The 115,343-nt window shown below is 61.9% G+C and carries 106 protein-coding genes, 1 tRNA gene, 2 pseudogenes and 1 riboswitch (2 of these 110 running past the window's edge); of the genes and pseudogenes, 75 read left to right on the top strand and 34 right to left on the bottom strand.

Going from position 1 to position 115,343, the window contains the following annotated elements:
* Together EB233_RS24875 and EB233_RS24870 are read left to right on the top strand one after the other, a co-directional pair.
* A protein-coding gene (locus EB233_RS24875; RefSeq protein ID WP_064989993.1) for an acyl-CoA dehydrogenase family protein crosses the window boundary here: on the top strand, positions 1-922 show its 3' portion. It extends 848 nt beyond the left edge of the window; 922 of the gene's 1,770 nt are visible here — the last part of the coding sequence; its start codon lies beyond the left edge, outside the window; it ends in the stop codon at positions 920-922.
* A 32-nt stretch (positions 923-954) separates the two neighbouring features.
* On the top strand, positions 955-1,707 hold the full coding sequence (locus tag EB233_RS24870; RefSeq protein ID WP_064990002.1) for a crotonase/enoyl-CoA hydratase family protein: 753 nt from the start codon (positions 955-957) through the stop codon (positions 1,705-1,707).
* A 12-nt stretch (positions 1,708-1,719) separates the two neighbouring features.
* Here EB233_RS24870 and pdxH read toward each other — a convergent pair whose 3' ends face one another.
* Positions 1,720-2,337, bottom strand: coding sequence for a pyridoxamine 5'-phosphate oxidase (gene pdxH, locus EB233_RS24865; RefSeq protein WP_064989992.1), 618 nt, complete (start codon positions 2,335-2,337; stop codon positions 1,720-1,722).
* Between the two features lie 40 nt (positions 2,338-2,377).
* Between pdxH and EB233_RS24860 the strand changes: the two genes are divergently transcribed.
* From EB233_RS24860 to EB233_RS24845, 4 genes are all read left to right on the top strand, one after another.
* Positions 2,378-2,839 carry an RT0821/Lpp0805 family surface protein gene (locus EB233_RS24860; RefSeq protein WP_081294114.1) on the top strand — a complete coding sequence of 154 codons (462 nt, stop codon included), beginning with the start codon at positions 2,378-2,380 and terminating at the stop codon, positions 2,837-2,839.
* Between the two features lie 107 nt (positions 2,840-2,946).
* Positions 2,947-3,873 (top strand): DnaJ C-terminal domain-containing protein, encoded by a 927-nt coding sequence (locus tag EB233_RS24855; protein WP_064989990.1) that lies wholly within the window; start codon positions 2,947-2,949, stop codon positions 3,871-3,873.
* Between the two features lie 105 nt (positions 3,874-3,978).
* Positions 3,979-4,797 (top strand): enoyl-ACP reductase FabI, encoded by an 819-nt coding sequence (gene fabI / locus EB233_RS24850; protein ID WP_064989989.1) that lies wholly within the window; start codon positions 3,979-3,981, stop codon positions 4,795-4,797.
* 41 nt (positions 4,798-4,838) lie between these two features.
* A complete protein-coding gene (locus EB233_RS24845; protein WP_064989988.1) occupies positions 4,839-5,426 on the top strand; it encodes a histidine phosphatase family protein in 588 nt (195 codons plus the stop codon).
* Between the two features lie 12 nt (positions 5,427-5,438).
* On the opposite strand, the gene EB233_RS24840 is transcribed toward EB233_RS24845, so the two are convergent.
* Complete coding sequence (locus EB233_RS24840) at positions 5,439-5,699, bottom strand: DUF1344 domain-containing protein (protein WP_027053422.1); 261 nt, start codon at positions 5,697-5,699, stop codon at positions 5,439-5,441.
* A gap of 183 nt (positions 5,700-5,882) precedes the next feature.
* On the opposite strand from EB233_RS24840, the gene aroC reads away from it, so the two are divergent.
* Together aroC and ribB are read left to right on the top strand one after the other, a co-directional pair.
* The gene (aroC, locus tag EB233_RS24835) at positions 5,883-6,983 is read left to right on the top strand and encodes a chorismate synthase (protein ID WP_064989987.1); all 1,101 of its coding nucleotides are present in this window, start codon (positions 5,883-5,885) and stop codon (positions 6,981-6,983) included.
* A 117-nt stretch (positions 6,984-7,100) separates the two neighbouring features.
* On the top strand, positions 7,101-8,201 hold the full coding sequence (gene ribB / locus EB233_RS24830) for a 3,4-dihydroxy-2-butanone-4-phosphate synthase (RefSeq protein ID WP_064989986.1): 1,101 nt from the start codon (positions 7,101-7,103) through the stop codon (positions 8,199-8,201).
* 51 nt (positions 8,202-8,252) lie between these two features.
* On the opposite strand, the gene EB233_RS24825 is transcribed toward ribB, so the two are convergent.
* The gene (locus EB233_RS24825) at positions 8,253-9,476 is read right to left on the bottom strand and encodes an MFS transporter (RefSeq protein WP_064989985.1); all 1,224 of its coding nucleotides are present in this window, start codon (positions 9,474-9,476) and stop codon (positions 8,253-8,255) included.
* A 116-nt stretch (positions 9,477-9,592) separates the two neighbouring features.
* On the opposite strand from EB233_RS24825, the gene EB233_RS24820 reads away from it, so the two are divergent.
* Together EB233_RS24820 and EB233_RS24815 are read left to right on the top strand one after the other, a co-directional pair.
* Positions 9,593-10,201, top strand: coding sequence for a TetR/AcrR family transcriptional regulator (locus tag EB233_RS24820; RefSeq protein ID WP_027053426.1), 609 nt, complete (start codon positions 9,593-9,595; stop codon positions 10,199-10,201).
* 90 nt (positions 10,202-10,291) lie between these two features.
* Complete coding sequence (locus EB233_RS24815; protein ID WP_064989984.1) at positions 10,292-11,275, top strand: hypothetical protein; 984 nt, start codon at positions 10,292-10,294, stop codon at positions 11,273-11,275.
* 119 nt (positions 11,276-11,394) lie between these two features.
* Here the strand turns inward: EB233_RS24815 and bluB are convergent.
* A pseudogene (gene bluB / locus EB233_RS31890) lies at positions 11,395-11,997 on the bottom strand (5,6-dimethylbenzimidazole synthase); the annotation flags it as partial.
* 72 nt (positions 11,998-12,069) lie between these two features.
* Positions 12,070-12,271, bottom strand: a riboswitch (cobalamin riboswitch).
* A 121-nt stretch (positions 12,272-12,392) separates the two neighbouring features.
* Here bluB and EB233_RS24805 point away from each other — a divergent pair.
* The 6 genes from EB233_RS24805 to EB233_RS24780 all read left to right on the top strand — a co-directional run bounded on the left by EB233_RS24805 (position 12,393) and on the right by EB233_RS24780 (position 17,431).
* A complete protein-coding gene (locus tag EB233_RS24805; RefSeq protein WP_064989983.1) occupies positions 12,393-13,319 on the top strand; it encodes a histone deacetylase family protein in 927 nt (308 codons plus the stop codon).
* 3 nt (positions 13,320-13,322) lie between these two features.
* Entirely contained in the window at positions 13,323-13,574 is a 252-nt protein-coding gene (locus EB233_RS24800; RefSeq protein WP_027053429.1) for an exodeoxyribonuclease VII small subunit, read from the top strand.
* Positions 13,575-13,617: 43 nt separating this feature from the next.
* Positions 13,618-13,884, top strand: a complete 267-nt coding sequence (locus tag EB233_RS24795) for a DUF2277 domain-containing protein (RefSeq protein WP_064989982.1) — start codon at positions 13,618-13,620, stop codon at positions 13,882-13,884.
* A 9-nt stretch (positions 13,885-13,893) separates the two neighbouring features.
* On the top strand, positions 13,894-14,814 hold the full coding sequence (locus tag EB233_RS24790; RefSeq protein ID WP_027053431.1) for a pirin family protein: 921 nt from the start codon (positions 13,894-13,896) through the stop codon (positions 14,812-14,814).
* Positions 14,815-15,054: 240 nt separating this feature from the next.
* A complete protein-coding gene (gene dxs / locus EB233_RS24785) occupies positions 15,055-16,968 on the top strand; it encodes a 1-deoxy-D-xylulose-5-phosphate synthase (protein ID WP_064989981.1) in 1,914 nt (637 codons plus the stop codon).
* 175 nt (positions 16,969-17,143) lie between these two features.
* Entirely contained in the window at positions 17,144-17,431 is a 288-nt protein-coding gene (locus EB233_RS24780) for a hypothetical protein (RefSeq protein ID WP_064989980.1), read from the top strand.
* Here the strand turns inward: EB233_RS24780 and EB233_RS24775 are convergent.
* Entirely contained in the window at positions 17,428-17,829 is a 402-nt protein-coding gene (locus EB233_RS24775) for a GFA family protein (protein WP_064989979.1), read from the bottom strand. The two genes, EB233_RS24780 and EB233_RS24775, sit on opposite strands and share 4 nt — an antisense overlap.
* Positions 17,830-17,980: 151 nt before the next feature.
* Between EB233_RS24775 and EB233_RS24770 the strand changes: the two genes are divergently transcribed.
* From EB233_RS24770 to EB233_RS24755, 4 genes are all read left to right on the top strand, one after another.
* Positions 17,981-18,745 (top strand): TlyA family RNA methyltransferase, encoded by a 765-nt coding sequence (locus EB233_RS24770; protein ID WP_064989978.1) that lies wholly within the window; start codon positions 17,981-17,983, stop codon positions 18,743-18,745.
* Positions 18,742-19,980, top strand: a complete 1,239-nt coding sequence (locus tag EB233_RS24765; protein ID WP_064989977.1) for a class I SAM-dependent RNA methyltransferase — start codon at positions 18,742-18,744, stop codon at positions 19,978-19,980. Before EB233_RS24770 ends, EB233_RS24765 begins: the two co-directional genes overlap by 4 nt.
* A 131-nt stretch (positions 19,981-20,111) precedes the next feature.
* The gene (locus EB233_RS24760) at positions 20,112-22,463 is read left to right on the top strand and encodes a caspase family protein (RefSeq protein ID WP_064989976.1); all 2,352 of its coding nucleotides are present in this window, start codon (positions 20,112-20,114) and stop codon (positions 22,461-22,463) included.
* A gap of 241 nt (positions 22,464-22,704) precedes the next feature.
* Positions 22,705-22,974 (top strand): hypothetical protein, encoded by a 270-nt coding sequence (locus tag EB233_RS24755; RefSeq protein ID WP_064989975.1) that lies wholly within the window; start codon positions 22,705-22,707, stop codon positions 22,972-22,974.
* Between the two features lie 176 nt (positions 22,975-23,150).
* On the opposite strand, the gene EB233_RS24750 is transcribed toward EB233_RS24755, so the two are convergent.
* The 5 genes from EB233_RS24750 to EB233_RS24730 form a co-directional block, all read right to left on the bottom strand.
* The gene (locus EB233_RS24750; protein ID WP_064989974.1) at positions 23,151-23,840 is read right to left on the bottom strand and encodes a transglutaminase-like cysteine peptidase; all 690 of its coding nucleotides are present in this window, start codon (positions 23,838-23,840) and stop codon (positions 23,151-23,153) included.
* A 199-nt stretch (positions 23,841-24,039) separates the two neighbouring features.
* A complete protein-coding gene (locus tag EB233_RS24745; RefSeq protein ID WP_064989973.1) occupies positions 24,040-24,429 on the bottom strand; it encodes a type II toxin-antitoxin system VapC family toxin in 390 nt (129 codons plus the stop codon).
* Positions 24,416-24,691: an AbrB/MazE/SpoVT family DNA-binding domain-containing protein gene (locus EB233_RS24740; protein ID WP_064989972.1), complete on the bottom strand. Its 276-nt coding sequence runs from the start codon at positions 24,689-24,691 to the stop codon at positions 24,416-24,418. Before EB233_RS24740 ends, EB233_RS24745 begins: the two co-directional genes overlap by 14 nt.
* Positions 24,692-24,768: 77 nt before the next feature.
* On the bottom strand, positions 24,769-26,181 hold the full coding sequence (gene tldD, locus EB233_RS24735; protein WP_064989971.1) for a metalloprotease TldD: 1,413 nt from the start codon (positions 26,179-26,181) through the stop codon (positions 24,769-24,771).
* Positions 26,182-26,324: 143 nt separating this feature from the next.
* Complete coding sequence (locus tag EB233_RS24730) at positions 26,325-26,885, bottom strand: invasion associated locus B family protein (RefSeq protein ID WP_064989970.1); 561 nt, start codon at positions 26,883-26,885, stop codon at positions 26,325-26,327.
* Positions 26,886-27,261: 376 nt separating this feature from the next.
* On the opposite strand from EB233_RS24730, the gene coxB reads away from it, so the two are divergent.
* The 13 genes and pseudogenes from coxB (at position 27,262) to EB233_RS24670 (ending at position 37,152) form a co-directional block, all read left to right on the top strand.
* A complete protein-coding gene (gene coxB / locus EB233_RS24725) occupies positions 27,262-28,146 on the top strand; it encodes a cytochrome c oxidase subunit II (protein ID WP_081294118.1) in 885 nt (294 codons plus the stop codon).
* Between the two features lie 38 nt (positions 28,147-28,184).
* Positions 28,185-29,837: a cytochrome c oxidase subunit I gene (ctaD, locus tag EB233_RS24720; RefSeq protein ID WP_064989968.1), complete on the top strand. Its 1,653-nt coding sequence runs from the start codon at positions 28,185-28,187 to the stop codon at positions 29,835-29,837.
* A 69-nt stretch (positions 29,838-29,906) separates the two neighbouring features.
* On the top strand, positions 29,907-30,851 hold the full coding sequence (locus tag EB233_RS24715; RefSeq protein ID WP_064989967.1) for a heme o synthase: 945 nt from the start codon (positions 29,907-29,909) through the stop codon (positions 30,849-30,851).
* A gap of 2 nt (positions 30,852-30,853) precedes the next feature.
* Complete coding sequence (locus EB233_RS24710) at positions 30,854-31,012, top strand: hypothetical protein (protein WP_081294117.1); 159 nt, start codon at positions 30,854-30,856, stop codon at positions 31,010-31,012.
* A complete protein-coding gene (locus tag EB233_RS24705) occupies positions 31,012-31,644 on the top strand; it encodes a cytochrome c oxidase assembly protein (protein ID WP_064989966.1) in 633 nt (210 codons plus the stop codon). Before EB233_RS24710 ends, EB233_RS24705 begins: the two co-directional genes overlap by 1 nt.
* A 1-nt stretch (position 31,645) precedes the next feature.
* The gene (locus EB233_RS24700) at positions 31,646-32,524 is read left to right on the top strand and encodes a cytochrome c oxidase subunit 3 (protein WP_064989965.1); all 879 of its coding nucleotides are present in this window, start codon (positions 31,646-31,648) and stop codon (positions 32,522-32,524) included.
* 118 nt (positions 32,525-32,642) lie between these two features.
* Positions 32,643-32,759: pseudogene (locus tag EB233_RS32275) on the top strand (L,D-transpeptidase family protein); the annotation flags it as partial.
* 2 nt (positions 32,760-32,761) lie between these two features.
* The gene (locus EB233_RS24695) at positions 32,762-33,148 is read left to right on the top strand and encodes a DUF983 domain-containing protein (RefSeq protein ID WP_027053449.1); all 387 of its coding nucleotides are present in this window, start codon (positions 32,762-32,764) and stop codon (positions 33,146-33,148) included.
* Positions 33,145-33,900: an SURF1 family protein gene (locus EB233_RS24690; protein WP_064989964.1), complete on the top strand. Its 756-nt coding sequence runs from the start codon at positions 33,145-33,147 to the stop codon at positions 33,898-33,900. Before EB233_RS24695 ends, EB233_RS24690 begins: the two co-directional genes overlap by 4 nt.
* 118 nt (positions 33,901-34,018) lie before the next feature.
* Positions 34,019-35,029 (top strand): 4-hydroxy-3-methylbut-2-enyl diphosphate reductase, encoded by a 1,011-nt coding sequence (ispH, locus tag EB233_RS24685; RefSeq protein ID WP_027053451.1) that lies wholly within the window; start codon positions 34,019-34,021, stop codon positions 35,027-35,029.
* A 5-nt stretch (positions 35,030-35,034) separates the two neighbouring features.
* The gene (locus EB233_RS24680; RefSeq protein ID WP_064989963.1) at positions 35,035-35,997 is read left to right on the top strand and encodes a homoserine kinase; all 963 of its coding nucleotides are present in this window, start codon (positions 35,035-35,037) and stop codon (positions 35,995-35,997) included.
* Entirely contained in the window at positions 35,994-36,527 is a 534-nt protein-coding gene (gene rnhA, locus EB233_RS24675; protein WP_064989962.1) for a ribonuclease HI, read from the top strand. Before EB233_RS24680 ends, rnhA begins: the two co-directional genes overlap by 4 nt.
* A 40-nt stretch (positions 36,528-36,567) precedes the next feature.
* Entirely contained in the window at positions 36,568-37,152 is a 585-nt protein-coding gene (locus EB233_RS24670) for a histidine phosphatase family protein (protein WP_064989961.1), read from the top strand.
* A gap of 4 nt (positions 37,153-37,156) precedes the next feature.
* Here the strand turns inward: EB233_RS24670 and EB233_RS24665 are convergent, their stop codons facing one another.
* The 3 genes from EB233_RS24665 to EB233_RS24655 all read right to left on the bottom strand — a co-directional run bounded on the left by EB233_RS24665 (position 37,157) and on the right by EB233_RS24655 (position 39,207).
* Positions 37,157-37,636 (bottom strand): DUF2938 domain-containing protein, encoded by a 480-nt coding sequence (locus EB233_RS24665; RefSeq protein WP_064989960.1) that lies wholly within the window; start codon positions 37,634-37,636, stop codon positions 37,157-37,159.
* Between the two features lie 95 nt (positions 37,637-37,731).
* On the bottom strand, positions 37,732-38,214 hold the full coding sequence (locus EB233_RS24660; RefSeq protein ID WP_027053456.1) for a peroxiredoxin: 483 nt from the start codon (positions 38,212-38,214) through the stop codon (positions 37,732-37,734).
* A 186-nt stretch (positions 38,215-38,400) separates the two neighbouring features.
* Positions 38,401-39,207, bottom strand: a complete 807-nt coding sequence (locus EB233_RS24655; RefSeq protein WP_064990001.1) for a protein-disulfide reductase DsbD domain-containing protein — start codon at positions 39,205-39,207, stop codon at positions 38,401-38,403.
* A gap of 171 nt (positions 39,208-39,378) precedes the next feature.
* On the opposite strand from EB233_RS24655, the gene EB233_RS24650 reads away from it, so the two are divergent.
* Positions 39,379-39,987, top strand: a complete 609-nt coding sequence (locus EB233_RS24650) for a YqgE/AlgH family protein (protein WP_027053458.1) — start codon at positions 39,379-39,381, stop codon at positions 39,985-39,987.
* A 21-nt stretch (positions 39,988-40,008) separates the two neighbouring features.
* On the opposite strand, the gene EB233_RS24645 is transcribed toward EB233_RS24650, so the two are convergent.
* From EB233_RS24645 to thrC, 4 genes are read right to left on the bottom strand one after another with little or no spacing between them, the layout of a single operon-like run.
* On the bottom strand, positions 40,009-42,897 hold the full coding sequence (locus tag EB233_RS24645) for an EAL domain-containing protein (RefSeq protein ID WP_027053459.1): 2,889 nt from the start codon (positions 42,895-42,897) through the stop codon (positions 40,009-40,011).
* A gap of 3 nt (positions 42,898-42,900) precedes the next feature.
* On the bottom strand, positions 42,901-43,500 hold the full coding sequence (locus tag EB233_RS24640; protein ID WP_064989959.1) for a GNAT family N-acetyltransferase: 600 nt from the start codon (positions 43,498-43,500) through the stop codon (positions 42,901-42,903).
* Positions 43,501-43,514: 14 nt separating this feature from the next.
* A complete protein-coding gene (locus EB233_RS24635; protein ID WP_027053461.1) occupies positions 43,515-44,807 on the bottom strand; it encodes a M16 family metallopeptidase in 1,293 nt (430 codons plus the stop codon).
* A gap of 14 nt (positions 44,808-44,821) precedes the next feature.
* Positions 44,822-46,219 (bottom strand): threonine synthase, encoded by a 1,398-nt coding sequence (gene thrC / locus EB233_RS24630; RefSeq protein WP_064989958.1) that lies wholly within the window; start codon positions 46,217-46,219, stop codon positions 44,822-44,824.
* Between the two features lie 129 nt (positions 46,220-46,348).
* Between thrC and EB233_RS24625 the strand changes: the two genes are divergently transcribed.
* Positions 46,349-47,107, top strand: coding sequence for a hypothetical protein (locus EB233_RS24625; RefSeq protein ID WP_064989957.1), 759 nt, complete (start codon positions 46,349-46,351; stop codon positions 47,105-47,107).
* A gap of 47 nt (positions 47,108-47,154) precedes the next feature.
* On the opposite strand, the gene EB233_RS24620 is transcribed toward EB233_RS24625, so the two are convergent.
* Positions 47,155-47,844, bottom strand: coding sequence for an HAD family hydrolase (locus EB233_RS24620; RefSeq protein ID WP_027053464.1), 690 nt, complete (start codon positions 47,842-47,844; stop codon positions 47,155-47,157).
* 179 nt (positions 47,845-48,023) lie between these two features.
* Here EB233_RS24620 and EB233_RS24615 point away from each other — a divergent pair, with 179 nt between their 5' ends.
* Positions 48,024-49,157: a site-specific DNA-methyltransferase gene (locus tag EB233_RS24615; protein WP_027053465.1), complete on the top strand. Its 1,134-nt coding sequence runs from the start codon at positions 48,024-48,026 to the stop codon at positions 49,155-49,157.
* Positions 49,158-49,222: 65 nt separating this feature from the next.
* On the opposite strand, the gene EB233_RS24610 is transcribed toward EB233_RS24615, so the two are convergent.
* Both EB233_RS24610 and mutY read right to left on the bottom strand, forming a co-directional pair.
* Entirely contained in the window at positions 49,223-49,834 is a 612-nt protein-coding gene (locus tag EB233_RS24610) for an HAD family hydrolase (RefSeq protein ID WP_064990000.1), read from the bottom strand.
* Between the two features lie 109 nt (positions 49,835-49,943).
* Positions 49,944-51,074, bottom strand: a complete 1,131-nt coding sequence (mutY, locus tag EB233_RS24605; RefSeq protein ID WP_064989956.1) for an A/G-specific adenine glycosylase — start codon at positions 51,072-51,074, stop codon at positions 49,944-49,946.
* Between the two features lie 54 nt (positions 51,075-51,128).
* On the opposite strand from mutY, the gene EB233_RS24600 reads away from it, so the two are divergent.
* The 3 genes from EB233_RS24600 (at position 51,129) to smc (ending at position 56,052) form a co-directional block, all read left to right on the top strand.
* Positions 51,129-51,638 carry a DUF721 domain-containing protein gene (locus EB233_RS24600; protein WP_064989955.1) on the top strand — a complete coding sequence of 170 codons (510 nt, stop codon included), beginning with the start codon at positions 51,129-51,131 and terminating at the stop codon, positions 51,636-51,638.
* Between the two features lie 154 nt (positions 51,639-51,792).
* Positions 51,793-52,536 (top strand): DsbA family protein, encoded by a 744-nt coding sequence (locus EB233_RS24595; RefSeq protein WP_027053469.1) that lies wholly within the window; start codon positions 51,793-51,795, stop codon positions 52,534-52,536.
* A gap of 57 nt (positions 52,537-52,593) precedes the next feature.
* Positions 52,594-56,052 carry a chromosome segregation protein SMC gene (gene smc, locus EB233_RS24590; RefSeq protein WP_064989954.1) on the top strand — a complete coding sequence of 1,153 codons (3,459 nt, stop codon included), beginning with the start codon at positions 52,594-52,596 and terminating at the stop codon, positions 56,050-56,052.
* 63 nt (positions 56,053-56,115) lie between these two features.
* Here smc and EB233_RS24585 read toward each other — a convergent pair.
* Together EB233_RS24585 and EB233_RS24580 are read right to left on the bottom strand one after the other, a co-directional pair.
* Positions 56,116-56,190 (bottom strand) — tRNA-Gln (locus tag EB233_RS24585).
* A gap of 226 nt (positions 56,191-56,416) precedes the next feature.
* The gene (locus EB233_RS24580) at positions 56,417-56,761 is read right to left on the bottom strand and encodes a VOC family protein (protein ID WP_064989953.1); all 345 of its coding nucleotides are present in this window, start codon (positions 56,759-56,761) and stop codon (positions 56,417-56,419) included.
* A 225-nt stretch (positions 56,762-56,986) separates the two neighbouring features.
* Between EB233_RS24580 and ppdK the strand changes: the two genes are divergently transcribed.
* From ppdK to EB233_RS24565, 3 genes are all read left to right on the top strand, one after another.
* Positions 56,987-59,665 carry a pyruvate, phosphate dikinase gene (ppdK, locus tag EB233_RS24575; protein WP_064989952.1) on the top strand — a complete coding sequence of 893 codons (2,679 nt, stop codon included), beginning with the start codon at positions 56,987-56,989 and terminating at the stop codon, positions 59,663-59,665.
* Between the two features lie 245 nt (positions 59,666-59,910).
* Entirely contained in the window at positions 59,911-61,011 is a 1,101-nt protein-coding gene (locus tag EB233_RS24570) for a glycosyltransferase family 9 protein (protein WP_064989951.1), read from the top strand.
* 168 nt (positions 61,012-61,179) lie between these two features.
* Positions 61,180-61,920: a polysaccharide deacetylase family protein gene (locus EB233_RS24565; RefSeq protein WP_064989999.1), complete on the top strand. Its 741-nt coding sequence runs from the start codon at positions 61,180-61,182 to the stop codon at positions 61,918-61,920.
* Positions 61,921-61,945: 25 nt separating this feature from the next.
* Here the strand turns inward: EB233_RS24565 and EB233_RS24560 are convergent, their stop codons facing one another.
* Positions 61,946-62,335, bottom strand: coding sequence for a DUF427 domain-containing protein (locus EB233_RS24560; RefSeq protein WP_064989950.1), 390 nt, complete (start codon positions 62,333-62,335; stop codon positions 61,946-61,948).
* 253 nt (positions 62,336-62,588) lie between these two features.
* Positions 62,589-62,945 (bottom strand): hypothetical protein, encoded by a 357-nt coding sequence (locus EB233_RS24555; protein ID WP_064989949.1) that lies wholly within the window; start codon positions 62,943-62,945, stop codon positions 62,589-62,591.
* Between the two features lie 325 nt (positions 62,946-63,270).
* On the opposite strand from EB233_RS24555, the gene EB233_RS24550 reads away from it, so the two are divergent.
* Both EB233_RS24550 and EB233_RS24545 read left to right on the top strand, forming a co-directional pair.
* On the top strand, positions 63,271-64,899 hold the full coding sequence (locus EB233_RS24550) for a fatty-acid--CoA ligase (protein ID WP_064989948.1): 1,629 nt from the start codon (positions 63,271-63,273) through the stop codon (positions 64,897-64,899).
* Positions 64,900-64,979: 80 nt separating this feature from the next.
* The gene (locus EB233_RS24545; protein WP_064989947.1) at positions 64,980-65,765 is read left to right on the top strand and encodes a DUF1499 domain-containing protein; all 786 of its coding nucleotides are present in this window, start codon (positions 64,980-64,982) and stop codon (positions 65,763-65,765) included.
* A 72-nt stretch (positions 65,766-65,837) separates the two neighbouring features.
* Here the strand turns inward: EB233_RS24545 and EB233_RS24540 are convergent, their stop codons facing one another.
* A complete protein-coding gene (locus EB233_RS24540; protein ID WP_064989946.1) occupies positions 65,838-66,746 on the bottom strand; it encodes an MBL fold metallo-hydrolase in 909 nt (302 codons plus the stop codon).
* Positions 66,747-66,861: 115 nt separating this feature from the next.
* Between EB233_RS24540 and EB233_RS24535 the strand changes: the two genes are divergently transcribed.
* From EB233_RS24535 to EB233_RS24460, 16 genes are all read left to right on the top strand, one after another.
* Complete coding sequence (locus tag EB233_RS24535) at positions 66,862-67,452, top strand: biotin transporter BioY (RefSeq protein WP_064989945.1); 591 nt, start codon at positions 66,862-66,864, stop codon at positions 67,450-67,452.
* 64 nt (positions 67,453-67,516) lie between these two features.
* Positions 67,517-68,551: an NAD-dependent epimerase gene (locus EB233_RS24530; protein WP_064989944.1), complete on the top strand. Its 1,035-nt coding sequence runs from the start codon at positions 67,517-67,519 to the stop codon at positions 68,549-68,551.
* A gap of 83 nt (positions 68,552-68,634) precedes the next feature.
* Positions 68,635-69,516 (top strand): glucose-1-phosphate thymidylyltransferase RfbA, encoded by an 882-nt coding sequence (gene rfbA / locus EB233_RS24525; protein WP_064989943.1) that lies wholly within the window; start codon positions 68,635-68,637, stop codon positions 69,514-69,516.
* A gap of 3 nt (positions 69,517-69,519) precedes the next feature.
* Positions 69,520-70,071, top strand: a complete 552-nt coding sequence (rfbC, locus tag EB233_RS24520) for a dTDP-4-dehydrorhamnose 3,5-epimerase (RefSeq protein ID WP_064989942.1) — start codon at positions 69,520-69,522, stop codon at positions 70,069-70,071.
* Between the two features lie 19 nt (positions 70,072-70,090).
* Positions 70,091-71,161, top strand: a complete 1,071-nt coding sequence (gene rfbB, locus EB233_RS24515; RefSeq protein WP_064989941.1) for a dTDP-glucose 4,6-dehydratase — start codon at positions 70,091-70,093, stop codon at positions 71,159-71,161.
* Positions 71,158-72,045, top strand: coding sequence for a dTDP-4-dehydrorhamnose reductase (gene rfbD, locus EB233_RS24510; RefSeq protein WP_064989940.1), 888 nt, complete (start codon positions 71,158-71,160; stop codon positions 72,043-72,045). Before rfbB ends, rfbD begins: the two co-directional genes overlap by 4 nt.
* A 434-nt stretch (positions 72,046-72,479) precedes the next feature.
* Positions 72,480-73,907 carry a phosphomannomutase gene (locus tag EB233_RS24505; protein ID WP_064989939.1) on the top strand — a complete coding sequence of 476 codons (1,428 nt, stop codon included), beginning with the start codon at positions 72,480-72,482 and terminating at the stop codon, positions 73,905-73,907.
* A gap of 3 nt (positions 73,908-73,910) precedes the next feature.
* Complete coding sequence (locus tag EB233_RS24500) at positions 73,911-75,326, top strand: mannose-1-phosphate guanylyltransferase/mannose-6-phosphate isomerase (RefSeq protein WP_064989938.1); 1,416 nt, start codon at positions 73,911-73,913, stop codon at positions 75,324-75,326.
* Positions 75,327-75,434: 108 nt separating this feature from the next.
* The gene (gene gmd / locus EB233_RS24495; protein ID WP_064989937.1) at positions 75,435-76,424 is read left to right on the top strand and encodes a GDP-mannose 4,6-dehydratase; all 990 of its coding nucleotides are present in this window, start codon (positions 75,435-75,437) and stop codon (positions 76,422-76,424) included.
* A 21-nt stretch (positions 76,425-76,445) separates the two neighbouring features.
* Positions 76,446-77,402 (top strand): NAD-dependent epimerase/dehydratase family protein, encoded by a 957-nt coding sequence (locus tag EB233_RS24490; protein ID WP_064989998.1) that lies wholly within the window; start codon positions 76,446-76,448, stop codon positions 77,400-77,402.
* Between the two features lie 120 nt (positions 77,403-77,522).
* Positions 77,523-78,332: an ABC transporter permease gene (locus EB233_RS24485; protein WP_064989936.1), complete on the top strand. Its 810-nt coding sequence runs from the start codon at positions 77,523-77,525 to the stop codon at positions 78,330-78,332.
* 2 nt (positions 78,333-78,334) lie between these two features.
* On the top strand, positions 78,335-79,075 hold the full coding sequence (locus tag EB233_RS24480; RefSeq protein WP_064989935.1) for an ABC transporter ATP-binding protein: 741 nt from the start codon (positions 78,335-78,337) through the stop codon (positions 79,073-79,075).
* 141 nt (positions 79,076-79,216) lie between these two features.
* Positions 79,217-80,185: a class I SAM-dependent methyltransferase gene (locus EB233_RS24475; RefSeq protein ID WP_064989934.1), complete on the top strand. Its 969-nt coding sequence runs from the start codon at positions 79,217-79,219 to the stop codon at positions 80,183-80,185.
* Positions 80,182-81,945 carry a class I SAM-dependent methyltransferase gene (locus tag EB233_RS24470; RefSeq protein ID WP_171892259.1) on the top strand — a complete coding sequence of 588 codons (1,764 nt, stop codon included), beginning with the start codon at positions 80,182-80,184 and terminating at the stop codon, positions 81,943-81,945. Before EB233_RS24475 ends, EB233_RS24470 begins: the two co-directional genes overlap by 4 nt.
* A 101-nt stretch (positions 81,946-82,046) precedes the next feature.
* Positions 82,047-84,308, top strand: coding sequence for a glycosyltransferase (locus EB233_RS24465; protein WP_081294110.1), 2,262 nt, complete (start codon positions 82,047-82,049; stop codon positions 84,306-84,308).
* A 20-nt stretch (positions 84,309-84,328) separates the two neighbouring features.
* On the top strand, positions 84,329-85,501 hold the full coding sequence (locus EB233_RS24460; RefSeq protein ID WP_081294109.1) for a glycosyltransferase family 4 protein: 1,173 nt from the start codon (positions 84,329-84,331) through the stop codon (positions 85,499-85,501).
* 44 nt (positions 85,502-85,545) lie between these two features.
* On the opposite strand, the gene EB233_RS24455 is transcribed toward EB233_RS24460, so the two are convergent.
* From EB233_RS24455 to EB233_RS24445, 3 genes are all read right to left on the bottom strand, one after another.
* Complete coding sequence (locus EB233_RS24455) at positions 85,546-86,538, bottom strand: IS481 family transposase (protein WP_027055055.1); 993 nt, start codon at positions 86,536-86,538, stop codon at positions 85,546-85,548.
* A 62-nt stretch (positions 86,539-86,600) separates the two neighbouring features.
* Complete coding sequence (locus tag EB233_RS24450; protein WP_171892258.1) at positions 86,601-87,437, bottom strand: Stf0 family sulfotransferase; 837 nt, start codon at positions 87,435-87,437, stop codon at positions 86,601-86,603.
* A gap of 200 nt (positions 87,438-87,637) precedes the next feature.
* Positions 87,638-87,877, bottom strand: a complete 240-nt coding sequence (locus EB233_RS24445) for a hypothetical protein (protein WP_155765447.1) — start codon at positions 87,875-87,877, stop codon at positions 87,638-87,640.
* Between the two features lie 482 nt (positions 87,878-88,359).
* Between EB233_RS24445 and EB233_RS24440 the strand changes: the two genes are divergently transcribed.
* The 6 genes from EB233_RS24440 (at position 88,360) to EB233_RS24415 (ending at position 96,249) form a co-directional block, all read left to right on the top strand.
* Positions 88,360-89,598 (top strand): glycosyltransferase, encoded by a 1,239-nt coding sequence (locus tag EB233_RS24440; protein WP_081294317.1) that lies wholly within the window; start codon positions 88,360-88,362, stop codon positions 89,596-89,598.
* Complete coding sequence (locus EB233_RS24435; protein WP_155765446.1) at positions 89,595-91,013, top strand: glycosyltransferase family 4 protein; 1,419 nt, start codon at positions 89,595-89,597, stop codon at positions 91,011-91,013. The genes EB233_RS24440 and EB233_RS24435 overlap by 4 nt, the downstream gene beginning before the upstream one ends.
* 130 nt (positions 91,014-91,143) lie before the next feature.
* Positions 91,144-92,268 (top strand): glycosyltransferase family 4 protein, encoded by a 1,125-nt coding sequence (locus tag EB233_RS24430; RefSeq protein ID WP_064991881.1) that lies wholly within the window; start codon positions 91,144-91,146, stop codon positions 92,266-92,268.
* Positions 92,265-93,383: a glycosyltransferase family 4 protein gene (locus EB233_RS24425; protein WP_064991880.1), complete on the top strand. Its 1,119-nt coding sequence runs from the start codon at positions 92,265-92,267 to the stop codon at positions 93,381-93,383. Before EB233_RS24430 ends, EB233_RS24425 begins: the two co-directional genes overlap by 4 nt.
* Before the next feature lie 210 nt (positions 93,384-93,593).
* Complete coding sequence (locus EB233_RS24420; RefSeq protein WP_064991879.1) at positions 93,594-95,585, top strand: nucleoside-diphosphate sugar epimerase/dehydratase; 1,992 nt, start codon at positions 93,594-93,596, stop codon at positions 95,583-95,585.
* Between the two features lie 109 nt (positions 95,586-95,694).
* Positions 95,695-96,249 (top strand): sugar transferase, encoded by a 555-nt coding sequence (locus EB233_RS24415; protein ID WP_064991878.1) that lies wholly within the window; start codon positions 95,695-95,697, stop codon positions 96,247-96,249.
* On the opposite strand, the gene EB233_RS24410 is transcribed toward EB233_RS24415, so the two are convergent.
* The gene (locus tag EB233_RS24410; protein WP_064991877.1) at positions 96,228-97,181 is read right to left on the bottom strand and encodes an NAD-dependent epimerase/dehydratase family protein; all 954 of its coding nucleotides are present in this window, start codon (positions 97,179-97,181) and stop codon (positions 96,228-96,230) included. The two genes, EB233_RS24415 and EB233_RS24410, sit on opposite strands and share 22 nt — an antisense overlap.
* A 19-nt stretch (positions 97,182-97,200) precedes the next feature.
* Positions 97,201-98,505 carry an O-antigen ligase family protein gene (locus EB233_RS24405; protein ID WP_064991876.1) on the bottom strand — a complete coding sequence of 435 codons (1,305 nt, stop codon included), beginning with the start codon at positions 98,503-98,505 and terminating at the stop codon, positions 97,201-97,203.
* A 487-nt stretch (positions 98,506-98,992) separates the two neighbouring features.
* Between EB233_RS24405 and cysD the strand changes: the two genes are divergently transcribed.
* From cysD to EB233_RS24385, 4 genes are all read left to right on the top strand, one after another.
* On the top strand, positions 98,993-99,898 hold the full coding sequence (gene cysD, locus EB233_RS24400) for a sulfate adenylyltransferase subunit CysD (RefSeq protein WP_064991875.1): 906 nt from the start codon (positions 98,993-98,995) through the stop codon (positions 99,896-99,898).
* Between the two features lie 2 nt (positions 99,899-99,900).
* Positions 99,901-101,838, top strand: coding sequence for a sulfate adenylyltransferase subunit CysN (gene cysN / locus EB233_RS24395; protein ID WP_064991874.1), 1,938 nt, complete (start codon positions 99,901-99,903; stop codon positions 101,836-101,838).
* 10 nt (positions 101,839-101,848) lie between these two features.
* Positions 101,849-102,652, top strand: a complete 804-nt coding sequence (cysQ, locus tag EB233_RS24390) for a 3'(2'),5'-bisphosphate nucleotidase CysQ (RefSeq protein WP_064991914.1) — start codon at positions 101,849-101,851, stop codon at positions 102,650-102,652.
* Between the two features lie 156 nt (positions 102,653-102,808).
* A complete protein-coding gene (locus tag EB233_RS24385; RefSeq protein WP_210262466.1) occupies positions 102,809-103,993 on the top strand; it encodes an O-antigen ligase family protein in 1,185 nt (394 codons plus the stop codon).
* A 29-nt stretch (positions 103,994-104,022) separates the two neighbouring features.
* Here EB233_RS24385 and EB233_RS24380 read toward each other — a convergent pair whose 3' ends face one another.
* The 4 genes from EB233_RS24380 to EB233_RS24365 all read right to left on the bottom strand — a co-directional run bounded on the left by EB233_RS24380 (position 104,023) and on the right by EB233_RS24365 (position 108,020).
* Positions 104,023-105,165 (bottom strand): DegT/DnrJ/EryC1/StrS family aminotransferase, encoded by a 1,143-nt coding sequence (locus EB233_RS24380; RefSeq protein ID WP_064991913.1) that lies wholly within the window; start codon positions 105,163-105,165, stop codon positions 104,023-104,025.
* A gap of 261 nt (positions 105,166-105,426) precedes the next feature.
* Positions 105,427-106,350 (bottom strand): carbohydrate kinase family protein, encoded by a 924-nt coding sequence (locus EB233_RS24375; RefSeq protein ID WP_064991872.1) that lies wholly within the window; start codon positions 106,348-106,350, stop codon positions 105,427-105,429.
* Positions 106,347-106,793, bottom strand: coding sequence for an RbsD/FucU family protein (locus EB233_RS24370; RefSeq protein ID WP_027053504.1), 447 nt, complete (start codon positions 106,791-106,793; stop codon positions 106,347-106,349). The genes EB233_RS24375 and EB233_RS24370 overlap by 4 nt, the downstream gene beginning before the upstream one ends.
* Positions 106,794-108,020, bottom strand: coding sequence for an ROK family transcriptional regulator (locus EB233_RS24365; RefSeq protein WP_064991871.1), 1,227 nt, complete (start codon positions 108,018-108,020; stop codon positions 106,794-106,796).
* Between the two features lie 229 nt (positions 108,021-108,249).
* On the opposite strand from EB233_RS24365, the gene EB233_RS24360 reads away from it, so the two are divergent.
* From EB233_RS24360 to glgB, 5 genes are all read left to right on the top strand, one after another.
* Positions 108,250-109,266 (top strand): sugar ABC transporter substrate-binding protein, encoded by a 1,017-nt coding sequence (locus tag EB233_RS24360; protein WP_027053506.1) that lies wholly within the window; start codon positions 108,250-108,252, stop codon positions 109,264-109,266.
* Between the two features lie 161 nt (positions 109,267-109,427).
* Entirely contained in the window at positions 109,428-110,489 is a 1,062-nt protein-coding gene (locus EB233_RS24355; RefSeq protein ID WP_064991870.1) for an ABC transporter permease, read from the top strand.
* Entirely contained in the window at positions 110,486-111,268 is a 783-nt protein-coding gene (locus EB233_RS24350) for an ATP-binding cassette domain-containing protein (protein WP_027053508.1), read from the top strand. Before EB233_RS24355 ends, EB233_RS24350 begins: the two co-directional genes overlap by 4 nt.
* A gap of 131 nt (positions 111,269-111,399) precedes the next feature.
* Positions 111,400-113,868: a glycogen/starch/alpha-glucan phosphorylase gene (locus EB233_RS24345; RefSeq protein ID WP_064991869.1), complete on the top strand. Its 2,469-nt coding sequence runs from the start codon at positions 111,400-111,402 to the stop codon at positions 113,866-113,868.
* 105 nt (positions 113,869-113,973) lie between these two features.
* On the top strand, positions 113,974-115,343 hold the 5' portion of the coding sequence (gene glgB, locus EB233_RS24340) for a 1,4-alpha-glucan branching protein GlgB (RefSeq protein ID WP_064991868.1). The gene runs 844 nt beyond the window's last position; 1,370 of the gene's 2,214 nt are visible here — the first part of the coding sequence; it begins with the start codon at positions 113,974-113,976; its stop codon lies off the right edge, out of view.

Below are 115,343 nucleotides of genomic sequence, written 5' to 3'. Positions count from 1 at the left end.
CGGCGAGGAGAACAAGGGCCTCGCCTGCATGTTCACCATGATGAACAACGCGCGGCTTTGCGTCGGCATGCAGGGGGTGGCCGTGGCGGAAGCAGCTACCCAGAAGGCGATCGCCTATGCCAATGAACGCCGCCAGGGTAAGGCGGCGGGTTACGTCGGCGCCGGCATGGCGCCGATCGTCCATCATCCCGACGTGCAGCGCAATCTCCTGACCATGAAGGCGCTGACGCAGACGGCGCGGGCAATCAGCTATTGCTGTGCCCACGCCATCGACATGACACGGGTCTCCGATGGTGACGAGGCTGCGCATTGGCGCGACCGCGCCAATCTTTTGACGCCGCTCGCCAAGGCGTTTTCGACCGATGTCGGCGTCGAAGTCGCCTCGCTCGGCCTCCAGGTGCATGGCGGCATGGGCTTCATCGAGGAGACGGGTGCGGCGGCCTTATACCGCGACGCGCGCATCGCGCCGATCTACGAAGGCACCAATGGCATCCAGGCGATAGACCTGGTGACCCGCAAGCTGCCGCTCGGCGGCGGCGAGCATGTGCATGGCTACATCGCCGAGTTGAAAGCAAGCGCCGATCAGGTGCGGACTTCGAACCGCGACGGTTTCGGCCGCACCGCCGATGCGCTCGACGCGGCGCTCGGCGACCTGACACAAGCGACGGCTTTCCTGCAAAAACTGTCGGCGGACGGCCGCACGGACCAAGCGCTGGCGGGGGCGACGCCATATCTGCGGCTGATCTCGCTTGCCGCCGGCGGTGCCTATCTGGCGCGCGGGGCTCTTGCCGATCAGGGACGTACCGCTCTTTGCCGCTTCTTTGCCGAGAATCTGCTCGGCGAGGCGCGCGCTTTGAAGGAACGCGTCATCGACGGCGCGGAGAGCCTCGCTGCCGCTGGCAAGACGCTGATATCAGCCTGAATTCTCACAGCGCTCACCAGGGAAAAATGACCGTGACAGACCATATTCTCGTCGAGCGCCAGGGCGCCATCCAGATCATCCGCATGAACCGCCCGGACAAGAAGAACGCGCTGACGCGCGCCATGTACGCGAAGATGTCGGCGGCTCTTGCCGAAGGGGATGCGGATCCGGCGGTCCGCGTCCATGTTTTCCTCGGCGTGCCGGGCGCGTTCTCTTCCGGCAACGACCTTGCCGATTTCATGGTTGTCGCTACCGGCGGCGATGGCGGCACGGAAGTCTGGGATTTCCTGATGGCGCTGGCCAGGGTCGAAAAACCCATCGTCTCCGGCGTCGACGGCATAGCGGTCGGCATCGGCACGACGATCAACCTGCATTGCGACCTGACCTTCGCCACGCCCCGCACCGTGTTCAGAACGCCTTTCGTCGACCTGGGCCTTGTCCCCGAGGCCGGATCCAGCCTGCTGGCGCCGCGCATCCTGGGCCAGCAGGGCGCGTTCGCCCTGCTTGGCCTTGGAGAAGGCTTCTCGGCCGAGCGCGCGAAGGCAGCCGGCCTGATCTATGACGTGGTCGAGGAGGGCGCGCTGGAGGCCTCGGTACTCGCGGCCGCCGGCCAGATCGCCGCCAAACCGCCGCAGGCGCTGAAGATCGCGCGCGATCTGATGCGCGGCTCGCGCGACGACCTCGTCGCCCGCATCGGCGAGGAAAGCGAGCATTTTCGCGAACGCCTGAAGTCGGACGAGGCGCGTGCGGCGCTGACCGCCTTCATGACCCGGAAGAAGAGCTGAGGCCTCGCCCAGTCAGGGATACAGGCGCGTCTTGTCCCAACCGCCCTTGGCGTTGCGGGAGAAGACCACCCGGTCGTGCAGCCGGAACGGCCTGTCGTGCCAGAATTCGATCGTCTGCGGCATGATGCGGAAGCCCGACCAGTGCTTTGGCCGCGGAATCTCGCCGATCGCGTAACGCGCCGTGTATTCGGCGACGGCTTTCTCCAGCGCGAAGCGGCTTTCCAGCGGCCGTGACTGTTTCGACGCCCAGGCGCCGATGCGGCTGCCACGTGGCCGCGTCGCGTAGTAGGCGTCGGCTTCGGCATCGCCGACGATCTCGACCGGGCCGCGGATGCGCACCTGACGGCGCAGCGATTTCCAGTGGAAGCACATCGCCGCCTTCATGCTGCCAAGAATCTCCTTGCCCTTGGCGCTTTCGAAATTCGTGTAGAACACAAAGCCGCTTTCATCGAATCCCTTGAGCAGGACCATCCGCACGTCCGGCATGCCTTCGGCATCGACGGTCGCCAGGGCCACGCCGTTGGCGTCGTTGATTTCGCTCTTGGTGGCGTCGTCCAACCATGCGGCAAAGAGGCGAAACGGCTCGGCCGCTTCGGTAAAGTCACTGCTTGTTAACTCGGTGTCGCTCATAGTTTTTCTCAAATTGTCACGAAATCAGGGAGGTTGCCGATTGTCGCGTATCGCGCAAGCTTTTGACAGCAGGCAATGGAGCGTTATCGCTTCGGCCAGCGCGAAAGCGGCGATCGTGGCGGCCGCCTTGCCGCTTGCCGCCTGCGGCGCGGGCGGCTTCAGCTTGGACAAGGCCGAAGTCGACCGTTCGATCCTGACCAGCAGCATGCAGGCACCTTCAGCGCCCGCCGATTCGGATCGTGACTCCGACCAGACGACGATCGGCAATGCGGTGTCCTCCGCCGACATAGAACAGCTCGGCGGCCAGGCCGTGCCTTGGGCGAATTCCGGCACAGGCTCACGCGGCTCGATCACCGAACTGGCGGAATTGAAGGACAGGGGCCAGACATGCCGCCGCTTCAAGGCCTCGCGCGAAAGTTTTGACGGCGTTGCCATGTTCGAGGGCGAACTGTGCCTTGCCAGTGCCGGCGGCTGGCGCATGCAGGGCTTCAAGGCGCTCTGAACTCTTATTTTCCACTTTTGATATGACGGTGCGCCACTGGAATTTCTTCCTATGCGGGCGCATATAGGGGGCAAGTATGGACTCAACTCCTTTCCAGGGCAGAACGCATGCGCGACCCGTATGAGGTGCTGGGCGTTGCGAAGAACGCATCGGCCAAGGACATAAAATCGGCGTACCGGAAACTCGCCAAGAAACATCATCCGGACCAGAATCCGAATGATCCCAAGGCGAAGGACCGCTTTGCCCAGGCCAATCAGGCCTATGAGATCGTCGGCGACGAGAAGAACCGCGCCGCTTTCGATCGCGGCGAGATCGACGCCGACGGCAAGCCGCGCTTCCAGGGGTTTGAAGGCGCTGCCGGTGGCGATCCCTTTGGCGGGTTTCGCCGTCAGCAAGGGGCCGGCGGTTCGCGATTCGAATTCCGGTCAGGACGCCCGGGCGGCGATCCTTTCGACGGCAACAGCGATATTTTCAGCCAGATTTTCGGCGACGCCTTTTCCGGCGCGCGCGGCGCGGGCGCGGGCGACCGTCGCCAGCCGGCGACGGCTGCCGATCTGAACGTCACGCTCGACGTCACCATCGAGGAAGCCGCGACCGCCGAAAAGGTGACGGCCATGTTTCCCGATGGCCGCAAGGTTGCGGTCAAACTGCCGGCCTTTGTCGAGGATGGCCAGACCATCCGGCTGAAGGGGCAGGGCGAGCAGGGGCCGGGCCAGCCCGGCGACGCGCTGGTCAAGATCCATATCCGCCGGCATCCGCGCTACCGCATCGAGGGCCGCGACCTGCATGCCGACCTGCCGGTGTCTCTGGCGGATGCGGTGCTGGGCGCCAAGGTGCCGGTCGAGACACCGACCGGCAGGCTCGCCGTCAACGTTCCTGCCTGGTCGAGTTCGGACAAGATCCTGCGACTGAAGGGGCGGGGTCTTCCGGAAAAAGCCGGTGGCCATGGCGACCTCTACGCCCATGTCCGCATCATGCTGCCGGAAGGCGGTGATTCTGCACTTGAGGCTCTGCTGCGCGGCCAAAAAGGCTGATCCAGCGCTTTTGTCCCCCGAACTGTCCGGTTTGAGCGCTTGAAGGGGCTGTGTGCCTGTGCGATAGGCACTCCACAAAGCATAAACCTTGCGGAGAGCGCTCACATGGCGGGTGGACAGGGCCTGATGGCCGGCAAGCGCGGCCTCATTCTTGGCGTCGCGAACAACAGATCGATCGCCTATGGCATCGCCAAGGCGTGCGTCGATCATGGCGCCGAGATTGCGTTGACCTATCAAGGCGAGGCCTTCAAGAAGCGCGTCGAGCCGCTGGCGAGCGAACTGGGCGCCTATGTCGCCGGTCATTGCGACGTCACCGATCCGGCGAGCCTCGACGAGGTTTTCGCCAATGTCGCCAAGCATTGGGGCAAGCTCGATTTCCTCGTCCACGCCATCGCCTTTTCCGACAAGGACGAGTTGACCGGCCGCTATGTCGAGACGACGCGCGACAACTTCCTGCGCACCATGGACATTTCGGTGTTTTCCTTCACCACCATCGCCAAGCGCGCCGAGGCGCTGATGACAGATGGCGGTTCGCTGCTGACGCTGACCTACTACGGCGCCGAGAAGGTGATGCCGCACTACAACGTAATGGGCGTCGCCAAGGCAGCGCTCGAAGCCAGCGTGCGTTATCTCGCCGTCGATCTCGGCGGCAAGAAGATCCGCGTCAACGCCATCTCGGCCGGCCCGATCAAGACGCTGGCCGCCTCTGGCATCGGCGACTTCCGCTACATATTGAAGTGGAACGAATACAATTCGCCGCTGAAGCAGACGGTCACGCAGGAGGAGGTCGGTGATTCCGGCGTCTATTTCCTGTCCGACCTGTCGCGTGGCGTCACCGGCGAAGTGCACCATGTCGATTCAGGCTACCACGTGGTCGGCATGAAGGCGGTCGACGCGCCTGACATTTCGACGGTCAAGGAATAACTCCCTCCGCCCAGGCCTTGGCCCGACCTTCGGAAGACCTGATGTACCCGCTGGTTTATATCGTGCGCCACGGCCAGACCGCGTGGAACGCCGAGTTGCGGCTTCAGGGTCAGGCCGACACCGATCTCAATGTCCTCGGCCGCGAACAGGCGACCGGAAACGGGCTTCGGCTGGCCGAACTCGTGCGCGATCCCGGGGAATTCGACTTCGTCGCCAGCCCGATGCGGCGGACGCGCGAAACGATGGAGCGTATTCGCGCCGCGATGAAGCTCGATCCAGGCGGTTATCGAACCGACCCTCGGCTCGTCGAAGTCAATTTCGGTGATTGGCAAGGATTTACCTTCGCCGAACTGGAAACACAGTCTCCCGGAGCGAGTCGGACCCGCGCACTCGACAAATGGAATTTTCAGCCGCCCGGCGACGGGGCGGAGAGCTACCAGATGCTGCTCGAACGGGTAAAACCCTGCTTCGATGCGTTCGACCGCAAGACGGTCTGCGTGACGCATGGCGGCGTCATGCGCACCTTGTTCCGCTTCGTGCTTGATATGGCTGAGGACGAGGCCGCAAACCTGGAGATACCGCAGGATCGCGTGCTCAAACTCGAAGGCAAGAGCCTGGAGTGGCTTTAGATCGCCTGACCTCTAGTTCGTGTCGCTGTCCGGCAACTGCATATCGGTTACGACGTTTTCGCCATCCGTCACATCATAGGCGATGACGATATCCATGCCCGGCTTCAGCGCGTCGAGATCGGTCTCGGCGTTCAGCTTGTAGGACTTGCCGTCATCCAGCGTCAGCGTCAGCGCATCCTTGTCGATCTTCTTGATCAGGCCCTCGGTCTGGCCGGCGAAAGCAGCGGTGGAAAAGAGCAGCGTGGCGGCAACAGCGCCAATCAGGGTACGCATCATCGTCCTCTTTGGTCATTGCGCCGGCATGTTAGCGGCGGATCCTCAACGGCGAATGGAGCAGAGCAGAAACCAACCGAATGTGTCAAAACTAAATCCGCCAGATCACGGTTTGACCCCTGTGGAAAACGCCAATAGAAGGCAGGCTTGAACCGGCTCCGTTGCCGGGCAGGGCACGTTTCCATGTCTCACAACACGTTCGGCCATCTTTTCCGCGTCACCACCTGGGGCGAAAGCCATGGCGCAGCGCTCGGCTGCGTGGTCGATGGTTGCCCGCCTGGCATCCGCTTCACGCGCGACGAAATCCAGGCCGAACTCGACAAGCGCCGGCCGGGCCAGTCGCGTTTCGTCACGCAGCGCCGGGAGCCGGACGAGGTGAAGGTGCTGTCGGGCTTCGTGCTGGACGAGGACGGCGAGACGATGATCACCACCGGTACGCCGGTCTCGATGCTGATCGAGAATGTCGACCAGCGTTCCAAGGATTATGGCGAGATCGCCCGCCAGTACCGGCCGGGCCATGCCGACTACACCTATGACGTCAAATACGGCATACGCGACTATCGCGGCGGCGGCCGCTCCTCGGCCCGCGAGACGGCCGCCCGCGTTGCAGCCGGCGCCTTGGCGCGCAAGGTGGTGCCCGGCATGGTGGTGCGTGGCGCGCTGGTGTCGATGGGCGAAAAGTCGATCAACCGCGCCAACTGGAACTGGAATTTCATCGGCAATGCCGAGAACCCGTTTTTCACGCCCGATCCCGCCTCCATTCCCGTCTTCACGCAGTATCTCGACGGCATCCGCAAGGCCGGATCCTCGGTCGGCGCGGTGATCGAGATCGTCGCCGACGGCGTTCCGCCGGGGCTCGGCGCGCCGATCTATGCCAAGCTCGACCAGGACATCGCGTCGGGCCTGATGTCGATCAATGCCGTCAAGGGCGTCGAGATCGGCAACGGCTTCGAGGCCGCCCGCATCACCGGCGAGCAGAATGCCGACGAGATGCGCATCGGCAATGACGGCAATCCGGTGTTCCTGTCCAACAATGCCGGCGGCATCCTCGGCGGCATCTCGACCGGCCAGGCGATCATTGCCCGTTTCGCCGTCAAGCCGACCTCGTCGATCCTGACGCCGCGAAAGTCGATCGACAAGGACGGCCACGACGTCGAAGTGATGACCAAGGGTCGCCACGATCCCTGCGTCGGCATCCGCGCCGTGCCGATCGGCGAGGCCATGGTTGCCTGCGCCATCGCCGACCACTATCTGCGGCATCGCGGACAGACGGGAAGGGTGTAGACCCTGGGGCAGCAGGAATATTGCTGCACTGTTCATCGAAACAGCCAAAATTTTCCTTTTCCCTACTCCCTTACTGCCCTATTCCCCTACTGCCCTGCGAGCAAAGCGAGCACTTCCATGCCTTACGACCAGAAGAAGATCGTCGAAGCCATCCGTGCTTTCGAACGCGGTGAGATCGTCGTCGTCATGGATGATGACGGGCGCGAGAACGAAGGCGACCTGATCGTCGCCGCTGTCCATTGCACGCCGGAGAAGATGGCCTTCATCATCCGCAACACTTCCGGCATCGTCTGCACGCCGATGCCGCGCGAGGAAGCCAAGCGGCTCAACCTGCAGCCGATGGTCGCCGACAATGATTCCGCCCACACCACCGCCTTCACCGTCAGCGTCGATTTCAAGCATGGCACGACGACAGGCATTTCGGCCGATGACCGCACGCTGACCGTGCGCAATCTTGCCAATGGCAATGTCGGCGCTTCAGATTTCGTCCGTCCGGGCCACATATTTCCGCTGATCGCGCGCGAAGGCGGCGTGCTGATGCGTTCGGGCCATACAGAGGCGGCCGTCGACCTCTGCAAACTCGCCGGCCTGCCGCTGATCGGCGTCATTTCCGAACTGGTCAATGATGACGGCACCGTCAAGCGCGGCCCGCAGGTGCAGGCCTTCGCCGAAGAGCATGGCCTCAAGCAGGTCTCGGTCGCCGACCTCATCGCCTACCGCCAGCGCAAGGAAACGCTGGTCGAGCGCGTCGCCTGCTCCGATATCGATACGCTCGGCGGCAAGGCGCAGGTTTTCACTTACACGCTGCCCTGGGACACCATGCATCATGTCGCCGTCGTCTTCGGCGACATCCGCGACGGCGAGGATGTACCGGTGCGGCTGCATTCCGAGGATGTGGTGACCGACGTCTTCGGCACCAGCCATCGGCTGGACGCCATCATGAAAGCGATGGGCGAGCGCAAGCGTGGCGTCATCGTCTACCTGCGCGAGGGCTCGGTCGGCGTCGCCCACCAGGAGCGCAAGCGTCCTCAGTCCGGCGACCGCGAGGATCACGAAGAGGCACGCCGGCGCGAGAATGAATGGCGCGAAATCGGCCTCGGCGCGCAGATACTCAAGGATCTCGGCATTTCCTCGATCAACCTGATCGCCTCGCGCGAGCGCCACTATGTCGGCCTGGAAGGCTTTGGCATCCACATTGCCAAGACCGAGATTATCTAGGCAGGAAGGGCTGAGCCTTCGGAAGTGTACTTGACGGCTGACTCCTAATCGTTACTCCGCAGGAGCGATGGCTGCTTCGCATCCGTCCAGGTCGCATTTGTGAGTGGCCAGGCTGCGCTGGCCGAGCAGCACCGTCGCCAGCGCGATTGCGCCCGATGCCACAGAGACCCAGAACCCGTTCTGGGCGCCGAACGCGTCAACAGCCGCTCCGGCGGCGAACGAACCGAGCGCCATGCCGATGCCGATGCCGGTGGTGACCCAGGTGATGCCCTCGGTCAGCATCGCTTCCGGCACATGGCGTTCGATCAGGCCGAAAGCCGTGATGAAGGTCGGCGAGATCGCCACGCCGCTTATGAATACGGTCAGCGCCAGAAGCGGCACGCTGTTGGCGGTGAGCGGCATCAGCGTGCCGAGTGCAACCAGGGCTACCGCGATTGCCAGCTGGCGCTGCAATGGTGCCTTCAGGTTCAGCGCGCCGACAATGATGCCGAGCACGAACGACCCCAGCGCATAGACGCCGATGACGAGGCTGGCGGCGCCGGCTTGGCCGAGCTCCTTGGTGATGGCCACGGTGCTCACTTCCGTTGTCGCGAAGGTGGCGCCGATGAAGATCAGGGCGAAGGTGATGATCTGTACGGGGCGCAGCCGGATCGCCGAGCCGCTCGAGCCCTGGTCCACCGGACGCACATGCGGTTCGGTCGATCGCTGCAGGATGAACGCCATCGAGCCGAAGGCAAGGAACAGCGTGCTCGCCAGCATGCCGGCTTCGGGGAACAGGGCGGTACTCAGGCCGACCGACAGCGATGCTCCGGCGATATAGACCAATTCGTCCGCCGCCGACTCGAAGGCAAACGCAGTGTTCATCTCGGACCGGCCGCGAAAAAGCTCGGTCCAGCGCGCGCGCACCATGGCCGGCATGCTGGGCATGGCCGCTGCCAGCAGCGCCGACAAAAACAACGTCCAAGCCGGCCAGTCCTGATTGGCCGACGCAATCAGCATGAGGAACGCGAGCACGGAGATAATTGTGGTCGGCATGACGATCCGCGTCTGGCCAAGACGGTCCACCAGCCTCGATATTTGCGGCGCCACGAAAGCATTGGCCAGCGCGAATGTCGCCGAGACGGCACCCGCCAGCCAATACTCACCGCGTGTCTGCGACAGCATCGCGACGATGCCGATCGGCGCCATCGCGATCGGCAGGCGCGCCATGAAGCCGGCGGCTGCAAAGCCTTTGGCTCCTGGGGCGCGGAAGATTTCCGAATAGGGGTTTTGCATGGGTTCCTCGACAAAGGACAATTCGACAACTACATACGAAGCGTATGAAGATTAGATAGAGCATACGCGGCGTATGTCAATTGGCATACGTCACGTATGTGGATAAGGCCAGAAGCATGCACCGACCCCGCAAGGAGATGATCGCCGAGACGCGCGCCAAGCTGATCGCCGCCGCCCGCCAGGCCTTCGGCACGACAGGCTACGCCGAAGCGTCGATGGACGATTTCACCGCATCGGCCGGACTGACGCGCGGCGCCCTCTATCATCACTTCGGCGACAAGAAGGGGCTTCTGGAGGCGGTTATTGCCGAAATCGATGCCGAAATGGCGGCTCGGGTGAATGAGGTCGCATCGAAGGCGCCGACCCGCTGGCAGCATTTCGTCGACGAATGCACGACCTATATCGAGATGGCGCTGGAGCCGGAAATCCAGCGCATCATGTTCCGGGATGGCCCGGCCGTGCTGGGCGATCCGGCGCAATGGTCGAATGCCAATGCCTGCGTCGGTTCAATGACCGATCACCTGACCGCGCTGCAGGGGGAAGGAGTGGTCGTCCCCAGCGTCGACCCGGAGACCGCCGCGCGGCTGATCAATGGCGCCAGCAGCCAGGCGGCGCAGCGGATCGCCAATTCGAACGACCCTGAAGCGACGTCGAAGATGGTGGTGGCGGCGTTCAAGCAACTGCTCGAAGGCCTGCTCAGAAAACCGGATACCCCGAGGAACTGAAATCCCGTCTGCGGCCTGGTGCGCGCCCCCGATTGACAATCTTCGGGGTGAGCGCATCCTTTGCAGCCATCTCTGAGGGGAGATTCGGGCATGTGGGATTTCGAGATCGGCAGGTCGGTGTCCATCATGATGCGGACCTGGCCCTTCATTGTCTTTCGCATGATCGTCTATTTCGGCATTACGCTGGCCTACATCGTCGCGACTGGCACCGGTGCCTCGGTCGGCTTTGGCGTCGGCCATATCTCTACCGATCCCGACGGGCCGATGTCCTTCGCCCTGTGGGGCGGGGTGGTCGGCTTTGGCGTGGTCTCGATCGCCGTCTACTGGATCCGCGAATACATCCTCTACGTCGTCAAGGCCGGCCATATCGCCGTCATGGTCCATCTGATCGATGGCCGGGATGTTCCCGACGGCCAGAACCAGATCGCCTATGCCAGGCAGGTGGTGACAGAGCGTTTCGCCGAGGCCAATATTCTTTTCGTCGTCGACCAGCTGGTCAAGGGTGCCATCCGCGCCATCACCGGCCTGCTCGGCGGCATTGCCGCCTTCCTGCCCATTCCCGGCTTGAGTGGCCTGGTCTCTTTCATCAACACGGTGATCCGCCTGTCGCTGACCTATGTCGACGAGATCATTCTCGGCTACAACATCCGCATCAACTCGTCCTCGCCCTTCGAAACCGCGCGGCAAGGCGTCGTGCTCTACGCCCAGAACGGCAAGACCATGGTCAAGAACGCCGTCTGGCTGGCGGTGATCATGTGGGGCGTGTCGTTCGTCATCTTTCTGCTGATGCTGGCTCCGGCCGCCGCAATTTTGTTCCTGATGCCAGGGCAGCTCGCCGGCTGGGCCTTCGTTCTCGCCATCGTCTTCGCCTGGGCCTTCAAGGCGGCGTTTATCGAGCCCTTCGCCATCGCCTGCCTGATGCAGGTCTATTTCAAGACCATCGCCGGCCAGGTGCCCGATCCGGCCTGGGACGCTAGGCTGGCCGAGGCGTCGTCGAAGTTCCGGGAGTTGAAGGACAAGGCGCTGGCCTCGTTCGGCGGCTCACGCTGGGGCACGGCCGGCGCGACGCGCTGATCAGCGGCGCATGCCCGCTCAACAACAAAGCCGTTGAGGCGAGACGCCGTGGATTTGAGCGGCGCTTCGCCTTGCCCGCCAAAAGTCTCGCTCATGATCAAATCGGGCAGCGGCAGGCGCCGACCCCAGCCATGCGTTTCAAGGTCCGGTTTGGGAGCGAACTCGGAAACACGGCCGACGCAGAGATAGGCGATCGGCGTCACATGCTCGGGAATGGACAGCAGGTTTTTCAATGCTTTTGGTTCGATGATGCTGACCCAGCCGACACCCACGCCTTCGGCCCGTGCCGCCAGCCAGAAATTCTGCACCGCGCAGACCGTGCTGTAGAGATCCATTTCCGGATTGTGCCAGCGTCCAAGGGGTGAGCCTTTCGAACGCTCGCGGTCGCAGGTGATGCAGATGTTGAGCGCGCTTTCGCAGATGCCTTCCAGCTTCAGCTTGCGGTAGAGCGCCTGCCGCTCTTCCACGACGGCCGGCAGCTCCTGTTCGCGCGCGGCCAGGAACAGGTCGCGCACTTCCGCCCGTCGCGCGGCATCGCGAATGACAATGAAATTCCAGGGCTGCATGAAGCCGACTGACGGCGCGTGATGGGCGGCAAGCAGAAGCTGCGCCAGCACCTCGTCTTCAAGCGGAGTCGGCAGGAAATGGCTGCGCACGTCGCGCCGCGTGAACATGGCGCGGTAAACCGCGTCGCGCGCCGCCTGTTCAAATCCGTCGCCCATTGGAGCGGTCATGGCTTCCGGCATCGCTTGTCCCCTTGCGATTCCAATCAATGTCATCCGCCTGACCATGCGGATGACGATGCCTGCCAGGCCGGTCTTCTGGCTCGGGATCAACCCGCCTCCGGTGCCTTCCCGTCATCGACAGTGGCATTTACCGGCGCGGTCCCCCTTACAGCGTTGGGCACGCCACGGAATCAAACCGTGTTCCCGATTCTCCCGCCAGAGCATTTGCTAAACAAACAGACCGGCGGGCACCAGGCAGTGGCGGCACCTTACGCCGAAGCGCCCGCGAACGCCAATCCCCGCGGCGACGCCAATGGACGCAGGTATGATTTTCCCCAGCGATCAAGCCGCAATGCATGGCCATCGCGGCGCCGGGGCACTAGATAGGAAGCATGACAACCCGTCTCTACACCCATCCGATCTTCCTTGAGCACATCACTCCGCCCGGTCACCCCGAACGGCCGGATCGCTTGCGCGCCATCGAGCGCGTGCTCGACGACGAGGCCTTTGCCGCGCTTGACCGTGTCAAGGCGCCGGAAGGCGACGAGGCCACCATCCTCTACGCCCATCCCGCCGATTTCGTCGCCCGCGTGCGCGCCGCCATTCCCGACGAGGGTATCGCGCGCATTGATGCCGACACCACCGCCAGTCCTAAGAGCTGGCAGGCGGTGATCACCGCGATCGGCGCCGCCAACGCCGCCGTCGACGATGTCTTTACCGGCCGGGCCGACAATGTCTTTGTTGCCGCGCGCCCACCCGGCCACCACGCCGAAAAGACCACGGCCATGGGTTTCTGCTTCTTCAACACTGCCGCGATCGCGGCCCGTTACGCGCAGAAGAAGCATGGCGCCGAGCGTGTCGCCGTCGTCGACTGGGACGTGCATCACGGCAATGGCACGCAGGACATTTTCTGGGACGATCCCTCGGTGCTCTATTGCTCGACCCATCAGATGCCGCTCTACCCCGGCACTGGCGCCAAGAACGAGACCGGCGCCGGCAACATCGTCAACGCGCCGTTGGCGCCGCAGACCGGCAGCGAGGTGTTTCGCGATGCCTTCCTCTCGCGGGTGCTGCCGGCGCTCGACAATTTCGCGCCTGACCTGATCATCATTTCGGCCGGCTTCGACGCGCACCACCGCGACCCGCTGGCCGAAATCAATCTCACCGAGGACGATTTCGACTGGGCGACCGGCCAACTGATGCAGCGCGCCACGCGCCACAGCGGCAACCGGCTCGTCAGCCTGCTCGAGGGCGGCTACGATCTGCAGGGACTGGCATTTTCGGTCGCCGCCCATGTCGGGCGACTGATGAAAGGATGAATTATGGCTGCTGAGACCAACGAAGACGTCAAGGCGATGAGCTTCGAACAGGCACTCGACGCGCTGGAGAAGATCGTCGATGATCTGGAGCGTGGCGACGTACCGCTCGACCAGTCGATCCGCATCTACGAACGCGGCGAGGCGCTGAAGGCGCATTGCGACCGGCTGCTGAAGGCGGCCGAGGACAAGGTCGAGAAGATCAGGCTGTCGCGCGACGGCAAGCCGGTCGGAGCGGAGCCGCTCGACGCCGAGTGACTGAAAATTGGGGCGGGAAGAAAACAGGTAGGGAGTTCAAGCAATGTGCCGAAACATCAAGACCTTGTTCAACTTCGAGCCGCCGGCCACCAATGACGAGGTGCGCGACGCGGCGCTGCAGTTCGTGCGCAAGCTGAGCGGCTCGACCAAGCCTTCCAAGCGCAACGAACATGCATTCAACCATGCGGTCGAGGCGATTGCCGCGGCGGCGCGCGATCTCGTCGATTCGCTGGAGACCAGCCAGGAACCGCGCAATCGTGAGGAAGAGGCTGAAAAGGCGAAGGCCAGATCAGCACTCCGATTTGCCTGAGAGCCAGCCATGAGCTTCTTCCCGGGGAAAGACCCTGAAGCCGGCGACGCCTTTGCCAGCGATCAGATCGAGCTGATGGTCATCCCGAACGCCAAGGACATTGGCGGCTTCGAGGTGCGCCGCGCCTTGCCGACCGCCAAGAGGCGGCTGGTCGGGCCGTTCATCTTCTTCGACCGCATGGGGCCGGCGATCCTGCGTCCCGGCCAGGCAATGGATGTCCGCCCGCATCCGCATATCGGCCTGTCGACGGTGACCTATCTATTCGACGGCAAGATCAGGCATCGGGATTCGCTGGGCACCGAAATGGTGATCCAGCCCGGCGACGTGAATTTGATGACCGCCGGGCGCGGCATCGTCCACTCCGAGCGCACACCTGAAGAACTGCGCGGCGCAGCGATGTCGATCTCCGGCTTGCAGACATGGCTGGCCTTGCCGGACGGCAAGGAAGAAGTCGCGCCGGTGTTCGAGAACACCGCTGCCTTGCGGCTTCCCGACATTGATGCCGAAGGCGTCAGCGGCCGTGTCGTCATTGGCGATTTCCAGGGGCTGCGCTCCCCGGTGAGGGCCGATGCCGAGACGCTTTATGCCGATCTCAGGCTGGCGCCGGGCGCCAGCGTAAAGATACCGGCCGAGGCGGAAGAACGCGCCATCTATACGCTCCAAGGCGAGGTCGCGATTTCTGGCGATGTCTTTCCGGCCGAGCGGCTGCTGGTCTTCCGGCCCGGCGACGAGATCATCATATCGTCGCAAGGCGGCGCGCATTTCATGCTTTTCGGCGGCGCCTCGCTCGGTTCGAAGCGCTACATCTGGTGGAATTTCGTCTCCTCGTCGAAGGAACGCATCGAACAGGCCAAGCAGGAATGGAAGACGGGCCGCTTCGACATCGTTCCTGGAGATGCGGAAGAGTTTATTCCGCTGCCGGAAAACTGATGCATGTCGCCCAAAAGTGGCACGGTTTTGGGATCACGACATGCATTAAAACAAGTGAATATCGCCCAAAAGCGGCCCGGTTTCGGGACCAGGGTGTGCACGAAAGCAAGGACTTGACAGTGCGTCGCATAGGCTGTTTCGACGCGCTGTCCTTTTGAGAGCTGGCCTGCGTTACCGACACGCATTTACTTTCGCCGGCCGGCGGCCTATCCCGCCGTTGAACAGAAAGCCCGAGCACCCGTGAACGCAACGCCGCATACGCCGCTTCTCGACAAGGTCCGCATTCCGGCGGATCTGCGCGCGCTTGACGAGAGCGAGTTGCCGCAACTGGCGTCCGAGCTTCGCCTCGAACTGGTCGACGCGGTGTCCCGCACCGGCGGTCATCTTGGCGCCGGCCTCGGCGTCGTCGAACTGACGGTGGCGCTGCACTATGTCTTCAACACGCCTGACGATCGCCTGATCTGGGATGTCGGTCACCAGGCCTATCCGCACAAGATTCTGACCGGCCGGCGTGATCGTATCCGCACACTGCGCCAGGAGGGCGGCCTGTCCGGCTTCACCCGCCGCGCCGAGAGCGAATACGATCCCTTCGGCGCCGCTCATTCCTCGACATCGATATCGGCCGGTCTCGGCATGGCCGCCGCGCGCGACCTCGCCGGTGGCCGCAACAACGTTATCGCCGTCATCGGCGACGGCGCCATGTCGGCCGGCATGGCCTATGAGGCGATGAACAATGCCGGCGCGCTCGATGCCCGGCTCATCGTCATCCTCAACGACAACGACATGTCGATCGCGCCGCCGACCGGCGCGATGAGCGCCTATCTGGCGCGGCTGGCCTCCGGCAAGGCCTATGCCGGCCTGCGCGATTTCGGCAAGAAGCTGACCTCTTACCTCGGCAAGCGCGCCGATCGGGCGATCACCAGGGCGGTCGAGCATGCGCGCGGCTATGTCACCGGCGGCACTTTGTTCGAGGAGCTCGGCTTCTATCACATCGGACCGATCGACGGTCATAATCTCGAACATCTGATCCCGGTGCTGAAGAACGTCCGCGACAATGGCGAAGGCCCGGTGCTGATCCATGTCGTCACCCAGAAGGGCAAGGGCTATGCGCCGGCGGAAGCCGCCGCCGACAAATATCACGGCGTCAACAAGTTCGATGTCATCACCGGCGCGCAGGCCAAGGCGCCGGCCAATGCGCCGGCCTACACCAAAGTCTTCGCTGAAAGCCTGATTGGGGAAGCGCGCGAGGACGACCGCATCGTCGCCGTCACCGCCGCCATGCCGAGCGGCACCGGCCTCGACCTGTTCGGCGAGATCTTCCCGTCCAGAACCTTCGATGTCGGCATCGCCGAACAGCATGCGGTGACCTTCGCCGCCGGCCTGGCAACGGAAGGCTACAAGCCGTTCGCCGCGATCTATTCGACGTTCCTGCAGCGCGCCTATGACCAGGTCGTGCACGATGTTGCGATCCAGAAACTGCCGGTGCGTTTCCCGATCGACCGCGCCGGTTTCGTCGGCGCCGACGGCGCCACCCATTGCGGCGCTTTCGACACCACTTTCCTGGCAAGTCTGCCGGGCTTTGTCGTGATGGCGGCTGCCGACGAGGCGGAACTGCGCCACATGGTGCGCACCGCCGCGGGCTATGATGGCGGCCCCATCGCCTTCCGCTATCCGCGCGGCAACGGCGTCGGCGTCGACATGCCGGAGCGCGGCTCGGTTCTCGAAATCGGCAAAGGACGCATCGTCCGGGAAGGCTCCAAGGTCGCACTGTTGTCCTTCGGCACGCGCCTGCAGGATTGTCTGATCGCTGCCGAGGAGCTTGGCGCGGCTGGGCTTTCCACCACCGTTGCCGATGCCCGTTTCGCCAAACCGCTCGACGAAGACCTGATCCGGCGGCTTGCCCGCTCGCATGAGGTTCTGGTGACGGTGGAGGAGGGCGCCATTGGCGGCTTCGCCAGCCATGTGCTGCAGTTCCTCGCCCATGAAGGACTGCTGGAAAGCGGCCTGAAGGTGCGTCCGCTGGTGCTGCCCGACGCGTTCACCGACCACGCCAAGCCGGAAAAAATGTATGCCGACGCCGGGCTCGATGCCGCCGGCATCGTGCGCACGGTTTTCACCGCGCTCGGGCATACGGCCCGCGCCCAGCGCGCCTGAGTTGAAATCTCGCCCGCAGCGCGCCTGACTCAAAACCTCAAGCGCTTGAATCGGTTTGCCGGCTTGATTTCGTAACGCTTTGTTAACGTTGCCGTTTGGCGTTTTGCTTACCGTGTCCCTTGGCCGTTTTTCAACGGCGTCCTGCTAGATCGGTGTCAGGCAGGGGGACAAAACAATGAGAACGCTTCTGTGTGGCGCAGTACTTTCAGTCGCCATCGCGGCACCGGCCGCAGCCGAGACGCGCTATGATCGCAATCTCGAAAAGGCGGCTCTAGGCATCGTTGCCAGCAAGATGGGCGACATCCGTGGCGGCTTTTCCTACAAGCAGGTGCCGCAGCTTGTGGTCCTGCCCGATCCTGCGCCTGCGTTAGCGGCCGAGCCTCCACGTGAACAAGCATCTGGGGATGGGCACGATGGCTTGTCTCCTGCCGTCGAGCGCCAGGCGTCCCGCACCATTTTCTAGAACCACATATCGCGCACACAGCGGCCATCGCGCGGCAGGTCGTCAAATGTGTCGAGACCGTCGAAATGATCGATGGGAAGATCGGCGACGGCCTCGGGCGGCGCTAGCCTCACATTGACGGCGATGCGGGTTCGGCCGGACGCATCGGCGCGCAAGCCGCGCCAAGCGAGCACGCAGGCGCAGGTCGGACAGAACAGGATCTCGAGCGAAGGCGTGTCCTTTCCGGCGCGCGTATAGCTGGCCATCGGTCCTGCAACGCGGATGCGCTCATTGACATAGTCATAGGCCCAGAGCGTGCCATAGCGCCGGCAAAGCGTGCAATTGCAGGCCGTCACCGGCCCGGGGTCGCCTTCCAGGGTCCAGTGGCTTGCGCCACAGTGGCAGGTTCCCATAAGCATCTGTCCTCCTTCGGTATGCCACGTAAACCGCTCCCCTTTTCATTGTGCCGCAAGTCGCGTCGCGGCTAAAGCCTTGCATGCCTATCCATCGATAGTCCCCAGCACGCCCAATATCCTTGCGTTCCCGTCCGGCTTTCGCCAGAGAAGGCCGATGAATTCGCCCTTACCAGCCAGCACACGCCAGCGGCTCGACGACCTGCTCGTCCAGCGCGGCCTGTTTGCCAGCCGCTCGCGCGCCCGCGACGCGGTCGAGCGCGGCACGGTGACGGTTGATGGCACCATCGCCCGCAAGCCCGGTCAGAACGTTTCGCCGCAATGCCTCCTTGCCGTCGATGATCCAGCGCAAGGCTATGTCTCCCGCGCGGCGCTGAAGCTGATCGGCGGGCTCGACCATTTCAGCCTCGATCCCTCTGGCCGGGAGGCGCTCGACATCGGTGCCTCGACCGGCGGGTTCACCCAGGTGCTGCTGGAACGTGGCGCCTCCCATGTCACCGCAATCGATGTCGGGCACGGCCAGATGCATCCCGATCTCGGCGGCGATCCGCGCGTAACGGCCATCGAGGGACTGAATGCCCGCGATCTCACAGCCGCGGATCTTGCCGGCCGTCTGCCCGATTTCATCGTCTCCGACGTCAGCTTCATTTCGCTGAGGTTGGCGCTGCCGCCGGCGCTCGCCCTGGCGAAGCCCGGTGCTGCCGCGATCCTTCTGGTCAAGCCGCAATTCGAGGCGGGCCGCGAGGCGATCGGTAAGGGTGGTCTGTTGAAGGATCCCTTCGATGCCGCCCGTGTCGCCGGCCAGCTCCAGGATTGGCTGGATGCCGTTCCCGGCTGGCGCTCGCTCGGCCTGCACCTGTCGCCGATCGAAGGCGGCGACGGCAATCGCGAATTCCTGCTTGGTGGAGTCAAGGATCGATGAGTGCACGCTTCACCATCAAAAAGCTTGGCGCGCAGGGCGACGGTATCGCCGAGACCGAAAGCGGCGACCTGTTCATTCCCTTCACGCTGCCCGGCGAGACCGTTACCGCCGCGCGTGAAAAGGATCGCGCTACGTTGATGGCGGTGCTGGAGGCCTCGCCGCTGCGCATCGAACCCGCCTGCCGCCATTTCACCGAATGCGGCGGCTGCGCTCTCCAGCATTTCGAGGCCGAGGCCTATCGCCAGTGGAAGCGCGACAAGGTGGTGCACGCCCTGAAGGGCATCGATTGCGAAATTGGCGCGCTGGTCGCCTGCGCGCCGCACTCACGCCGCCGTGTCGTGCTTGCCGCCCGGCGCACCGAAACCGGCATGCTTCTGGGGTTCAACCGCCATTTGTCGCCGGAAATCATTTCCATATCCGAATGCCCGATCTCGCTGCCCGAGATCGTCGCTGCATTTGACCGGCTGAGGGGGCTAGCAGACTTGATATGCGCCACCACCAAATCGTTCCGCATGGCGGTCACCGTGACCGGTTCCGGCCTCGATGTCGCGGTGCATGAGTGCGGCAAACTCGGAGAACACCAGCGCCGCATCGCCTCCAATTTTGTCCTTGCGCAAGGCTTTGCCAGACTGTCCATCGATGACGAGATCGTCATCGAGCCAAGGAAGCCTGTGGTCATGTTCGGCAGCGTTGCTGTCGCCGTGCCGCCCGGTGCCTTCCTGCAGGCAACCGAGGCCGCCGAACAGACCATGGCCGGGATCGTTGGCGGACATCTGAAGCGCGCCAAAAAGGTCGCCGATCTTTTCGCTGGTTGCGGCAGCTTTGCGCTCCGGCTTGCCGAGAAGTCGGAAGTCCATGCGGTGGAAGGCGACGCGCCGGCCCTTTCGGCGCTCGACCGGGGGGCACGCTTCGCAACCGGTCTGAAGCGGGTGACGGGCGAACGCCGCGACCTGTTTCGCCGGCCGCTGACGTTCAAGGAATTGAACGCCTTCGACGGCCTTGTCTTCGACCCGCCGCGGGCGGGTGCCGAGGACCAGTCGAAGCAGATCGCCCGGTCCGATGTTCCATTCGTTGCCGCGGTATCCTGCAACCCGGTGACGCTGGCTCGCGACCTGCGCATCCTCCTTGACGGCGGTTATCAACTGAAAAGCGTGACACCGATCGACCAGTTCCTGTGGTCTCCCCATGTCGAGGCGGTCGCCCTGCTGGAAAAGCCCAGGAGAAGGCGCGGCTGAGCCGCCGATGATCACTTTTAGTTGAGATCGGGCAATCCAGCCACTCGAAACAGAAAGGCGCCGCAAAGCCGCCCTTTTGCACCGGCCTAGTCGAGTTGTTGGGCGGAAGCATAGTCACTCTCACCGGACGGATGATCGTAATGCGGACGGTCTTGAAATTCCTGGCATTTTTCCTTGCCCTCTCCATGTTCGCCTTCGGGTCGACGGCCGGGGCGCTGGCACAAGGCGAAAAGCGCCTTGCCTTCGTCATCGGCAACGCCGCCTACCCCGCTGGCGCGCTGGCGACGCCCGCCAATGACGCGGGCCTGATCGCTCAGACATTGCAGGCGGCGGGGTTCGACGTGGTCGGTGCGCGCGATGTCGACCAGGAATCGCTGCGTGGCGCCTACCGCGATTTCCTCGCCAAGGTGACGGCAGCCGGTCCCGACGCGGTGGTGTTTGTCTATCTGGCCGGACAGGGTCTGCAGTTCGAGGGTGAGAACTATTTTGCGCCCATCGATGCCCAGATCACCAACGCCGCGGACGTACCGATGGCGGCCGTGCGGGTCTCCGACCTCACCAAGCCGCTCGCCGCGCTGCCGACGAAGGTCAACATCGTCGTGCTCGACGCGGCGCGGCCAAATTCTTTCGCACGCTCGAACCAGCCGCTGGCCGGAGGCCTCGCTTTGGTCGATCCCGACCCGAACATGCTGATCGCTTTCAACGCGGCGCCGGGTACGGTCGCGCCGGAAGGCAAGGGACCGTACGGTGCCTATGCCCAGGCGCTCGCCGAAATGATCAGGGATGGCGGGCTGCAACTTGGCGACGTGTTCGACCGCACGCGGCTGCGCGTCAACGACGTGACACAGGGCGCGGAGGTGCCCTGGAACGCCTCCAAGATCACCGATCCCTTCGTCTTCTTCGAACGCGGTCCCGATGCTCCTGCGCCACAGGTTTCGGCCGACGAGGTGCGGAGAAACCGGACCAAGGAGATCCGCGACTTCGATGCGCATGACGCCTACATCGCGGCCCTCGATCGCGATACGATGCGGGGCTATGAGGATTTCATCGTAGCCTATCCGCACGACCCGATGGCCAGACGCGTGCGCGCCATTCTGGCCGCGCGGCGCGAGGCGATCACCTGGCGCCAGACCTGGCTCAGGGATACGCCCGAAGCCTACTGGTCCTATCTCGATCGCTATCCGCACGGCCCCCATGCCTGGGATGCCCGTCGCCGGCTCGAGCATTTCGACGCTGCCCTAGAGCCGCCGCAGGGTTTTGCCGTCTATGATTATGACGTGCCGCCGCCGCCGCCGGAAGAGATCGTCTACGTCGACCGGCCCGTGCTCTATTTCGACGACCCCGAGTTCGACTTCGATCCGCCTCCGCCGGTAACGGTGATCTTCCTGCAGCCTCGGCCGCGCGACTTCATCGAATTGCCGCCACCGCCGCCGCCAGCCGGAATCTTCCTTCTGCCGACGCCTGTCTTCGTGCCGGTCCCGGCCTGGGTGAATCCGCCGCATGACATCTTCCCGCCGCCGAACGACGTGATCTTCAACAACATCCACAACACCACCATCGTCAACAACACGACGATCAACGAGAACAACAACCAAGGCGGTGGTCTCACCACCGGCCAGAAATTGACTGCCGGCGCCGTGGGCCTGGGCGCGGCGGCGCTGGCGACGAAGGTGGCGCTGCCGGCCTTCCTGCAGAAAAAGGCGACCGTGCTGTCCAAGCAGAGCCCGGCCGGCCTGGCGGTGAAGCCGGGGCAGGGTGGCCAGCAGCCGGGCGGTGCCAAGCCGCTGTCGAAAACATTGCCTGCCGACAAGCTGACAGGTCATGCCTTGCCCGGTGCCGATGGCAAGGCGCTGCCGCTCGTCAACGGCAAGCCGGTTTTGAATGGACAGAACCTGCCCAACAACTCGCTGCCCAAGAACAAGTCCAGGAAACTCCTGAACAAGCAGGTCACGGCTGGTGGAAATGCCGTGACCGGCAACTCGGTGGTGAACGGGCAAAACGCGGCCAATGGCCAGGGTCAGAACGGTATAGGCAAGACCGGTAAGGACGCCAAGTTCCGCAAGCTCCGGGGCGCCAACGGCACGCCTGCGGCGAATGGAGTGAACAACGCATCTGCGCTCAATGGCCAGAATTCAGGCCAGAACCCGCCCAGCGGAAAGTTCAAGAAGCTTCACAGTCAGGACAGCGGCCAGACGAACGGTCAGGCCAATGGGGTCAACGGCAATGGCAACGGGCCGAAATTCCACAAGTTGCCTGCCAACGGAAACAGTGGCGGCAATGTCCAGCAGAAATTCAAGGTCAACAACGGCAATCCGCAACTAAAGGTGCTGGGGCAGCCCAAGCCGCCGAGGCCGGAGTTCCACGCCCAGCCGAAGCAGCAAATGCAGCAGGTGCAGCGGCAGGCACAGCCGAGGCCACCACAGCCGCCGGCCGTCAAGAAGCCGTCTTGCGGGCACCCCAATGAGCCGGCGTGCAAGAAATAGCGCATGTCTGCCCAGATGTGGTCCGGCTTGGGTCGGGACATGCATGAGACAGAGGCTTGAAACGCGTCGTCGGTCGCTTTGTGAGGCGACCCGGCTGCGTCGGGCGGCGACAAAACCTCGCGGGCCGCGGCCACTACCCGCGATCAGATCACAACTGCGTGGTTAGCCACTGCCAAGATTGCGCAGTGACTCGGCTCGCTGATACCCAGTCAGCGCCGGGGGCCTCAAAGGAGTGAGCATAATGAGGATTGCAAGCGTTCTGACGTCTATCGCCGTAGCCGGGTTCATTGCAACGGGAGCTGCCGCGGCAGCGACGACAGCAGCGACCACGACCGCGCCGCCCACCACCATGGCCGCTCCCGCGAAGAAGGCAAAGACGACTACCATGACGCCTGAGAAAACTGCGATTTCGAAGCAATGTTCGGCGCTTGCCGATGCCCAGAAGCTGCATGGCAAGGCACGCGAGAAGTTCCGGGCCGACTGCAAGAAGAACGGCGGCAAGCCCACCTGATCAGGAGCTACTGTCGCTTATTGTTGCCAGCCTGCCCCGCCGGGGAGGCTGGCGGCAGCATCAGAAATATCACGGGTTTCGGTCTGAAGCCGGTGTCACTTTGGCTCAGTCAAGGGCGGGCGCCGAAACGTCAAGCGTCCACGGTGCCCGACCCGTTACGGTCCTGACAAGGCCCCTCAGTCGACGAGCTTGGCGACATTCGTAAGGGTCTTCGGCGTGCCGCCTCGCCGGTTGATCGACACCCAGATATTCGGGTTCTGCTGTGATTGGCGTTTCACAAAGTAGTAGCCGGTCGCGTTCCAGGGCCTGATCTCGTCGACCAGGTTGTCGAGGACCAGATCCCCCTTGTCGGTTTTCACCGTCAGGATGGTGTGGCCTTCATTGTCAAGGTCGTGCACCACGGTCATCAGCAGCGCCTGCCGGGGGAATCCAGCCTCCTGAAGCAGCTTGCGCTTGTAGAGTGCGTAGATCTTGCAGTCGCCCTTGCCGTCGACAGGGTAATCCCAATGGTCTTCCATCGTGCCCCAATGCTCAAAGTTGCTGACGGGTTTGATGGAGTTGTTTGCCTTGAGGTTTATCCGCTTGAGGATGCGCAGGTTTTGCGCGGTCAGCTTGACGTTCGTGGCCGGCAGGGCGGGTACCTTGCACTCTTTTGGCCGGCGATGGCAGAAATCGACCCAACCGTAGGGGACGCTGGTGGCGCCGCCAACGGCGGCGGAGAGTGGCCCATCCCCGGATGATTGCGCCGATATTCGCTTGAACAAGGTCGATTGTGCCGCCGCAGGGCTGACTTGCAGCGATGTCGCGCCAATCAACGAAACGAAGCCAAGCAGGATTGACGAAGTCAGGACGGGGACATGCCGCATTGCCAAAACCACCACCGCAACGAGGAAGCTGGTGCTGCGTTCGTGCGCAAAGGCAGCCCAGGCAGTTAAAGACTTAATGATTTCCTAACGTCGATTGTGTTCACTTCATGGTGCCGACCGGGATTGAGGCTGGAAAATGCCAGCCTCAGTCGCGGAGTTGGACTAAGTTCGACGTCGGAGCGCCGGCCGCGCCTCGTCGTTATGGTTCCCCCACGCTGTCATATCCGGCCGCCCTGGCAGCCTTGAGAAAATTACGGTCAAAGGTTGCCAAGCCGGCACAATGAGCTGATTTCCCCAGATGCAGCGCATCCGCGAAATCCATTCCCGCGTCCGACAGGTCTAGCGCGCAGGAGACCATCGCAGCATCTTCCAGCTCAACCGTAGGCAACCCGCCGAACACTCGCAATGCGCTGGCGACCACCGCCTGGCTGTAACCATAGGCACTGCGCAGCACCCACTCAGCCTCCAGGATTACCGTGACAGCGACAAATACGGGTTGATCATCGATCAGCCGCCGGGCTCGTGGGGACTGCTCAGGATCGTCGTTCGTCAAATATCTAACGACAACGTTGGTATCAATTGCGAGCATCGCGTCGCCGTGCTTCAGCAAGAACGGCCGCGTCCATTTCCTCCATCGTCTTCGGCTTGCCACTGTGCGGCAAGACGCCAAAGACATCTTCTGGTCGAGTCGGGGCGAAGGCCGGAGCCAATTTCAAAAGTACTCCATCCGGAGTGTCTTCGACCAGCAGGCGGGTACCCGCGCCCCAGTCCTTCCGTTTTCGGATCGCGCTGGGCAGGATTACCTGCCCCTTGGTGGAGATGGTCGTTATAGTTTTTTCTGTGGCAGCCATCGCACCATGCCTTCATGTAAGACAAAGGTAAGATAGCCTTGTCTTGGAAGCTATTCAAGCCTGCCGGATTTGCATCCTCATACCCGTGTCCCGCCGACCGTCATCTGGTTCATCCTGAGATGCGGCTGGCCGACGCCGACCGGCACGCCCTGTCCGGCCTTGCCGCACATGCCGATGCCATTGTCGAGCTTCATGTCGTTGCCGACCATCGAGACGCGATGCATGGCATCCGGCCCGTTGCCGATCAGCATCGCGCCCTTGATCGGCTGCGTCACCTTACCGTTTTCGATCATGTAGGCCTCGGTGCAGCCGAACACGAATTTGCCCGACGTGATGTCGACCTGGCCGCCGCCGAAGGACACGGCGTAGATGCCGTTCTTGACCGAGGCGATGATCTCGTCCGGCTCCATGTCGCCCGAAGTCATGTAGGTGTTGGTCATGCGCGGCATCGGCTGGTGCGCGTAGCCTTCGCGCCTGCCGTTGCCGGTGGCCTTCATGCCCATCAATCGGGCGTTTTGGCGGTCCTGCATGTAGCCGACCAGTTTGCCGTCCTCGATCAGCACGTTGCGGGCCGATGGCGTGCCTTCATCATCGACGGTGAGCGAGCCGCGCCGCTCGGGGATGGTGCCGTCGTCGACGACGGTGACGCCCTTGGCGGCGACCTGCTGGCCCAGCAGGCCGGCGAAAGCGGAGGTCTTCTTGCGGTTGAAATCGCCTTCCAGCCCGTGCCCCACGGCTTCATGCAGCATGACGCCCGGCCAGCCACTGGACAGCACGATGTCGAAGGTTCCGGCCGGGGCGGGGATTGCATCGAGATTGACCAGCGCCTGCCGGAGCGCTTCCTTGGCTGCGTGCTTCCAGCTGTCCTCGATCAGGAAGTCGCCGAACGCCTTGCGTCCGCCCATGCCGTAGGAGCCGCTTTCCTGGCGGTCGCCGTCGCCGACCACGACCGAGACGTTGATGCGGACCAGCGGCCTGATGTCACGCACCATTTGGCCGTCGGCGCGCACGATCTCGATATGCTGCCACGAGGCGGCGAGCGAGGCCGTCACCTGGCGCACGCGCGGATCCTCGGCCCGCAGCCAGGCGTCGATTTCCTGCAACAGCTTTGCCTTGGCCTCGAAGGAAGGCGAGGGGATCGGGTTCTCGTCGCCATAGAGATGGCGGTTGGTGCGGGCGGGTGCGGCGGCAAGCGTACCGGAATAGCCGCCCTTGACGGTCGAGACGGCATTGGCCGCGCGCACCAGCGAGGCCTCCGACAGGTCGCTCGAATGAGCGTAGCCGCTGGCTTCACCGGCCACCGCGCGCAGGCCAAAGCCCTGGTCGGTGTTGAAGTTGGCGGTCTTCAGCCGGCCATTGTCGAACATCAGCGCCTCGCTCTCGCTATATTCGAGGAACAGCTCGCCGTCGTCGGCGCCATTGATGGTGTCGGCGACGATCTGCTTGATGCGGTCGTCTGAAATGTCGAATTGGCCGATCAGGCTGTTCATGGCGCGTCCATCCGTGGAAAGGGAGTTCGTTTCCCACGATGTAGGCGTGAAGCCGCGCCGAGACAATCGCTCGCCGCGATCTCAGCACAAATGCGATGGCCGACAGGCGCCTGCGTCACATTTGGTGCGCAAGCGCCGGGCTATCAGGGCAGGGCGGCAAAGCCGTCGGCAAAACCCTTGAGATCGACAGGGATGCCGATGCCTTCTTCAGGCGTCTGGAAGACGATGAACGTCGCCGACGTGCCGGTCTTCAGCGTGTCGAGCAGCGGCTTCTCTAGAATGACTTCGGCGTAGCAGCCATCCTGGAAGCAGCGCACGAAATAGGCGCGGCCGATGTCCTTGCCGTCGACATTGAGGCCGAGGCCGTTCGGCAGAAGCACGCCAAGCGGCGCCAGCACGCGCAGGATCTCGGCCTTGTTGTCGGCGGTGCGCAGCACGACCACCGACAGCCCCATCTCCGGACGATCCTCGGCGACGACATTCTGCATCATCACGCATTGTTCGGAGGTGGCACCGGCCGGTGTGTCGCAGATGATCGACCAAGCGCCATGCGTCGAGCGCACCGTGCCGCTTGGCTGGGCGGCATTGGCCTGACTGGCGCCCAGCAGACCGGCAGCCGACAGGGCAACGACAAAAATGGCTTTCGCCAAGGTGGTCGAAAGTCCCAGTCTCGTATGCCTCAGTCTCGAAAGCCAAGAGTTCATGACGGCTCCATTGCGAATCACGGCACTTTAAGCCGCGCCAATGCCAAGTAAAGGACGAGACCGCGACGGAACTGTCCCGAAACAGGCAATCCAGCGCTTTTCTCTGCCAATTTCGCCTGAATTGCGACGCTCTGCGGTCCTCGTCGATACGAGCCGGGCGGGCTGCCGGACATACGCGATTCGCCGCCGTGGCCGCGGCCCCGAGAGAGCCATGCCGGCTTGCGCGCAAAAATGCCGCACAGTTTCCTCCGCTCCTTTCTTGCGGAGGGAAAAAGAGTATGGTTTGAACCACCTTGAGACTGTCGGGATTCCCGTCCCGGCATTGTTCGTTATTCTCGTTGGCGCGGCCGCGAGGAACTGGGAGACGAAGAGGGCGATGAGAAAATTCCTAGCAGACGCCAAGTTTCTAGCCAGTGCTGGGGCTGCCACCGCGTTTTTCGCCGGCACATCCGCCCATGCCGATCAGCCCGTGGCGTGGGAGACGACCTTCCAGGCGCCGGCCACCGACATGATGCGGCAGATCGAGGCGTTCGGAAACTACACGATGTGGTTTATCGTCCCGATCACCCTTCTGGTGCTCCTTCTTCTCGCCTATTGCATCGTCCGGTTCCGGGCGAGCGCCAATCCGGTGCCGGCTAAGACCAGCCACAACACGCTGATCGAAGTGATCTGGACGGTGGGACCCGTCGTCGTCCTGCTCTTCATCGCCATTCCTTCCTTCAAGCTCCTGACCGCGCAGTATACGCCTGGCGAAGAGCCGAAGCTGACCGTCAAGGCGACCGGCAACCAGTGGAACTGGGACTACGAGTACCAGACCGACAACACCCTCTCATTCAATTCGGCCATTCTCCAGGATGGCGATCGCGCCAAGGCCGGCAAGGAGGACCGCAAGGTCTATCCGCGCCTGCTCGCCGTCGACAATGAATTGGTGGTGCCGGTCAACACGATGACGCGCGTGCTCGTCACCGCGACCGACGTGATCCATTCCTTCGCCATGCCTTCCTTCGGCATCAAGATGGACGCCGTTCCGGGGCGCACCAACGAAACCTGGTTCAAGGCGGAGAAGGAAGGCCTTTACTACGGCCAGTGCTCGCAGCTCTGCGGCAAGGATCACGCCTTCATGCCGATCGCCATTCGTGTCGTCTCCGACGCGCAGTTCAAGACCTGGCTGGCTGCGGCCAAGACCGATCTGCCCGGCGCCAACAAGATGCTGATGGCCGAGGTCGATGGCCAGAACAAGGTAGCGGCCGCCGGCAATTGATGCCGCTGGTTAGCAAGATTTAGGGAACGGAGCGGAACATGGCAGACGCTGCAGCTCACGACGGGCACGACCACAAGCCTTATCATGGTTGGGTGCGCTGGGTTTATTCGACCAACCACAAGGACATCGGTACGCTCTACCTGATCTTCGCGATCATGGCCGGCATCGTCGGCGGCGCGCTCTCGGTGGCCATCCGCATGGAGCTGCAGGAGCCTGGCATCCAGATCTTCAGCGGTCTGGCGCAGATGGTCTACGGGATGAACGGTGACGCCGCGATCGACGGCGGCAAGAGCATGTACAATGCCTTCGCCACCGCGCATGCGCTGATCATGATCTTCTTCATGGTCATGCCGGCCCTGATCGGCGGCTTCGCCAACTGGATGGTACCGATCATGATCGGTGCTCCCGACATGGCGTTCCCGCGCATGAACAACATCTCTTTCTGGCTGCTGCCGCCGGCCTTCATCCTGCTGCTCACCTCGATGTTCATGCCGAGCGCGCCGGGCGCCTATGGTGTCGGCGGTGGCTGGACGCTCTATCCGCCGCTGTCGACCTCGGGTCAGCCGGGACCGGCCATGGATCTGGCGATCCTGTCGATCCACATTGCCGGTGCTTCGTCCATCCTCGGCGCCATCAACTTCATCACCACCATCTTCAACATGCGCGCTCCGGGCATGACGCTGCACAAGATGCCGCTGTTTGCCTGGTCGGTGCTGGTCACCGCCTTCCTGCTGCTGTTGTCGCTGCCGGTTCTGGCCGGCGGCATCACCATGCTGCTCACCGACCGCAATTTCGGCACCACCTTCTTTGCTCCCGATGGCGGCGGCGACCCGATCCTGTTCCAGCACCTGTTCTGGTTCTTCGGTCACCCGGAAGTCTACATCCTGATCCTGCCGGGCTTCGGCATCATCAGCCACATCGTCTCGACCTTCTCCAAGAAGCCGGTGTTCGGCTATCTCGGCATGGCCTACGCCATGGTCGCGATCGGCGCCGTCGGCTTCATCGTCTGGGCGCACCACATGTATACGACCGGTCTGTCGCTCGACACGCAGCGCTACTTCGTCTTCGCCACCATGGTCATCGCGGTGCCGACGGGCGTTAAGATCTTCTCCTGGATCGCAACGATGTGGGGCGGGTCGATCTCGTTCAAGACGCCGATGCTGTGGGCACTGGGCTTCATCTTCCTGTTCACCATCGGCGGCGTCACCGGCGTTCAACTGGCCAATGCCGGTCTCGACCGCTCGCTGCATGACACCTATTTCGTCATCGCCCACTTCCACTACGTGCTGTCGCTGGGCGCGGTGTTCGCCATCTTCGCCGGCTGGTACTACTGGTTCCCGAAGATGACCGGCTACATGTATTCGCCCGTTATCGCCAACACCCACTTCTGGGTCACCTTCGTCGGCGTCAACCTGATCTTCTTCCCGCAGCATTTCCTCGGCCTCGCCGGCATGCCGCGCCGCACCATCGACTATCCGGACGCGTTCGCCGGCTGGAACTATGTGTCGTCGATCGGCTCCTATATCTCGGCCGTCGGCGTGGCGATCTTCCTCTACGGCGTGTTCGAAGCCTTCCAGAAGAAGCGGATCGCCGGTGCCAACCCATGGGGTGAGGGCGCCACCACGCTGGAATGGCAGCTGCCTTCGCCGCCGCCATTCCACCAGTGGGAGCAGCTGCCGAAGATCAAGTAAGACGGCAGCCAGGAATCGAAACCGCCGGTCCGCCGGCGGTTTTGGCCAAACGGATGGAACCGAGTACGCATGGCCCTAGTCGACGAAACCAGCATTGACGAAGCGGGCTTCCGCATGTCGGAAGCGACGGCGGGCGATTTCTTCGCCCTGCTGAAGCCGCGCGTCATGTCGCTGGTGGTGTTCACGGCCTTTGTCGGCCTGGTCGCCGCACCCGTGACCATCAATCCGCTGCTGGCGGTGATCGCCATCCTGTCGATCGCGATCGGCGCAGGCGCCTCGGGCGCGCTCAACATGTGGTACGACGCCGACATCGATGCCGTGATGACCCGGACGGCCGGCCGTCCGGTGCCGTCGGGCCGCATCCAGCCGCACGAGGCACTGAGCTTCGGCCTCGTGCTGTCGGTGCTGTCGGTGATGACGCTCGGCGTGCTGGTCAATTGGTTGTCGGCGACGCTGCTGGCTTTTACCATCTTCTTCTACGCCGTCGTCTACACGATGTGGCTGAAGCGCTCGACGCCGCAGAACATCGTCATCGGCGGCGCGGCCGGCGCCATTCCGCCGGTCATCGGCTGGGCCGCGGTGACCGGGTCGGTCAGCCTGGAAAGCATCGTCCTGTTCCTCATCATCTTCCTGTGGACGCCGCCGCATTTCTGGGCGCTGGCGCTGTTCAAGTCCGAGGATTATGGGCGCGCCGGTATCCCGATGATGCCCAATGTCGCCGGCCAGGCGTCGACTCGCCGTCAGATTTTCGCCTATGCGCTGGTGCTGGCCCCGGTCGGCGTGCTGCCCTGGCTTCTGGGCTACACCACGCCTTTCTATGGTGTCTCCGCCGTGCTGCTGGGTGCCGGCTTCGTCTGGTATGCGTGGAAAGTGCTCGGCATGGCCGATGACGACCGCGCCATGAAACCGGCCAAGGCGCTGTTTGCCTATTCGCTGCTCTATCTCTTCGCCATCTTCGCGGCCTACCTGGCCGACAGCGTTGTCGAACGCGCGCTTGCCATGGGTGGGGCATGATCATGGTCGAGGAAAAGCTCGAGACGGTCACCTTAACCGATCGTCAGAAGAAGGCCCAGCGCAGCCGGTCGATCGCCATAGGCGTGGCGCTCGCGGTGCTGGTGGCCATTTTCTACATCGCCACGATCATCAAGTTCGGCCACAATCTGGGCACGATGTGATGAGCATCGAGACGCCCAGAAAGCCGGCCGGCAAGAACAGCAACGCCATCGTGGCGGCCGTCTGCCTTGCCTTCTTCACCGGCATGATCGGCATGGCCTATGCCGCAGTCCCGCTCTACAAGATGTTCTGCCAGGCGACCGGCTATGGCGGCACGACGCAACGTGCCGAGAAGCAGTATGCCGGCCGCGTGCTCGACCGCGAGATTACCGTGCGCTTCGACGCCAACATCGCCGGCGTGCCGTGGGAGTTCCAGCCGGTCCAGCGCTCGATGACCATGAAGATCGGCGAGACGGTGCAGGCGCACTATCAGGCCACCAACAAGTTCGATCGCCCCGTTACCGGCCGAGCCACCTTCAACGTGCAGCCGGAACTGGCAGGCCCGTACTTCAACAAGGTCGAGTGTTTCTGCTTCACCGATACGTCGCTGAAGCCCGGCGAGACGCTGGACATGCCGGTCCTCTTTTATGTGGATCCCGATATCGTGAATGTGCCGGAACTGAAGGACGTGAAGACGATCACGCTGTCCTATACGATGTTCCCGGTCGAGAAGAACAAGCCGGTCGCCTCCTCGGAGCCGGCCCAGGGCACCAGCAAGACAATTTCAGATACCGAAGCAAATCTCGGGGGTTGATATGGCAGACGCGCACGCAAAACATCACGACTATCATCTCGTCGACCCGAGCCCGTGGCCCTTCCTGGGCTCGATCGGCGCGCTCGTCATGGCTTTTGGCGGTGTCGCCCTGATGGAGTATCTGAAGGGCGGAACGTTCCCGATCTTCGGCTTCAACATCGCCAATCCCTGGCTGTTCTTCATCGGCCTCGTGATCGTGCTCTACACCATGTTCGCCTGGTGGTCGGACACGATCAAGGAAGCGCATGAGGGCCATCACACGCGGGTCGTCTCGCTTCATCTGCGCTACGGCATGATCATGTTCATTGCCTCCGAGGTGATGTTCTTTGTTGCCTGGTTCTGGGCTTATTTCGACGCCAGCCTTTTTGCCGGTGAGGCGCAGAACTACGCGCGCCACACGTTCACCGGTGGTGTTTGGCCGCCCAAGGGCATGGAAGTTCTCGATCCCTTCCATCTGCCGCTCTACAACACCATCATCCTGCTGCTGTCGGGCACCACGGTGACCTGGGCGCACCATTCGCTCATTCATAGCGATCGCAAGGGGCTGATCAACGGGCTGGTGCTGACCGTCGGCCTCGGCATGCTGTTCACCATGGTGCAGGCCTACGAGTACATGCACGCTCCGTTTGGCTTCAAGGATTCCATCTACGGCGCCACCTTCTTCATGGCGACCGGCTTCCACGGCTTCCATGTCATCATCGGCACCATCTTCCTGCTGGTTTGCCTGGTCAGGGCGATGAAGGGTGACTTCACCCCCAAGCAGCATTTTGGCTTTGAGGCGGCGGCCTGGTACTGGCACTTCGTCGACGTGGTTTGGCTGTTCCTGTTCGCCTCCATCTACGTCTGGGGATCGGTCGGCGCGGTCATCGAAGGCCACTGATCCCGGTTGGGATTTCGATTTCGAGAAGGCGGCCGCGGCGACGTGGCCGCCTTCTTCTTTTCGGAGCAATGATCGCCGATCGATCGCCGATGCGGCTGATAATTCCCTTTGCGGGTGCGGCTGGCTGCTTCAATTGGTCGACTGGACCGACGGCTGCATTGCGATTACGGACTCCGACATGGACGAAATCTGGGCAATGGTGGCCGATGGGACACCGATCAAGATCGAGCAATAGCGATGAATGACGACAAAGCGATCTGGCCTCCGATTGATCCGATTTCGGCTGGCCTTCACGGCCGTTGCCCGCGCTGCGGCGAGGGGAGGCTGTTTTCCGGCTTCCTCACCGTCGGCAAACGTTGCGTCAATTGTGGCCTCGACTATTCCTACGCCGATGCCGGTGACGGACCGGCGGTCTTCGTCATCCTGATCATCGGCTTCATCATCGTCGGCCTGGCGCTCTGGGTTGACGTGACGCTGAGCCCGCCGCTGTGGCTGCATCTGCTGGTCTGGGTTCCGCTCACCCTCGTGCTGTGCCTGACGGCTCTGCGGCTGATCAAGGGCGTGCTGCTCACCCTGCAATATGCCAACAAGGCAGCCGAAGGCAGGTTGGACCGCGGCGAATGAGCGGGGCATCGGTAAACAGTGACGGCCGTTCGCGGCCACGATCGGCATTGCTGCTCGGCCTTGGTCTGATGCTGCTCTTGATCCTGCTGGCGCTCGGCACCTGGCAGGTCCAGCGCCTGCACTGGAAGGAAGGTCTGCTGCAGACCATCGACCAGCGCACCCATTCGGCGCCGCTGCCGCTGGCCGAGGTCGAGAAGCAATTCGCCTCGACCGGCGACGTCGACTACACGCCGGTCACGGTCTCTGGCACCTTCCTGCATGCCGGTGAGCGGCATTTCTACGCGACCTGGGAAGGTGACGCCGGCTTCAACGTCTACACGCCGCTGGCGCTGGACGATGGCCGCTTCGTGCTGATCAATCGCGGCTTCGTCCCTTACGACCTCAAGGATGCCGCCAAGCGCGCCAAGGGGCAGGTGGCGGGAAGGGTCACGATCACCGGACTTGCCCGCAATCCACTGCCGGCAAAGCCGTCGATGATGCTCCCCGACAATGATGTGGCCAAGAACATCTTCTACTGGAAGGACCGCGACGTGATGGCGGCGAGCGCCGGCCTGCCGGCACGCTTCACGCTGGTGCCGATCTTCATCGATGCCGACAAGACGCCGAATCCTGGCGGCTTGCCGATCGGCGGCGTCACCATCATCGACCTGCCGAACAGCCACCTGCAATATGCAATGACTTGGTACGGGCTTGCCGCGGCACTCGCCGCCGTGCTTGTGCTGCGGCTTCGCCGTCCTGCGAAAGAGGAATGAAGGCAAGCAGCCCTCTTTCTATCGACACCCTTGACAGGGCCCGCTCTTGACAGAGCCCGCTCTTGACAGAACAGGGGTAGGCACCTCATTTCGGCGCTGACGAACCGGCCAGGATTCAATGCTTCAGACAATCGCCAAGCCTCCTCTGACGATCCGGCTCTGCCAGCCGCGCGGTTTTTGCGCCGGCGTCGACCGTGCCATCCAGATCGTCGTGCTGGCGCTGAAGAAATACGGCGCACCGGTTTATGTCCGCCACGAGATCGTTCACAATCGCTACGTCGTCGAGGGTCTGCAAAGCCTTGGCGCCGTCTTCATCGAGGAGCTTTCCGAGATTCCGGCCGAGCACAGGCAGTCGCCGGTCGTTTTCTCGGCCCATGGCGTGCCGAAATCGGTGCCGGCGGACGCGCAGGCGCGCAACCTGTTCTACCTCGACGCCACCTGTCCGCTGGTTTCGAAGGTGCACAAGCAGGCGATGCGCCACCAGCGGCTCGGCCGCCATGTGCTGTTGATCGGCCATGCCGGACACCCCGAGGTGATCGGTACGATGGGGCAATTGCCGGAGGGCGCGGTGACGCTGATCGAGACCGAAGCCGACGCCGCGACGCTGGTGCCCGCCGACCCGAAGGCGCTTGGCTTCGTCACCCAGACCACGCTGTCGGTCGAGGACACAGCCGGCATCATCCGTGCGCTGCAGGACCGCTTTCCCGACCTGCAGGCGCCGGCGGCGGAATCGATCTGCTACGCCACCACCAACCGCCAGGAAGCGGTCAAGGACACTGCCCCAGGCGCTGATCTCTATCTGATCGTCGGCGCTCCCAATTCCTCCAATTCGCGTCGCCTTGTCGAAGTGGCTGAGCGTGCCGGCGCCACCATGTCGCTTCTCGTACAGCGCGCCGCCGAGATTCCGTGGAATGACATCGGCAACATTTCGACGCTCGGCCTGTCGGCAGGGGCATCGGCGCCGGAGATCATCGTCGACGAGATCATCGACGCGTTCCGCCAGCGCTTCGATGTCACCATCGACCTGGCCATAACGGCCACCGAAACAGAGGATTTTCCGGTCATGCGGGTATTGCGCGATGTCGAACTGACGCCGGCCGACATGGCCTTCGTCAACGGGGCCGCGTAAGACACATGGCGGTCTATACCGACGTTGCGGAGGGCGAACTCGGCGCTTTCCTGAAACACTACCCGGTCGGCGATCTCCTGTCCTACAAGGGCATTGCCGAGGGCACAGAGAACTCAAACTTCCTGCTGCACACCTCCTGCGGCTCCTACATACTGACGCTCTATGAAAAGCGCGTCGAGAAAGCCGATCTGCCGTTTTTCCTCGGACTGATGGGCCATCTCGCCAACAAGGGTGTGTCCTGCCCGCTGCCGGTGACCGCGCATGACGGCAGTGTGATCGGCACGCTGGCCGGCCGGCCGGCGGTCATCATCACCTTCCTCGAAGGGTTGTCGCTGCGGCGGCCGACGGCGACGCACTGCGCCGAGGTCGGCAAGGCGCTGGCCGCCCTGCACCTTGCTGGTGCCGATTTTCCGATGACCCGCCCGAACGCTCTGGCCATCGACGGCTGGCGCAAGCTTTGGGATGCGGCCCGTGACCGAGCCGACGAGGTCGAGCCGGGCCTGGCGGCCGAGGTCGACGCCGATTTCGCCGATTTCGAGCGCAATTGGCCGAAAGACCTTCCCGAGGGCATCATCCATGCCGATCTTTTTCCGGACAACGTCTTCTTCTTGGGCGAAAAACTCTCCGGCTTGATAGACTTCTATTTCGCCTGCGACGACCTCTACGCCTACGACGTTGCCACCTGCCTCAATGCCTGGTGTTTCGAGAAGGATTTTTCCTTCAACCTCACCAAGGGCAAGGCGCTGCTCGCTGGCTATCAGAGTGTGCGTCCGCTGAGCGGCGAGGAAAAGGCGGCATTGCCGATGCTGGCACGCGGTTCGGCATTGCGCTTCATGCTGACCCGGCTCTACGACTGGCTGACCGTTCCCGATGGCGGGCTGGTCATGAAACGCGACCCCACCGAATACATCCGCCGCATGCGCTTCCACCGCGCAATCAGATCTCCTTCGGAATACGGACTGACATGACCAAAGAGGTTGAAATCTTCACCGACGGCGCCTGTTCGGGCAATCCAGGCCCCGGCGGCTGGGGCGCCATACTGCGCTTCAACGGCAAGACCAAGGAATTATCGGGCGGCGAGGCCGAGACGACCAACAACCGCATGGAGTTGCTGGCCGCCATCTCGGCGCTGAACGCGTTGAAGGAGCCTTGCACGGTAGAGCTTCACACCGACAGCAAATATGTCATGGACGGCATTTCCAAGTGGATCCATGGCTGGAAGAAGAACGGCTGGAGGACCGCCGACAAGAAACCGGTCAAGAACGGCGAACTGTGGCAGGCGCTCGACGAAGCCAATCGCCGCCACAAAGTGACCTGGAACTGGGTCAAGGGCCATGCCGGCCACGCCGAGAACGAACGCGCCGACGAATTGGCCAGGGAAGGCATGGCGCCGTTCAAGAAGGGCTCTTTCAAGCCAGCGGTGTCCGCTCCGAAGCCGGATCTCCAGGCAAAGCAGCCGGCAGCTCCGAGGGCGCGTCGTTCGACCCAAAGCTATTGAGGCCCGGCTCCGCGGCCCTCGACTGACGGGAGATCCTGTCGTGCCGATCGCCTACTACATCACCCATCCTCAGGTTCAGATCGACGCCAGCGTTCCCGTGCCGGATTGGGGCTTGTCCGACGTCGGGCGCGCGAGGGCGCAGGCGATGCTGAGCCAGCCATGGGTCGGATCGATCATGCGTCTGGTATCCTCGGGCGAACGCAAGGCGGTTGAAACCGCCGAGGTGCTCGCGCGGCACCTCGATCTTGCCGTCGAGGTGAGGGAACGCATGCATGAGAACGACCGGTCGGCGACGGGCTTCCTGCCGCCGCCGGAGTTCGAAGCGGTCGCCGATCAGTTCTTCGCCAGTCCGCACGAGAGCATTCGTGACTGGGAGCGGGCGATCGATGCTCAGCAGCGCATTGTGAGCGAGGTCGAGGCCGTGCTTCATGGGGCCGGGGCCGGCGACATTGCATTCATCGGCCATGGAGGTGTTGGAACGCTCCTGCTGCTGTCTTTCAGTGGGCGGGAGATCAGCCGCGAAGCGGATCAGCCAGCGGGCGGCGGCAACTATTTTGCCTACGATATCGGTGCGCGTCACCTCATCCACGGATGGCGGCCGATCGACAGACTGGAACAGCCCTGAATCCTCAGCGGATCAGCAGCGCGGTGCCCCAAAGCCCGAGCGCGAACACCGTGTGCGACACCAGGTTGAGCGCCCGGACCCGCATCGGATTGGGCCGCTTCGAGGCCGCCCATCCGGCGCCCATGCCGGGTGCCAGCAGGAACCAGCCGGCGCCGATGGTTACTATGCCGAGGATGAAGGCCGGCAGGAAAGTCGGCGCGGCTAGCCAGGCCGCGCCAGTCAACGCGACGAGGATGATGCCGTAGACGATGCCGGTGAAGTAATGGAAGGCCCAACCCAGCGCTACTTCATGGGCGTAAGGTGTCGCGTTGGCGATATCGTCGTGGAAGACCTTGCCGTCCTTGAGGTGCCACACCCAGCGGCCGGGCGGCCCCCAGTTCGGTCGCGGCTGGCCGAATGCCCAGTGAAGAAAGAAAGCCCAGATATCCATCAGCACCGTGGCGCCGATGCCGATCGCGATAGCGCGCCACAAGATATCAAACATCGCTGAAATCCCCCCGGAAGCCGGCCGTTCTGTAGTCCAACCGGTTGTCGGGCGAGGCCGGCAGTTGCGGTCTCGCCCGACGCGGTCGCTGAAGCTCAGAGCTGCCCCAGAATATGGGCCGCGCCGGACTCGTCGACGCCAGGCTTGGTCTCAACATTGAGCGCGGTGACCTTGCCGTCGTCGACGATCATTGAAAACCGCTTCGAGCGCAGGCCCATGCCGCCACCGGAATAATCGGCATCGAGACCGACCGCCTTGGCGAAATCGCCATTTCCGTCGGCGAGGAACAGGATCTTGCCTTCCCCCCCGGTGAAACGCGCCCAGGCGCCCATGACGTGGGCGTCGTTGACCGAAACGACGGCGATGGTGTCGACGCCACGCGCCAGGATGGCGTCATGGTTTTCGAGATAGCCGGGCAGGTGGTTGTTGCTGCAGGTCGGCGTGAAGGCGCCCGGAACGCCGAACAGAACCACCTTCTTGCCGGTGAAAATCTCGGCCGACGTGATCGCTTTCGCGCCGTCGGTGGTCATCGTCTTGAAAGTTGCCTCGGGCAGCTTGTCGCCAACGGAAATAGTCATGAGTTCCTCGCTTGGGAATGGGGAAGGACGCGTGCTTGCGTAGCGAACTCGGCGGCCTCCTGCAACCGTTTGGGCAGGCTGGATCAGTACATGTCGCCAAAAGTGCGCAGCGGTTTTGGGGCAACGACATGTTCAAGAAGACGACCTCGAAGCGCATCGCATGAGTTCGTTTCAATACAGCGCGCTTCAAGGAAAAGGCAAAAGCCCCTCGACCGCGCCCGCCGAACTCGTCAGCGTGTAGTGAAGTCCGCCATCCGTGGGTGTCGTCGAAGGCCGGTCGAGGATCGGCACGGTGAAGATCAGCTTGCCGTCCTTTTCGCTGCGGGAAGGGGTTCCGAACATGTAGTCCCGCTCGCCGGCGACGAAGAAATCCGCTGCCTCCGGGGCACCGGGAAAACTCGCCTCGACAACCAGCGTCTCGTGATCGCCCGGCAGCACATTGACACCGAAATCGGGCTTTGCCGGTGCCGGCAAAGCCATGAAACTTGCCTTAACCAGGGCCGCGTCGTCGGCGTTGTCAGGCTCGGAAGTCGGGTCGACGGTCAGCCGTGTCTGCACGGGGATGCAGATCGTTTCACAAATGCCGAGGAAGATATCGGCATCGATCACCGCCGGCTGGTCCGGCGTCGCCAGCTTGAAGGTCACAGGCAGCGAAATCGGATAGTTGTAGCCGGCCCATTTGCCATAACCATCGTCGTGGCGTTGAGGTGCCGGGAACGCGAGAGTGGCACCGGCTATGTTGGTGCTGGCCGAAACGTCGAGTTGGGGCGGCACGCCGGCGTCGCCCGGGTCGCGCCAATAGGTCTTCCAGCCTGGCTTGAGCGCGATGTCGAGAACGCCGAGGATACGGCCGGCCTCGTCGGGTTTGCCCGATGTCACCAGCCGCACTTTGCCGCCTTCGCTGTTGTACCAGGCCGACGACGAGGCAGAAGCGGGCAGGACAGTCGCCGATCCGATGGCGGCGCCGAGCAGCAGGATTTTCAAGCTTTGCATGGCGGTGATTTGATCGTCCATTCATGGCCGCGCAATGGTTTCACGGCGTTGTTGATATCATATTTGCGTGACCTTCGCTGACAAGCCATGGCGGCCTGGCATCATGGGCTTTGGTCGAATCCGGCGTGGCCCATCTTTTCGGCGCCAGGGAAACACGGTACCCTCCCAGACATGGATTTGCTGCGCCACAAAAAGACGGCTGCTGAACGCGGCTTTCTCGACGATCAGTTCCTCATCGCCATGCCCGGCATGAAGGACGACCGTTTCACGCGCTCGGTCATTTACATCTGCGCGCACAGCGATGAAGGCGCGATGGGCCTGATCATCAACCAGACACAGCAGATGTTGTTTCCGGATCTGTTGGTGCAGCTCGGCATCATGAACGAGCAGGAAGCGATCCGACTGCCGGCGCAGGCGCGCGATTTCGTCGTGCGCAATGGCGGGCCTGTCGATCGCAGCCGGGGCTTCGTCCTGCATTCGGGCGACTACCGCGTGGAATCCTCGCTGACCGTTTCCGACGATATCTGCCTGACCGCGACGGTCGACATTCTGCGTGCCATATCGTCGGGCCGCGGCCCGCGTCACGCGCTGATGGCGCTGGGTTATTCCGGCTGGGGCGCTGGCCAACTGGAAACCGAGATCGCCGAGAATGGCTGGCTGACCTGTCCGGCCAGCCCCGAGCTCCTGTTCGACGCCGACATCGAGCGAAAATACGATCGCATCCTCGCCTCGATCGGGATCGATCTCGCGCATTTGAGCCTAGCCGCAGGGCACGCCTGACCTCCCAGACCCACGCAGCCTCTAAGCCTGCGTCAGCGGATACTGTTCCTTCAGCGTCTTCAGCACCTGGTCGCCCGGCATAGGCGCTCCGAACATGAAGCTCTGCACATATTCGCAGCCCATCTGGCGCAGTTCCAACGCGTCGCGTTCGTCCGAGATGCCCTCGGCGACCACCGACAGGCCGAGCTCATGCGCCATGTTGACCATCGACTTGAGCAGCACGGCACGTTTGGGCGTGTTGTCGTCGACGAAACTCTTGTCGATCTTGATGGTGTCGAACGGGAACCGCGTCAAATAGGCGAGCGAGGAATAGCCGGTGCCAAAATCGTCCAGCGACAGGCCAATGCCTAGCTGCTTCAGCTTGGTCAGCACATGAGCGGTCTGCTCGGGGTTGTCCATGACCAGCGACTCGGTGAGTTCGAGCCGGAAGCAGCGCGGCTTCAAATTGGCGCGCGCGATGACCGAGCGGACATCGCTGACCAGGTCGCGGCGGATGAGCTGGCGGCTGGACAGATTGACCGACACCGACAGCGGCGCGTCGCCGATCTGCTTTTGCCATCCGGCGAGATCCTCGGCCGCCTGCTGCATGGCGAACAGGCCGAGTTGCACGATCAGCCCACAGCTTTCGGCGACCGGGATGAAATCCGCCGGCGGGATCATGCCGCGGCGCGGATGGTCCCAGCGCAACAAGGCTTCGAAGCCGGCGACGCTGCCGTCCTCGAGCCGCACGATCGGCTGGTAGGCAAGGGTGAATTCGCGCCGCTCGATGGCGCGCCGCAGGTCGGATTCGAACTGCAGCCGGTCCGTGCCGACGGTGCGGAAAGCCGGGCGGAACGGCTCGATCCTGTCGCCGCCAAACCGCTTGGCCTGATGCATGGCAAGCTCGGCATCCTTGACCATGTCCTCGGCCGAGGTCTGCGCCGACGTCCAGGTGATCAGCCCGATCGAGGCGGTCAGGACGATTTCGCGCTTGGCGAAAGTGATGGGGTTGTTGATGGCATGCTTGATGGCGTCCGCCACGCCGGCGATGCGGGCAGGGTCCTGTTCGGACAAAAGCATCAGCGCGAACTGGTCGCCAGCGAAGCGCGACAACGAATCCTTCGGCTTCAACAGCCGGTGCAGGCGGCGCGCTATGGTGAGCAGGATGGTGTCGCCGGCCGAGATGCCGAGCCCGTCATTGACCTGCTTGAAGCGGTCGATATCGATGACGAAGACGGTCGGGCGCACCTTCTCCTCGGTTCGGGCGATCGAGATGATCGCTTCCAGCCGGTTCATGAACAATTCGCGGTTCGGCAGACCGGTCAGATTGTCGTGCACGGCGTCGTGCAGCAGCCGCTCCTCGGACTTCTTCTGCTCGGTGACGTCGACCATGGTGCCGACGCAGCGGATGACCTCGCCGTCCGATCCGATCACTGGCCGCGCCCGTAGGGCGAACCAGTGATAATGCCCGTCGGCGCCACGCAGGCGGAAGTTCTGCGCCACCCGGCCGCGCCGGTGCTCCAGCACCACGTCGAGCGTCGTGCGGAACGTGTCGCGGTCGTCGGCATGCAGCACCGGCAGCCAGTTGCGCGCGGCGCCCCCAAGGCTGTTCGGGGCAAGGCCGAGCTGGATGCTGACATCGGGCTTGGTCACGACCCGGTCGCGCAGAACGTCCCAGTCCCAGACCGTGTCGCCGGATCCGGCAACCGCCAGCGCCTGGCGTTCGAGGTCGGAGAACAGTCCCTGATGCAGCGCGCCACCGGCAAAGGCGTGCTGCATGACGGTGAAGCCGATCAGCAGGATGATCAGGATCAGCCCGCCGCCGAGCGCCGGCTGGGCGATGTCATTGTCCAGCATGCCGGTGATCGCCATCCACGACCCGCACAGCCACAACAGCACCATGACCCAACTGGGCACCAGCATGATCGCTCGATCATAACCACGAATACCGAGGAAGATGATCAGGCCGAGCCCGGTCAACGCGGTGGCGGCAAAGGATATGCGGGCGATGCCGGCGGCGACCGCCGGATCGACGATGGCGACACCGGCGATCAGCAGCAGGCCCAGAATCCAGACCAGGGCGCCATAGCTGAAATGGCCATGCCATCGGTTGAGGTTGAGATAGGCGAACAGGAACACCACGAACGTCGCCGCGAGCGCCACCTCCGTTCCCGCTCGCCACATCTGCTCGTTGCCGGGCGATATCTCGATGACCTTGTTGAGGAAGCCGAAATCGACGCAGATATAGGCAAGCACCGCCCACGCAAGGGCCGCGGTCGCCGGGAACATCGACGTCCCCTTGACGACGAAAAGAATGGTCAGGAACAGCGCCAGAAGGCCGGCGATGCCGATGACGATGCCGCGAAACAGCGTGTAGGAATTGACCGAGTCCTTGTAGGATTCCGGGTCCCACAGATAGACTTGCGGCAGCTTCGGCGAGGCAAGCTCGGCGATGAAGGTGATCACCGTTCCCGGGTTCAGCGTCACCCGGAACACGTCGGCGTCGGGGCTGGTCTGCCGGTCGAGCGCGAAGCCTTCACTGGGCGTGATGGCGGCGATGCGCGTCGAGCCGAGATCGGGCCAGAAGATGCCCGAATTCACCAGCCGGAAATGCGGCGCGACAATCAGCCTGTCGAGCTGCTGATCGGTAGTGTTGGCGAGCGCGAACACCGCCCAGTCACCGGTCGAGCGCGCGTCGTTGGCCTCGACCTCGATGCGCCGCACGATGCCGTCCGGCCCGGGCGCGGTCGATACCTGAAAATTCTCACCCTGGTTGCGGTAGATTTCGACGGCGCCCGAAAGATCCAGCGCGACGTCGTCGCGGGCAATCTTGATCGGTTCGACGGCAAAGGCCGACGAAGCCGCGCACAGCGTCACGATTGCCGCGAGGACAAAGGCGAAGAACGGCCCGTTTCGCAGGAAATTCGTCAAAAATCAGTCCTTCGTTCCTGCGCTGCCCAGCGGATCGTCCGCGATTCGGGCGTAGAGGTAGTGGTCGTGCCAGACGCCGTTGATCCTGAGATAGGATCGTAAGAGTCCTTCGCGCCGGAATCCGGCTTTTTCAAGCACGCGTATCGACCTGATATTGTCGGGAATACAGGCCGCTTCGATCCGGTGCAACCTCAGCGTATCGAAGGCGAAGCGGGCCACGACCTTGACCGCGTCGGTCATCAGCCCGCGCCCGCCGAAGCGCTCGCCGATCCAGTAGCCGACATGGCCGCTCTGCGAGACACCATGGCGTATGTTGCCGAGCGTGATGCCGCCGGCCAGCTTGCCGCTCGACTTCTCGAAGATGAAGAAGGCAATCGCCGTTCCTTGCGCATAGTCCTCGCGGTAGCGGCTGATGCGCAGGCGCCATGCGGTGCGGTCGAGCTCGTCGGGAGTCCAGCGCGGCTCCCACGGCTCCAGGAAGGCCCGGCTTTCGCCGCGCAGCGTCGACCATTCCCGATAGTCATTGGTGAATGGTACGCGCAACGTGACGAGGCTGCCCTTCAGCGCCGGCAGGTCACGGCGAAAGAAAGGGAGCGCGAACACGACGTTTGAGAGGCTTAGACGGCGAGCCTGCGGGCCGTGGTCTGCGTGCCCGGAAGCGAATCGAGGATCGCCTCATATGGTGCCAGCGTACCCACGGGCCCGACAGCGGTAAGCGTCGGCTTGGTCGAGAACATCCGCGACGACAGATCGGTCAGCCGCTCGACTGTCAGCGCCGACAGGCGCTCCATCAACTCCTCCTTGGCGATCGGCCTGCCGAACAAAAGAAGCTGCCTGGCGATCTGCGAGGCGCGGCTGGCTGGGCTTTCGGCGGACATGATCAGCCCGGCGCGATACTGGGCGCGCGCACGGTCGAGTTCTTCCTGCAGGATGTTCTCGCCGGCCTTTTGCAGTTCGTCGATGATGACGGGAACCAGCTCCGCGATGTCACTCTGGCCGGTCGCGGCATGGACGCCAAAAATGCCGGTGTCGGAAAAGCCCCAGTGGAAGGCATAGACGGAGTAACACAGGCCTCGCTTCTCGCGGACCTCCTGGAACAGGCGCGATGACATGCCGCCGCCGAGGATCATCGACAGCACCTGCGAGGCGTAGAAGTCGCGCACATGGTAGGCGCGGCCCTCGAAGCCCAGCACGATCTGCGCGTCCATCAGGTCGCGGTCCTCGCGGAAGTCGCCGCCGACATATTGCGCATATTGCGGAATGGTGCTGTCGGCCTTGCTGCGGAAGCCGCCGAGCTGCTTCTCGACCTCGCGCACGAAATTGTCGTGCTTGATGTCGCCGGCAGCCACGATCACCATCCGCTCGGCGCCATACTGGCGTTCGATGAAGTCATGCAATTGCTTGGAAGTGAAGGATTTGACGGTCTCCGGCGTGCCAAGGATAGAGCGGCCGATGGTCTGATGGCGAAACGCGGTCTCGGTGAAGCGGTCGAAGACGATATCGTCCGGCGTGTCGTGCGCGGCGCCGATCTCCTGCAGGATGACGTGCTGTTCGCGTTCGAGTTCCTGCGGGTCGAATTCGGATTCCTGCAGGATATCGGCAAGAATGTCGACGGCTAGCGGCACGTCGCCAGAGAGCACCCTGGCGTAGTAGGAGGTGGTCTCGACGCTGGTGGCGGCATTGATCTCGCCGCCGACATCCTCGATTTCGGAGGCGATTTCGAAGGCCGTCCGCCGCTTCGTGCCCTTGAACGCCATGTGCTCGAGCAGATGGGCCATGCCATGCTCTTCGTCACGTTCATTGCGAGCGCCCGACTTGACCCAGGCACCCAAGGCAACCGATTCGATACTTGGAAGGGTTTCGGTGGCGACTGTCAGGCCGTTCGACAGACGGCTTACCTCAACACCCATATGGCTCGTACTCCCTAACGCGCCGCCCGCGCGCGGCGACTGACGTAATCTTCCACCATTTTCAGGTCGGATGGAAGTACCGTGTATTTTTCCTCAAATGTCATCAATCCACCTAGCCATGCGGGCAGGGCGGGCGAGATACCGCAGGCGGCCTCGACGGCGGCCGGGAATTTTGCCGGATGGGCGGTGCCCAGCACCACCATCGGCACAGTGCCAGCCGCCTTGCCCGCCGCGACGTGCATGGCTGCGGCCGTGTGCGGATCGAGCAGGTAATTGCTGGCCGCAAGCGTCGAGCGGATGGTGGCGGCGACCTCGTCCATGGTGGCGCGGCCGGCGTCGAACTCGGACCGCATCCCATTGATTTCGCGGGCTTCTATGGTGAAGGCGCCGGACTGCTTCAGGCTGTCCATGTAGCGCCGCACGGTCGCCGCGTCACGGTTGGAGGCCTCGAACAGCAGGCGTTCGAAATTCGACGACACCTGGATGTCCATCGACGGCGACGTGGTCGCGAAAACGCCCTTGGTGCGGTATTCACCTGACGCGAAAGTGCGCGCCAGTATGTCGTTGTCGTTGGTGGCGATGACCAGCCTTTCGATCGGCAGGCCCATTTTCTTGGCGGCATAGCCGGCGAAGATATCGCCGAAATTGCCGGTCGGCACCGTGAACGACACCGGCCTGTCGGGCGCGCCGAGCGACAGTGCCGAGGAGAAATAATAGACGATCTGGGCCATGATGCGCGCCCAGTTGATCGAATTGACCCCTGACAGCGCTACCCGGTCACGGAAGGCATGATCGTTGAACATGTCCTTGAGCAGGCCCTGGCAGTCGTCGAAATTGCCTTCGATCGCCAACGCATGGACGTTCTCGGCTTTCGAGGTCGTCATCTGCCGCTGCTGCACCGGCGAGACACGGCCATGCGGGAAAAGGATGAAGATGTCGGTGCGGTTGCGACCCGCAAAGGCGTCGATCGCCGCGCCGCCGGTGTCGCCCGAGGTGGCGCCGACGATGGTGGCATGCTGGTCGCGTTCGGCAAGCACATGGTCCATCAGCCGGGCGAGCAGCTGCATCGCCACGTCCTTGAACGCCAAAGTCGGTCCATGAAAGAGTTCGAGGACAAACGTATTGGGGCCGGTCTGGACCAGCGGGCAGACGGCCTCGTGGCGGAAGGTGGCATAGGCTTCGCGCACCAGGCGCTCGAAGACCGGCGCCGGGATCTCGCCGCCAAGGAACGGCGACAGTACGCGGATGGCAAGGTCAGGATAGGTAAGGCCGCGCATGGCGCGGATCTCCGATGGCGAAAACCGCGGCCACTCGCGCGGCACGTAAAGCCCGCCATCGCGGGCCAGGCCCGCCAGCACGGCATCGGAGAATCCAAGCGCGGGTGCTTCCCCGCGCGTACTCACATATTGCATGTCTCAGTCCCGTTGCCGCTTGGCTCTTGCGTTCACCACAAGGTGGTTAATTTCTGTGCCGGCTCCAGTCGCATTTTTGCCGCGCCGTTGATATACGTCACCAGCTTTACGAGAGGGAAGTGCAGTTTCATGGCGTTTCGTACATCAAGTGGTCGCTTTTTGGCGGGTCTTGCGCTCACCGGCTTTATGCTCGCCGCCGCCGGCTGCCAATCGGGCGACAATGGCGTCCTTGGCCTCGGCTTCGGCAAGAAGACTGACCCGACAGCACCACCGCCGCCGCAGGATCCCAAGGTTCTGGCCAGCCAGTTGAACGCCTATTGCCCCAGGGTAACGGTGCGCGACGGCACCGCCTTCTTCAACACCTATGTCAACGAGGTCAAGAAGCCCAAGCCGAAGTCGAAGCCCATGCGCAAGCCGCGGAACCAGGCCGAAGCCGAACAGCAGGCGCAGGAGGCACAGGCCGCCGCCGCTGCCGAGGCCGCCGCCGCGACCCCGCCCGACGATTCTCAGAGGATCATTTATCAAGCCTCGATTTCCGACGTGACCCGCGACTGCAGCCGCACCGACGGGCAACTGACGATGAAGATCGCGGTCGCCGGAAAGATCGTGCCGGGCCCGAAGTTCACGCCAGGCACCATCACAATGCCGATCCGCACCGCGGTGATGCACGGCACCGACGTGCTTTATTCGCAGATCCACCAGTATCAGGTTCAGGTCACCGATCCCTCGGTCGCCACGCAGTTCGTCTTCACCGACACCAATGTCGTCGTGCCGGCGCCGACGGCGCAGGACTATCAGGCCTATGCCGGCTATGACGAAAACGCGCCGAAGGCGACGACGGACAAGCCGAAGAAGACCCACAGGAAGAAGGCCGCCGCGACGAACTAGTCCCGATCAGGGTGTTTCAAGGGCGCTTGAGTCGCCGCCCCAATTGCTCAGGCGTCGGCTGACCATTCCGAAAGTGCCGCGATCACGCTTTTCAGCTCCGCCCATCGGCGGATGACCGTTTCAGCGCCGGCCTCTGTCAAGGCATCGGCGTGGCCGGGATAGCTGTGGCTGGCGCCGGTGAAGCCGATCACGCGCATGCCGGCTGCCCTGGCGCCGGCAACGCCGTGCACGGAATCCTCGATGACGAAAGTGTTCGCCGGGTTCGCGTCGAACTTTTCCGCCGCGAGCAGGAAGACGTCCGGGGCAGGCTTGGTCTTTTTGCTCGGTATCTCCAGCGCGGAGAAGATACGGCCTGCGAAAAACGGCAGTAGATGCACCTTCTCCAGCATGAATTCTATCCGCTCCGAGCGTGAGTTGGAGCAGATGCAGCGTTGCGTCATGACCGAGGCGACCGCTTCGCGCACGCCCTCTATGGCACGAACATCGCTGCGCAATTTCCTGTCGACGAGCTCTTCGGCGCGGTCGATCAGCGAGGCCTGGAACGGGATCTTGGACTTCTCCTCGATCCGCATCAGGATGTCCTTGAAGGTCAGGCCCGCATAGGTCTCGGCAACCTCTTCGGCCGAAATCTCATATCCGGCCAGCGTTATCAGCTCGGCCTCGACCCGCGCGGCGATGATTTCGGAATCGACGAGCACGCCGTCGCAATCGAAGATGACAAGGTTTGGCTGGGGCATGGCGATCCGGACAAAGGCAGGATGGAGGAATGGCCGCTACGGGCTCAGGCGGGGCGGCATACACCAACGGTGGGGCCTTCGCAAACCTGGCAAGCGATCGCGCTGGCCTTCACCGAATATTTACGCTGATCGGTAACCATAACAGCGAGTAAACAGTAACGCGTGCCTTGGGTGTAAACATGTCTGCCGTGCGTCTTCTCGACGAGTTGTCCCACGCCCCCCAGCAATCCGAATGGCTGGACACGATCCTCAAGGGCGACTGCGTCGCGGCCCTCGACCGCCTGCCCGAAAAGTCGATCGACGTCATCTTCGCCGATCCTCCCTACAATCTGCAGCTCGACGGCGATCTGCACCGGCCCGACCAGTCCAAGGTCGATGCGGTCGACGACGACTGGGACCAGTTCGAGAGTTTCGAGGCCTATGACGCCTTCACCCGCGCCTGGCTGCTGGCGGCGCGCCGCGTCTTGAAGCCCAACGGCACCATTTGGGTCATCGGCTCCTATCACAACATCTTCCGCGTCGGCGCCAAGATGCAGGACCTGGGCTTCTGGATCCTCAACGACGTGGTCTGGCGCAAGACCAATCCGATGCCGAATTTCCGCGGCCGCCGCTTCCAGAACGCGCATGAGACGATGATCTGGGCTTCGCGGGATCAGAAGGGCAAGGGCTACACCTTCAACTACGAAGCCATGAAGGCTTCCAACGACGACATTCAGATGCGCTCCGATTGGCTGTTCCCGATCTGCACCGGCGGCGAGCGGCTGAAGAACGACAATGGCGACAAGCTGCATCCGACGCAAAAGCCGGAGGCGCTGCTTGCCCGCATCATGATGGCCTCGACCAAGCCCGGCGACATCGTGCTCGATCCGTTCTTCGGCTCCGGCACGACAGGCGCCGTGGCCAAGCGCCTTGGCCGCCATTTCGTCGGCATCGAGCGCGAGCAGGCCTATATCGACGCCGCCAACGAGCGCATCGATGCGGTGCGGCCGCTGGAAGATGCCGATTTGACGGTGCTGACCGGCAAGCGCGCCGAGCCGCGCGTTGCCTTCGTCAGCCTTCTCGACACCGGACTGATGCAGCCGGGTTCCACGCTCTACGACGCCAAGAAACGCTGGGCGGCCAAGGTGCGCGCCGACGGCACCGTGGCGATCGGCGACAGCGCCGGCTCGATCCACAAGATCGGCGCCGAAGTGCAGGGACTGGACGCCTGCAACGGCTGGACCTTCTGGCACTATGAGCGCAGTGGCGGCCTCACTCCCATCGACGAGTTGCGCCGCATTGCCCGGCTGGGCATGGAGCGGGCGGGGGGGTGAACCCCTGCCGCCTGCCGCCTTCGTGTTGATTCAAGATCTTAGCGGATCGCCGCAAGCGATTCGGATCACGCCTTGATTCCGAACCGCTCAAGGTCTGCCTTAAGCGTCCTGGCGTCGGTGAACAGCACCGCTTGCCAGCCAGCAGCCTTGGCGCCGTCGACGTTCTTCTGGCTGTCGTCGATGAACAGCGACGCCACCGGATCGAGGTCGAATGAAGCGACGTGGTGGTCGTAGATTTTGCGGTCCGGCTTGATCAGGCCGATCTCGGCCGACACGGTGATGCCACGCGGGCGGTCAAGGAATGGAAAGCGGCCGCGCGCCTCGATGAAGGTGTCTGCGGCCCAGTTGGTCAGCAGCGTTACATCGTGGCCGGTGTCGATCAGGCTCTCCAGGATGGCAACGCTGTCGTCATAGGCGTGCGGCGCCATCTCATGCCAGTGACGGCGGAAATTGCGGATGTTTTCCGCATGATCGGGATGCTCGGCGATGGCAAGCGCCTCTGCCTCTTCCCAGGTCCGGCCGCGATCCTGCTCGATGTTCCAGTCATGCGTGCAGACATTGTCGAAGAACCACTTTCTCTCCTCGGCATCGGGAATGAGGCGACTGAACGGAATGGCGGGGTCGTAGTGGACCAGCACCTTGCCGATGTCGAAAACGATGTGGCGGATTTCAGTCATGAAGCCTCTTTCAATGCTGGCGTTGCTTTGGTGCATGTCGCCCAAAAGTGTGCGGCGGTTCGCGGAAAACGACATGCACAAATTCAAAGCACGTCGCGGTGTAATCACCTCACACTCGACGTGCTTTGGTCGCGCCGGGTATCGCAGCCTCGATTGCCTTTTTGATGACAGTTGGCAGGGCCTCTCCGGAAATTTCGTGGGCCAGCGACCAGAAATGCCCTGCGGGTGCATCACCTTTGACGTCGGCGTGAAAGACGTCGAGCTCGAGCGTGAAATGGGTGAAGACATGGGTGATTGTACCGGCGCGCCGCCAGTCGCCGGGAAAGGGTGCCGCCGCCGGCGTGGTGGCACCGTCCACCCGCGCCGTCCAGGCCGTGGTCGGCACTTCGGTCATGCCGCCTAGCAAACCTTTCTCGGGCCGTTTGCGCAGAAGAATGGCGCCGTCCTCACGCTCGGCGATGAAAGCCGCGCCGCGCCGCAGCGGCTTGTCGGCTTTTGGCAGCCGCACCGGGAAATTTTCGGGATCGCCCGAGACGACGGCGCTGCAATCTTCGCGCAGCGGGCACAACATGCAGCGCGGTCGGCGCGGCGTGCAGATCGTGGCGCCGAGATCCATCATCGCCTGGGCGAAGTCGCCCGGCCTTGCCGCCGGCACCATGGCCTCGACATGGGCACGGATCCCGGCCTTGGCTTCGCTCAGCGGCGTGGTGATCGAAAACAGCCGTGATATGACGCGTTCGACATTGCCATCGACGACCGCGGCGGGGCGGTCGAAGGCGATGGCCGTGATCGCCGCCGATGTGTAGGCGCCGATGCCGGGCAGGTCTCGCAAGCCTGCCTCGGTGTCGGGAAACCGGCCGCCGCGCGCCGCCACCAGATCGGCGCAGGCCTTGAGGTTGCGGGCGCGGGAGTAATAACCCAGCCCCGCCCAGGCCTTCATCACATCCTCGGTTGGCGCCGCGGCCAGCGCCTCGACATCGGGCCATTTCTCGACAAAGGCGCGGAAATAGGCCTTCACCGCCTCGACCGTGGTCTGCTGCAGCATGACTTCGGACAGCCAGATGCGGTATGGATCGGGGCGGACACCGCGTGCATGCTCGCGCGGGCTCACGCGCCACGGCAATTCGCGATGATGCAAATCGTACCAGGCCAGAAGGCGCGACGCGGTATCGTCCGGCATCGCCTCGCGAGTCTGGGCCTTGGGAGTCTGGGCCTTGCGGGTCTGCTCTGCTGATGCCATTGATCGTGTATTGGCCTGGCCGGTATCTGCTGGGGTCGTGGCTGGAGAACGTACATGGCAGGGAGAACGCCCTACGGCAATCCCGTCCCGGTGAGCGATCTTGCGACCAAAATCCTCGATCCGGTGCTGCGCAAGCGGGCAGGCATCTCGATTGGTCTTGTCCAATCCTGGGAAGAGATCGCCGGACCGCGGCTGGCCAGTCGATCGCGGCCCGAAAAAATCCAGTGGCCGCGCCGCCTCCATGAGGACGATCCGTACGAGCCAGCGGTGCTGGTTATCGCCTGCGAGGGCATGGCGGCGCTTCATCTGCAACACGAGACCGGCGAGATCATCAACCGGGTCAACGCCTTCCTCGGCTTTACGGCGATAGGCCGCATCAGAATCGTGCAAAAACCGGTGACGACGGACAAAGGACGGCCTAAACCGACCTTCAGGCCCTTGACGGTGGTGGAGCAGAACAAGTTGTCCAGCACGGTCGAACGGATCGAGGATGACGGGCTGCGCGCCTCGCTGGAACGGCTTGGCGCAACCATTTTGGGTGAAAGAAAGTCGAAAACCCCTTGAAGACAGTCATCGATTTGTCGTCAACATCTCGCATTCGTGATCACATCGGTCAGGTTTCGCGATTGGATTGGGGATGGAGATGCCTTAATTCGCGCCAACTCTCGCCTTTTCGTGCCTTTGCATTGCAAAATTCAACCCTTGTCAGGTGATTCGTATGAACCGTCCTCCGTTCGGCAAAAGTCTGTCTCGCAGAAACGTCCTGTCTTCGCTGGCCGCCATTCCGGCGGTGGCCCTGCTCGCCGCCTGCAGCAACTCCGGCGAAGAGGCCAAGGCGGCGGATGTGAAGCCGGCGGATCCGGCCGCTCCCGCAAAGCCGGCCACCCCGGCTGCCGTTCAGGTTCCCGAGTCCCAGGGCAACGTGGATATGGCCGAACTGCTGAAGCCGGGCGCGCTGCCCGACAAGCAGCTCGGCAAGGACGATGCCAAGGTGACCATCGTCGAATACGCCTCGATGACCTGCCCCCACTGCGCGCATTTCGCCGAGACCACCTTCCCGGATCTGAAGACCAAGTACATCGACACCGGCAAGGCGCGCTATATCCTGCGCGAATTCCCGTTCGATCCGAGCGCGGAAGCCGGTTTCATGCTGGCGCGCTGCGCCAAGGATAACTATTTCCCGATGGTGGACGTGCTGTTCAGGCAGCAGGCGAACTGGGTTGGCGTGTCGAACACCAAGGATGCGCTGCTGCAAATCTCGAAGCTCGCCGGTTTTACACAGGAGTCGTTCGAGGCCTGCTTGACGGACCAGAAACTTCTGGACGATGTGAGATCGGTCCAGAAGCGCGGCGCCAATGAATTCAAGGTCGACTCGACACCGACCTTCTTCATCAACGGTAAGACCTACAAAGGGGCGATGTCGATTGAGGAAATGTCGGCCATCATCGACCCTCTGCTCTGACATCAGGTCAGCGCTGAAGCGGCAGCGCTTCGGCGCTCGCCTTTATGGGGCGCGTGAATGAAGTTTTCGCGCCTTCGTCTCCTCGGTTTCAAGTCCTTCGTCGAGCCCGGCGAGTTCGTCATCGAACGCGGCCTCACGGGTATTGTCGGGCCGAACGGCTGCGGCAAGTCGAACCTTGTCGAGGCGCTGCGTTGGGTGATGGGCGAAAGCTCCTACAAGAACATGCGCGCGTCCGGCATGGACGACGTCATCTTCTCCGGCTCGGGCACGCGGCCCGCCCGCAACACCGCCGAAGTCACGCTTTTCCTCGACAATACCGACCGTTCGGCGCCCGCCGCCTTCAACGACGCCGATGAGTTGCAGGTGTCGCGCCGCATCGAGCGCGAGGCCGGCTCCCTCTATCGCATCAACGGCAAGGAAGCGCGCGCCAAGGACGTGCAGCTTCTGTTTGCCGACCAGTCGACCGGCGCGCGCTCGCCATCGATGGTAGGCCAAGGCCGTATCGGCGAACTGATCCAGGCCAAGCCGCAGGCGCGCCGTGCGCTGCTCGAAGAGGCCGCCGGCATTTCAGGCCTGCACACCCGCCGCCACGAGGCGGAATTGCGGCTGAAAGCGGCGGAACAGAACCTCGAACGCCTGGACGACGTCGTCGGCGAACTGGAAAGCCAGATCGAAAGCCTGAAGCGCCAGGCGCGCCAGGCCTCCCGCTTCAAGAACCTCTCGGCCGATATCCGCAAGGCTGAGGCAACACTGCTGCATCTGCGCTGGACGCTGGCCAAGACGCAGGAAGGCGAGGCGCGCTCGGCGCTGGCGGTTGCCACGGCACTGGTCGGCGATCGCGCCTCCGCGCAGATGGCCGCCGCCAGGGAGCAAGGCATCGGCGCTCATCGCCTGCCGGACCTGCGTGACGCCGAAGCCGCTGCTGCGGCCGCCTTCCAGCGCCTGTCGATCGCCAAGTCGCAGATCGAGGAGGAGGCCGGCCGCATCCGCAATCGCCAGGCCGAAATCGAGCGCCGCTTGCAGCAACTCGACGGCGACATCGCCCGCGAGGAGCGGATGGTGCGTGACAATGCCGATGTTCTCGAACGGCTTCGCGCCGAAGAGGCCGCGCTGAATTCCGAGAACGCCGGCGCGGCGGAGCGCGAGGCCACCACCCGCGCGGCGTTCGAACAGGCGGCATCGACGCTTGCGCAAAGCGAAGCCAGGCTTGCCGCGCTGACCGCCGAACGGGCCGAGGCCGCTGCCTCGCGCCATCAGATCGAACGCACGCTGCGTGAAACCGCCGAGCGCCGCGACCGTTTTGCCCGGCAGCTCGCCGAGGTCGACCGCGAATTGTCGGACATCCTCTCCAAGGTCGCCGGCCTGCCGGATCCGGCCGAAAAGCGTGTTCTGGTCGAACAGGCCATGGCGTTGCTGGAAGAGGCCGAGGCCGCCGTGGCGCAGGCCGAGCAGTCGGTCATCGATGCCCGCGCCTCCGAAAGCGCTGCCCGTCCGCCGCTTCAGGATGCCAAAGCCGAACTGGCGGGCATCGAGACGGAAGCCCGCACCCTGGCCAAGATCCTCAACGCCGCCAGCGGCGATCTCTTCCCTTCGGTGCTCGAGCAGATCAGCGTCGAGCGCGGCTTCGAGACGGCGCTGGGGGCCGCCCTTGGCGAAGATCTCGACGTGCCGCTCGACCGCAGCGCCCCGGCGCATTGGGGCGAAAGCCAGATCCAGCCGGGCGACGCGGCGCTACCGGAGGGCATCAAAAGCCTTGCCAGCGTGGTTCGTGCCCCGGCGCAGCTTGCCCGCCGCCTGGCGCAGATCGGCATTGTCGATGCTTCCGACGGCCGCCGGTTGCAGACGCTGCTTGCGCCGGGCCAGCGTCTGGTCAGCCGCGAAGGCGCGCTGTGGCGCTGGGACGGTCTGACCGCCAGCGCCGATGCGCCGACCGCCGCGGCACAGAGGCTGGCGCAGAAGAACCGGCTTGCCGAACTCGATGCCGAGGCGGTTCAGGCGACGCTTGTCCTGCGCCAGGCCGAGCAGGCGCTGGCACAGGCGGAGCAGGCGCTTCGCCAAGCCAGCGAGGCCGAACGCAGCACGCGCCAGGCCGGACGCGATGCCCAGCATCGGCTGGACGCTGCCCGCAACGCGCTGGCCGAAGCCGAGAAGGCCGGCGGCGAACTGGCGAGCAGGCGCGCCGCCCTCGATGAAGCACGCGCGCGCATCGTAGACAGCCATGAGGAGACCTCGGCGGCTTTCGTCGAGGCCGAAATGCTGCTGCAGGACGCGCCCGATCTCGGCGACCTGCAATTGCAGCTCGAACAGTCCTCGGCCAATGTCTCGCGCGACCGCGCCACGCTGGCCGACGCGCGCGCCGTCCATGAAGGGCTGCGGCGCGAAGCCGAGGCACGCATACGCCGGCTCGATGCCATTGGCGCCGAGCGCAGCAACTGGCTGGTGCGGGCCGAAAACGCCTCGACGCAGATCGCCTCGCTCGGTGAACGCAAGGCCGAGGCCGAGGCCGAGCGTGAACGGCTGGCCGATGCGCCCGACGAGATCGACGCCAAGCGGCGGGCATTGCTGTCGCAGCTCACCGAGGCCGAGACCTTGCGCAAGGCGGCCGCCGATCGCCTGCAGGAAGCGGAGAACAAGCAGGCCGAGTTCGACAAATTGGCCACCGGCGCCATCCAGTCGCTAGCCGAGGCGCGCGAGACCCGCGTGCGCGCCGAAGAGCGGCTGACGGCGGCCGACGAGCGCCGGCTGGAGGTCGAGGCGCGCATCCAGGAAACGCTGAACACGCCGCCGCATCTGGTCATCCGTCACACCGGCCTTGAAGCCGACGATCCGATGCCCGAGATGGCCGAGATTGAACGCCAGCTCGACCGGCTGAAGATCGAGCGCGAACGGCTCGGCGCCGTCAATCTGCGCGCCGAGGAAGAGCAGAAGGAGCTGTCCGACCGGCTGGAGGCGATCGTCTCCGAGCGCGAGGACATCATCGAGGCGATCCGCAAGCTGCGGCAGGCGATCCAGAGCTTGAACCGTGAGGGCCGCGAGCGGCTTCTGGCCGCCTTCGATGTCGTCAACAGCCATTTCCAGCGGCTGTTCTCGCATCTGTTCGGTGGCGGCACGGCGGAATTGCAGCTGATCGAATCGGAGGATCCGCTCGAGGCTGGCCTGGAAATCCTCGCCCGCCCGCCCGGCAAGAAGCCGCAGACGATGACGCTGCTCTCGGGCGGCGAGCAGGCATTGACGGCGATGTCACTGATCTTCGCGGTGTTCCTGACCAATCCGGCGCCGATCTGCGTGCTCGACGAAGTCGACGCGCCGCTCGACGACCACAATGTCGAGCGCTTCTGCAATCTCATGGACGAGATGGCCAAGACGACCGAGACGCGCTTCGTCATCATCACCCACAACCCGATCACCATGGCCCGCATGGACCGGCTGTTCGGCGTGACCATGGCCGAGCAGGGGGTCAGCCAGCTCGTCTCGGTCGATCTGCAGGCGGCTGAGGCGATGCGCGAGGCGAGCTGAAGCGACCGGGCCGGTCCACTCCAATAAGCGATGCCTTCGCGGCACGATCCAGTAGGAAGATATTGGCTGGGGCGCCAGGATTCGAACCTGGGAATGTCGGTACCAAAAACCGATGCCTTACCACTTGGCGACGCCCCAATAGCCATTAGAGCGACGTGCGTCCACTTGGACGCAAAAAGTACGCTCTAACACTAACAATCTTTGCACTGGCCCGAAAATCGATCTCGATTTCGGGCCGGTGCGATCGAGTCGCTTGTGCGGCGCGTTCTTAGCAGAGCAGCCGAAAAGCACAATGCTTATGAGCGACGGCAAGAACGCCCAAATCGGGCAATCCACAGATGCCGCCAGACCCGACCGGGGCGGGCTATTCACCCCAGACGGCCAACTCATTGCCCGCCGGATCGGTGAAGTGGAAGCGCCGGCCGCCGGGGAACGGGAAGATTGGCTTGACAATCGTGCCGCCGCTCGTCCCGGCCGCTGCTAGCGTTTCTTCCAGATCCTGGGAATAGAGCACCGGCAGCGGCTTGGCCGGTGCTTCCGCGGCATCGGCCTGAAAACCGCCGTCCAGGCCTTCGGCAAAGGCCGAATAGGTCGGCCCGTAATCGGTGAACGACCAGGCAAAGGCGGCACTGTAGAAAGCTTTCAACCGGTCCAGCGTGCCGCCGGTGGCTGGCATTTCCAGATAGTCGAGTTTTCCGGTCAGTTTCATGGGACACCTATGTGTTCTGCTTATGTTCTATTCGCTGAGCCGTGACGTGGCAAGTCTTTTTGCCGCATGTCCGGGCAGGGCTTTTTCTTAATCGATTGTAGCGGCAGCACGGCTTTGCCGGCGCTTGCCTTTCGCACTGCAGCATCTTATCGCTCCAAAGTCGGACACGGGCGGAGCTTTCCATTTCGCCAATCTTTCCAATCTCCTGCAACCGGAGAGCAAAGCATGACCAAATGGGTTTTCACCTTTGGCGATGGTGCGGCGGAAGGCCGTGCCGGCGACAAGAATCTGCTGGGCGGCAAGGGCGCCAATCTCGCCGAGATGTGCAGCCTGGGCCTGCCGGTGCCGCCGGGCTTCACCATCACCACCGAGGTCTGCAACGCTTATTACGCCAACGGCCGCGCCTATCCGGCGGGGCTCGAAGCCGATGTCGCCGTGGCGCTCGACCATATCGGCCGAATCACGGGCCGCCGCTTCGGCGATCCGTCGAAATTGCTTCTGGTGTCGGTGCGCTCCGGCGCCCGCGCCTCGATGCCAGGGATGATGGACACAGTGCTCAATCTTGGCCTCAACGACGAGACGGTGGAGGCGCTGGCCACCGATTCCGGCGATCCGCGCTTTGCCTATGACAGCTACCGCCGTTTCATCCAGATGTATTCGGACGTCGTCATGGGCCTCGACCACGAGGTGTTCGAGGAGATCCTGGAGGACCAGAAGGCTAGCCTAGGCCATGAACTCGACACCGAACTGACCGCCATAGAATGGCAAGGCGTGATCGCGCTTTACAAGGCCAAGGTCGAGGAGGAGCTCGGCAGGCCGTTCCCGCAGGATCCGCAAGAGCAGCTTTGGGGTGCCATCGGCGCCGTGTTCTCGAGCTGGATGAACAATCGCGCCATCACTTATCGGCGCCTGCACGATATCCCCGAAAGCTGGGGCACGGCGGTCAACGTCCAGGCCATGGTGTTCGGCAATATGGGCGAGACCTCGGCCACCGGCGTCGCCTTCACCCGCAACCCGTCGACAGGCGAAAAGCAGCTCTATGGCGAGTTCCTGGTCAACGCGCAGGGCGAGGATGTCGTGGCCGGCATCCGCACGCCGCAGAACATCACCGAGGCCGCCCGCATCGCCGCCGGCTCCGACAAGCCGTCGCTGCAGAAGCTGATGCCCGACGCCTTCCAGTCTTTCGTCACCATCTCCGACAGCCTCGAAAAGCACTACCGCGACATGCAGGACCTCGAATTCACCATCGAGCGCGGCAAATTGTGGATGCTGCAGACCCGCTCCGGCAAGCGCACCGCCAAGGCGGCGCTGAAGATTGCCGTCGAGATGGCCAGGGACGGATTGATCACGAAGGAGGAAGCCGTCGCCCGCATCGACCCCGCCTCGCTCGACCAGTTGCTGCACCCGACAATCGACCCGAAAGCGGCGCGCGACGTCATCGGCGTCGGCCTGCCGGCGTCGCCGGGCGCCGCCACCGGCGAGATCGTGTTTTCCTCCGGCGATGCCGAGGATCTCAAGGCGCAAGGCCGCAAGGCGATCCTGGTGCGCATCGAAACCAGCCCCGAAGACATCCACGGCATGCATGCGGCCGAAGGCATCCTGACGACGCGCGGCGGCATGACCAGCCACGCCGCCGTGGTCGCACGCGGCATGGGCAAGCCTTGCGTTTCGGGCGCCGGCTCGCTGCGCGTCGACTACAAGGCCGGCACGCTGCTCTCGATGGGGCAGACCTTCCGCAAGGGTGACATCATCACCATCGATGGCGGCAACGGCCAGGTGCTGAAGGGCGCCGTGGCGATGCTGCAGCCCGAACTGTCGGGCGACTTCGCCGCCATCATGGAATGGGCCGACGCGGTGCGGCGCATGAAGGTGCGCACCAATGCCGAAACGCCGCTCGACGCTCGCATGGCGCGCTCCTTCGGCGCCGAAGGCATCGGGCTTTGCCGCACCGAGCACATGTTCTTCGACGGCGCCCGCATCGTCGCCATGCGCGAGATGATCCTCGCCGACACCGAGAAGGACCGGCGCGCCGCTCTTGCGAAGCTTCTGCCCATGCAGCGCTCGGATTTCCTGGAGCTGTTCGAGATCATGGCCGGCCTGCCGGTGACGATCCGACTGCTCGATCCGCCACTGCATGAATTCCTGCCCAAGACCGAGGCCGAAATCGCCGAGGTAGCGGCGGTCATGAACGTGTCGCCTGACAAGCTCCGGCAGCGCACCGAGGCACTGCACGAATTCAACCCGATGCTCGGCCATCGCGGTTGCCGGCTGGCCGTCTCCTATCCCGAGATCGCCGAGATGCAGGCGCGCGCCATTTTCGAGGCCGCCGTCGAAGCCGGCAAGAAAGCCGGCGCGTTGGTGGTGCCCGAGATCATGGTGCCGCTGGTCGGCCTGGTGAAGGAGCTTGATTACGTCAAGGCGCGCATCGATGCGGTCGCCAGGAGCGTCATGGACGAGAGCGGCGTCAAGATCGATTATCTGACCGGAACCATGATCGAGCTGCCACGTGCGGCGATACGCGCCCATGTCATCGCCGCTACTGCCGAGTTCTTCTCCTTCGGCACCAACGATCTCACCCAGACCACTTTCGGCATCTCGCGCGACGATGCGGCCTCGTTCCTGGAGACCTACCGCCAGAAGGGCATCATCGAGCAGGATCCATTCGTCTCGCTCGACATCGAGGGCGTTGGCGAACTGGTGCGCATGGCCGCGCAAAAGGGCAGGGCGACCCGGCCTGACATCAAGCTCGGCATCTGCGGCGAACATGGTGGCGATCCCGCGTCGATCCGTTTCTGCGAGGAGGTCGGGCTCGACTATGTGTCGTGCTCGCCCTATCGCGTGCCGATCGCCAGGCTGGCGGCGGCGCAGGCAGCGGTACAGGCGGCGAAGGCCGGCAAGGGATAGAACGCAATGGATGTCGCCCTAAGTGAGTTCGATCCATTGCGTTCGATTCTGGGTCAACGGCGTGCATCCAAACAAGGACCTGAAACGCGTCCATGAACCGGTTTCAATGCGACGCGTTTTAGCCTGCTCGAAAGCTTACGGTTTTGTATGTAAACTCACGCGAACGTGCTGAAGGCACTGCGTAATCTCGACATTGTTCCTCACCAATTTGCTGAAGTCCCGCCAACTGTCCCCGGAAGCACAAGTTGCAGATATCTCCCGCGCCGTTCCACTCGATCCTGGTCATTCAAACGAAGTTCATCGGCGATATCGTTCTTGCGTCTACGCTCGCCAGGAACCTGCAACTCGAATTCCCCGGCGCCAGGATCGTGTTTCTTTGCGAGGCTCGTTTCGAGAGTTTCGTACTGGCGCATGGCATCGCTTCCGAAGTGGTTGCGTTCAGGCGGTCCCGCATCCGCGGCACCCCGCTGCAGCGTGGAAAAGAACTCTATGCAATGGTGCGAGCCCTGCGCCGCTTCCGCTTCGATTTGACGATCGACCTGACCGATTCAAAGACCTCGCGCTTCGTCAGCGGGCTCGTCAACGCGAAGACACGCGTCGGTTACAATCCTCCCGAGAGGCCACTGAAGCGGCTGGAGCGGCAGCCCGCCAATGTCTTTGCCAAACCGCTGGGATTTGGCGGCCAGCATTTCATCTATCGCTATCTGTCGCCCCTTGAGGCGCTCGGCATCGATCTGCGCGTGACGATGCCCGGCATCCAGCCGCTGCCGTCAGAGACGATGAAAGCCCTGGCGCTTCTGGCCAAGCATCATCTCACGCCAAACCGGTTCGTCGCCGTGCATGCGGGCGCGAGTTTCGAGGGCCGGCAGTGGCAGCCGGAACGGTTTGCCGAGGCGATTGACGAGATTGCAGCCGACACTGGACTGGCCGTTGCGCTGGTGGGCGGGCCGGACGAACGCGAGACCGCCGCGCGCATCATCGCCAGCACGGCGGCGCCAGTTGTCGATCTTGTCGGCACAATGTCGCTCGAAACCCTGCTGGCCGCCCTTAAACAGGCGCGGCTGTTTCTCGGCAATGAGAGTGGCCCGATGCATATGGCCGCCGCCGCGGGCACGCCGGTCGTCGGGCTTTTCGGCCTGACGCATCCGGCGCGCTGGGGGCCGGTCGGCGTGCCCAGCATCGCGCTGCGGCCGCCGATGCCGTGCGACTGCGTCGCCAAGGGCCTGTGCCGCCCAACCGATCCCAGCAAGGCCTGCTGCGTCTGGCGCCTGGAGGTGAAGCCCGTCGTCGAAGCCGCCCGCGAACTTCTGGCGCGCACCGAGATGAATCGCGAACGCGCCGTCTGAAACCCGATCGCAAAGGTCCACGAATGGCACGTTTACCAGGCGGGCGGTCAAATTGCCGCGCCAGGCACTTTTCTGCTATCCACCAACCCGATTTCCGCCTTCATGCGGGTCTTGGGATACTGGCTTGAAATCGCCGGTCACGAGTTCGGCCTGTCAGGAATTGGTTTGATGCGTCTGCTGCAAAGACATCTCTGCATGATCGCCATGTCGTTGGCGGCGATATCCAGTGCCCAGGCCGCGCCGCTGGTCGAACCCACGCTGCACATCAAGCCCGCGGCAAGCGGGGCTGGCCACGTTGCGCTCACGCTCGATGCATGCGGCGGACAGACCGACACACGCATTCTCTCGGCACTGGTGGAAAACAAGATCCCTGCCACCATTTTCGTTACTGGTATCTGGCTGAAGCGCAATGCCGCGGCCGTCGAGATCATGCGTGCGCATCCCGATCTTTTCGAACTGGAGAATCACGGCGGGCGCCATGTTCCGGCGGTCGACACGCCGCGCAAGATCTATGGCATACGCAGCGCCGGCAGTCCGGAAGCAGTGCAGGCCGAGGTCGAGTCGGGGGCCGTGGCGCTGGCCAGGACCGGTGAGCCGGCACCGAAATGGTTCCGGGGTGCGACCGCCGAGTACAGCCCCTCGGCAATCGCGATGATCCGCAAGCTCGGCTTCAAGGTTGCCGGCTTCTCGATCAATGGCGATGGCGGCTCGCTGCTCGGAGCCAGGGAAACCGCCAGGCGCATCTCCGCCGCCAAGGACGGTGACGTCATCATCTCACACATCAACCAGCCGACGCATGCCGCCGGCGAGGGCGTGGTGCAGGGCCTGTTGGCGCTCAAGGAAAAAGGCATGACCTTCGTGCGCCTCGACGACGCCGACGGGTTCGGCAACAACGGCACCACCGATTGAGGCTGGCGCCGTCTAGCTGAAGCGTTCAGTCCGGCGTGGCTTCGATCGTCACCTTGCTGGCGTAGAACGCGCCGTGGTCGCGGATTTCGGTCATTTCGTCGAAAGGCCGCTCGTAAGCCCACATTGCATTCTGGCCGGCTTCGCCGGCCGCCGGCACGCTCCAATAGCTGGCGTCGCCCTTGTAGGGGCAATGGGTCGAGTGCTGCGTGCTGCTCAGCTTTGTGAAGTCGATGTCGGCGAACGGAATATAGAAAGCGGCGGCATAGGGAGCCTCCGTCAGCACCTTGGCCTTGGTGGATGACGCGATGACCGCATCGCCGGCGCGCACGGTGACGGTGCCGACATAGGGCTCGATGGTGATGATCTTGTCGGGATTGCGCTGGAAGCCGGGGGCCGGGTTGGCGATCTTGTCCATGCTGGTTCTCCTTTGCCTGGCCTCTAAAGTGTGGCGGGCACGGCTGTTGCGCAAGGTCCATGCGCATCACGAAAGCAGGCGCCAATCGCCGTGGCATGGCGCCAGCGGAATTCCAGGAAAAGTTTGCGCGGTTTTCCTGGGAGAAGCGCACAGCACTTCCCCTTGGGAATTGCGTGAAAACAAAGAGTTAGAACGGATGGCCGTTCCGTGAAACGGTGAAATGTTCTAAGCGCTTTCGCGTGTCAGCCCAGGCTCAGGCGGCGGTTTTGAATGCGTCCATCAGTCCGGCATAGGCGGCGGCGATGCCCGCCACCGGGTTGCTGCTTCTGGAGACAGTCTCGACTTTCAGCGAGCCACCGCCGGTCGGCAAGGTCAACAGCAGGAACTGGCGATTGCCACCGGCGCCGACGGATGCGGCCGCGACATGTTGGCCTTCGCCTTCGTTCTTGACGCACATCTTGAACAGCAGCGTGCCGCCGACCGCCTCGAGCGCGCCGCCGACAACTTCAACAAATTCGTCTTCGGAAACAGTCTTCTCGTCCGGCACCAGATCGGCCAGACTTTCGGCCAGTGTGCTCTCCAGCGCCTTGTCGTCGAGCTGCGCGTCCATGCGAACCTCTTTCAGTCGCCAATCGCACCCCTTTGCCCGTTAACGAAACTTAACGCCGACGATGGCCGGATTGTGGCGGATTTCCCGGTCATTTCACCGGGCAGGACATTCCCGCCATCATGATGGCTTCGACCATGCTGCCATTTCGGTGGCACGAGGGATCGGGCGGGCGAGTTCCAAAACATGCCAGAATTCAATCGCTTGCCGTTGCGGCACCGGCTCCGAAAATTCGTGCCCCGCGCGTGCGGGTGGCTGGACAATCCGCCGGTTCGCTTCACAATGCGCCAAAGCTACGACGCAAAATGCGCGAGGGAGGAGGAACGGAATGCTGGGCCTGATGCAGGAATGGCCGCTGCTGTGCCACAAGCTTATCGACAACGCCGAACGGCAGCACGGGGTGCGCGAGATCGTGTCGCGCTCGATCGAGGGACCGATCGTGCGCACCACCTATGCCGACATCCATCGTCGTTCTCTCAAGGTCGCCCAGCGGCTGGAGTGCGACGGGTTTGGCTTGGGCGACCGCATCGCCACGCTGGCCTGGAACACGGCGCGCCACATCGAGGCCTGGTACGGCATCATGGGCATCGGCGCGATCTATCACACGCTCAACCCGCGCCTGTTCCCCGAGCAGATCGTCTGGATCATGAACCATGCCGAGGACAAGGCCGTCTTCGTCGACCTCACCTTCATACCGCTGCTGGAAAAGATCGCCGGTGCCGTCAAGTCGCTGAAGAAGGTGATCGTCCTGACCGACAAGGCGCGCATGCCGCAAACGTCCTTGCCCAATGCCGTCGCCTATGAGGCCTGGCTTGACGAGGTCGATGGCGATTTCGCCTGGAAGACCTTCGACGAAGGCACCGCCGCCGGCATGTGCTATACATCGGGCACGACAGGCGATCCCAAGGGCGTCGTCTACAGCCACCGCTCGAACGTGCTCCACGCCATGATCGCCGCCATGCCTGACGCGATGGGCCTGTCGTCGCGCGACACGATCCTGCCGGTTGTGCCGATGTTCCATGCCAATGCCTGGGGTCTTGGCCAGAGCGGCCCGATGATTGGCGCCAAGCTGGTCATGCCCGGCTGCAAGATGGACGGCGCCTCGATCTATGAACTGCTCGACACCGAGAAGGTAACCTTCAGCGCCGCCGTGCCGACCGTCTGGATGATGCTGCTGCAATATCTGGAGGAGACCGGCAAGAAGCTTCCCTATCTGAACAAGGTCGTCATCGGCGGTTCTGCCTGTCCGCGCGCGATCATGAAGAGGTTTCAGGACGAGTACGGTGTCGAGGTCATCCATGCCTGGGGCATGACTGAAATGTCGCCGCTCGGCACGTTGTGCACCTTGAAGCCGGAATATGCCGGTCTGGAGGGCGAGGCCCGGCTCGATGTCCAGCAGAAGCAGGGCTATCCGCCCTTCGGCGTCGAAATGAAGGTGACCGATGACGACAACAATGCGCAACCCTGGGACGGCAAGACCTTTGGCCGTTTGAAGGTGCGTGGACCGGCCGTTGCTCGCGCCTATTATGGCGGTGTCGGCGCGGAGCAGTTCGATGAGGACGGCTGGTTCGACACCGGAGACGTCGCTCACATCGACGCCGGCGGCTATATGCAGATCACCGACCGGGCCAAGGACGTCATCAAGTCCGGCGGCGAATGGATTTCGACCATTGACCTGGAGAATCTGGCCGTCGGCCATCCGGACGTTGCGGAAGCGGCGGCCATCGGCGTCCAACACTCCAAATGGGGCGAGCGGCCCTTGCTGGTTGTCGTCGCCAAGCCGGGCAAGGAGCCGAGCAAGGCGGATATTCTCGGTTTCATGGACGGCAAGGTGGCCAAGTGGTGGATGCCCGACGATGTCGCTTTCGTCGGTGAAATACCGCATACCGCCACCGGCAAGATCCAGAAGATCACCTTGCGCCAGCAGTTCAGGGACTACCGCTTGCCGACGGATTGACGGGATGTTGCGTGTTTCGGCTTCAAGCCGTCGCAAAAAGGCACTAGACCTCCGTCCGGGTTGGGGCAGCGCAGAGAACAATGGTTAGCATTCCCGAACGGCGAACGTCGAAGGCTGCCGGCTGGTCGCGGCGCACGGCCGCATTTTCAATGGTGCTTTTGCTGACCGACTTCGTTGGCCATCGCTTCGATCTCGTCGAAACGCCGGTGTTCCTATGGGTGTTGGGCATTGTCGCGCTGCTGGCGGCGCTGGCGCTGCTGTTTGCCGCCTTCGCCTTTTCGAGGCTGTGGAAATTCGGCGATCGCGGCGGCCGCGACCTGACTGTCGGCGCCTTGCTGGCACTGCTGGTGCTGGTCCCCTATGGCGTTGCCGCCTACTGGGCGACGATCTATCCGCCGCTCAGGGACATCTCGACCGATTTCGACGATCCGCCCGCGCTCGACGTCGGCGACCGGACAAAGGACATGAATGTGCTTGTCCCATCCACGCCAGGCGAACAGCGGCTGCAGAGCGACAGCTATCCGCTGGTCACCGCGCGCAGCTACGACCTGCCATTCGAGACCATCGTCAATGCGGTCGAAACCGTGCTCGACCGGCGCGGTTGGGAGCTGTCCGAACCCTATCCCGACCCTGCCGGGCAAAGCGCTGTGACCATCACCGCTGTCGCCAAGGGTTTCGTGCTCGGCCTTCCAGCCGATGTGGCGATCCGCGTAACGGACGACGGCGACACGGTGATCGTCGACATGCGGTCGGCTTCGCGTTACGGCCGCTACGATCTTGGCGACAATGCCCAGCGCATCATCGATTTTCTGGCGGAACTGGATCAGGAGGTTGCGGGTCAGGTCGGGGCGGCGCCAGCCGAATAGCCTTCCCGCCGATCCGGCGCCGCCGGGGGGGCAGGCGAGCGCGTGGAAGGCGGGGTCCCGGGCCAGGCAGGCCTATTGGGCCGGCGTGAAAATGCCGTCGATGGCAGGGGCGGCGTCGGTCGACACCAGGCCGCGCGCCACCAGATCCTCGAGATGGGCAAGCACCGACAGTCCGGCGGCGCCATGCAACTGCGGATCGGTGTCGCGATAGATTGCCTTGACCATGTCGGCAACCGTCCGGTCGCCGGCTCTGACCCGCTCCAGTATGGCCCGCTCCCGCATCTTGCGATGCGTCTTCAACCCGCGCATGAAAGCGCGCGGCTTCGTCACCGGTCCGCCATGCCCAGGCAGCAGCAGGTGGTCGTCGCGCTCGATCAGTCTGTCCAGCGATGCCATGTAATCGGCCATGGCCCCGTCCGGAGGTGCCACGATGGAAGTCGCCCACGCCATGACATGATCGGCCGAAAACAGGATGCCGGTTCCGTCCAGCGCGAACACTGCGTGGTTGGCGGTGTGACCGGGGGTGAGAACTGCGCGGATCGCCCAGCCGTCGCCGGCGGTCAGCGCACCGTCCGGCAGGGCGATGTCGGGAACGAAAGCGGTATCGGCGCTGGCGTCGAGCGCATTGGTCTCGCCGATATGCAACGGCCTTGCCGGCCTGTGCGGCCCCTCCGCCATCACCGTGGCGCAGGTGCGTTCTTTCAGCCGGGCCGCCAGCGGAGAATGGTCGCGATGCGTGTGGCTGACGAAGATATGGCTGACCGGCCTGCCGGCGATCACGTCGAGCAAGGTCTTAAGATGTGCCTCGTCGTCCGGACCGGGATCGATCACCGCCAGCGTGTCGCGCCCGACGACATAGCTGTTGGTGCCATGAAAAGTGAAGGGGCTCGGGTTTCGGACAGTGACGCGCTGCACGTCCGGTGCCACGTTGACGCCCTGGCCGTAATGCGGATCGAAACTGGTATCGAATTTGAGAGCCATATCGGCACATTGTTCCCGGAACGGCAAAACCGATTGCCGCATAGCACGCAAGCCAATATAGGAAAACGCTGAGACCGCGATTATCGGATCGCGACAGATCGGATTGGGGAAGACCATGGCAACTGCAACGACGATGCGCCCGCTTGTTTCTCTGGCTTTGCCGCAAGAAGGCGCGGCGCGACTGGCAACGCAGCTTTTCCTGGCGATCGCCGGGACGCTGCTCTTGACCCTGTCGGCGAAGACCAAGGTCGTGCTGGGTCCCGTCGATATCTCGATGCAGACGCTCGCCGTCCTGCTGATCGCCGCCGCCTTCGGCATGCGCCTCGGCGTCGCCACTTTGCTGCTCTACATGGCGGAAGGCGCGATGGGCTTCCCGGTCTTCCAGGGTACGCCGGAGAAGGGCATCGGCATCGCCTATATGCTTGGCTCGACCGGCGGCTACCTCGCCGGCTTCGTCGTCATGGCGGCAATTGTCGGCTGGGCCGCTGATCGCGGCTGGGATCGCCACCCGATCAAGCTTTTCAACGCGATGCTGGTTGCCGAAGTGCTGATGATGGCGATGGGTTTTGCCTGGCTTGCGCTGCTCATCGGTCCGGAGAAGTCCTGGCAGTTCGGCGTCGTGCCGTTCATCGTCGGCGACCTGATCAAAGTTGCGCTGGCGGCAAGCCTCGTGCCGGCCGTGTGGTCGCTGCTGAAGCGTTCCTGAAGTCCGCGGGAAGCCTGGCGTGCGGTAGACGTCAGGGGTTCATTTCCGAAGGCGGGCGCTGCTGATGAAGGTTCTGGTCACCGGCGCCGCCGGCTTCATAGGCTATCACGTCGCCAGGCGGCTCCTGGAGCGGGGCGACGAGGTTGTCGGCATCGACAGCGTCAACGACTACTACGATCCGGCGATCAAGCAGGCGCGGCTGCGCCTGCTTGCCGAGGCCAGCCGAAGCACCAATTCCGGCTATCATTTCATCCACGGCGATCTTGCCGACAGAGGCATCGTGGACGGCTGCTTCGCAGACCATTCCTTCGACCGGGTGATCCATCTCGCCGCCCAGGCCGGGGTGCGCTACAGCCTGGAAAACCCGCGCGCCTATGTCGAAAGCAACATCGTCGCTTTCACCAACATGCTGGAGGCCTGCCGCGGCAGCGGCATGGCGCACCTGACCTATGCCAGCACATCGAGTGTCTACGGCGCCAACACCGACATGCCGTTTTCCGAGCACCGCCCGGCCGATCATCCGCTGCAGTTCTATGCCGCGACCAAGCGCGCCAACGAACTGATGGCGCACAGCTACAGCCATCTGTTCGGGCTGCCTACCACAGGCTTGCGTTTCTTCACCGTGTACGGCCCCTGGGGGCGTCCCGACATGGCGCTGTTCCTGTTCACCAGGAGCATCCTGGCGGGCGAGCCGATCAAGCTCTTCAACAATGGCAACCACACACGCGACTTCACCTATGTCGATGACATCGCCGAAGGCGTGATCCGGACCAGCGACAGTCCTGCCGCCGGCAACCCGGCCTGGGATTCCGGCCATCCGGATCCGGCGACGAGCAGGGCGCCCTGGCGCATCTTCAACATCGGCAACAACAACCCGGTGAAGCTGACCGCCTATGTCGAGGCGCTGGAAAACGCGCTTGGTCGCAAGGCCGTCATCGAGTTCTTGCCGCTGCAGGCCGGCGACGTGCCGGACACCTTCGCCGACACTTCGGCTTTGCAGGAGGCCGTCGGCTATCGCCCCGGAACGTCGGTGCCGGACGGGGTAGGGCGGTTCGTCGAGTGGTACCAGGCGTATTTTGGTAACGACTCTAGGGTATAAGCCGGCGCTGGCAGCAGCCTTTTCGGGATGTAATTGTGGCTACCGCTGCCGCGGAGGGATTTGCTCATGCCGGGGAGAGCTTCTTGAAAGGAATTATCCTTGCGGGAGGTAGTGGAACGCGCCTTTATCCGCTGACGCTGGCAGTCTCCAAACAAATTCTTCCGGTCTACGACAAGCCGATGATCTACTACCCGCTGAGCGTACTGATGCTCGCGGACATCAGGGAGATCCTGGTTATCTCTACGCCGCGAGATCTGCCGGTTTTCCGTGATCTACTTGGCGATGGATCGGAATTTGGGCTGGATATCTCCTATGCGGAGCAGCCGCACCCCAACGGGCTTGCCGAAGCTTTCATCATCGGTCGCGACTTTATCGGCAAGGACAGCGTGTCGATGATCCTCGGCGACAACATCTATTTTGGCGACGGGCTGTCGCAGCTTTGCCGCACCGCCGCGACGCGCGACAAGGGCGCTTCGGTGTTCGCCTATCGCGTCGACGATCCGGAACGGTATGGCGTCGTGTCCTTCGACAAGGCCACCGGAACCGCGCTAACGATCGAGGAAAAGCCGCAAAAGCCGAAATCCAACTGGGCTGTCACCGGGCTGTATTTCTATGACAACTCCGTCGTCGACATCGCTTCGGCCATTCGACCTTCGGCCCGCGGCGAACTCGAGATCACGGCGGTCAACAACGCCTATCTCGATCGCGGCCTGCTGCATGTGCACCGCTTGGGGCGCGGCTATGCCTGGCTCGACACAGGAACCCATGACAGTCTGAACGACGCTTCTTCCTTCGTGCGCACGATCGAACACCGGCAGGGCATCAAGGTCGCTTGCCCGGAGGAGATCGCCTTCGAGCAGGGCTGGCTGACGGCGGAGCAGGTGCTGCAACGCGCAACCCGGTTGGGCAAAAATGAATATGCCGCTTATCTGCGCCGGCGCGTTGCCGATCTGTCGGAGGCTTGAGCGTTGGAGATCCGGTCCCTTGGCCTCGAAGGCGTGCTGGAAATCGTTCCAAAGCGGCATGGCGATGCACGCGGTTTCTTCATGGAGACCTATAGTGCCGACCGATTCGCGCAGGCTGGAATAAATCTGAATTTCGTGCAGGATAACCATTCCTATTCCGCTGCGGCTGGCGTCTTGCGCGGGCTCCACTATCAGCTCGCGCCCCGCGCCCAGGACAAGCTGCTGCGTGTGATACGCGGCCGGGTCCTGGACGTTTGTGTCGACATTCGCCGCAGCTCGAAGACCTTTGGAAAATGGATCGCTCACGAGATTTCGGCCGAAAAGGGCAACCAGATTCTGGTGCCGCAGGGCTTTGCGCATGGCTTTGTGACGCTCGTGCCGGACACCGAGGTTCTGTACAAGGTGACCGACACCTATTCGCCCGAGCACGAACGGTCCGTCCGCTTCGACGATCCCGCCATCGGCATCGAATGGCCTTCAGTGGCCGGCGGGTTCCAGCTTTCGGGCAGGGACCTCAAGGCGCCGTTGCTCGCCGACGCCGAAGTGTTTGCCTGATGGGCATGAGGATAGCGGCATGAATTTTCTGGTGACAGGCGGAGCTGGCTTCATCGGTTCGGCGGTGTGCCGGCATCTGTGCGCCAATCCGGCCTACCGGGTGACCAATCTCGACAAGCTCACCTATGCCGGCAACCTGGCCTCGCTGCGGCAAATCGAGAACGCGCATAATTATCGTTTTGCTCATGCCGATATCTGCGACGAGAAAGCGGTGCTCGATCTCCTGCGCCGTGACGATTTCGACATCGTCATGAATCTCGCCGCCGAGAGCCATGTCGACCGCTCGATCGACGGGCCGGGCGCCTTCATCGAGACCAACATCGTCGGCACCTACAAGATCCTCAATGCCGCCCTCGAATACTGGCGCGGCCTGTCCGACGACAGGAAAAGCCGCTTCCGCTTCCATCACGTTTCGACCGACGAGGTGTTCGGCGATCTGCCTTTCGACGGCGGCATGTTCGTCGAGGAGACGCCTTACGCGCCGTCCTCGCCCTATTCCGCCTCGAAGGCGGCCTCGGACCATCTAGTGCGCGCCTGGCACGAGACCTATGGGCTGCCGGTCGTGCTTTCCAACTGTTCGAACAATTACGGCCCCTATCATTTTCCCGAAAAACTGATCCCGCTCGTCATCCTCAATGCGCTCGACGAAAAGCCGCTGCCTGTCTACGGCGCTGGCGCCAATGTGCGCGACTGGCTGTTCGTCGAGGATCACGCCCGAGCCCTGGAACTGGTCGCCACCAAGGGCACGCCGGGCGAGAGCTACAATGTCGGCGGCAATTCGGAACGGACGAACCTCGCCGTCGTCGAGACGATCTGCGACCTGCTCGACACCAGGCGTCCGCGCGCCGGCGGCAGGCGCTATCGGGAGCTGATCTCCTTCGTCACCGATCGCCCCGGCCACGACCGCCGCTACGCCATCGACGCGTCCAAGATCGGTCGCGAACTCGGCTGGACGCCGAGTGAGAATTTCGACAGCGGTCTGGCCAGAACCGTGGACTGGTTCCTCGACAACAAGTGGTGGTGGGGGCCGATCCGCGAGCAGCGCTACGCCGGCGAAAGACTGGGCGAGGCGCGCAAGGTGGGCGCGTGAGGCTCGCTGTCACCGGACGCGACGGCCAGGTTGCGGCTAGCCTGCTGGAGGCAGGTCAGGCGCGTACCGGTGTGGAGGTTGTCGCCATCGGCCGTCCGGAGCTCGACCTGGCAAGACCCGAGACCGTGATCGACGCCATCGCCGCCGCGAAGCCGGATATCGTCGTGTCGGCCGCAGCCTACACGGCCGTGGATCAGGCCGAGGACGAGCCCGACCTCGCCTTTGCGGTGAACGCAACCGGCGCCGGCAAGGTGGCGCAGGCTGCCGCACGGCTCGGTGTTCCCGTCATCCATCTCTCGACCGACTACGTCTTCGATGGCAGCGCGCCCGGTGCCTATGTCGAGACCGACGCGACGGCGCCCCTTGGCGTCTACGGCGCCTCCAAGCTCGCCGGAGAACAGGCGGTGGCCGCCGCCGGCCCGCGTCACCTGATTCTGCGCCCCGCCTGGGTCTACAGTCCGTTCGGCAGGAATTTCGCCAAAACCATGCTGCGGGTAGCCGCCGACCGGGACGAGATTTCGGTGGTGGCCGATCAGTGGGGCAATCCCACCTCGGCACTTGATATCGCCGACGCCATCCTGCATGCCGCTACAATGCTGCATGAAGACACGCATTTCCGTGCATTCGGCGTCTATCATCTGGTCGGTACGGGCGAGACCAACTGGAGCGGCTTTGCCCGCCACATCCTGGACACGAGCCTGGCGTCTGGTGGCCCTTGGGCTGATGTGCGCGATATCGCCACCAAGGATTATCCGACCAAGGCGCGGCGTCCTGTCAATTCGCGACTGTCGAGCGCGAAATTCGCTGCCACATTCGGATGGACCGCGCCGGAATGGCGCAAATCGACAGAGCGTATCGTGCGCCGTATCCTGGATCGTCGGTGAAACGCTCGAGGTTTCAACCAACGTTCGATTCGCGTCAAATCCGGTGGTCGGTCCATAGGTTTTCACGGCAGAAGTCACCGCCTAAATCCCCTGCAGCAGTGTTGAAATCGAACTCGGTCGCGCGTCCGAGATTGACAAGCCATTGCGCGAAACCTAAGCACGGGCAACTCGGGTGTCAGGCGGGGGCTTGGCAATTCACGGAGAGCTTCTTGAAGGGGATCATCCTTGCTCGAGGCAATGAGAACTGGCTGCGTCAAGCAATATTAGTGGCCGCTAAGCAAATACTGCCTGTATGTGAAGATCAGGTCACTTGCTTTGATCTATAGTGGCGCGCGATCAAACCGTCTCGTTCGCCAGACTTCACGCTGTGGCAGTGTGAGGGGGCTTGCCGCAATTTATGCCGAGCCGAGATTCTTCGAAAGAGGTAGCAATCCGTGACGTTGAAGTTCGGCACCAGCGGGCTACGCGGCCTCGTCAGCGAGCTCCGGGGACCACCGGCGCGTGCTTATACAATTGCGTTCGCACGCATGCTTATCGGACGTGGTGTGTCGAACGAGGGCGAGAAGATCCTTGTTGGTCGTGACCTTCGCTCTTCCAGTCCCGAGATTGCGGGGATTGTCCATGCAGCGATCGCCGAAGCCGGTTTAGTGCCGGTCGATTGCGGCGCCTTGCCCACTCCAGCCCTGGCGCTTTATGCCGCGGGCAAGAATGCCCCGGCGATCATGGTGACCGGCAGTCACATTCCCGACGACAGGAATGGGCTCAAGTTCTATCGGGCGGACGGCGAGATCGATAAGCGCGATGAGCTAGAGATCGTGGAAATCCACGCAGGCTTGCAGACAGCCAGTCGATCGCAGCCAGCGGTTGAACTCCTGCAACTGGGTTCCGAACCGACCGCAAACTACAAGGATCATTTTCTTGCCTACTTTCAGACCGGTAGCCTGTCCGGGATTCGTGTCGGCGTCTACCAGCATTCGTCCGTGGCAAGGGACGTCATTGTCGATATCCTTGAGGCGTTGGGAGCCGAGGCGGTGCCCCTGGGCAGGTCCACGCATTTCATTCCAGTGGATACCGAAGCGCTCAGGCAAGAGGATCTGGCGCTCCTCAAAGGCTGGGCGGCGGCGGAGCCGTTCGACGCCATCGTGTCCGCCGACGGCGACGGCGACCGGCCGCTTGTGGCCGACGCGCAGGGCAGTTTCGTGCGCGGCGACCTGATAGGCGCGATCACAGCGCATTTTCTTGATGCGGACTGCGTCGTTACGCCGGTCAGTTCCAATTCTGCGCTCGAGCGTTGCGGGCATTTCGCAACGGTGCTGCGCACCCGCATAGGCTCGCCCTATGTTATCGAAGGCATCGGCACGGCCCTCGCTCAAGGGGCGAAATGCGTCGTCGGCTTCGAAGCGAATGGCGGCGTTCTTCTGGGCTCATCCATCGAAAAGGATGGCCGCGCGCTCGCAGCCTTGCTGACCCGGGATTCGCTGCTGCCAATCCTCTGTGCGCTGTCGACGATTGCGGTGACGGGTCGACCGCTCGCCGAGATCGCTGCCGATTTCGAATTCCTTGCCGCGGCAAGTGGCCGGCTTGAGGGTGTGTCGGCGGAACAGAGCGGATCTTTCCTCAAGAGACTGGCGACGGATGCCGATTATGCCGGGACTCTTTTCGAGATTCTCGGCGGCGTCGCGAATGTTGACACTCGCGACGGTGTGCGTATCACCGCCCGCAACGGAGAGGTCGTTCACTTCCGTGCGTCGGGCAACGCGCCCGAATTGCGATGCTACATCGAGGCAAAGACAGAATCCCGCGCGGACGAATTGCTCGGTTGGGGTCTTGACCTCGGCCAAACTCAAATCTTGGAAAGCTGAAGTTTGACCACTATCGTTCCTGTCATCATAAGTGGCGGTGTCGGTTCCCGCCTTTGGCCTATTTCGCGCGCGTCGCACCCCAAGCCCTTCATTCCCTTGCCGGGAGGGGGAACCCTCATTCGCAGGACTTACGCCCGCGCGGCCGGGCTTGCGAGCGTCGATCAAATCGTGACGGTCACCAACCGCGATCTGCTGTTCCTGACGGCGGACGAGTATGCGGAGGTGGCGGCGCCTGGCGTAAAGAACACCTTCCTGCTGGAGCCTTTCGGCCGCGACACCGCAGCCGCGGTTGCACTCGCCGCGTTGCAGGTCGCCGGCGACAATCCGGATGCGGTTCTGGTCGTGCTGCCTGCCGATCATCTGATCCTGGACAAAGCCGGCTTCGGCGCGGCCGTGGCGAAGGCGGCGGCGATTGCGGCCACAGGACGGATCGTAACGTTTGGCATGAAGGCCGAGAGCCCCGAAACCGGGTTTGGCTATATCGAGGCCGAGGGAGACACGGTCCTTCGATTCGTGGAAAAGCCGAACGCGGAGCGAGCGGCCCAGTTTATCGCCAGCGGTCGTTTCTTCTGGAATTCGGGCATGTTCTGTTTTACGGCCCGCTCCATGATCGCGGCGATGCAGGAACTGTGCCCGGATGTGTTGTCCAATGCGAGCACGGCACTCGAGAAGGCCAGGACGAGCAATGCCCCGGACCGCATCATTGTCGAGATAGACAGGGATGGTTTCGCGGCTGTTCCGGCAGTTTCCATCGACTATGCGGTGATGGAGAAAGCAAGGAACGTCGGTTTTGTGCCCTGCAGTTTCGATTGGTCCGACATCGGCTCATGGACCGTTCTGTCGACGCTTGTTCCAGCCGACGACAACGGCAACCGCACGACCGGGGAGACAATGCTCCATGGGGTGACGAACTGCTACGTGCACAGCGAAGACCGGCTTGTGGGTCTTGTCGGCGTCTCGGATCTGTTGATCGTCGACACGCCGGACGCGCTTCTCATTGCCCACAAGGACAAGGCGCAGGAGGTCAAGGACCTCTACAATCGCCTCAAGCTGGAAGGGCATGAGGCGGCAACACTGCATCGAACCGTGCATCGCCCATGGGGCACCTACACAGTCCTGGAGGAAGGCCCGCGCTTCAAGATCAAGCGGATCGAGGTGAAGCCGAACGCGCGCCTTAGCCTTCAGGCGCATCATCACCGCTCCGAGCACTGGGTGGTGGTGAGCGGGACCGCCAAGGTCGTCAACGGCCAGAGTGAAATCCTGCTGGCGACCAACCAGTCCACCTACATCCCATGCGGCCACAAGCATCGCCTTGAAAATCCCGGCATTCTTCCCCTCGTCATGATCGAAGTGCAAAGCGGGGAGTATCTTGGGGAAGACGATATCGTGCGGTTCGATGATGTTTATGGGCGGACCTGACCTGAAGACAACCCTCTGGCACGTCTGCGAATTGGCCACGTTTCGCATTTCCGGGCAGATGGTTTGCATTCCTGAAATAGCGATCGAGAAAGTAGAGACAGGTTCATCATGAATTCCAAAATAGCGTTTATCACCGGCGTGACCGGGCAGGATGGAGCCTATCTCTCGAAGTTCCTGCTTGAGAAGGGATACGAGGTCCACGGCCTTTTGCGGCGCAGTGCCTCTGCCGATGTGGTCGGTTCACGGCTGAAATGGCTCGGAATCGCCGACAAGATCGTGCTGCACGACGGCAATCTGACGGATCTCTCCGGCCTCATTCGGGTGCTTCAGGAGGTTCGTCCGGCGGAAGTCTACAATCTTGCGGCGCAATCCTTCGTCAAATCGTCTTGGCAACAACCGCTTTTGACTGGCAACGTGACTGGCATGGGCGCGGCCAACGTGCTGGAGGCCGTGCGGATAGCGTGTCCCGAAACCCGTTTCTACCAGGCATCCTCTTCGGAAATGTTTGGGCTGATCCAGGAACCCATCCAGTCGGAGAAGACCCCGTTTTATCCGCGCTCTCCTTATGCCGCGGCCAAGCTCTATGCGCATTGGATGACGGTCAATTATCGTGAGAGCTTTGGACTGCACGCCTCAAGCGGCATTCTCTTCAATCACGAATCGCCCCTGCGCGGCATCGAATTTGTCACCCGCAAGATCACCGACGGTGTCGCCCGTATCAAACTTGGCCTGCAGGAAAAGCTGGCGCTCGGCAACCTGGACGCCAAGCGCGATTGGGGCCACGCACGTGACTATGTGGAAGCCATGTGGCTGATGGTGCAGCAGGATACGGCAAGCGACTATGTGGTCGCGACGGGTAAGACCGTCTCCGTTCGGGACTTCTGCAAGTTCGCCTTCGAACATGCCGGTCTCGATATGGAGGATCATGTTTCCGTCGACGAACGCTTCCTGCGGCCCGCGGAAGTCGAGGTTCTGCATGGCAATCCGACCAAGGCCAAGGAGAAATTGGGCTGGGAGGCAAAGACGAGCCTCAAGGAACTCGTCATTGAGATGGTCGAAGCCGATCTTGAGCGTGTAAGACGTGACCAACACCTCTAGGGTGTGGTTAGCGAGGTCGGCATGCGAGTTTTGATCACGGGCGCACGGGGCTTTGTCGGGCCCTATGTCTATGAAGCGTTGCACCGTATCTGTGGTCGTGACGTTGCCGTTGTTGCGACCTCAAAGGACGGCGGGCCGCATCCGTTGTTCGGCCAAATCGAGGCGCTCGACGTGACGGACAAGGTCGCAGTCGATGACGCCATTGAACGTCATCGGCCGACGCACGTCGTCCACCTGGCGGCCATCGCAGCCCTGGGCGCGGCTCAGGCCGACCCTCAAAACACCTGGCGCATCCACGTGCAGGGCACGCTCAACGTGGCTCATGCCATCCTTGACAATGCACCGGGATGTTGGCTGCTTCACGTCGGCTCGGGCCTGGTCTATGGCGAGAGCGCAAAAACCGGCCGGCCGCTTGACGAGAGCACGTTGCTTGCACCGACCGACGACTATGCCGTGACCAAGGCGGCGGCCGATCTTGCACTGGGCGCGCTTTCGCGCCAGGGACTTAAATGCATTCGACTGCGTCCCTTCAATCACACGGGACCGGGACAAACCGAGGCATTTGCGGTGCCGGCCTTTGCCATACAGATCGCCCGGATTGAAGCAGGCTTGGCCCTGCCGGTCATTCGCGTCGGCAACCTCGATGCGGAGCGCGACTTTCTGGATGCGCGCGACGTCGCCAGCGCCTACGCACATGTGGCCCTGAACAGCGACAATCTCGCGCCAAACACGATCTTCAACGTCGCATCCGGCATTCCGCGGCGGATGGGAGATATTTTGGACCAACTCTTGGCGCAAAGCAGTGTCAACATCGTCACCGAACAAGATCCGCTGCGGCTGCGACCGAGTGATCTGCCGTATATCGTAGGCGATGCCACCCGCGCCCGAACGTGTCTTGGCTGGATGCCGGAGCATCCCTTCGAGGACACTCTTGCCACGGTTCTGAAAGATTGCCGCGCACGGGTGGGAGAGGCGTAGGACAGGGATGCAGTCACGTTTGCGCAATCAGTTTGGCAAAGACTGTCCATCAACTTGATGTCAACGGACCAATAATGTATCGCACCGGTTGGGCCTGGGCAGAACACGCGAACGGGATAGATGCTGCCGACTAGAACAGGCCTCCTTGCAGAGGCATTCACCGATATCCGCGCTGCGTTGGAGAAACACTATCTTGCGACAACTTTCAGTTGGCAGGACGTGGCCCAGCGTTATCGCCGCTCGCGGGTTGGAGCATTCTGGCTGACGATCAACATGGGCGTGCTGATCGCCGCGCTTGGTTTCGTCTTCGGCACGCTCTTCCGGTCGCCGATGCAGGAATTTCTTCCCTACATCTGCGTCAGCCTCATTTTCTGGGGCTTCATTTCATCGTCTATCAACGAGGGATGCACGGCCTTTATAGGCGCCGAGGGCATCATCCTTCAGGTGCGCATGCCGCTGTTCACCCAGGTGTTACGGACGTTGTACCGCAACGCCATCATTCTCGGGCACAACATCCTCATCTACCCTGTCGTCCTCCTGGCTGTCGGACGCATGCCGACGTGGCACGTTTTGCTGGCGGTGCCCGGCTTTGTCATCTTGTCGCTCAATCTGGTCTGGATCATGCTCATTCTCGGTGTGCTTTGCGCCCGCTACCGCGACATGACCCAGGTGATGCAGAACCTGTTGCAGGTGATTATGTACCTGACCCCTGTCATGTGGATGCCGCGAACGCTGCCCGAAGGCATTTCGCGACTGTTGCTGGACCTTAATCCCTTTTATCATTTAATCAGCATCGTGCGAGATCCGCTTCTGGGCGGGTTGCCGTCCACTACCAGTTGGATAGCGTGCATTGTGTACGTAGTCGCAGGGTGGGGGGGCGCATTGCTGCTTTTCGACCGTTATCGTCACCGCATTCCCTACTGGCTTTGAAGATGGCTTCTATCACATTGGCCGGCGTCTCGGTCGAATTCCCGGTGTTCAACGCGGCAAGCCGTTCTCTCAAGAACAGGGTGCTCAGCGTCGCAACCGGCGGCGCGATCGACCGCCGCGGCGATGGTCATGTCATCGTGCGCGGGCTTGAGAACGTGAGCTTTTCGCTTAAGGACGGGGATCGAGTGGGCCTCGTCGGCCACAATGGCTCTGGCAAGACGACGCTGCTTCGTGTTCTGTCGGGTATATACAAGCCGACAAGCGGATCCGCCGCTACCCACGGCGAGTGCGTGTCCCTCATCAACATCTCGCTAGGTATCGATCCTGAAGCGACAGGCCGCGAGAACATCAGGCTGCGCGCGGCCATGATGGGCATGCGGCCGAACGAGTTGCGCGAGCAATTCGACGGAATCGCCGAGTTCACCGGATTGGGCGACTTCCTCGATATGCCGTTCCGCACCTATTCATCTGGCATGCAGCTTCGCCTGGCCTTCTCGACATCCACGGCTATCCGGCCCGAAATACTCGTAATGGATGAATGGCTTTCGACCGGCGACGAAGACTTCAAGCACAAGGCCGACAAGCGGCTGCGCGAGATCGTCGACACGACTAAGATACTCGTTCTGGCCAGCCACTCGCGCGAGTTGCTTCAAAAGAATTGTAATCGTGTTTTGTGGATGGAGCACGGTCGCGTGCGAATGGATGGATCTACGGATGTGGTTTTGCCGGCCTATTTCGGTTGAGAGTTTTTTTTGAACGGAGGTAGGGTCGGCAAGGAGTGTGTTTCCAAGTGGGAAGACGATCCCGACAAGGTCTGCCCAGAAGCTTCAGCGCGGGTTTGATGGCGGCCGGGGGCGGCAAGTGTAGAGAGATTGATAAGCGTTATGAAACAGGCCGTTAAGACAGTTTTGCTTCCAATCATACGGCCCTTTTGGCGGAGGCTATGGTTTCGCGTCGAAGGTCGCGTCGCGCCGATCGAAACTCACCTCACATCGATCGAAAATCGCCTCTCGCCACTTGATGCACGGACGGCTCAGATCGAGCAAGCTTGGCAAACGCACATTCCCGCCTTCCTGAACGCTATGGCGAGTGTCCCGGCTATCTCTTATGAGGTCGCGGCACTCTCCAAGCGACTGGACGACGCTTTCGCATCGTTTTCGCAACGTGCCGATGCAGCGGAAGCGCGTGGCGAGAATGCTGATGCAGCCATCGCTTCGTTGTGGGAGCGAGTCGAATTCGTTCGCCGGGAAATCCTCTTCGAGTTCAATCACGGATCCAGCGGAAAATCCGCCGCTGACGGTGCTGGACTAAAGAAGGTCGAGCCGCAGATAGTCTCCACCGACAAATACGAAGCGGCGCGCCGCGAAAAGCGGCTACGCCTCAATCTGGGCAGTGGCCACATCGCGCTGCCGGATTACATCAACGTGGATGCGCGCCCTCTGCCAGGCGTTGACGTAGTTGCCGATGTCGGCGACCTGCCCTTTGCGGAGCGTAGTGTGGACGAAATCTTCTCCGCGCATCTGATCGAGCACTTTCCTCTTGAGACCATGCGCCGGCGTCTGCTTCCTTATTGGCGCAGCCGGCTGCGCCCAGGCGGAACATTTAAGGTTGTGACGCCCGACGCGGCCGCTATGGTGCAGGCAGCGGCAACTGGTGCGATGTCTTTTGAAGACTTTCGGGAGGTTACCTATGGTGCGCAAGACTACCATGGCGATTACCATTTCAACCTGTTCACGCCCGACAGCTTACAAGTGCTCCTGCAAGAGGCGGGGTTCAAGGGAATTTCCATTCCGGTCGCTGGGCGCCGGAACGGCAAATGTTTCGAATTCGAGATTGTAGGAATAGCACCATGAACCAACGTTCCTCGATCCCAACCAAGGCCCTTCGCTACGCCAAAAGATTGATTTACCTTCCGCATACAGCGACGGAGACTTTGGAGCGGTTGCGTCGGCTCGACGCCGTTCCCGCCGGCGGGCATACCGCTGAGGTGATTCCGCCTTCGACCCCCGCGCTGGAGGTAAAATTCGTTCCCACGTCAGGAGAAATATACGCTGGCTACACTGCTGCCGATCTTTGGGTTTTTGATCTTTTCAAGGATGTGCGGCCGGTGCCGAAACCAGGCTTTGTGACAGACTTCCTCGGCACGCGGACGCGAACCACCTCGCTCTGGAACATAGCGCGGCAGTTTGACGGGCAGGTGTTTGGGCGGCCAGTTCCGCACGACCTCTTCGAAGCGGTCGAGTGGATCGGCCTGCTCAAGGCTGTAGCATCCGCCAGGAATGGTTTTGCCATGATGGAACTTGGCGCCGGTTGGGGGCCGTGGCTGGTGGCAGGCGCAGTTGCATGCTCGCATCTCGGCATCAAGGATATCAACCTGCTCGGTGTCGAGGCTGATCCGGGTCGATTAGAGCTGATGCGCCAGCACTTCATCGACAATAACCTCGATCCCGACGCACACAGCCTGCTTCGCGCGGCTGTAGGCACGCAGGCGGGACACGCCCGTTGGCCCAGAATTTCTGACGCTGCGAATGCCGGCGGCGGGCGGCCCATTCGCGATAATAACGGTGAAGTAAACAAGGACGACGCCGATTATATCCCTCACGCTGTTGATGATTATATTGACGTCGACATTCTCCCGCTTCGAGATCTTCTCACCCGCCGGCCGGTCTGGGATCTCGTCCATATCGATGTTCAGGGTTGGGAAGCTGAACTTGTGTCAAACGCTGTCGAGACTCTGAACGAACGGGCAAAATGGCTAGTCATCGGCACACACTCACGTCTACTCGATGGCGTGTTAATTGGAACTCTTCACAGGGCCGGTTGGGTCTTGGAGAATGAGAAACCGACCCGCTTCACATTCGACGCTGGGAAGGATTCGTTAGAGCTGATGGCCGAGGTTGATGGCGCTCAAATTTGGAGGAATCCACGTCTGGTATCCGTCGATCAGAGCAGTAGCAGACCAAAGTCAGGTCCGGTTTCCAATGGCTCTATTCACATTTCCAATGATCCTCTTTCATTAGTTCAAGAGCATGTCGAAAAGGCTCGGATCTTTGCAACGCGCGAGGATGCCTTAGCTACCTTGCCCCGCGGCGGAAAATTCGCGGAGATCGGCGTGGCATTCGGAGATTTTTCAGAGCATGTCCTGCGCACACTGGAACCCACCCGATTCGATGCGTTCGATATTTTCCGGTTACATGAAGTCGAGACGATCTGGGGACGGCCTTCAGTCGAGACATTTCGCGGCCAGACTCATCGACAATTCTATGAGGGACGCTTCGCCGGTGAAGTGGCAAGTGGCCGGATGCGCATCTTCGAGGGCGACAGCAGTCATCTCATGGCACAGCAGCGGGACGAATTCTACGACATCATTTATATTGATGGGGACCATACGCTAGAAGGGGTGCTGCGCGATGCGGAAGTCGCGGCCCGCAAGCTTTCGAAGGACGGCTATCTTGTCTTCAATGACTACATCATGGCGGACCATGCTTCCAACTCACCCTATGGTATTGTTCAGGTGGTGAACTGGCTCTGCGCTAATATGGGTTGGCGCGTGCATTACCTCGCGCTGCAACGAATGCTCTTCTGCGACATTTGCCTCGTACGAAGCGAGTAAACATCTCGGACGCAATTAAACAGAAAATCTCTTTGCGCGTCATCTTGAAGATTTTGAATTGATCGGCGTGCAGTCATCTCCAAAGGTGAAGACGATCACTCATGCATAAGGATAAACCCAACCGAAGAATCGTCGATAAAGACCCGAATCCTCGGTTTTCCATCGTCATCTGCACAGATGGTCGTGCCGATTCGCTTGCTGAAAATCTGCGTTGCCTGCAATTCCTCGAGGGTCCTCAATACGAAGTCTGCGTCGTTCGCGGGCCGACGGATGATGGTATCGCGGGGGTGCTGGCTGATTGGGAGGGGCGTATCAAGGTAGCGACAAATCCGCAGCGCAATCTCTCAATATCGCGCAACCTAGGCATTGCATTGGCAGCTGGTGAAATCGTTGCCTTCGTAGACGACGACGGCATGCCTGAACCGAAATGGATGGCTGATCTCCTCTGCGCATTCGACGACCCGCAAGTAGCTGCGGCTGGTGGCATCGTGATGGACCACACTGGTGCTCAGATGCAATATCTATACTCGTCAGCCGACAGGTTGGGCAATGCTGATTGGCACCGTAAGACTCCGGCCGACGAGTACAATTTTCCCGGGTCTTTCAATTTTCCCTATCTGCAGGGAACGAACGCGGCGTTTCGACGCGATGTGCTGCTCGCCCTTGGCGGCTTCGACGAGGAGTATGAATTCTATCTTGATGAAACCGACCTATGCTGTCGCGTCAACGACGCAGGTTGGACCATACGGCAATTGCCAAACGCTGTCGTCCACCATAAATTCTTGCCCAGCGCCATTCGCACGCCCGATCGTGTGACGCGCGTCCGTTATCCCGTGCTTAAGAACAAGCTTTACTTTTCGCTCATCAACAACCGCGGTCATTATAGCGCCAAGCGCGCTGTCGATGAGATGCTATCGTTCGCGCGAGGGCAGGAAGCGGATGTCCGTTACCACGTCGAAACAAGTCATCTGCTGTCCCCAGTTGATCTCGATCGTTTTGGAGCAGACGAAGAAAGGGCATGGGAGGTCGGCCTCAAGCGCGGCCTGAGTGGCTCCCGTCGCTTGATGAACCCTGAGCTTGCCCTACGGATGTCAGCTCCCTTCCTGGCCTTCCCGCGCCTAAACCCTCCGGGCGGGCGCAACACATTCGTCTTTCTCAGCCAAGAGTATCCGCCCGGTATCGTCGGTGGCGTCGGGCGATATATCAACCAACTGGCGCGCTCGATCGCTGCTGCCGGTCACAATGTCCATGTGCTCACCCGAGGCGAGCGACATGACCGTGTGGATTTCGAGGAGGGAGTATGGGTCCACCGCGTTGTGTCGCGCCAACCGAGCGAACTTCCGCCGGAGGGGATGATCATTCCGGCGCATATCTGGGCGAATTCGGTGCTCATGTTACAGGAAGTGCGCCGATTGGCAGAGCGTCAGAAGGTCGATGCCGTCTACGCACCGATCTGGGATTGTGAGGGGGCGGCCGTTCTGCTCGACAACTGCTTTCCGCTCGTGACTGGCCTGCAAACAACCCTGCATTTCTGGCTCGAGAGCCATGGTCATCACAGGAAGGATCCGCAATTCATGCAGGACTTCGCCAAGCCAATGCTGGCCCTGGAGACCCGCCTGTTGCGAGAGTCGGCGGGGATTCACGCCATAAGCAAGGCCATCCGGCACGATATAGCGTCGGTCTATGACGTTGCCCTAGACGATACGCGCACGACCATGGTGCCTCTGGGTTTGGAGGATTTTTCGGCTCTTCCCGATGTGCCGCCCACGCCACTGCCGCAGGGTACATTGCGCGTTGTCTTCATAGGCAGGCTTGAAGGACGCAAAGGGATCGATGTGCTGCTTGATGTCGTCCCGAAGTTGCTTACGAAGTATGCTGATCTTCATTTCGATATCGTGGGCAATGACAAGATTCCGGGACCGGACGGCAAGACAACCTATCGCGCGGTCTTCGAGGCCACGACGCCTGCGGATACCCTTGCACGGGTGAGCTTTCATGGTGAGACTTCCGAAGAGCAATTGCGAGGTTTCTATAGAGCCTGTGACATCTTCGTAGCGCCCAGCCGTTTCGAATCCTTCGGACAAGTACTCGTGGAAGCCATGATCTATGGCAAGCCGGTCATAGCTTGCCGCGCTGGCGGCATGGTCGAGATAATCGAGCCTCAGGAGACAGGTTTGCTGGCAGAGCCGGGCGACCCAATCTCGCTTGAAGGCTGTCTGGAACGACTTATCGTCGACGCATCATTGCGCCGTTCGTTCGGTGAAGCCGGCCGTCGCCGCTATGAGCAACATTTTTCGGTCGAGGCAGCGGCGGATGGGGTTGTTGCGCTTTTGCGCAAGGCTTGCGAGGTAGAGACCGACTAAATAGCCTAAAGGGGGGTGGGATGACGGGAACTGAGAGACAACTGCTGCGTGTTGCAGTCGTGGCTCCCATTATATTGCGGCATGATGCGATTTCGCTTGCCGTGCGCGATACCATGCGCTTCCTGTCCAAAGACGCCGGTTTCGAGGCTATCCACCTTGGGTATGTCTGTGAGTATCCGGAGATAGCGCATCGTCAGTGTAACACCTCGGGCGAATTACTCCTCGATCCACACTACTACACCGCTGATGCCGCCATTTTTCATTTTGGCATTCATCACGGCCTGTTCGACGCTCTGCTCGGCGGCGGACCCCGTACCAAAGTCGTTCGCTTTCACAATGTGACGCCGCCGCATTTGGTGCGACAGGCCGACATTCCAATGGCGGAGCGTTCGTTGCGCCAGATCGAAATACTGCGGCATACCAACGAAATTTGGGCGGATAGCCCAAGCAATGCCGAGTACTTGCTCAAACGCGGCTTCGATCAGACCAAGATCCGGATTATACCACTTGTGGTCGAAGACCCGGTGCCCTCCAAACTTTCGGACAAGGCCAAGGATCGTATATCTGTCCTTTTCATGGGCCGCATTGCGCCATCAAAGGGCATTCACGACCTGATCGGCGCTATAGCCCGCGCACCAGATGTGCGAAACGTGATGCATGTGACCATCGCCGGTAATATGCATTGGTCCGATCCAGCCTATGTGCGAGAGCTGCAATCTCTCGTCGAGAAGCACCACCTAGAGTCGATAGTCTCTTTTACTGGCACGATTGATGATGCCAAGAGGGACCGGCTGTTTGGCGATGCCCACATCGTCGCCATTCCTTCCTATCATGAGGGATTTTGCCGCCCAGTCGCCGAAGGCTTCCGTGCCGGCTGCGTCCCTCTGGTTTATGACGCCTACAACCTGCCTCACATCGCTAATCGTTTGGGCTGCGTTGTGCCAACCGGGAACGTGGAAGCACTTGCCACAGCATTGTCGAAACTCGTTTTCGCCCAATTGCGTGGCCTGTCCAAGCCCAACCAGCCTATGCTGCCGCTCGACCGTGGGCCAACGTCGGTTCATGAATTCGACAACCTCGCGCAACAATGGACGCAGGAATTCACATTCGAATGCATTGCAGCCCAAACACGCGATCGCCTCTTACAATTAACGGGGCGAAATTCGGTTGAATTGGCAGCAGTACCAGCGTGACTTCCAAAGAAATCCGCTATCGGTATGCCAGACTGTGTCCTTATCTAGATGTTTGGTCCCGGCATTTGCTGGAGCGGATTGAGTTTGAAGCGTTCCGGTTGTGAGACCCATGCCTTGCAGATGAACTCGTATGGGGTGAGACCTTTGAGGGTCTTGAGCCTGCGAGCGAAATTGTAGGCGGCAACGAAGTCGGCGAGATGGGTGCGTAGTTGGTCGTGGCCCTCATAGTAGAAGCGCTTGACGGTGGCGTCCTTGATGGTTCGGTTCATTCTCTCGACCTGGCCGTTGGTCCACGGATGCCTCGCCTTGGTCGTGCGATGCTCGATGTCGTTCCTGGCGCAGGTGTACTCGAAGGCGTGAGCGCGGAAGATCTCGCCATTGGCGATTGCCTCCTTGATCAGCGGCACCGCCGAGCCACCGGCACCGGGCGTGGTGAACTGAATGCCGTTATCGGTAAGCACGGTATGAATCTTGTAGGGAACGGCCGCGATCAGGCGCAGTAGAAAGTCTCTCGAGACGGCGGTGGGGGCCTTCTCGTGCAACTCGACGAAGGCGAACTTCGAGGTCCGATCAATGGCGACGAACATGTGCAGCTTGCCCTGCTCGGTCCTCACCTCGGCAATGTCGATGTGGAAGTAGCCGATCGGGTAGCTCTTGAATTTCTTCTTCGCCGGTTTGTCACCCTCGACATCCGTCAGGCGGCCGATGCCATGGCGTTGCAGGCAGCGATGCAATGAAGACCGCGTCAGGTGCGGGATGGTTGGCTGCAAGGCATAAAAGCAGTCGTCGAGCGGTAGCAACGTGTAGCGCCGGAAGGCGACGATGATTGCCTCCTCCTCGATCGAGAGCACTGTCGATCTCGGTTCCTTCGGACCAGTCGGCAGATCGGCGACTGAAGTTCGCCTCTTCCATTTGGCGACCGTCTTCTGGTTGATCCCGTAGCGCTTGGCCAGAGCCCTCAGGCTCTCTTGACTATACTGTATCGCTCGACGGACCGCCTCTGTCGTTGTGGCGCTCCCATGCAGAACCTGGCCCATAGCGCATCCTTTGATTCGGAAGATAAGGATGCCCCATCAAAGCCTGGGATCAAACATTTAGTCTAGTCCGGCAGACGGCCAACATCGATCAGAGCTTGACGGAATTGCGCGATTAGCGGGGCTGTATTTTCATCTCGCTGGACTCGAAGATTCGCGTCGACTCCTTCTACCGAACGCCAGTTTTCCAAGGTCAGATATGCCGCTATTGCCGCGACCGTCTGATGGGGCCGCTCCGCCAAATCCTCATAGGTGACGACCAGTGGCTCGATACCATATTCCGAGAAATAAACGTCCCATGCTAGTTCTGCAGTCACTACAGTGTGATAGCAGGCAACGATCGCCAGAAAATCGTAGGGAATATCACCGTTCGACTTGCTGTCGTCCTGCCATTTAAGCCACTCCTGCGTTAACTGTGCCCTGTAAAGCGACATCGCTTGCGCGACCTTGTCTTTTCGCACTAGTCGCAGCCATTTGTGATTTGGCAGCAGGTCACCCAGGAGCTCGTTCCTACCAGTAATCTTGCCGATCGCACTTTGGAACCAAGCGCAATGATCATGGGCCACCTTCGCGCCAAAAACACCGTCGACGGTATTCTGCTGAAAGACGTTCGACACCGCCAACGCAATGTCAGGAACTTTCCAATGTGGAAGATCGTACTGGAAATATTCGGTCGGCCGACCGATTCCAGCCAGCGTCAACAGTTCACAGAGGTAATTGCTACCGCACCGCGGCGCAAAGGCAATCGAGTAGCTCTGTTCTATCTCCCCTATTGCACGCTGCAACGCATCGCGGCTGTCAATGGGAAACTTCCATGAGTCGGCGCTTGCGGATTCCTTTACCTGCATCTCGGTCAGGGGAGAACCTCGCCTGCGTCCGGCACCAACCAGTTCAAGCGTCACTTCTGCAAGGTGTCTTCCGATACCTAACGGTGCGGATAGCAGGCTACGTGCACTAATTTTAGTTCTCACGGCCATTCACTAGGTTGGGGTTGAAACAGCGCCTCGTGGCGAGCCGCGAATAGGCGCTCAATCGCGCATGGCGCGGGCTCCACGTTGATGCCGCTCCAACCTTGACGATAGAATGCATAAGTAACGGAATCCTATTCTGGCTCGCATGCCTCTACGTCGACATAGAAGCCGCGCTCTACCGCGCCCAATGCGCGATGCAGCATCACATCCTCAAAGTTCTGAGCGTATGAAACGAACGGTTTTCTAGGAACCAGCAGTCGAGCGGGATTGGCAGGCTCAAAACTGGTTTGGTCATAGATCATCCACCTTGCTCCCTTAAAAAGGGGTGGCAATTCGCGCAGGCGGCTGCCGGCCGCTTGCAGTTCGATCATGTTATCTAGCGGAGGGCGCGCTATTCCGGCACTTAGTAATGTGCAGGGATAGGCGGGTCAACAGATTGTGATCTTTATCCTCCCCTTCATTGCCCGACCGCCTCAGAACCCCACAACAGCGGCCCAAGCCCTCGGCGGACGGGGCCTCATCGCCTATTGCAAATGCAAGCCGGCGAGACGTCTGGAGCGCTTCCGCCCTGCACTTCCCGAAGTGTACGCCAAGGCGGTTGGAATAGCAGGTTTGACAAGCCGTAACGTGCTGCAATACCTGAACCTGTGCCCATAGATTCGGAACAGGACGAAACCAGGCAATCTTCAGGAGTAAGCGTGGATCAAATGCTATCCGAAGGGCTTGGCCAAGAGACGGTAGCGCTTCGCGATGAGAGGCAAATCGGACGCCAGAACTTATCCATGTTGGGGGGATGGGACGGACATGAAGATGCTGGAACGTCCTGGAGCCCTTAAACAGGAAAACGACGCTAATGCCATCCAAAGGCACGGTTCTCATCCTCAGCACATATCCACTGGTCGAGCCCAGACATGGTGGCGAAGTGCGACTGCTGAATATCAAGCGCGCTTACGAGACTAGCGGATGGGACGTTGTTCCGCTCGCAGTATATCCCGACGAGGCCTACTCAAAACCGCGAACTGGGCGTCACGACATCCCGTTTCCACAGAATAACCCCTATAGACTGTTCAACGGCAGGAAGCTTCCTTTCGTTACCGACCTCGCATCAGGTGGATTTGCCAGCAGCGAAGATGGTGCGTTGCCAAGAGTGTTGGCGACCATCCCAGGCCGGATCGATGTCATCCACGTAGAGCAGCCGTGGTTGTGGCCATTGGCCAAGGCGCTGCGTGAGCACAGCCAATACTCCTCATCGCTTCTTGTCTATGGATCGCAGAATATCGAAGCGCCGCTGAAGCGCGGGATATTAACCGATTCGCGTGTTGCGGACTTTGAAGACGTAACCGAGGCGGTCGATCGGCTTGAGCGCCAGGCGGCACATGAGGCCGACCTGACCGTGGCGGTTACGCAGGAAGAAGTCGATGTCCTGACGAGCTGGGGGTTAACCAACGTCAAGTTACTGCCCAATGGCATTGAACCTTGGCAAGCCGACGATGAGGCTATCGAAAACTGGCGTCCGCGGCTTCCAGCGCATCCCTGGCTTCTCTATGTAGCAAGCGCGCATCCACCCAATTTTACTGGGTTTGCGCAGATATTCGGAGGCTCCCTCGGCTGCTTCTCGCCGACGAGCAAGCTGGTCGTTGCCGGCAGCGTAACAGAGCATATCTATCGAGCGATGGATGATACGAAATGGTCGGCATTGAATCTGTCCCGCTTGCAATTGCTGTTTTCGCTACCGGATCAGGATCTTGCTGCAGTAAAGTCACTTTCCCATGGGTTTATATTGCCGATACCATTCGGTGGTGGATCGAATATTAAAACGGCGGAGGCTTTGTATTCCGGGAAATATGTGATCGGTACACCGTCAGCCTTCAGGGGCTTTGAATCGTTTATTGATCTGCCGGAGGTGTTCGTCGGAGGTAACGCGAGCGAATTTCAACACGCGGTGAGGCATGTTCTGGCTTGCCCGCCTAGTTTGCCATTGCAGGCAGGGTCGCAACGATCGGAATGTCGTCAGGCTTTGCGCTGGGACGCATGTCTAGCCCCCTTGCCGGCGATGGTTGAGAAACTGATGCGCGAAAGATTTGTGCCGTGAACAAAATCTGGCTCGATGTTACATCGATACTGCAATGGCATCGTCCTGCTGTCGGTATCATAAGAGTGGAAGCGGAATGCGCGAAATACGCGTTGAACCATCAGGGCTCGGCTGTTTCATTCTGTCGCTTTGACCGGAACTCCGGCTATACCGAAGTAGAAGCATTTGATGTACGAAATACGATAGACAGAATTGGCCACGTTCATCAGACAGCCGTCGTGATGGCCGCCGAAAATATCCCAATCCAAAGTCCTGCCGTTCCACTGACAGTAAGATTGGCATCCGTCGTTCGGCGAATTTTGAATAGGCTCCCGCGCCGGATCGGTGACCCGATATTTCGATATCTTGCCGGCAGGCGAGAAGTTGCGGAAGCAGGCATAAATGGCATTCGCGAATTCCGGCGGGCCATGCGCGCCTTCTGGGCTCCGTCGTCGATGCAAACAACTCATTTGCAGAAGGCTCCTGGGCGCCAGCTGGAGAACGCCCTTTTTTCGCATGGGGATGTCTATATTTCGCTTGGACTGGATTGGGATCAGAAGGACCCAGTCTTTATCGCTGAACAAAAATCTCTTCGGGGCTTCAAGGGGATATTCTGTTGTTATGATCTAATTCCGGTCAAATTTCCCCACCTTTGCGTTGGTGACGTGGCGGCAAAGTTTGCTAACTACTTTGTGGATATCGCCTGGTGCGCGGACGAGATTGTAAGTATATCCGAATGCAGCAGACGCGACTTGTCTGTTCTGCTGGAGGAGCTTGGGGCGCCGATCCCAGAGACAACGGTCATCAAGCTCGGTAGCCATCTTCCGACATCTAACGATGCCAATGTTTCAATCCAAACGAGGGAGGCAGTTGGCGGGCGTTTCATCCTTTTCGTTTCGACGATTGAACGCAGGAAAAATCACGAGACGCTCTATCGCGCCTATACGCGTCTGGTGGACAAGGGGGTCAAGAACCTGCCGACGCTCGTCTTCGTGGGCATGCCGGGTTGGGGGGTAAGCGACTTTCTCGCGGATCTGCGGTTTGACCACCGCGTGAAGCACCTCGTGAAAGTGCTTGCAAATGTGAGCGATGCAGACCTCAATTGGCTCTATAAGAATATGCTTTTCTCCGTCTTCCCTTCACTTTATGAAGGTTGGGGGTTGGCTGTCGCCGAGAGCCTTGCTGCCGGGAAGTTCTGTCTCGCCTCAAATGTAGCCTCAATTCCCGAAGTTGGCGGCGATCTGATAGAATATCTTGACCCCTGGGACGTGCAACTGTGGGCGGACCGGCTGGAATGGTACTTTGACCATCCTAGCGCCTTGGCAGAGGCGGAAGCCCGCATACAAAACGAGTATGACGCTCCAACTTGGGATGAAACAGCCATCACAATTTTCACAAGGGCCGAAAGATTGCTTGGCGAACAACGCGGCATTTGAGCCGACGGCCCGACAGCCTCATTGCCGAGCATAGAGGCACCTAAGGACCTTTCTTGCTGTCGTCCGATTCGTCACAACGTTCATACTGTCGAATGGACCCGGCATCCCTGTTTCAGTTCCGGAGACAAGATTGAAAATCGGCATCGATGGCAGGAATCTCGGGTCGGCTACCGACGGGATCGGCCGGTTCGTCCATAATGCCGTGAAGGCATTGGCGGCTCTCGGTGCCGGTGTAACTGTCTATTCGCCTGGCAGGATCAATGCGAACTACGAAATTCCGTCTGGCGTTTCCGTGCGGGTCGCCAATTACAAGGGCCCCTATGCGCGAATCTTCTGGGGCCAGGCCGTGTTGCCCTCCTTGGCCCGGCGCGACCGCGTGGAGGTGTTCTGGGGGCCATCGCATCGTCTGCCCTTGGTTCTCGACGGCGGCATCGCACGGGTGGTGACGATTCACGATCTCGTCTGGTTGCACGCCGCGCGGACCATGCGAACCCGGACCTGGGCGGGTGACCGCCTGCTGATGAAGCCCGCGCTGCGGACCGCCGATGCCGTGGTTGCCGATTCGATGGCCACGGCCACCGCCTTGACCGCCGAATTCCCCTGGCTGAAAGCGCCGGTCAGGACCGTGCACCCCGGCACCGTCGCGCTGCCGGCGCCTGGAGATTTTGCGAGCCTGCAGCCGCTCGGCATCAGCCAGCCCTATGCGCTTTTTGTCGGTACAGTCGAGCCCCGGAAGAACCTTGGCAATCTGATAAAGGCCTACGGCTTGCTGCCGACAAGCATCCGCTCTGGCTGCGATCTGGTCATCGCCGGCGGCTCGGGGTGGAAACAGACGGGCCTTGCCGATAAGGTGCGCGCCGGCGGGCTGGAGGCGAACATCAAGTTTACCGGATTCGTCGACGACATGACGCTCGCGACGCTTTATGCGAATTGCCTTTTTCTGGCGATGCCGTCCCTCTACGAGGGGTTCGGCTTTCCAATTGTCGAGGCGCAGTCTTTTGGCAAACCAGTGCTGACGTCCAACACGTCCTCAATGCCTGAAGTTGCCGGAGGCAACGCTGTCCTGGTCGCTCCCAACGATCCAGAGGCAATCGCCGCCGCGTTTAGCCAGCTTTGTGCCGATGCGCAGTTCCGGAGCGGTCTCGCAGCAGGTGCGCAGAAAAATGCCGGGCGCTTCACCTGGGACAATCATGCCAAGGGCATGCTGCGGGTTTTTGAACAGGCCGTCGAACAAAGACGGAAGAGCAACGCTTGAAAGTCCTGCACTTCTTCAAGACCTATTGGCCTGATACCTTCGGCGGGGTGGAACGAACGATCCATGCCATCGCCCAAAGCACGGCAAGCTATGGCATCGAAAGCGAAGTGCTTTCCCTAAGTCGCGCTCCGACAGAGAATACCCAGCGATTTGACGGACACATGGCCCACAAAGCCCAGCTGGATTTCGAGCTGGCGTCGACGGGATTCTCACTTGAGGTTTTTCGCAGGTTCAACGAGCTGGCAGGGAAAGCGGATCTGATACACTACCATTTTCCATGGCCATTCATGGACATGGTGCATTTTCATTCCCGCCACCGCAAACCGAGTGTCGTCACCTATCATTCAGACATCGTCAAACAGCGGCTTTTGCTGCCCTTTTATCGGCCATTGATGCTGCGTTTCCTGCAGGACGTGGATGCAATCGTTGCGACATCGCCGAACTATCTGAAATCGAGTCCTGTTCTCAAAGGCTTCGAGGCAAGATCGACGGTCATTCCGATCGGCATTGACGAGAATGCCTACCCCGTACCGACCGAAGCCGACAATAACTGGTGCCGTTTGGCGGTGGCGGAACCCTTCGTGCTGTTTGTCGGTGTCTTGCGCTACTACAAGGGGTTGGACGTGCTGATCCAGGCGGCCAATCAGGTGCGTTGCAAGATTGTCATCGCCGGGTCCGGCCCCATCGAGCCGCAACTCAAACTTCAGGCCGCGAAATTGCGTCTCGATAACGTAATCTTCCTTGGGGAGGTCACGGAACAGAGGAAGATGGCGTTGCTTCATGCCAGCCGAGGATTTGTTTTCCCGTCGAACCAGAGGTCGGAAGCCTATGGGCTGTCCCTGGTTGAAGCAGCGATGTGCGCCAAAGCGATGATTTCGTGCGAAATCGGCACGGGAACGACGTATGTCAACGAGCCTGGGGCAACCGGGCTGGTGGTTCCGCCGTCGGATCCGGCGCGTCTGGCTGAAGGCATCAACCGCTTGGTGGATTCGCCTGAAGAAGCCGAGAGATGGGGACGGGCCGCGCGGGATCGGTATACCAATCTCTTTACTGCTGACAGGATGGGAAAGGCTTATGCCAGCCTCTATTCCCGATTGGACACTCGACCCGCTTGAAATAGCGGTCTCGCACGCGGGGCACGGGACGCTGCCCGCAAAGTGCCTGAAGCCAAAAAAACTCTGGCGATGATCTCAAGTCCACGCTATGCGATACAAGCGGCGGGGGCCGAGGATTGGCACTAAGAACATGTGGCCGGTACCGAATGGTATTCAATCTAGCGCTACTTTAGTGTCAAAATCTTGGTGCTCGGAGTTCAGTACTAGCCAATGACTTCCTATGTAAATGCCGTATCCGGATTCCGGCCGAAGATGCGGCGCGCCATCATCATGGTCCAGGATATGGTCATGGTCCTGATCGCCGTGGCGCTCAGCCTGGTGCTCTCCAGGTCAAATCTTTCGTTCGATGCATTCTCTTACGAAGGCCTCGTCACCTGGACCGGGATCGTGCTCATTAGCCACCTGCTGTTTCGATATTGTGGTCTCTACACCACGATCTGGCGCTTTGCCTCGACCCCTGACTTTTTCAACATTCTGAAGAGCTGTGCGATTCTGACGGTCGTGCTCTATGCTCTTTCGCTGCTGTCTCGTTTCTTGCAGCCCGTGGCTGGCCTCAACGAGCGTCAATTCATCGTCTTCTTCCTCGTTTCCTTCACCATCATATCGGCGCCTCGGTTGTTCTACCGGTTCCTTCGCGATGGCGCGAGCTGGGGCATCGTCACCCTGAAGGCTGATAAGGCGCAGGCCAAGCGGGCGCTGTTCGTCGGTCGGCTCGGCGAAGCCGACCTGATCATCCGCTTCACGCGCACGGCGGAGCCGGCCGACTATTCCATCGCCGGCATCATGGCGACCGAGCGCGGCGCACCGTTGGGCACACGCATTCGAGGTGTTCCCGTGGTGGCGTCCCGGCCACGCCTCATCGATGTGCTGGAGGACTATGCCGCCGGCACCAAGAGCATCGACCTGGTTATTTTCGGCAGCGGGGTCGAGCATGAGATCGAGGAATATTCCGAGCTTGTGCGCATCGCCCGCCATGGCGGCATAGCCGTCTTCCAGTTCTCGAGGCTTTCGCAACTGGGACAGGAGGGAAGGATCGTTCTCGACGAGGTCGAGATGGAAACGATCCTGCGCCGCCCGACGGTGCCGTCCGATATCGAACGCATCGGTGCCTTTGTCGGCGGCAAGCGTGTCCTGGTGACGGGAGGGGCCGGGTCCATCGGCCGCACACTGGTCAAGCGGTCGCTGGAACTGGGGGCAGGGGCGGTGCTGGTCGCCGACAATTCCGAGTTCGGCATCTTCCAGTTGAGCCAATATGTCGACGAGAGCGACCATGATCGCCTGAAGGTCCGCATCGTCGATGTCGCGGACCGGCGCCAGATGACGCGTGTCGTCACTGAGTTCAAACCGGACATCATCTTTCATGCCGCGGCGCTCAAGCACGTTCCGCTGCTAGAGGAGAACTGGGAATCGGCAATTCAGACCAATGTTTTCGGCACGCTTGTCTGCGCTGAGGTTGCCGCCAAGTGCGGCGTTCCGCAGTTCCTGCTCATATCGAGCGACAAGGCCGTGGATCCGACCTCGGTGCTTGGCATCACGAAGAGAGCGGCCGAGCAGCTCGTCAGTTCCCTGCACGAAAGCCACACGATCGCGTCGGACGGGCGCCGTTCCGGTACCAAGTTCATAGCTGTGCGGTTCGGCAACGTATTTGGCTCCAATGGTTCGGTGGCGACGATCTTCCAGGCGCAGATCGAAGCTGGTGGTCCGGTCACCATTACCGATCGACGCATGACGCGATATTTCATGACAGTGGCGGAAGCCGTCGACCTCGTCATCATGGCCGCCGCCGACGCACAGTCGCGCAACGGCATGGACGACTATGCCATCTACATGCTGGACATGGGCAAACCCGTGCCGATTCTCGAAGTCGCGGAAACCATGATCCGCATGGCCGGCAAGACGCCCTATGCGGACATCCCGATCCGCTTCACCGGCATCAGGCCCGGTGAGAAGCTGCATGAGACGCTCCAGGGAGCCAATGAAGAGATCATTACGCTCGACATCGCTAAGATCTTCGGTCTCAGGACCGATGTCGTGGCGTGGCCGGCGGTCCAGGCCGCGCTGGCTGCGCTGCAGGCGGCAATGAAGAACCAGGACAAGGCCTCCGCCCTTGCCGTGTTGGCCGAACTCCATCGGCCGGATTCTCCGGCGCCGCCCGACACGCTGCAGCAAACTGGCCCCAGACCAGTCGGGCAAGCAGGTTAGAGACGTTGCAGCGGGCGGTTGAATGGCGAGATTGTTGCCTGGATATCGATCCCGCGGCTCGCGCTGCCGCCGTTTCGCACTTTCCTGGAATTGTTCGCGTGATCAGGGGATGGCCGTGAACGGACTGAAGCGAGCCTTCGATCTCGTCGGGACAGCCCTGCTGTTGTTGGTGACGTCGCCCATTCTATTGCTCTGCGCCCTTGCGGTGCGCGCATCCTCGCCAGGTCCGGTGATTTTTTCGCAAATGCGGGTTGGCCGCGATGGTGCGTTGTTTCGCTGCCACAAGTTGCGCACGATGGTCCAGGGAACGCCGTCCTTGCCCTCGCACGAGGCGCCAGCGAATGCCGTGACGGCGGTCGGAAGGATCTTGCGGAGATTCAAACTCGATGAACTGCCGCAATTCTGGAATGTCCTGCGGGGCGAGATGAGCCTGGTCGGGCCGCGTCCCTGCCTGCCGACGCAGACGGAACTGATCGAGCGTCGCAGGCAGTTGGGGGTCTTGGCGGCACTTCCGGGCATTACCGGCATGGCCCAGGTCAGGGGCATCGACATGTCGAACGCGCAGCTTCTGGCCGAAACGGATGCCGCCTATCTCAGGAGGGCGTCGTTCTGGCTCGACCTTCGCATCCTGTTCGCAACGCTCTACCGCAACGGCGGCGATTGAGCGTTTCCAAGCCGCGCTATCTCGGCCAGCCGCTCCAGCGTGCCGGTTTCCGGCAGCCAGCCTTCGGACACGAGCAGGGACGGCTCGCATATCTGCGTTGCGGTCATGCTGTCCCAGGCCGTCCGTTTGCCCAGGAGGATCGCGGCTGCCCGCAGCGGCCCGGCCGGCCCGGCGATCAGGCGCTTCGGCCGTCCGAAACCACTGCGAAAAGCGCCGACGATGCCAGCGATCGAGACCGGCGGCACATCGCTGGCAATATAGATCGGGCGCAGCGGTCCCGAACGGTTCAGCAGATGCCATATCGCTCCTGCCGCGGATTGCGATGACAGCAGCGAGCGTTTTCCCGTCAGTGCGCCTTTCGGCAGCGGCACGCCTGTATCGGCCAGGCGCAACAACGTCGCCAGGTTTCCTTTCATGCCGCTTCCATGGACAGGGGGCAGCCGCAGTACGGTGGCGTCGGAGCGGCCGCGCGATGCGTAGGCGTCCAGAACTCCGATCTCCGCTTCGCGCTTCGAGCGCCCATAGGCGCATTGCGGATCGGGTATCGTGTCCTCGTCGATCGTTGCGCTGACGCGCGCGCCGATCACCGCCCGGATCGAGGAGAGCTGGATAAAGCGTCCGCTTGCCTGTTCGGCGGCGGCTTGCGCCAGCCGTGCGCTCAATTGCGCATTGGCGGCTCGAAAATCGGCTTCGGTGGCGTTGCCTTCATCATTGTTGAGGCCGGCGCAATGGACGACATCCGTGACATCCCTGGTAAGGGCCAGGAAGGCAGCCACCGGCGTATCGAACTCTGGCATCAGCACTGCGTCATGTCCCGGACCGAGCCTTTCCGGATGCCGGGATGCGAGGCGAAGCTCCGCCCCCGCCTCACGAAGCCGATGCACCACTTGGCGGCCGATAAAGCCCGTCGCGCCTGTAACCAGGACTTTCATTGGCTTTGCCCTGAAACGGCTATTGGGTGGTCGGTAGAAGCGGCCGATCTTCCGTCGCTGGCGCAAGTGCTTGGTCCTGCGGCAACGGAGCCTGACGTCCGGAGGCAAGATAGGTTCCGGACACCAGGAAGACCATCAGCACTGAATCCAGAATGTCGTGGCCAACCAGGATGCCCGTCATGCCGGCCGTGAGATAGGTGATCACCACGATGACGATCATCGTAGCGCCAAAACGTTCGATCGGATCGGCGCTGTTTCGCAGGACTTGTGCGGCATTTCTGGCGGCAACGACAAAGATCGCCGCCAGCGTCACCGCTCCCAGGATTCCCGCCTGCACCAGGGCCGTCAGAAAGCCGTTGTGGAAATGATTGAAGCCGGCATCCATCCCGAACTGATCCCGAAAACCCCGTCTTATCAAGGATTGGGTGGCACCCACGCCATGTCCAAACCATGGAGTCTCCCGGAACGCCTTCAGGCCTATGTCCCAAAGGGCAACCCGGAATCCCAACGAGGTGCTGTAATTGCCCTGTGCCCCAAGCCCATCCCAGTCGGCGCGAAGAAAGTCGACACGCCCGGATATGGTCTGGAAGCCGACAGCAGCGACCACGACGCCGACCGCCGACAACAGCAACAGCAGGCGAACGGCATTCCTCCCTCTCAGCCGCTGCTGGTTGATTGCTAGGACCGCAATGCCGGTGAGCAGTAGCGACAGCCATATGATGCGCGTACCGGAATAGACGATGGCGATCGTTCCGCCGAGCGCTGCGCAGATAAGGACGTTCCTGTGTCTCTCCATACCCGACAAGGCCGCAGCCACACAGACCATTACGGCAAGGCAGAGGACCTCCGCGAACACGATCGCATTGCCGGCCCCACCCTTGGCCCTCATCCCAAGCCCATATTGCTGGATAACGGCCAGCAGCAGCGCAGCAAAACAGGCTGCCATGCTGCTGAGCACGATGACCCGGACAAGCGTCGTCTTCTGGGTGATGCTCCACGTCGAATAGGAGATCGGGAAAAGCACGAAGGTGACGAGGGGGACCAGGCGTAGCGCATCCCTGGCGATCGCACCGTTGACAAGGGAAGCCACCAGATTGGTGGCGCAATAGGCATAGATCGCGATCGTTAGCGCCATCATCGCCGGGTCGACATTGAAACGCCTTTTCCTGAAGGCGACCAACAGGACGGACCACAGGCCTCCCCCATTGAACACGAAGCTGACAGCCGATCCCAGAACAGGGGGGCAAAAGAAGCACAGAATGGAGAAGCCGATATTGACCCGGGAAGGCGTGAATTGCTGTCGCAGGGATGAAAGCCGGCTCAAGTCTCGGGCTCGCTATTTCTTGGGCATCTTTCATTGCGGCGCGCCTTGCTTGACGAGTGCGCTCGCCTCGAAATTACCCGTCCTCCTGATGCACCTGCCATCGTCCCCGGGCTGGTATAGCGGCTGGGCGGTCTCTTCGATAGTGTGCGAGGTCAAATTGCCGCTCGAAAACCGCCATCCGGTGCCGGCCGATCAGGGGAGGCTCGCGGACGATTTACAGTCGGTCTATTCAAGCAATATTTTTCCCGCGCTTTCGCCTCGGCAGAGCCCGGGAGGAGAAATTTCCGGGATCCGCCGAAAGCATGGAAAATTCATTCTCGAACTGGTCGCTGCCGGGCTCGTCTTGCATTGTTCTGCCGTGCGCCGATCTGCTAGAACGACCGCACGAAACACTTTGTCCAGAAGCAAAGCTTGAACCGGGCGCAAAAAGCTCGTTGATTTGACGCAAGGCCTTCCGGCGCAAGGCACGAGAGAGCGCTCACAGTCCATGACCATAGCACTTACGCATCTGCAGCGGCTTGAAGCTGAATCCATCCACATATTCCGCGAGGTTGCGGCCGCGTTCTCCAAGCCGGTGATGCTCTATTCGGTCGGCAAGGATTCATCCGTGCTGATGCATCTGGCTATGAAGGCATTCTATCCGGCCAAGCCGCCGTTTCCGTTTCTTCACGTCGACACCACCTGGAAATTCCGCGAAATGATCGCTTTTCGCGATCAGATGGCCCAAAAACTCGGCTTCGACCTTCTGGTTCATGTCAACGAAGACGGCGTGCGCGACAACATCAATCCGTTCGTTCATGGCTCGAACACCCACACCCATGTGATGAAGACCGTGGCGCTGCGCCAGGCGCTCGACAAATATGGTTTCGATGCCGCCTTCGGCGGCGCCCGCCGCGACGAGGAGAAGTCGCGCGCCAAGGAGCGCATCTTCTCTTTCCGCAATGCCCAGCATGTCTGGGATCCGAAGAACCAGCGGCCCGAGATGTGGAAGATCTTCAACACGCGCATCGCATCGGGCGAATCGATCCGCGTCTTCCCGCTATCGAACTGGACCGAACTCGATATCTGGCAGTACATCCTGCAGGAGAACATCCCGATCGTGCCGCTCTATTTCGCCAAAGAGCGGCCGGTGGTGGAACGCGATGGGATGCTGATCCTCAAGGACGACGATCGCATGAAACTGCGTCCCGGCGAGACCGTCGAGAACCGGCTGGTGCGGTTCCGCACTTTGGGCTGCTATCCGCTGACCGGCGCTATCGAATCCGACGCCGACACGCTCGAAGCCATCGTCGGCGAGATGCTGACCGCGCGCACCTCCGAGCGCCAGGGTCGCCTGATCGACCGTGATGAGGCTGGCTCGATGGAAAAGAAGAAGCGCGAGGGGTATTTCTGACCATGCGTCACATCATGGCAAAAAGCCTCGCCCCGACCGACAGCGTCCGCGACTATCTGGCCGCGCAGGAGAAGAAGTCGCTGCTGCGCTTCCTGACCTGCGGTTCGGTCGATGACGGCAAATCGACGCTGATAGGACGCCTGTTGTCCGACACCAAGCAGATATTCGAGGACCAGCTTGCCGCGCTCGAACGCGATTCGCGCAAGCACGGCACCACCGGCGACGACATCGATTTCGCGCTGCTGGTCGACGGCCTCGAGGCCGAGCGCGAGCAAGGCATCACCATCGATGTCGCCTACCGTTTCTTTGCCACGCCGAAGCGCAAGTTCATCGTCGCCGACACGCCCGGCCACGAACAGTATACCCGCAACATGGCGACAGGCGCCTCCACCGCCGACCTAGCGATCGTGCTGATCGATGCCCGGCAAGGGGTGCTGCGCCAGACCAGACGCCATTCGATCATCGCCTCGCTGCTCGGCATCCGCCACATCGTGCTGGCGGTCAACAAGATCGATCTCGTCGATTTCGATCAGGCTATTTTTGACCGGATCGTTGAGGACTACGGACAATTCTCGCGCGATCTCGGCTTCCAGAGTATCGTGCCGATCCCGATGTCGGCTCGCTACGGTGACAATGTCAGCGGCCGCTCCGACAACATGCAATGGTACTCCGGCCCGACGCTGATCGAGCACCTCGAGACTGTTTCGGTGGAAGAGGCCGCTGTCGAACTGCCGTTCCGTTTTCCGGTGCAATACGTCAATCGCCCGAATCTCGACTTCCGCGGCTTCGCCGGCACGATCGCGTCAGGTGCCATCGCACAAGGCGACGAGGTCGTCGTCGCCAAATCCGGCAAGTCGTCGCATATCAAACGCATCGTCGCTTATGGCGGCGATCTCAAGCAGGCGGTGGCCGGCCAGGCGATCACGCTCGTTCTTGACGACGAGGTCGAGGTTTCCAGAGGCAATATGCTGGTCTCCCCGGCCGCCCGGCCGCAGGTCGCCGATCAGTTCGCCGCCAACATCGTCTGGTTTGACGAGCATGCGCTGTTGCCGGGCCGTTCCTACATCCTGCGAACCGAAACCGACCAGACCAGCGCCACCGTCACCGACCTGAAATACCGCATTAATGTCAACGACTTCGCCCATGAGGCGGCCAAGTCGCTTGAAATGAACGAAGTCGGCATCTGCAACATCTCGACGCGGGCGCCGATCGCCTTCGATCCTTTCGCGGAGAACCGCACCACCGGCGCCTTCATCCTGATTGACCGCATCAGCAACGCCACGGTCGGCGCTGGCATGATCGTGCATTCGCTGCGTCGCGCCGAGAACATCCACTGGCAATCGCTCGATGTCGGCAAGCGCGTGCGCGCCGACATGAAGAACCAGCGGCCCGCCGTCTTCTGGTTCACCGGGCTTTCGGGCTCCGGCAAGTCGACCATCGCCAATCTGTTCGAGAAGAAGCTGTTCGCCACCGGCCGGCACACCTATATCCTCGACGGCGACAATGTCCGTCACGGTCTCAACCGCGATCTCGGCTTCACCGACGCCGACCGCGTCGAGAACATCCGCCGGGTGGCTGAAGTGGCCAAGCTGATGGCCGATGCCGGGTTGATCGTCATCGTCTCGTTCATTTCGCCCTTCAGCGCCGAGCGGCGCATGGCACGTGAGCTGATGGCCGATGGTGAATTCATCGAGGTGTTTGTCGACACGCCGTTCGAAGAATGCGCCAAGCGTGATCCGAAGGGCCTCTATGCCCGCGCGCTGAACGGCGAGATCAAGAACTTCACCGGTGTGGATTCGCCTTACGAAGCGCCGGAAAAGCCGGAAATCCATCTGAAGACGCTCGGCAGATCGGCGGAAGAGATGGTAGATGCCCTGGAACACTGGCTGAACGAGCGTGACATTGCCGAAGACCAATATGACAATGGCGGCGGTATCTGACGACAGGTCGATGCTCGACATCTTCGAACAGCTGGCTTTGGCCGCTGGACGCGAGGTCATGCGTGTGTTCCACGCCGGCTGCGCGGTTGATCGCAAATCGGACTCCTCGCCGGTAACCGAGGCGGACCGTGAGAGCGAGAAGATCATTCTCGCCGGCCTGCGCGCCGCGTTCCCCGACATTCCCTGCGTGGCCGAGGAGGAAGCGGCGGCCGGCATTATGCCGGCTGATCTTGGCGACGCCTTCTTCCTCATCGATCCGCTCGACGGCACCAAGGAATTCGTCAATCGCCGCACCGACTTCACCGTCAACATCGCGCTTGTCCGCCATGGCGTCCCGGAAATCGGCGTCGTCTTCGCGCCTTGCACCGGCCGCTTCTTCTCCGGTCTGCCGGGTAGGGCGGAATCCCTGGAGCTCGACGGCGATTACCATATCGTCGGCCGCCGGCCGATCACGGTGCGGGCAGGGGGCACGCCGCTCGCGGTCGTTGCCAGCCGCTCGCACAACACGCCTGAAACCGATGCCTTCATCCGCGATCTCGGCACTGCGGAGATCGTCTCGGTGGGCTCATCGCTGAAATTCTGCCTACTCGCGGCAGCGGAAGCCGACGTCTACCCGCGTTTCGGCCGCACCATGGAGTGGGACACCGCGGCCGGCGATGCGGTGCTGCGCGCCGCTGGCGGCATGACGCGCACCCTGGATGGCAAGCCCTTGGCCTATGGCAAGCGCGATCAGGCAAGCGACAGCGATTTCGCCAACCCGCATTTTATCGCGAGCGGCAGGACAGGGGCTGGCGGCGGCGATCACGGGCATTGAAGTGGAAAATCCTCTTCGATCGCCTATGCTGTGCGAGCGGGTTCCTGAGTCGGTAGTTCAATGTCGTTTTCGCATAGATGTCGTGCGCTCGTTCTGGGCGATCTTCCGGTATGGACCTGCAATCGTGATGAGATAGTGCTCAGGATGTTGATGGGCTTGTCCGCCGTCTCTCCCGCGCTTTTTGCCTTCATCGAAATGTCGCCGACCGTCCTGGCCATTGTTGCGGCGCTACTAAGCACTCTAAGTCTCCTGGCGAAGAGGGCACGCTTCGCCAGCGTAACGATCCGCTTCGCGGTGATTCTCGCTCTCTTGTCCGGTCTGGTTCTGTCGAGCGTGCTTTGGTCGGTGGACTCGAGCCGCTCGCTCGCGGCGGGGACTGGCGTTCTTTTCTACTCGATCGCCGCCGTCCTGCTGGTTCAGGGCATGCTCGCGCTCACCAGAGCCCAATGCGACCGGCTAGCGAGGGTCTCGTTGATCGGCTTGACCATCGGCTTGCTGTCGGTGATCGGCAGGGAATTGTATTTTGCGTTCTTGACCGACGATCCGCGATTTGTCGAAAATGTTTTCACGCTACACAAGATCACCGTCTATGGAGCGTTCTTCGCGGTCGTCCTTCTCGCCCAGCCGGCGCCGATCTGGAAGGGGCTTGCTGTTCTTTTTGCCGTGCTGACATTGGCCTACGGTCAATCGACGGGTGTCAATCTGGCGATCGTCGTTGTCGCGATCATCTTTGTCGTCCCCGCTAGCCGCCGGCAACATGCCTTGGTCGGATTCTTCGCGATCTACCTGTCTCTTGCGCTGATTGCCCCTTTCATCGCGGAGCCTGTCTTCGACTTGCTCAAGACGACGGGATGGCTGGCCTTTTATCCGGGAACCTTCGCCGCTAGGCTAGATCTCTGGCAGATGATCGCTCCCCATATCGTGGACAAGCCGTTTCTCGGCCACGGCGCGAACACGATCAGAAACGCTGCAGACGTTGTCGTTAATCCCACATATTACACGCTGGTGGATCTCCCAAGCGCGCATAACATCGTCTTCGACCTGTGGTACGAACTGGGCGCCCTGGGCATGATCGTGTACGCGGTGCTGCTAGGGGCAATCTTGAGGACGATCCACATTCTGGACGACCGCAGCCATTTCATAGCCGGCAGTTTCCTGATCGTAGCCGTCGTCGAACTGTCGGTCGACCATCGAATCTGGTTGTCATGGGTTCTCGGAACCCTCGTCTTCGTAGCAGGCGTCTGCATATTGCATTGCCGCGCGGTTACCGTCTCGGGAACGGGCAGCCGAACGGCAATTTCTGCGGTGCATTTGAACACAAACGCTCCAACGCACCGCTGAACCGCGCCGATATCGGCTGACTTCGACGTTTACTCGGCTGCGGCCTGTGCCGAGTTCGAGCCGATATAGTTGCGGATCGTTTCGATGATGCGGTCCTGGTCGGCTTCACTGAGATAGGGATGCATCGGCAGGCACAGGATCCGCTTCGGCAGGTCCTCCGAAACCGCAAGGCCGGTCGGAGTGCGCGGGTAGTCGCGATAGGCCAACTGCTCGTGCAGCGGCTTCACATAGTAGATCACCGACGGGATGCCCTTTTCGCCCAGATGCGCCTTCAACCCGTCTCGCTTGGGCGTCTCGATAGCGTACTGCGCCCAGGCCGAACGGCTGCCGTCGAGGTTGCGGGCGGCTGTCACGATATCGCCGAGCCCTTCGGCATAGCGGCTAGCCACCACCTGACGCGCTACCATCTCGTCTTCGAGAATGGCGAGCTTTTCGATGAGAATCGCCGCCTGCAGGGTGTCGAGCCGTGAATTGATGCCGACGCGGACATTGTCATATTGCGTCTCGCCCTTGCCGTGGAAGGCGAAGGAACGCAGCTTGTCCGCCATCGCGTCGTCATTGGTGAACATCGCGCCGCCGTCGCCATAGCAGCCCAGCGGCTTGGCCGGGTAGAAGCTCGTCGAGCCGACATGGCCGAAGGCACCGCACATCTTGCCGTCAAGCGACCCGCCCATCGACTGGGCGGCGTCCTCGATCACCAACAGCCCTTCGCGGTCGGCGATGGCCATGATGGCCTCATAGTCGGCGGCAAGGCCGAATAGGTCGACCGGGATGATCGCCTTCGGCTTCAGCCTTCCTTCCTTCTTTATCATGGCGATGGCTGCCTCGAGGCTGGCGATGTCGATGTTGTAGCCCATCGGATCGACATCGACGAAGACCGGTTCGGCCTTGGCCAACGCCACCACTTCGGCGGTGGCGGCGAAGGTGAAGCTCGGCACGAACACAGCATCGCCCGGGCCGATGCCGGCGGCAAACAGCGGCAACAGCAGCGCATCGGTGCCGTTGGCGCAGGCCACGACATGCTTGGTCCCTACATAGGCGGCGAGCTTTTTCTCGAATTCCGCGACCTGCGGACCGAGAATGTAGCGGCCATCCTCGACGACATGATCGATCGCGGCCTTCAGCCGGTCGCGGATGCGTTCGCGCTGCGCGCCAAGATCAATGAACTGCATGTCGGCCTCAAAAACGGTTTTAACCAGGCTGTTCAGCCAGATAACGGCCCGCTGGTACCAGAGTTGCGCCTGGCGAGAAAGCCGGGCAGCCAGGGCTGTCAATTGCCCGGATATCGCCGTCTGTTACCTCTGATTTCAGGCGAATCCAGGCGAGATGCCGGAAATCCGGGCTTCGCCGGGCGCAATCGCGCCTTTATAACGCCTGGGATCGGCCCTGCGAAACATAAAGTGATCGGTTGGCTCAACTTAAGGTGAGCGTTTTCAGGCGATTTCATGCCGCCAGGGCGGATTGGCGCCAGCGCGCGACACTGTCACCGCTGCCGCCTTGGCGCCGAGCGCCAGGGCCTTGCGGACGGCGTCCTGCGTGAGGCCGGCGATGGCCCCTTTCGTCAGCAGGCCCTGTTCATGCAGTGACGCAAGGATGCCGGCGTTGAACGTATCGCCGGCGCCGACCGTGTCGACCACCTCGACCTTTTCCGGCATTACGGTGATGGCATGGTCCTTGGTGTAGCCGACAGCACCTTCACTGCCATGGGTCACAACGATCAGTTTGGGGCCGCGATCGAGCCAGTTGCGGATGACGTCCTCATGCGAGCCAGCTTCGCCGAACCAGTTCAGGTCTTCGTCCGACAGCTTCACGATGTCGGCCATTGCCATCATCGCGCGGATGCGCCTCAGGTGCTTTGCCTTGTCAGGGATGAAGTTAGGCCGGATGTTGGGGTCGAGCATCATGACGCGGCTCGCATGCTCGCGCCGCATGAACTCTTCATAGGCACTGCCTGCGGGCTCCGAGATAAGGCTGATGGCGCCGAACAGCATGGCCTCGATCTCGCTGCCGAGCGTCGGCAGGTCGTCGATGGTCAGCATGCGTCCGGCGGTGTTCTCGTCATAGAAGGTGTAGGTCGCCTGGCCGTTGGTGAGCCTCACGAAGGCCAGCGTGGTCGGCCTGGGCGAGGTGTGCGCGTAGGTGGAACTGACCTTGCTCGCGCCCAGCGCATCCCGGAACTGGCCACCGAAAAGATCCGACGACAGGCCCGAAAAGAAACCGGCCGGCGCACCCAGCCGGCCAAGCGCGATCGCTGAGTTGAACACCGCGCCACCGACATAGGGCGCGAAGGCCGGCTCACCTTGCGTCGTCGTGCGCGGCAACATGTCGATCAGGGCTTCGCCGCAGCAGAGGATCATGGCTTCCTGGTTTCCGGCGGATAGATCACGCCCTTGCGGATGATGATGTTGGCGAAGAGCCGCGGTTCGCTTGTCGCGACGATGGCATGCGCCGATTTGACCCGTGCATAGAAGTCGGCGCCGGCCAGTGCAACCACCTTGCGGCCGGGCGCGCGTTTGGCGCAGATCGCCTCGATCTCGTGATGGACCGGATCGGCGAGCGAGGGGTCGCCTTTCACGGACGCACGAAACAGCGCCTCCGGCACAGCGTCATCCACCGGCAGGACGCTCAGTATCGCGTCGAGCATTGGAATGAGCGGATGACCGTCGGCACGGATGAGGCGCTTTGCCTGTTCCTCGGCCGGATAATTTCCGTCGACCAGCGCAATCTCGTCGCCATGGCCCATGGCGCGCAAAGTCGCCAGCAAGTCCGGACCGAGCAATGCCGGGATTCCGATCAGCATTCAGGCGCTCCTGGAAATCGTCGTCGAACTGATCAGGAAGCGTTCGGACAGCGGCAGGCTGGCGCCGCCGAGCGCGCGCGCGTGGATGCCGACTGTCCCCTCGCGGACGGAGGGAAGTTTCAGGCCCTCGCCGTCGATTGTCGTGATCGCCGCGATGATGGCATCGACCAGCCGGCGGCGCACCGCCAGCGGCATCCAGCCGTCGATCACCGCCGCCTCGAAATCGATGACCGAGGAGGCCGCGACGATGGCATAGGCAAGCGCCTGTGAGGCGCTGGCGATCCAGTCGTCGAGTTCGGAACCGATCTCGCCCCAATCCTCGGGCGAGGTCCACAGATGCGAGGCCTCGACGCCACGCGCATTGAGCGCTTTCTCCAGCATGGCGATGGAGGCGACGTCGATCAACTGGGTCGGCTTGCCGTCCGGCCCGGGCACCGGCATGGAGCCGAGCGCGCCCGCATTGCCGGTCGGGCCGCCGAACAGCCTGCCGTTGAGCACGATGCCGCCGCCGGCGAAGGCGCCGATATAGAAATAGACGAAGTCACGCGCGCCGCCCGCCTGGCCGAAGACGAGCTCGGCGCCGCAGGCAGAGGTCGCGTCGTTCTGCAGATAAACCGGAAAATCGCATTGCCCCTGGATATCGGCGCGGATGTCGCGGTGTCGCCATTCGTCCATGACATCGCGTGGCGCACCCGCGGTGTCGGCCCAGTTCCACAGTTCGAACGGCATGGCGATGCCGAGGCCGGCGATGCGCTTGTCCTGCGCCAGCGTCAGCTCGCCGCGCATCTTCTTCATGCCTTCGGTGACGAATTCCACCGTCTCGCGCGGTGCCGGGTAACGGTAGGAGTGCTGCAGCATCGCGCGCACATGCCCGAGAAAATCGATCAGCACCAGTTCGGCGCTGCGTCGGCCGATCTTGAGGCCGATGAAGAAAGCGCCTTCGGGATTGAGCGCCATCGGAATGGAAGGCTGGCCGATCTTGCCGCGCAGCGGCGCCTGGCGCAGCAGCAGGCCTTCCTCTTCGAGTTCGCGCATGATGACCGAAACAGTCTGCGCCGAAAGTCCGGTCATGCGGGCGATGTCGGATTTCGCCAGACTGCCATGCTGGCGCACCAGCGAGAGCACAAGCCGCTCGTTGTGGTCGCGCATGCCGCTCTGGTTGGTGCCGCGGTGAATCAGGCTCTCATTCGCTTCGGGCGAACCGTGCCTCGCAGTGGCGGTCTCCACCCTGTTCCTCCCGTCGTTTCCCCTCAATGCTTTTGGGCCAGAATGAGTGAAGGACGCAAGGCTGTCAATAATAAATAAGAGTGATTTAATTATTGACAGAGCCCTCGGTCTGGTGTCTGTTGAACGGGCGTCCATGCTGGGAGAAATTCGTTGGATGCGCCGTAGATGCCGGTTGGCCGGCATCCGGAATAGTTCCACTGGGAGGAAGCTCGTGACCAATACAAAATTGTTGAAATCGACCGTGTTTGCCGCCGCTGCATTGGGCCTGGTGGCGTTTGCCTCGTCCGCATCCGCCGCCGGTGTCGGCGCTTGCCTGATCACCAAGACCGACACCAACCCCTTCTTCGTCAAGATGAAGGAGGGCGCGACCGCCAAGGCCAAGGAACTCGGCGTCGACCTCAAGACCTATGCCGGCAAGATCGACGGCGACAGCGAGAGCCAGGTGGCGGCGATCGAAAGCTGCATCGCCGACGGCGCCAAGGGCATCCTGATCACCGCGTCCGACACTAAGGGCATCGTGCCGACCGTGAAGAAGGCGCGCGACGCCGGCCTGCTGGTGATCGCGCTCGATACGCCGCTCGACCCGATCGACGCCGCCGACGCGACCTTCGCCACCGACAATCTCGAAGCCGGCAAGCTGATCGGTGCTTGGGCCGCCGCGACGCTCGGCGATAAGGCCAAGGACGCCAAGATCGGCTTTCTCGACCTGACCCCCTCGCAGCCGACCGTGGACGTGCTGCGCGACCAGGGCTTCATGATGGGCTACGGCATCGACGTGAAGGATCCCAACAAGATCGGCGACGAGACCGATCCGCGCATCGTCGGCCACGACGTCACCAACGGCAACGAGGAAGGCGGCCGCAAGGCGATGGAGAACCTTCTGCAGAAGGACAACACCATCAATGTCATCCACACCATCAACGAGCCGGCCGCTGTTGGCGCCTACCAGGCGCTCAAGGCCGTCGGCCTTGAAAAGCAGGTGCTGATCGTCTCCGTCGACGGCGGCTGCCCCGGTGTGAAGTCGGTGACAGAGGGTGTCATCGGCGCGACGTCGCAGCAGTATCCGCTGCAGATGGCGGCGCTTGGCATCCAGGCTATCGCCGCCTTTGCCAAGGACGGCACCAAGCCCAAGCCGACCGAAGGCAAGAACTTCTTCGACACCGGCGTCAATCTGGTGACCGACAAGCCGGCCAAGGGTGTGAAGTCCATCGACACCAAGGAAGGCCTCGCCAAGTGCTGGGGCTGATGCCGGTCTGACCGGCAATTTACTGAACTCGAGCGGTCGGGGCTTGATCCCCGGCCGCTTCGGGTGGACGATGGGTCGCGTGACCGCGAACAATCCCGGCAACAGACCGGAAAGGCGTGGACGGGCGTCGGCGCTAGGCTGACACCTCACGGGGAGGAAACATGGCTCAAGCTCAGGAATTCGAGAAGGTTCTCTCGGGCAGCGACACCAGCGTTGCAGCATTCGACGAACACAAATCGGCCGTCAGGCGCATCCAGCATTTCCTGCATTCGACGCCGGCGGCGGTGCCGCTGATCGTGCTGGTCCTGTCGATCATCATCTTCGGCATCACCATTGGCGGACGCTTCTTCTCGTCCTACACGCTGACGCTGATCCTGCAGCAGATTGCCATCGTCGGCATTCTAGGTGCTGCGCAGACACTGGTCATCCTGACCGCCGGCATCGACCTGTCGATCGGCGTCATCATGGTCATCTCGGCCGTGATCATGGGCAATTGCGCCGTCAGCTACGGTCTGCCGAGCGTGATCGCCGTGGCGCTCGGGCTTGCCGCTGGTGCTGCCTGCGGGCTGCTCAACGGGGTGTTGGTCGCCTACATGAAGCTGCCGCCCTTCATCGTGACGCTGGGCACCTGGAACATCGTCATGGCCACCAACTTCATCTATTCGGCCAATGAGACGATCCGTGACACCGACGTCGACACTCAGGCGCCGCTGCTGCATCTGTTCGCTCTGAGCTTCAAGGTCGGCACCGCTGTGCTGACAGCTGGTGTCATCGCCATGGTCGCGCTGGTGCTGCTACTCTGGTACGTTCTCAATCACACCGCATGGGGCCGCCATGTCTACGCCGTCGGCGATGACCAGGAGGCGGCGAAGCTATCGGGCATCCAGACCAAGAAGGTGCTGATGACGGTCTACACCCTTGCCGGGCTGATCGCTGCTTTCGCGGCCTGGGTCTCCATCGGCCGCAACGGTTCGATCTCGCCGTCGGCTGCCGTCACCGACTACAATCTGCAGGCCATCACCGCGACGGTGATCGGCGGTATTTCCCTCTTCGGCGGGCGCGGCTCGATCCTGGGCACGCTGTTCGGCGCGATGATCGTCGGCGTCGTCTCCATGGGCCTCAACATGCTGGGCGCCGATCCGCAATGGAAAGTGCTGCTGACCGGTGTGTTGATCATCGGCGCCGTGGCTGTCGACCAATGGATCAGAAAGGTTTCGGCATGACCCAGGAGCCCATCCTCACCGCGCGTGGTCTGGTCAAGCGCTATGGCCGCGTCACCGCTCTCGACAATGCCGACTTCGACCTCTACCCCGGTGAAATCCTCGCCGTCATCGGCGATAACGGCGCCGGCAAGTCGTCGCTCATCAAGGCGATTTCAGGCGCTGTCGTGCCCGACGAAGGCGAAATCCGGCTTGAAGGCAAAACCGTCTCCTTCAAGTCGCCGATGGAAGCCCGCGAGGCCGGCATAGAGACCGTCTACCAGAACCTCGCGCTCTCGCCGGCACTGTCGATCGCCGACAACATGTTCCTCGGCCGCGAAATCCGCAAACCCGGCTTCCTCGGCCAATGGCTGCGCATGCTCGACCGTCCCGCGATGGAAAAGCGGGCCCGCGACAAGCTCACCGAACTCGGTCTGATGACCATCCAGAACATCGGCCAGGCGGTGGAGACGCTATCCGGCGGCCAGCGCCAGGGTGTCGCGGTGGCGCGCGCCGCTGCCTTCGGCAGCCGCGTGGTGATCATGGACGAACCGACTGCCGCCCTCGGCGTCAAGGAAAGCCGCCGCGTGCTCGAACTGATCCTCGACGTCAAGAAGCGCGGCCTGCCGATCGTGCTGATCTCGCACAACATGCCGCATGTCTTCGAAGTGGCCGACCGCATCCACATCCATCGCCTCGGCCGTCGTCTCGCCGTCATCGACCCCAAGCAATATACCATGTCCGATGCGGTCGCCTTCATGACCGGCGCGAAGGCGCCTCCGGAGGCGGCGCTCGCCGCCTGACTGTCAAATTGCCGCAGGGTAAGCTGGAGGCCGTACATCTAAATCGATTGAACATATGTTGCGATGCGGTAACATGGGCTGGGCTGAATGGTGAAAGCCGGTATGATCGTGGCAACGGCACGAGAGGCAGCATGACGCGCGCGATGACATCCGAACCCCTTCCGCCACAACTCGAAAATCCAGATCCGAAGACGCTCGCAAGGGAAGTCTTGATGGCCCTCAAATACAGGGTCGGCAAGGACACCACCGTCGCGACGCAATATGATTGGCTGACCGCCTCCATCAAGGTCGTGCGCGACCGCATCGTCGATCACTGGATGCAGGCAACCAAGGAAGCCTACGACCAGCAGGAAAAGCGCGTTTATTACCTTTCGCTGGAATTCCTCATCGGCCGCCTGATGCGCGATGCCTTTTCCAATCTCGGCCTGATGGACAATATGCGCGCGGCGCTGTCGTCGCTCGGCGTCGACCTCGATCTCATTGCGGCGCTCGAACCGGATGCGGCACTCGGCAATGGCGGCCTTGGCCGGCTCGCCGCCTGCTTCATGGAAAGCATGGCGACCGTCGACATTCCCGCGCATGGTTACGGCATCCGCTACGCCAACGGCATGTTCCGCCAGGAGATTCAAGGAGGCTGGCAGGTCGAACTGCCGGAGACCTGGCTCGATCACGGCAACCCCTGGGAATTCGAACGGCGCGAACGCTCCTTCGAGGTCGGCTTCGGCGGCTCGGTGGAATCCATCACCTCGAAGGACGGCCGGCTCGAGCGCCATGTCTGGAAGCCGACCGAACATGTCCTGGCTGTCGCCTACGACACGCCTGTCGTCGGCTGGCGGGCAAACCGCGTCAACACGCTGCGGCTGTGGTCTGGCATGCCGATCGATCCGATCCTGCTCGACAAGTTCAATGCCGGCGACCACATCGGCGCGCTCGCCGAAAGCAACAAGGCCGACGCGCTGTCGCGCGTGCTTTACCCCGCCGATTCCCATATGGCCGGGCAGGAGCTCAGGCTGCGGCAGGAGTATTTCTTCTCCACCGCCTCGCTGCAGGACATCGTGCAGCGGCATCTCAGCCAATATGGCGACCTGAGATCGCTTCCCGACAAGGCGGCGATCCATCTCAACGACACCCATCCGGCGATCGCGGTACCCGAGCTGATGCGGCTGTTGATGGATGTCCACGGCATGGACTTCGATCTCGCCTGGGATGTCACCAAGCGCACCTTCGGCTATACCAACCACACGCTTCTTCCCGAGGCGCTGGAAAGCTGGCCGGTGCCGTTGTTCGAACGGCTGTTGCCGCGCCACATGCAGATCGTTTACGCCATCAACGCACAGGTGCTGCTCGAGGCCCGCGCCACCAACCAGTTCTCGGACGAGCAGATCAGCCGCATCTCGCTGATCCAGGAAAATGGCGACCGCCGCGTGCGCATGGGCAATCTTGCCTTTGTCGGCTCGCACTCGATCAATGGCGTGTCGGCGCTGCATACCGAGCTGATGAAGGAAACGGTGTTCGCCGACCTGCACAAGCTCTATCCCGACCGCATCAACAACAAGACCAACGGCATCACGCCGCGGCGCTGGCTGATCCAGTGCAACCCCGGACTGACCTCGCTTGCCCGCGAGGCGATCGGCGACCGCTTTCTCGACGACATCGACGCCATCAAAGGGCTCGACGGTTTTGCCGATGACAGCGCGTTCCGGGAGAAGTTCGCGGGCGTCAAGCGGCAGAACAAGGCGCGACTGGCCAATCTCGTCGCCGACCGGCTCGGCATCAAGGTCGACCCATCGGCGCTGTTCGACATCCAGGTCAAGCGCATCCACGAATACAAGCGCCAGCTTCTCAACATCCTCGAGGCGATCGCGCTTTACGACCAGATCCGCTCGCACCCCGAACGCGACTGGATGCCGCGCGTGAAATTCTTCGGCGGCAAGGCGGCGCCCAGCTACCACAACGCCAAGCTGATCATCAAACTCGCCAACGATGTCGCCAAGGTGATCAACGGCGATCCGGCGGTTCGCGGTTTGCTGAAGGTGGTGTTCGTGCCGAATTACAATGTCAGCCTGGCCGAAATCATGATGCCGGCCGCCGACCTGTCCGAGCAGATCTCGACCGCGGGCATGGAGGCGTCGGGCACCGGCAATATGAAGTTTGCGCTCAACGGCGCGTTGACCATCGGCACGCTCGACGGCGCCAATGTCGAGATCAAGGAATGCGTCGGCGACGACAACATCTTCATCTTCGGGCTGACCACGGCCGAGGTCGCCGAGCGGCGTAACAATGGCTACAATCCGCGCGCCGTAATCGAGGACTCCCCCGAACTGGCGCAGGCGGTGGCGGCCGTCTCCTCGGGTGTCTTCTCACCCGATGATCCCAATCGCTACCGCGAGTTGATCGACGGCCTCTATAACAGTGACTGGTTCATGGTCGCCGCCGATTTCGACGCCTATGCGGCCGCCCAGCGGGATGTCGACGCTGTCTGGCGCAACAGCCCGGACTGGTATGCCAGGGCAATCCGCAATGTCGCGCGCGTCGGCTGGTTCTCCTCCGATCGCACGATCCGCCAATACGCGAAAGAAATCTGGAACGTGCCTGCCTGATGTGATTGCATGAGGCCACGAACAACGTGGTCCCGGTGATGCGGGTCGAATACCGGCTCACATCACCAGAACAAACACCTGGTGCCCTGGGAGGGACACTGCCTGATGAGGAAGCCGCGCGCGACCGCTGCGACAAGCGGGCCGGACGGACTGGCGCCAGCCAGCGATGTTGCGGCGATTGTCGCCGGCACGCACGGAGATTCGTTTGCGGTCCTCGGGGTCCATGAGGTCGGCAAAAGCCTGTTTGCCCGTTGCTTCGTTCCGCATGCCGAAACTGTCACCGCCTATACGCTGACGGGCATCGAGGCCGGTGCATTGTCGAGGCGCGACGATGCCGGCTTCTTCGAAGGCAAATTGTCGATCAAGAAACGGCAGCCGCTGCGCTACCACGCGCGCAATGCTGGTGGCGACTGGTGGCTGACCGATCCCTATTCGTTCGGCCCTGTGCTCGGGCCGATGGACGATTACTATATCGCCGAGGGGTCGCACCTCAGGCTGTTCGACAAGCTCGGCGCGCATGTCATCGATCACGAGGGCGCCACCGGCGTGCATTTCGCCGTCTGGGCCCCCAATGCAAAACGCGTCTCGGTGGTCGGCGATTTCAACGACTGGGATGGCCGCCGCCACACGATGCGCGATCGCCGCGACACCGGCATATGGGAACTGTTCGTTCCCGACATCGGCGCCGGCCGGCCCTACAAATACGAAATCATCGGGCCCGATGGCGTCAGGCTGCCGCTGAAGGCCGATCCGTTCGCGTTCAAGTCCGAGCTGCGTCCGGCCACGGCCTCGGTCGTCGCCGTGCCGCCGGCGCATCAGTGGGGAGACGAGGCGCATCGTAATTTCTGGCGCAACGCCGATCACCGCCGCGAAGCCATCTCGATCTATGAAGTCCACGCCGGGTCCTGGCAGCTCAGCGACGACGGCTCCTTCCTGTCATGGGACGAACTGGCCGACCGGCTGATCCCCTATGTCGTCGAGACGGGCTTCACTCACATCGAATTCATGCCGATCTCCGAACATCCCTATGACCCGTCCTGGGGTTATCAGACAACCGGCCTTTATGCGCCGTCGGCCCGCTTCGGCGACCCGGACGGTTTTGCGCGTTTCGTCGACGGGGCGCACCGCGCCGGCGTTGGTGTCATTCTCGACTGGGTGCCGGCGCATTTTCCGGTGGACGCGCATGGCCTGGCCCATTTCGACGGCACCGCGCTCTACGAACATGCCGATCCGCGCAAGGGCTTCCATCCCGACTGGAACACCGCGATCTACAATTTCGGCCGCCGCGAGGTGGTGTCGTTCCTTGTCAACAATGCGCTGTTCTGGGCGGAGAAATATCATGTCGACGGTTTGCGCGTCGATGCGGTCGCCTCGATGCTCTACCTCGATTATTCGCGCAAGGCCGGCGAATGGATTCCCAACGAGAAGGGCGGCCGCGAGAACCTCGAGGCGGTCTCCTTCCTGCAGAAGATGAA

The organism is Mesorhizobium erdmanii (assembly GCF_013170725.1).
In the GTDB taxonomy this organism is placed as follows: Bacteria; Pseudomonadota; Alphaproteobacteria; order Rhizobiales; family Rhizobiaceae; genus Mesorhizobium; species Mesorhizobium erdmanii.
This window is presented reverse-complemented; position numbering and strand designations above follow the sequence as displayed.

Coding starts and splice junctions, on each gene's coding strand:
- EB233_RS24730 (WP_064989970.1), bottom strand. CDS start 26,885: ATGAACTCTTGGCTTTCGAGACTGAGGCATACGAGACTGGGACTTTCG.
- EB233_RS24740 (WP_064989972.1), bottom strand. CDS start 24,691: ATGGCTGCCACAGAAAAAACTATAACGACCATCTCCACCAAGGGGCAG.
- EB233_RS24695 (WP_027053449.1), top strand. CDS start 32,762: ATGAATGACGACAAAGCGATCTGGCCTCCGATTGATCCGATTTCGGCT.
- EB233_RS24655 (WP_064990001.1), bottom strand. CDS start 39,207: ATGCAAAGCTTGAAAATCCTGCTGCTCGGCGCCGCCATCGGATCGGCG.
- EB233_RS24415 (WP_064991878.1), top strand. CDS start 95,695: ATGGCCGTGAACGGACTGAAGCGAGCCTTCGATCTCGTCGGGACAGCC.
- smc (WP_064989954.1), top strand. CDS start 52,594: ATGAAGTTTTCGCGCCTTCGTCTCCTCGGTTTCAAGTCCTTCGTCGAG.
- EB233_RS24625 (WP_064989957.1), top strand. CDS start 46,349: ATGGCGTTTCGTACATCAAGTGGTCGCTTTTTGGCGGGTCTTGCGCTC.
- EB233_RS24615 (WP_027053465.1), top strand. CDS start 48,024: ATGTCTGCCGTGCGTCTTCTCGACGAGTTGTCCCACGCCCCCCAGCAA.
- EB233_RS24705 (WP_064989966.1), top strand. CDS start 31,012: ATGAGCATCGAGACGCCCAGAAAGCCGGCCGGCAAGAACAGCAACGCC.
- fabI (WP_064989989.1), top strand. CDS start 3,979: ATGGCGGGTGGACAGGGCCTGATGGCCGGCAAGCGCGGCCTCATTCTT.
- EB233_RS24485 (WP_064989936.1), top strand. CDS start 77,523: ATGCTGCCGACTAGAACAGGCCTCCTTGCAGAGGCATTCACCGATATC.
- ppdK (WP_064989952.1), top strand. CDS start 56,987: ATGACCAAATGGGTTTTCACCTTTGGCGATGGTGCGGCGGAAGGCCGT.
- tldD (WP_064989971.1), bottom strand. CDS start 26,181: ATGAACAGCCTGATCGGCCAATTCGACATTTCAGACGACCGCATCAAG.
- EB233_RS24460 (WP_081294109.1), top strand. CDS start 84,329: ATGACGGGAACTGAGAGACAACTGCTGCGTGTTGCAGTCGTGGCTCCC.
- EB233_RS24410 (WP_064991877.1), bottom strand. CDS start 97,181: ATGAAAGTCCTGGTTACAGGCGCGACGGGCTTTATCGGCCGCCAAGTG.
- EB233_RS24790 (WP_027053431.1), top strand. CDS start 13,894: ATGAGCTTCTTCCCGGGGAAAGACCCTGAAGCCGGCGACGCCTTTGCC.
- EB233_RS24595 (WP_027053469.1), top strand. CDS start 51,793: ATGAACCGTCCTCCGTTCGGCAAAAGTCTGTCTCGCAGAAACGTCCTG.
- EB233_RS24560 (WP_064989950.1), bottom strand. CDS start 62,335: ATGGACAAGATCGCCAACCCGGCCCCCGGCTTCCAGCGCAATCCCGAC.
- EB233_RS24535 (WP_064989945.1), top strand. CDS start 66,862: ATGGCAACTGCAACGACGATGCGCCCGCTTGTTTCTCTGGCTTTGCCG.
- EB233_RS24845 (WP_064989988.1), top strand. CDS start 4,839: ATGTACCCGCTGGTTTATATCGTGCGCCACGGCCAGACCGCGTGGAAC.
- EB233_RS24765 (WP_064989977.1), top strand. CDS start 18,742: ATGAGTGCACGCTTCACCATCAAAAAGCTTGGCGCGCAGGGCGACGGT.
- EB233_RS24375 (WP_064991872.1), bottom strand. CDS start 106,350: ATGATCCTCTGCTGCGGCGAAGCCCTGATCGACATGTTGCCGCGCACG.
- EB233_RS24350 (WP_027053508.1), top strand. CDS start 110,486: ATGACCCAGGAGCCCATCCTCACCGCGCGTGGTCTGGTCAAGCGCTAT.
- aroC (WP_064989987.1), top strand. CDS start 5,883: ATGTCTCACAACACGTTCGGCCATCTTTTCCGCGTCACCACCTGGGGC.
- EB233_RS24555 (WP_064989949.1), bottom strand. CDS start 62,945: ATGGACGCGCAGCTCGACGACAAGGCGCTGGAGAGCACACTGGCCGAA.
- EB233_RS24800 (WP_027053429.1), top strand. CDS start 13,323: ATGGCTGCTGAGACCAACGAAGACGTCAAGGCGATGAGCTTCGAACAG.
- EB233_RS24715 (WP_064989967.1), top strand. CDS start 29,907: ATGGCCCTAGTCGACGAAACCAGCATTGACGAAGCGGGCTTCCGCATG.
- EB233_RS24680 (WP_064989963.1), top strand. CDS start 35,035: ATGGCGGTCTATACCGACGTTGCGGAGGGCGAACTCGGCGCTTTCCTG.
- EB233_RS24440 (WP_081294317.1), top strand. CDS start 88,360: ATGCCATCCAAAGGCACGGTTCTCATCCTCAGCACATATCCACTGGTC.
- EB233_RS24355 (WP_064991870.1), top strand. CDS start 109,428: ATGGCTCAAGCTCAGGAATTCGAGAAGGTTCTCTCGGGCAGCGACACC.
- EB233_RS24470 (WP_171892259.1), top strand. CDS start 80,182: ATGAACCAACGTTCCTCGATCCCAACCAAGGCCCTTCGCTACGCCAAA.
- coxB (WP_081294118.1), top strand. CDS start 27,262: ATGAGAAAATTCCTAGCAGACGCCAAGTTTCTAGCCAGTGCTGGGGCT.
- EB233_RS24550 (WP_064989948.1), top strand. CDS start 63,271: ATGCTGGGCCTGATGCAGGAATGGCCGCTGCTGTGCCACAAGCTTATC.
- EB233_RS24855 (WP_064989990.1), top strand. CDS start 2,947: ATGCGCGACCCGTATGAGGTGCTGGGCGTTGCGAAGAACGCATCGGCC.
- EB233_RS24840 (WP_027053422.1), bottom strand. CDS start 5,699: ATGCGTACCCTGATTGGCGCTGTTGCCGCCACGCTGCTCTTTTCCACC.
- EB233_RS24805 (WP_064989983.1), top strand. CDS start 12,393: ATGACAACCCGTCTCTACACCCATCCGATCTTCCTTGAGCACATCACT.
- EB233_RS24815 (WP_064989984.1), top strand. CDS start 10,292: ATGTGGGATTTCGAGATCGGCAGGTCGGTGTCCATCATGATGCGGACC.
- EB233_RS24750 (WP_064989974.1), bottom strand. CDS start 23,840: ATGCGGCATGTCCCCGTCCTGACTTCGTCAATCCTGCTTGGCTTCGTT.
- ctaD (WP_064989968.1), top strand. CDS start 28,185: ATGGCAGACGCTGCAGCTCACGACGGGCACGACCACAAGCCTTATCAT.
- EB233_RS24665 (WP_064989960.1), bottom strand. CDS start 37,636: ATGTTTGATATCTTGTGGCGCGCTATCGCGATCGGCATCGGCGCCACG.
- EB233_RS24610 (WP_064990000.1), bottom strand. CDS start 49,834: ATGACTGAAATCCGCCACATCGTTTTCGACATCGGCAAGGTGCTGGTC.
- EB233_RS24635 (WP_027053461.1), bottom strand. CDS start 44,807: ATGGGTGTTGAGGTAAGCCGTCTGTCGAACGGCCTGACAGTCGCCACC.
- EB233_RS24565 (WP_064989999.1), top strand. CDS start 61,180: ATGCGTCTGCTGCAAAGACATCTCTGCATGATCGCCATGTCGTTGGCG.
- EB233_RS24445 (WP_155765447.1), bottom strand. CDS start 87,877: ATGATCGAACTGCAAGCGGCCGGCAGCCGCCTGCGCGAATTGCCACCC.
- EB233_RS24345 (WP_064991869.1), top strand. CDS start 111,400: ATGACGCGCGCGATGACATCCGAACCCCTTCCGCCACAACTCGAAAAT.
- thrC (WP_064989958.1), bottom strand. CDS start 46,219: ATGCAATATGTGAGTACGCGCGGGGAAGCACCCGCGCTTGGATTCTCC.
- EB233_RS24370 (WP_027053504.1), bottom strand. CDS start 106,793: ATGCTGATCGGAATCCCGGCATTGCTCGGTCCGGACTTGCTGGCGACT.
- gmd (WP_064989937.1), top strand. CDS start 75,435: ATGAATTCCAAAATAGCGTTTATCACCGGCGTGACCGGGCAGGATGGA.
- EB233_RS24490 (WP_064989998.1), top strand. CDS start 76,446: ATGCGAGTTTTGATCACGGGCGCACGGGGCTTTGTCGGGCCCTATGTC.
- EB233_RS24775 (WP_064989979.1), bottom strand. CDS start 17,829: ATGCTTATGGGAACCTGCCACTGTGGCGCAAGCCACTGGACCCTGGAA.
- EB233_RS24825 (WP_064989985.1), bottom strand. CDS start 9,476: ATGCAAAACCCCTATTCGGAAATCTTCCGCGCCCCAGGAGCCAAAGGC.
- rfbB (WP_064989941.1), top strand. CDS start 70,091: ATGAATTTTCTGGTGACAGGCGGAGCTGGCTTCATCGGTTCGGCGGTG.
- cysN (WP_064991874.1), top strand. CDS start 99,901: ATGCGTCACATCATGGCAAAAAGCCTCGCCCCGACCGACAGCGTCCGC.
- EB233_RS24690 (WP_064989964.1), top strand. CDS start 33,145: ATGAGCGGGGCATCGGTAAACAGTGACGGCCGTTCGCGGCCACGATCG.
- mutY (WP_064989956.1), bottom strand. CDS start 51,074: ATGGCATCAGCAGAGCAGACCCGCAAGGCCCAGACTCCCAAGGCCCAG.
- EB233_RS24600 (WP_064989955.1), top strand. CDS start 51,129: ATGGCAGGGAGAACGCCCTACGGCAATCCCGTCCCGGTGAGCGATCTT.
- EB233_RS24710 (WP_081294117.1), top strand. CDS start 30,854: ATGGTCGAGGAAAAGCTCGAGACGGTCACCTTAACCGATCGTCAGAAG.
- EB233_RS24530 (WP_064989944.1), top strand. CDS start 67,517: ATGAAGGTTCTGGTCACCGGCGCCGCCGGCTTCATAGGCTATCACGTC.
- EB233_RS24545 (WP_064989947.1), top strand. CDS start 64,980: ATGGTTAGCATTCCCGAACGGCGAACGTCGAAGGCTGCCGGCTGGTCG.
- rnhA (WP_064989962.1), top strand. CDS start 35,994: ATGACCAAAGAGGTTGAAATCTTCACCGACGGCGCCTGTTCGGGCAAT.
- EB233_RS24580 (WP_064989953.1), bottom strand. CDS start 56,761: ATGAAACTGACCGGAAAACTCGACTATCTGGAAATGCCAGCCACCGGC.
- EB233_RS24620 (WP_027053464.1), bottom strand. CDS start 47,844: ATGCCCCAGCCAAACCTTGTCATCTTCGATTGCGACGGCGTGCTCGTC.
- EB233_RS24795 (WP_064989982.1), top strand. CDS start 13,618: ATGTGCCGAAACATCAAGACCTTGTTCAACTTCGAGCCGCCGGCCACC.
- EB233_RS24700 (WP_064989965.1), top strand. CDS start 31,646: ATGGCAGACGCGCACGCAAAACATCACGACTATCATCTCGTCGACCCG.
- EB233_RS24380 (WP_064991913.1), bottom strand. CDS start 105,165: ATGCAGTTCATTGATCTTGGCGCGCAGCGCGAACGCATCCGCGACCGG.
- ribB (WP_064989986.1), top strand. CDS start 7,101: ATGCCTTACGACCAGAAGAAGATCGTCGAAGCCATCCGTGCTTTCGAA.
- EB233_RS24650 (WP_027053458.1), top strand. CDS start 39,379: ATGGATTTGCTGCGCCACAAAAAGACGGCTGCTGAACGCGGCTTTCTC.
- EB233_RS24420 (WP_064991879.1), top strand. CDS start 93,594: ATGACTTCCTATGTAAATGCCGTATCCGGATTCCGGCCGAAGATGCGG.
- EB233_RS24770 (WP_064989978.1), top strand. CDS start 17,981: ATGAATTCGCCCTTACCAGCCAGCACACGCCAGCGGCTCGACGACCTG.
- pdxH (WP_064989992.1), bottom strand. CDS start 2,337: ATGAGCGACACCGAGTTAACAAGCAGTGACTTTACCGAAGCGGCCGAG.
- EB233_RS24745 (WP_064989973.1), bottom strand. CDS start 24,429: ATGCTCGCAATTGATACCAACGTTGTCGTTAGATATTTGACGAACGAC.
- EB233_RS24455 (WP_027055055.1), bottom strand. CDS start 86,538: ATGGGCCAGGTTCTGCATGGGAGCGCCACAACGACAGAGGCGGTCCGT.
- EB233_RS24660 (WP_027053456.1), bottom strand. CDS start 38,214: ATGACTATTTCCGTTGGCGACAAGCTGCCCGAGGCAACTTTCAAGACG.
- EB233_RS24780 (WP_064989980.1), top strand. CDS start 17,144: ATGAGAACGCTTCTGTGTGGCGCAGTACTTTCAGTCGCCATCGCGGCA.
- cysQ (WP_064991914.1), top strand. CDS start 101,849: ATGCTCGACATCTTCGAACAGCTGGCTTTGGCCGCTGGACGCGAGGTC.
- EB233_RS24480 (WP_064989935.1), top strand. CDS start 78,335: ATGGCTTCTATCACATTGGCCGGCGTCTCGGTCGAATTCCCGGTGTTC.
- EB233_RS24465 (WP_081294110.1), top strand. CDS start 82,047: ATGCATAAGGATAAACCCAACCGAAGAATCGTCGATAAAGACCCGAAT.
- EB233_RS24475 (WP_064989934.1), top strand. CDS start 79,217: ATGAAACAGGCCGTTAAGACAGTTTTGCTTCCAATCATACGGCCCTTT.
- ispH (WP_027053451.1), top strand. CDS start 34,019: ATGCTTCAGACAATCGCCAAGCCTCCTCTGACGATCCGGCTCTGCCAG.
- EB233_RS24755 (WP_064989975.1), top strand. CDS start 22,705: ATGAGGATTGCAAGCGTTCTGACGTCTATCGCCGTAGCCGGGTTCATT.
- cysD (WP_064991875.1), top strand. CDS start 98,993: ATGACCATAGCACTTACGCATCTGCAGCGGCTTGAAGCTGAATCCATC.
- EB233_RS24760 (WP_064989976.1), top strand. CDS start 20,112: ATGATCGTAATGCGGACGGTCTTGAAATTCCTGGCATTTTTCCTTGCC.
- EB233_RS24820 (WP_027053426.1), top strand. CDS start 9,593: ATGCACCGACCCCGCAAGGAGATGATCGCCGAGACGCGCGCCAAGCTG.
- EB233_RS24540 (WP_064989946.1), bottom strand. CDS start 66,746: ATGGCTCTCAAATTCGATACCAGTTTCGATCCGCATTACGGCCAGGGC.